This window comes from Ruminobacter sp. RM87 (genome assembly GCF_000701925.1).
In the GTDB taxonomy this organism is placed as follows: domain Bacteria; phylum Pseudomonadota; class Gammaproteobacteria; order Enterobacterales; family Succinivibrionaceae; genus Ruminobacter; species Ruminobacter amylophilus.
This window is the reverse complement of sequence record NZ_JNKD01000002.1, coordinates 57672-139854: the sequence shown is the minus strand read 5'-3', so window position 1 is coordinate 139854 and position 82183 is coordinate 57672. Positions and strand designations below refer to the sequence as shown.

Below are 82183 nucleotides of genomic sequence, written 5' to 3'. Positions count from 1 at the left end.
ATAACAAACTGCTGGCAAATCTAGATTCCATCGAACAGACGGTATTCAGGGAAGGTTGTTATTACACTCCCGTAACCGGTGTTCAGAGAAGAATAATGGAAGCATTGAACATCCCTAAGCCTTCTACGGAAATATTTGGAAAGCTCTCGAAAGAAGAAGAGGAAACAGACGAAGACGACAACATACAGTCTTTTGACGAATTGGATATTATCCTGAGTGAAATAGAGAAATAATAAGACCGAACCTCATGTTATTTGAAATTCGGTCTTATGACGCCTAAACATATGAATTGCAACAAAGTTTAGGAAGGTGGTTTTAATATACTAATAGGACTTAAATTAGAGTCTGTATTTAACTTCAGGTTCGTCCTCTGCTTCAGGCCAGTTCTCAATGCGCATTCCCAAAGAGAGACCTTCGCGTGAAAGGACATCCTTGATCTCAGAAAGAGATTTCTTACCGAGATTTGGAGTTCTTAACAACTCAACTTCAGTACGCTGAACAAGATCACCTATAAGCTTAATACCTTCAGCCTTCAGACAGTTAGCAGAACGAACAGTAAGTTCAAGCTCTTCAACTGGCTTAAGAAGCTGTGGATTGATCTTAGGTTCATTATCTTCCTCAACAACAGGTTCACTAAATGAACTGATATTGATAAACGCATCAAGCTGTTCATGGAAAATAGTTGCAGCATGCTTCAGGGCATCTTCAGGAGTAATGGTACCATCTGTTTCAAGACTAATCACCAGACTTTCAAGAGCTCTGCCTTCGTTATTCTCGTAAGGTTCGATTCTATATGCAACATTCTTCACAGGGCTATAGGTAGCATCAACAAGCAGTCGGCCTTCGCCATGATCTCTATGATCTTCAGCATGATTAGAAGAACGTAAATCGGCTCTGTCAAAGCCTCTGCCTCTGTCAACATAAACTTCCATAATGAACGGAACTGAACGATGAGTAATGTGGCAGATAACCAATTCCGGATTTAAAATCTTCACACCTGTTGGACAATAGATATCGCCGGCAGTAATAGGACCAACATAATCTGACTTATAATTATGGTTATCCTCTGAAGACGTTTCAGGGTCATTAACATGTAAAGAAAGCACTGCTTCATTCATGGTTGTATTTTCAATTTGAACTGCAATCTTCTTAAGATTTAACAGTAAAACCAGAATATCTTCCTGCAAGCCTTCCTTAGTAGTATATTCATGATCTACGCCTTTAATCTTTACTGCATTGATTGCACAACCAGGCATAGATGATAAAAGAATTCTTCTTAAGGCGTTACCTAAAGTGAGACCGAAATTTTGTTCAAATGGTTCAAGTCTAATTATTGATTGAGTCTGAGAGATTTTTTCAATATTAGCCTGCTGCGGTCTAAAAGTATCAGTTGAGAAGTTCAAGTTTGATTCCTCATTTGACAGAATATACAATCTGTATAAAAATTAACAATCGCTAAAAAGCAAAAAATGATCGTTTAATTATATACGGTGCACTGTAAAAGTCAAGCTAAAAAAAGATAAAAAGACCCCGCATACACGAGGTCTTTTTTATTACTTAAAATAAATTAAGCTTCTGCAGTTTCAGCAACTTCAGCAGGCTTCTGATCAACTAAGCTGATGTAAGCCATCTGAGTCATGTCACCTGGACGTAAACCGCACTTTAAAATACGGGTGTAACCACCATTACGTTCAAGACAACGCTTACCAATGTCGTTGAAAAGCTTGGTAACGATATCTCTATCGCGGGTGCGTGCAAATACTAAACGACGATTAGCAACACTGTCAACCTTAGCAATAGTGATAAGACGTTCAGCAACACGACGTAATTCCTTAGCCTTAGGTAAAGTAGTCTTAATAGTTTCTTCTCTGAATAAGGCTACAGCTAAAGCACGGAATAATGCAGCACGGCTGCTGCTATTGCGGTTCAACTGACGACCGCTCATACGATGACGCATGATATCTTCCTTATAAAATAAATGTTGTTATGACTTAGAACCTTGACCTGACAACTCTGCAGGAGGCCAGTTATCAAGACGCATACCGAGGGATAAACCACGTTGAGCTAAAACATCCTTAATCTCAGTTAGAGACTTTCTACCAAGATTTGGAGTCTTTAATAACTCAACTTCAGTACGCTGAACTAAATCACCGATGTACTGTATACTTTCAGCCTTCAAGCAGTTAGCAGAACGAACTGTTAACTCAAGATCATCAACGGACTTAAGGAGTACCGGATCCGGAGCAGGAACATGAGTCTGCTCTACAGGGCTTACAGTCTTAACAGCATCTAAATCCACAAAAGAATATAGTTGTTCACGAAGGATACTTGCACCTAAATGAATAGCCTGTTCTGGATCTAACACACCGTTAGTTACAATATCGAGCACCAATTTATCTAATTCAGTTCTCTGCTCAACACGGGCAGAATCTACTTCATAAGATAAATATTTTACGGGACTGAAACTTGCGTCTAACATAATGTTGTTGTCTTCATCAAAGCCAGGCTTTCTTCCCTGCTGACTTGCAGGTAAAAAACCTACGTTGCGCACAACCTTCATTTTAATCTGAATGTTAGATTTAGCATCCTTAAGATGACAAAGTACATGGTCTTTATTAACAATGTTAACCTTATCACTTACGATGTCACCAGCGCAAACGGGACCGGCTCCAGACTTGGACAATTCTATATCGACTTCATTTTCTGCATCATCTAATATGCTTACTGCTATTCCTTTAATATTCAATAACAGTTCAAGAACATCTTCCTGAATATCTGACTTTGCACTATATTCATGTGCAACACCTTCGATAACCACATCGGTAATTGCACAACCAGGAACAGACATTAATAGACAACGACGCAAAGCCTGACCTAAAGTATTGCCAAAACCACGTTCCAAAGGTTCGAGAACGACATTTGCATGGTTCTGAGCAACAGGTTCTATTGCCACCTGTCTTGGTTTTAAAAAGTCTTTTACAGAGCCCAAAATTATTCCCTCGTTTAGAGACTAAATTACTTAGAGTAAAGTTCGATGATAAGCTGTTCCTGAATATCAGCAGGTAAATCTGAACGTTCTGGAACACGAACATACTTACCCTTCATGCTATCAGCATCAACTTCAACCCAGCTAATAGGTTCGCTAGTCTTAGCTAAATCAAGAGCAACCTTAATACGTTCCTGATTCTTAGCCTTTTCACGAACAACAATTTCAGCACCAGCTGAAACCTGGAATGAAGGAATATTAACAACCTTACCGTCAACCATGATAGCCTTATGGCTAACAAGCTGTCTTGCTTCTGCTCTGGTAGAACCAAAACCCATTCTGTAAACTACGTTATCAAGACGGGATTCAAGAAGCTTAAGAAGGTTTTCACCAGTGTTACCGTTCAAACGAGAAGCCTTCTTATAGTAGTTTCTGAACTGACGTTCTAAAACACCGTAAATACGACGAACTTTCTGCTTTTCACGTAACTGAAGACCGTATTCAGAAGTACGAGGTCTGTTTTCCCAATGCTGACCAGGAAGCTTTCTTGATCTTTCGCCACGAGCAGCAAAAGCCTTAACACCTGACTTGAGGAAAAGGTCTGTACCTTCTCTACGGCTTAATTTAATAGATGGTCCAATATATCTTGCCATTTTAATACTCCATTATGCAAAGAAGGTACTACACACGACGCTTCTTCGGTGGACGACAGCCGTTGTGTGGAATTGGGGTTACATCAGTGATATTAGTAATCTTATAACCAATAGCATTGAGTGCACGAATTGAAGATTCACGACCAGGACCAGGGCCCTTTACGTTAACTTCAAGATTCTTAACACCGTATTCCTTAGCTGCTTCACCTGCACGTTCAGCTGCTACCTGAGCAGCATATGGAGTGGACTTACGGGAACCACGGAAACCAGAACCACCAGAAGTAGCCCATGAAAGAGCATTACCCTGACGGTCAGTAATAGTAATAATTGTATTATTAAAAGAAGCGTGAATATGAGCTACGCCATCTGCTACCTGCTTCTTTACGCGCTTACGAGCACGAGCATTAGTGCTGTGAGATGCTTTAACCATTATATTAACCTCGCTTACTTCTTAATTGCCTTGCGCGGACCCTTACGAGTACGAGCATTAGTCTTAGTACGCTGACCATTTACTGGTAAGCCTTTACGATGACGAAGACCACGGTAACAACCAAGATCCATAAGACGCTTAATGTTTAAAGTAATTTCACGACGAAGGTCACCTTCTACAGTGTACTTAGCAACCTGTTCACGAACTTTATCTAATACAGATTCATCTAAATCTTTAATTTTAACGTCTTCTCTGATCTGAGCATCAGCACAAATCTTCTTTGCGGTGGTAGCACCGATACCGTAGATGTACTGAAGTGCAATAACTGCATGCTTCTGATCAGGAACGTTAATACCAGCTATACGGGCCACTATAAACTCCTAATATGTAAGTTATAAAAAATAGCCTCCGCAAAGCCCGTTAGGATACGCGGGGGCCGACTAGTGCACAATAAAAAACTGCAGTCACAGATTATACATGACATGCAGTTTTTTTGCAAACAAAATTAATTGAGTAAATTAATATTAACCCTGACGCTGTTTATGCTTAGGATCAGTACAAATTACTCTAACAACACCACCACGCTTAATGATTTTGCAGTGACGGCAAATCTTTTTAACTGAAGCACCAACTTTCATGACATACTCCTGTTTGGACTAGCGTCCATAATTTAACAAATTTGCTTTCTTCAGCACATCACCATAAAGTAATTTTGCCTTATGGCTTTGGTATTGTGCGATTAAATCCATTGTTACCACAACAATAATCAGCAAAGAAGTACCACCAAAATAGAACTGAACGTTAAACCAGCTCATGAGCATTTGAGGAACAAGACAAACAAAGCACATGTAAAGGCCACCGGCAAGACTTAATCTTGTCATAACCTTATCAATATGTTTCGCAGTCTGCTCACCAGGTCTAATACCAGAAATAAGTGCACCGCCCTTTCTCAAATTATCAGCTATCTCACGAGGATTAAATACCATCGCAGTATAGAAGAAACAGAAGAACATAATGGCAACCGCATACAATATTTCATATAAAGGCTGACCTGGGGACAGTAACATTGATATTTCCTGCAACGTACTTACAAAAATGCCTTGATCAGTATTGCCACTACCCAACCATGCAGCAATAGTCGCAGGGAACATAATAATGCTTGAAGCGAAAATTGCAGGTATAACACCTGACATGTTCAGTTTAAGAGGCAAATGACTTGCAGGCGGTTCGTAAATACGATTGCCACTCTGTCTTTTGGCGTAATTAATAGGTATTCTACGCTGACCAAGTTCGACAAACACAACAAAGGCAGTAACTGCTATAACGACTACAGCAATTATGATGAGACTTAATGCATTCAAATCACCCTGACGCGACTGCTCTAATGTAACACCGATTGCACGTGGAAGACCAGCAACAATACCAGCAAAAATTAGAAGTGAGATACCATTACCAATACCACGTTCAGTGATCTGTTCGCCTAACCACATCAGGAACAAAGTACCAGTGGTAAGACTTAATGTCGCAACAACATAGAATTGAAAGCTTGGGTTATCAACAAGACCAGGCATCATTCGTGGTAAACCATAAGCGATACCTGATGCTTGAATTAAGCCCAATAGCAAAGTTCCCCAGCGGGTATACTTTGTTAATGTTCGTCTACCGGCTTCACCTTCTTTCTTTAATTCAGCTAACTGAGGAATCATAACCGACATTAGCTGAATAATAATAGAAGCGGAAATGTAAGGCATAATGCCTAAGGCTAAAATGGACGCACGCTCCAATGCACCACCAGAGAACATGTTGAACATTCCCATTACGTTTCCGCTTTGGGAATTAAACATTTCACGCAGTACATCGGCATTCACACCAGGAACAGGGATGTAGGAACCAAAGCGGAAAATGATAAGTCCAAAAATTACATACCAAATTCGCTGCTTGAGCTCACTAGTTTCCTTTTTATCTTGGCCTGGTCTTGCTACCATTTTTATATCCTTATTCTTCTACCTTACCGCCAGCAGCTTCGATTGCAGCCTTAGCGCCCTGAGTTACCTTGAGGCCCTTAACTACTACAGCCTTGCTTAACTTAGCTTCCTTAGAAAGAATAATCTTAACATTTTCGAACTTGTGACCGATAATGTCAGCTTTCTTTAAGGACAGCAGATCAACTACTTCACCTTCAACCTTGTTTAATTCGTTGAGAGGAACTTCAGTAGTAACCTGAGCGATTCTTGAGAAGAAACCGAACTTAGGTAAACGAATCTTGATTGGCATCTGACCGCCTTCAAATCCTGGTCTAGTGCCGCCACTCTTACGAGCGCCAGCACCCTTAATACCACGACGACAGGTCTTACCAACACCAGAACCCATACCACGGCCTACTCTCAGCTTAGGCTTCTTGGAACCTTCAGCAGGCTTTAAAGAATCTAATGTTAATTTCTTTTCCATAATTATTCTTCCACCTTCACCATGTAATACACAGTAGCAACCATACCACGAATCTGTGGATTATCAGGAAGAGTTACAGTGTGACCAATATGACGAAGCTTAAGAGCACGTAAAGTAGCTACGTGATTAGGCTTGCGACCAATAGCACTCTTAGTTTGGGTAACTTTAATAGTCTTCTCAGCCATTTTTTACTCCAAAATATCGTCAAGAGTTAAACCACGCTTAGCACATACAGCAGCTGGAGACTTCATAGAGTTTAAAGCTGCTACAGTTGCTCTTACGATGTTACCAGGGTTGGTTGAACCATATGCCTTTGCAAGCACGTTCTTAACACCGGCAACTTCGAGCACAGCACGCATAGCACCACCAGCGATAATACCAGTACCTTCTGAAGCAGGCTTCATAAATACGGTAGAACCAGCGTGAGTACCTCTTACTTCGTGGTATAAAGTACCATTGTTAAGTTCAACCTTGTTTTCAGCGATGTTAGCCTTAGCCTGGTCCATAGCCTTAGCAATAGCAGCTGGAACTTCAGATGCCTTACCATAGCCATAACCAACACGACCATTGCCGTCGCCAACAACAGTTAAAGCAGTGAATGAGAAAATTCGACCACCCTTAACAACCTTTGCTACACGATTAACTGCAACTAACTTTTCCTGCAGTTCGTTAGACTGAGATTCATTTCTAGCCATTCTCATTCACCTTAGAACTTAAGACCAGCTTCACGGGCGGCGTCAGCAAGTGCTGCAACACGGCCGTGATACTGGAAACCTGAACGATCGAAAGAAACAGTGGTAACATCCTTTGCAACTGCGCGTTCAGCAACAACCTTGCCGATTAACTTCGCAGCTTCAATATTACCAGTGTACTTAACCTGTGCAGCAAGATCTTTTTCAAGAGTTGAAGCACATACAACTACGTTACCGTCGTTGTTAATTACCTGAGCGTAAATATGACGCGGAGTACGATAAACAACTAGGCGTGTAGCACCCAATTCATGCATCTTAGCACGAGCTTTCTTAGCTCTGCGAAGACGAGATAAATTCTTATCCATTGCTTATTCCTACTTCTTCTTAACTTCTTTAATATGTACAACTTCGTCAGCATAACGAACGCCCTTACCTTTATAAGGTTCTGGCTTACGATAAGCACGAAGATTTGCAGCAACCTGACCAACAAGTGCCTTGTCAACGCCTTTAACAACGATTTCAGTCTGAGAAGGAGTTTCAATAGTGATTCCTTCTGGTACATCATAGTTGATTGGGTGTGAGTAACCTAATTCAAGGTTTAACACTTTTCCCTTAGCCTGAGCACGATAACCTACACCGATTAAGGTAAGCTTACGTTCAAAGCCCTTTTCGATACCACGTACCATGTTAGCAACATTTGCACGTGCAGTACCAGACTGAGCGTTTGCTTCGAGTGAATCATCAACTGGAGCAAAAGTAACAGCGCCATCTTTAACAGCTACAGTTACTAAAGAATTGATCTTAGCACTTAATGAAGCTGACTTACCTTTAACGGTGATGTTGTTACCGTCAAGAGCAACTTCAACACCTGCAGGGATAACTACAGGAGACTTAGCAACACGAGACATTGTTTTACTCCTTAAGCTACGTAGCAAACAACTTCACCACCGATGCCCAGTTTACGAGCAGCGCGGTCAGTCATAAGCCCTTTAGAGGTAGAAATTACAGCAATACCTAAACCATTCTGAATCTTAGGAAGATCTGAACAGCTCTTGTAGATACGAAGACCAGGACGTGAAACACGCTTGATCATTTCAACTACAGGCTTGCCTTGGAAATACTTAAGGCTGATTTCAAGAACTTTCTTTTCATCGCCAGAAACAGAAAAATCTGCAATATAGCCTTCTTTCTTAAGCAGATCAACAATTGCAACTTTCTGCTTTGAAGAAGGTAAACTAATCGTAACCTTACCGGAAGCCTGGCCGTTACGAATACGAGTCAATAAATCCGAAATTGGATCCTGCATACTCATAAGTCAATCTCCTAGAATTACCAGCTGGCCTTTTTAAGACCAGGAATTTCGCCTTTCATCATGTGTTCACGAACCATGATACGAGACATACCAAACTTACGTAAATAACCATGTGGACGACCAGTGATGCTGCAACGGTTACGCTGACGGATAACACTGGAATCACGTGGAAGTGACTGAAGCTTTAAAACAGCAGCCCACTTTTCTTCATCGCTTGCGGTAACGCTAGAGATAATGTCCTTGAGTTCCTGACGCTTTTGAAAATACTTCTTAGCAAGGAGTTCGCGCTTCTTTTCGCGCATTAACATTGATGTTTTAGCCATAACTAATATCCTTACTTACGGAATGGGAAATTAAAAGCAGTTAAGAGTGCTCTTGCTTCGTCATCAGTCTTAGCAGAAGTAGTGATGGTGATATCCATACCACGAATTGCGTCAACCTTATCGAAATCAATTTCAGGGAAAATGATCTGTTCACGAACACCCATTGAGTAATTACCACGACCGTCGAAAGACTTGGCATTAACACCACGGAAGTCACGGATACGAGGCATAGCGATAGAAATTAATCTTTCGAGGAATTCCCACATACGTTCGCCACGTAATGTAACCTTACAACCGATCGGATAGCCTTCACGAATCTTAAAGCCCGCTACAGATTTACGAACCTTGGTGATTAAAGGTTTCTGACCAGAAATAGCGGTTAAATCCTTAACAGCATTTTCTAAAACCTTCTTATCGTCCACAGCTTCACCGACACCCATGTTGAGGGTTATCTTTTCAATCCTAGGGACTTGCATGACAGTCTTGTAACCAAACTGTTCAGTTAAAGTCTTGATCACTTCTTGTCTATAAATATCATGCAGTTTCGCCATTGTAAACTCCAATTATTTAACAAGTTCATTATTAGACTTAAAGAATCTAACCTTCTTAGAATCCTCAAATCTGAAACCAACGCGATCGGCCTTCTGAGTAGAAGGATTATAAATCGCAACATTAGATACATCGATAGGTGCTTCTTTAGTAACAATACCACCTTCGATACCATAAGCTGGGTTAGGCTTGATGTGTCTCTTAACGAGATTAACACCCTGAACAATAACCTTATGTTCAGCAGTTAAAACTTTAACTACCTTACCGGTCTTCTTCTTGTCCTTACCAGCGATAACAATTACTTCGTCATTCAGACGGATTTTGCTTGCCATATTTCGACCCTCTATTAAAGAACTTCAGGAGCCAGTGAAACGATCTTCATGAAACGTTCAGTACGTAATTCACGAGTTACTGGTCCAAAAATACGAGTTCCAATCGGCTGATACTGACCGTTAAGGAGAACAGCCGCATTGCGGTCAAAACGAATGACAGAACCATCCTGACGGCGAACGCCTTTCTTAGTGCGAACTACAACTGCGTTAACTACGTCACCCTTCTTTACCTTTCCGCGAGGAATTGCTTCCTTTACAGAAACCTTGATAACGTCACCAACACTGGCGTAACGACGATGTGAACCACCAAGAACCTTAATACACATTACACTACGAGCGCCTGAATTATCAGCGACATCTAGCATACTCTGCATCTGGATCATGATTATGCTCCGTTATAATAATAAAAATAAAAACAAAATTACATCTCAATACAATGAAATGGTGCGTTATAGTAACATAAAATTTCAAAAAGATTAAGGATTTTTTTGATCTAAATTCAATTATTTACAAAACTGAATTCATAAGGAGGAATTTTAACATATTCCTCTAGACTGGAATAAAGAGTTATCAGTTTGACTATATCGTTTATATAATGAAAAAAAGGGAAGCAAGCTTCCCTTTTGACAATTAACTAAATGTTAATATTAGTTGTTTTCTACAACACGAACTAAAGTCCAAGAAATGGTCTTAGAAATAGGACGGCATTCCTTGATTTCAACGATATCGCCTTCTTTAGCTACGTTGTTTTCATCCTGAACATGAAGCTTGGTAGTACGCTTAACGATCTTACCATAAATAGGGTGCTTAACTTTACGTTCAATAGCAACTACAATGGCTTTATCCATCTTGTCGCTAACTACACGACCCTGCTTTAAACGAGAAATTTCGCTCATTACTCACCATCCTTCTTTGAAGATAACTGTGCTAACACTAACTTAACACGAGCGATGTCACGACGAGTCTTCTTTAAAACTGAAACGTCCTTAAGAGAACCGGTCTTTAACATAAGCTTCTGGTTAAACTGCTGACGCAATAAGTTGGCTAACTCAGTATTGAGTTCTTCAACACTCTTATTATTAAGTTCACTTACAAACATTATAATACCGCCTTAGTTACAAAAGTGGTCTGAACAGAGAGCTTAGCAGCAGCAAGTTCGAATGCATGACGGGCTAAATCTTCAGGAATTCCACCGAGTTCGAATAAGATCTTACCTGGCTGAATTGGACAAACCCAGTATTCTACACTACCCTTACCTTTACCCATACGAACACCAAGAGCCTTTTCAGTAATTGGCTTATCTGGGAATACACGGATAAAGATCTGACCCTTACGCTGAATAGCACGAGTGAACGCTCTACGAGCAGCTTCGATTTCACGTGCAGTAATCTGACCACGGGTTACGGCCTTCAGACCAAAATCGCCGAAAGCAACGGTACCGCCTGCATAGGCAAGACCGCGGTTACGACTCTTCTGAGTCTTACGGTATTTAGTACGCTTTGGTTGTAACATAATCGATCTCCTTACTTAGCAGCCTGATTTCTAGCGTTTGGACGCTTGTTGAAATTCTTAGAAGGCTTCTTTTCTGGCTGAGCTTCAGTTTCAAGTGGTAAACCACCTAAAATTTCACCCTTGAAAATCCATACCTTAACACCGATTACACCGTAAGTGGTGTTAGCTTCAGATACAGAGTAATCAATATCAGCACGAAGAGTGTGTAATGGCACACGACCTTCACGTAACCATTCAGAACGTGCAATTTCAGCACCGCCTAAACGACCACTAGTTTCGATCTTGATACCCTTAGCACCAGCCTTCATTGCAAGCTGAATAGCCTTCTTCATAGCCTTACGGAACATAACACGATGTTCGAGCTGTGAAGCGATATTGTCAGCAACAAGCTTAGCATCTAATTCAGGAGTTCTAACTTCCATTACCTTAACAGAAGCAGCAACACCTGCAATCTTAGCAACCTGAGTGCGGATCTTTTCAAGATTAACACCCTTTTCACCATAAACAGCCTTTGGCTTACTGGTGTAGATGGTTACAGTGATGGTCTTTGCCGGTCTGTCGATAACAATACGTGATACAGAAGCGTTCTTTAATTCCTTAGAAATGTAATCACGAACCTGATAATCGCAGAAAAGATTGTCTGCGAAATCAGCAGTGTTTGCATACCAGGTAGAATTGAACTGCTTAGTAATACCTAAACGAATACCATTTGGATTAACTTTCTGGCCCATTCCTTACTCCTTACGCCTTAGCTGCCACAACAACGGTGATGTGGGAGGTACGCTTGGTGATACGGTCAGCACGACCTTTAGCACGAGCGCGGATACGCTTGAGTGAAGGACCTTCGTCAACCATAATCTGTGAAACATACAATGAATCAACATCTAAACCAACGTTGTGTTCAGCGTTAGCAATTGCTGATTTCAAAACCTTTAAAATGATAGCTGCGGACTTTCTTGGGCTAAACTGTAAAGTGTAAACAGCCTGAGCCGCAGGTAAACCGCGTACTTGGTTAGCTACTAAACGTGCTTTCTGAGCTGAAGTACGGGCATTCTTATGTATAGCGATAGCTTCCATTTAATAACTCCTTACTTACCTGCTTTATCAGCAGCGTGACCTTTGAAAGTACGAGTTGGGGCAAATTCACCCAACTTGTGACCAACCATTTCGTCAGAAATGTATACAGGTACATGCTGACGACCATTATGGACAGCGATGGTCATCCCAATCATAGTAGGGATAATTATTGAACGACGAGACCAAGTCTTAATTGGCTTCTTATCATTGCTTTCCACCGCTTTCTCTACCTTCTGCAGCAAGTGTTGGTCAATAAAAGGACCTTTCTTGAGCGAACGTGGCATGGTAATACCTCTTATCTAAAATTACTTATCACGACGACGAACGATGTACTTATCAGTACGCTTATTCTTGCGGGTCTTGTAGCCCTTACATAAGGTACCCCAAGGAGATCTTGGCTGAATACCCTTGTTACGGCCTTCACCACCACCATGTGGATGGTCGATTGGGTTCATAGACATACCGCGAACTGTAGGACGAATGCCTAACCAACGCTTAGCACCAGCCTTACCTAACTGACGAAGCATGTGTTCTGAATTACCTACTTCACCAATGGTAGCACGAGCATCTGCTAAAACGCGACGCATTTCGCCAGAACGCATACGTAAGGTTACGTAGTCACCTTCACGAGCGAGGATCTGACAGAAAGCACCGGCTGAACGTGCAAACTGAGCACCCTTACCTGGGTAAAGTTCAACAGAGTGAACATTAGTACCAACAGGGATGTTGCGTAATGGCAGAGCATTACCAACCTTAATAGATGCATGAACACCTGATTCAACAACATCACCAGCCTTTAAGCCCTTAGGAGCTAAAATATAGCTGCGAACACCGTCTGCATAGCAGATCAGTGCAATGTGTGAACTGCGGTTTGGATCATATTCAATACGTTCAACCTTAGCAGGGATACCGTCCTTAACACGCTTGAAATCGATAACACGATAACGCTGCTTGTGACCACCACCGATATGACGGGTAGTGATACGACCGTAGTTGTTACGACCACCAGTCTTACGCTTTTCTTCAACTAAACCAGCAAATGGAGCGCCCTTGTAAAGATCAGGAGTCACAATCTTAACAACGTGACGACGACCTGGAGATGTTGGTTTGCAATTAACAATTGCCATTTTTATTACTCCTATTCAGCCTGACTACCTACGAAATCGACAGTCTGACCAGGCATTAAGGTAACATAAGCCTTCTTCCAGTCCTGACGACGACCTAAACGCTGACCAGTGCGCTTTACTTTACCCTGGTAGTTAATAGTGTTTACAGCCTTAACCTTTACACCAAGAATCTTTTCAAAAGCCTGCTTGATTTCTGGCTTGGTGGCATCACTAGCAACTGCAACAGTAACAACGTTGTTAGCCTGTGCAATAGTATTGGTCTTTTCAGTTACCAATGGGCTCTTAATGATATTATAAAGACGAGAACTAACCATTATGCTAATAACTCCTCAATCTTCTTAACTGCAGCAGAAGTTACTAATACCTTGTCATGAGAGATAAGGCTTACTGGGTTGAAACCAGCACCCTGAACGCTGCATACGTCTACCTTGTAGAGGTTACGAGCTGACAGAGCTAATTTTTCTTCAAAGTCTGGAGTTACGATTAATACATCTTTGAGTGATAATTCGTTAAGCTTGTTTACGAGAGCCTTGGTCTTGATTTCTTCAACACCGAAGTTTTCAACTACAACTAAACGATCCTGACGAACTAATTCACTGAGGATGCTACGAATAGCAACACGGTACATCTTACGATTTACCTTCTGTTCCCAGTTCTGTGGCTGAGCAGCGAAAACCTTAGCACCGCCTCTCCATAATGGAGAACGGATAGAACCAGCACGTGCTCTACCGGTACCCTTCTGACGGAATGGTTTCTTACCGCCGCCAGATACTTCTGAACGGGTTAACTGAGCCTTTGAACCCTGACGGGCAAAGTTCATGTAAGCTACTACAACCTGATGAACAAGCGCTTCGTTGTATTCACGACCGAAGGTTGTTTCAGAAACCTGAAGTGGGCTTGAGCCTACCATCTTTAATTCCATGATTATCCCCTCGCTTACGCTTTAACACTTGGCTTAACAACAACAGTACCGTTGATTGCACCTGGAACAGCCCCCTTAACTAAGAGAGCATTACGTTCAGCATCAACACGTACAACCTCAAGAGCCTGTACAGTAACCTTAACATTACCTAAGTGACCGCACATACGCTTACCCTTGAATACACGACCAGGAGTCTGATTCTGACCGGTTGAACCAGGAACACGGTGAGAACGTGAATTACCGTGAGTCATATCCTGAGTACGGAAATTCCAACGCTTTACTGAGCCTGCGAAACCCTTACCCTTAGAGGTACCGGTTACGTCAACCTTCTTAACATCGTTGAATAATTCAACTTTAACTTCTGAACCTACTGAATAGTTAGCAATATCAGCGTCATCGATACGGAATTCCCATAAACCACGACCGGCTTCAACACCAGCCTTAGCAAAATGGCCAGCTTCAGGCTTAGTTAAACGGCTAGCCTTCTTTGAACCAGTAGTTACCTGGATAGCACTGTAGCCATCGGTATCTTTAGTTTTGATCTGAGTTACGCGATTTGCTTCAACTTCAATAACAGTCACAGGAATTGACTTGCCATCTTGTTCGAAGATGCGAGTCATACCAACCTTGCGACCAATTACGCCAATTGACATTATTTATCCCCTCATTAACCCAAGCTAATCTGAACATCAACACCTGCAGCAAGATCAAGACGCATTAAAGCATCAACAGTCTTGTCAGTGTGTTCAACGATATCCACAAGACGCTTGTGGGTGCGAATTTCGTACTGATCACGCGCATCTTTGTTTACGTGTGGAGAAATCAGTACAGTAAAACGTTCCTTACGAGTAGGAAGTGGAATTGGACCACGCACCTGTGCACCAGAACGCTTAGCAGTTTCAACAATTTCCGCAGTAGACTTGTCGATTAATCTATGATCGAAAGCCTTTAAGCGAATACGAATTCTTTGGTTTGGCATATTACCAGAGCTCCAAATGGAAAAAGAACAAAAAAGACAAACCCGCCGTCTCGCCATATCTTTTTAATTTTTAGGCAAGAGGAGATTAGTCCAAACTAATTAAATCCCTAAATATCTTAGGGGGTAAATGCTATAAGAGCATCGCTCGTTAAAGAGCTAAGTAATTATAGTTAATTTTTCTATAATTGCAAGAAGAATGTGATCTTTTTTACCTTTTTAATTAAAAACGGCCAGATAAATTTATCTGACCGTTTTAGCTGAGGATTTACTTCAAATGATTATCTAGCTGACAACTCATTCTTCATGAAATCAACCGCTGATCTAATCTGTTCCAGAGATACACCACCCTTTGCGCAGCGCTTCTTGAGTATGGATTCAATAGTAAGAATCGGATATACGTCGTCTGAAATTCTGTCATTGAACTGACGGAATTCTTCTACTGTCAAATCTTCCAACGGTTTACCCTGCTTAATGGCATACACCACCGCCTCACCAACAATGTGGTGAGCTTCTCTGAAAGGAATCCCCTTGGATACAAGATAGTCAGCAAGTTCAGTAGCATTAGAATAACCGCCCTTTGCTGCAGCCAGGGTTCTTTCCTTATTTACCTTGATGTCTTCGAATACCAGGCAGGCCATATCTAAACAGTCATGCCATGTATCAAGAGCATCAAACAGACCTTCTTTATCTTCCTGCATATCCTTATTGTATGCAAGAGGAAGCCCCTTGAGAGTAGTAAGCATACCCATAAGAGAACCTATTACACGTCCGCTTTTTCCTCTGATAAGCTCACATGCATCAGGATTCTTCTTCTGCGGCATTAATGATGAACCACTGGTCACACGATCAGAAAGTTCGATAAATCCTGATTCACCGCTGTTGTAAAAAATAATATCTTCAGCCATTCTGGCAAGATGTACCATGGAAATGGATGAACAGCTTAAAAGTTCGAGCACATGATCTCTGTCTGAAACACTATCGAGACTGTTTCTTGTTGCTCTGCTGAATCCGAGATCCTTTGCCAGTGCTTCACGATCAATAGGATAGGCAGTACCTGCAAGTGCGGCACTTCCTAATGGACAGGTGTTTAACAGTTCCAGACAGTTACTGAGTCTTCTGTAATCCCTATCAAACATTTCAACATATGCCATCGCCCAATGACCGAATGTAACAGGCTGAGCTCTCTGCAAATGAGTGTAACCAGGAATTACGGTGTCAAAATTTTTGTCAGCGAAATCGACAAGCGTCTTTTCCAGACCGGTAATGGACTTAAGAAGAATTGCAACCTGTGCTCTGCACCAGAGCTTAAGATCCGTGGCAACCTGATCGTTTCTGCTTCGTCCTGTATGTAACTTCTTGCCTAAATCACCAACCTTTTCAATAAGTCTGGCCTCAACATATGAATGAATGTCTTCATAGCCTGCATGAGCAATTGAATGAGGATCTTTTTCAACTTCGGCCAGTAATTCGTTAAGAGCCTTCAAGAGTTTTTCCAACTCTTCTGCTGAAATAATATTTACTGAGGCAATTGCTTTTGCCCAGCCAATTGAACCTTCGATATCCTCTTTTGCCATACGATAGTCAAAGACTAATGAATCGTTAAAAGATTTAAATCTTGCATCCGCTTCCTGTGTAAAGCGACCACCCCATAAAGCCATATTTATCTACCTCGCAATATTTTTGTGTCATTATATATTATTTAAGCCTAATTTCATAAAACAAAATAGAAACGCGACACACGCTTACAGACTTACTCCAGCTCCTAAAAATAAAGGCGTACTCAAATGAATACGCCTTCTGCATGAATCAGCCAATCTTAATCATAGACTAAGACTGCATCCTGACAGTAAATTACTTCTTGTTTGAAGCGTTGATGGCACGGATACGAGCTGGTAAAGAATAAAGCTTGATAAAGCCTTCAGCATCAGCCTGATTGTAAACTTCATCTTCACCAAAGGTACAGAAATCTACATTAAAGAGACTGTGGTCTGACTTCTTCTGAATAGCAGTTACAGAGCCCTTGTAGAGCTTAAGAACTACTTCACCACTGCAAACTTCTGCAATGTTATTTGCTGATGCTAAAATAGCATCACAAAGTGGAGTAAACCAGCGACCATCGTAAACCAGCTGAGCAAAATCTTCACTGATCTTTGCCTTGAAAGATCTTAAGGTCTTATCAAGTACGAGTTCATCGATAGCGCGTAAAGCAGCAAGCATTACGGTTCCGCCTGGGGTTTCATAGCAACCGCGAGACTTCATACCAACAAGTCTGTTTTCAGTAATATCAACACGACCAACACCATGACGGGCAGCAATGTCATTCAAGGTTGCGAGACAGTTATATGCAGACATTTCCTTACCGTTGACAGCAACGATTTCACCCTTTTCGATCTTTACTGATACTTCTTCAGGAGTATTAGGTGCATCTTCAGGCTTGGTAGTCCAAGTCCATACAGCATCAGTAGCCTTGTTCCAGGTATCTTCCAGTTCACCACCTTCAGTTGAAATGTGCCATGCATTAGCATCGCGGCTGTAGATCTTCTTTAAAGTAGCCTTACATGGAATATTGCGTTCGCTTAAGTAATTTAAAAGTTCTTCACGTGAACGCATCTTCCAGATACGCCATGGAGCAATAACCTTAAGCTGAGGAGCAAGTGCAGCTACAGCACTTTCAAAGCGAACCTGGTCGTTACCCTTACCGGTACAACCGTGAGCAATAGCATCAGCACCTTCAGCAATGGCAACTTCTACAAGAGCCTTGGCAATTACTGGACGAGCCATGGAAGTACCTAAAAGATAAGTACCTTCGTATACTGCACCGGTCTTTAAAGTTGGGTAAACGTAATCTTTTACGAATTCTTCCTTTAAATCCTTAACGATGCACTTTGAAGCGCCTGAAGCCTTTGCCTTATCTTCAACACCTTCAAGATCGTCAGCGCCCTGACCTACGTCAGCAACGAAACAAATAACTTCACAATTATCGTAGTTTTCCTTTAACCAAGGTACGATAGCAGAGGTGTCAAGACCACCTGAATAGGCTAATACTACTTTTTTAACAGCCATTTTATTTCTACTCCTGATTTAATAAAGTACTTAAAACTGCCATATGAGCGTGCATACGATTTTCACCCTCATCATAAATTAATGAGCTTGGGCCATCCATAACTTCAGATGTAATTTCATATTCTCTATGAGCAGGCTGGCAATGCAGTACATGACGAATGCCAGTCTTGTCAAGCAGCTGCTGATTAATCTGATAAGGCATGAATCTGGCCTTAACTTTATCCAATGGAGTATCATCCCCCATTGAAACCCAAGTATCGGTATATGCTACATCAAAACCGTTGATATCTTCAACACTGTCGGTAACCTTAAGCTTCGCACCTGTATGTTTTGCCACTTCGCATGCTGCTTCATACACCTGAACATCAGGACCGCTTCCCTTAGGACATACGCAGGTAACATCAGTACCAAGTTTGGCGCCGGCAATCAGCAGTGAATTTGTAACATTATTGCCGTCACCGAGATAAGCAAGCTTTACCTTTGAGAGATCACTGTAATGTTCTCTGATGGTCTGAAAATCCGCAAACGCCTGACATGGGTGATACAAATCGCACAGTGCATTAACAACCGGAACGGTGCCATATTTCACAAGTTCCTGAAGAGTGCTGTGAAGGAATACGCGGGCAACAATACCATTTACCCAGCGTGACATATTGCAGGCATAATCCTTTACGGATTCTCTGTGCCCGAATTCACCATTTTTCTGGTCAAGATAAATGCTGTGACCGCCCAGTCTGTACATACCTGCTTCAAAAGTCACTCTTGTACGTAATGACGGCTTTTCAAAAAGAGTCACAACTGTCTTACCGGCCAGATTAGTTGAATACTTCGCTGGATTTTCCTTCATATCCTTAGCCAGCTCAAGAACCTGAAGATATTCATCTGAGCTGAACTCAAAACCAGTTAATAAATGACGCATATTATCTCCTAAAATATTATTCTGGGAGCACTCTTGTACCGATGGCTTCACCACTTAACAAAGCGTTAATCTTATCAGGATAACGCCAGCTGGCCACGCTTAACGGTTTATTTAAAGCCTTGGCAGCCTTAAGAGCTGCCTTAACCTTAACTTCCATGCCTCCGGTTATGGTACCGTCCGCAATTAAATCTGCGGCATGCTTTTCAGTCATGGTGGTAATCAGATTACCATTCTTGTCCAAAATGCCATCAACATCTGACAAAAGTGCCAAATCAGCTTTTAATGAGATTGCCAAAGCCACTGCAGCCTGATCAGCGTTAACATTCATAAGCTTTCCATCGTCAGTTATACCAATAGAACTGATGGTTGGCATATAACCAGCTTCCAATAATACTTCAAGAAGCTTTGGAGAACCAATTGTCGCACTGCCTACAGCACCGAGTTCCTCATTAAGCTGAGTTACTTTGGTGATTGATCCGTCGGTTAAACATAAACCTACGGCATCAACACCCATTGACTTAGCCTTGGCAAGCATCAGCTTGTTAGCAGTACCAGCCAAAGCACCTGTGATATAAGGGATCTGATCAAAAGGAGTCACACGAAGGCCATTTTTCTTTTCTGACTTCATGCCAAGTCCCTTAAGTAAATCATCAACAAGACAGCCGCCGCCGTGAACAAGGACAATCGGTCTCTTGTGATCTTTCAAATATGAAGTTAATCCTTCATATAATGCAGTTAACGCCTCATCGTTTTCAATCAAAGCGCCACCGAGTTTAATGATTAATACATTATCCAACATAGCCAACCACCGTATTATAATAAACCTGCAGTAGGTTCAAAACCAAAACGAATATTAATACACTGCATTGTATGAGCTGCGGCACCTTTCTGTAAATTGTCTATTGCAGAGCATACAACCAGAGTATTTCCTTCTCTCTGATAATGAATGTCGCAGAACGGAGTAAATTCAACATCCTTTACTGCAGGCCAGTGATCAACGATACGAACAATATTCTGTCCTGCATACTTTTCCTTATATGCCTTTTCTATCATTTCATCGGTAACACCATCTCTGAGCTGAACATAGATGGTTGCAAGAATACCTCTCTTGAAATTGCCGAGATGAGGCTGGAACAAAACCTTCTGTCCGAGATGATGACTGATTTCAGGACGATGTCTGTGTTTGAACACACCGTATGCGTTAAGACTTACTTCGCAGAAACTGTTGGTTAATGAAGCCTTTCTGCCTGATCCGGTAACTCCTGAAACAGCATTAATGATTGGCATGCTACCTTCGGCGATCAGATTGTTAACTGCAAGAGGCTTTAATGCAGAAAGAGAAGCAGTTGGATAGCAGCCTGCTACTGCAATCAGGTTGGTCTTCTTAATTTCCTCAGCATTCCATTCAGCAAGACCATATACAGCCTGTTCAAGATACTTAAGATTTTCGTGTTCAAAACCATAATATTCAGGATAAAAAGCCGGATCATTCACGCGATACGCACCTGACAGATCAAACACCTTACAGCCGGCATCAACAAGCTCAGGAGCAAGTCTCATACTTACTACGTGGGCTGTAGCCAGACATACTATGTCACACTTCTTTACATCGTTTAAAGCTTCTGCGGTCAAAGGCTGAAGCGGTAAATCGACATATGAGTGGAGGCGAGGATACAAACTGCTTAAGAGCTTACCGGCGTCAGCACTGCCTTCAGATACATATAAACCGCCAATCTGAAGATTTGGATGTTTAGCAACAATTAAAGATAAGTCAGCACCTGCATAACCGCTGGCACCAATGATAGCTACATTAAGCATTCTGTTATATTCCTTAATTCTGTATAAAAAATTTTTACCTTATATGGTAACAAAATAATTTATTGTAAAAGAGAGGCACCATACAAAGACCGCCTGCTCGAATCATGTACTGTCGCAATTTTAAGCAGAAACAATACAGCTTGCATATTATTACATATTTATGCAGTTTTTGTGCATAAATATTTAAAAAATCTTAAAATTTTTACCAAGTCTACACTTTTTAAAATAAACTTTTAAAAAATAATATAGAAAAATCGAAACTGTTTTACATACAGTAACGTTTAACTATGCTGAGAAGTATATCCTGAGCAGGAGCTATCTCATCCATATCGAGATATTCGTTCGGCTGATGAGCCATGTCTATACTGCCGGGCCCAAGAACAACTGTTTCGCTGATATTCTGGTAGTAAGTTGCTTCAGTAGCATAGTTTACAGCCACAGCATTCTTTCCGGTAACCTCTTCCAGATATTTAACCGTCTCATCAGATATTTTTCCCCCAAAAGGTTCAGTAGGTTCATATGGAACAAAAAGTTCAATATTCTGAGGGTATTTGTTCAGGACAGGCTGAAGTACCTCACGGGTAAGTTTCATCATTTCCTCAACTCCATGTCCCGGAATAGGTCTGATGTCAAACAGTAATTCACAGTTCTCACAAATTCTGTTTGGGGCATCGCCACCCGAAATTTTTCCTATATTACTTGTCGGATAAGGAATCTGAAACAGATCTTCGTGGTATCTCTCTTTAAGTTCTTTTTCAAGATTCAGAAGACCGCCAACTACTTCATGCATTATCTTTATGGCATTGGTGCCGGCATCAGGATTTGAACTGTGTCCTCCTTTTCCTTTTACTCTAACCCCCTGCACCACATGACCTTTATGCATAATAACTGGTACCATGGAAGTAGGTTCACCTATTATCATTAGATCAGGTTTATCAGAGAACTGTTCCTGAAGAGAAATAGCGCCCCCCATATTTGTTTCCTCATCACCGGTCGCAATAACGTAAAGAGGTTTTTTAAGAGCTGATAATTCAATGTTTTCTATTACATTGTAAACAAATGCAAAAAAGCCCTTCATATCAATAACTCCCAACCCATAGAGCCTGTTATCTCTCTCTGTCAGCTCAAAAGGATTACTGAGCCATTTTCCCTCATCACATGGAACAGTGTCTGTATGACCGCACAGAGCAAGTCCACCGGCTCCGCTCCCGATTTTCGCTATCAGGTTATATTTGTTTCTGGAATTCTTTACAGGAAGTTTTTTGGTCACAAACCCCTTATCAGTAAGATAATCATTCAGAAAATCTATCACCTCTTCATTGGAAATATCCTGCTCCGGTATCTCGGAGCTGATGGAATTAATGGAAATCAGTTTTCTGTAAAAGTCAATGAAATCAGCAGCCATAATTATTCCCGTACCTGGTTGAGTCTGAATATGAGAAGGATTTTAAATTATCCGATGTCAGATTATGACACGTTCAAATATATGTTTTTTTTTCAAATAATACAACAAAAAAAGGACCCACTTTCGTGAGTCCTTTAAAAAGGTATTAGCTAATTATTATTGAATTAGCGCTTAACTTCAAGAAGAATTAAGCTGCCGGTTCCAGAGAGAGATACAGAACCGCCACTGACAGTACCTGTAGCTCCACTGTAGCCATCCATAACTTCAGTTCCATCTTCGAAGCAGTCACCAACGTTAACAGATGACGCTGAACCAACATGAATTACAACAGCATTGCTGATGTTTTCAGATGAGTTGTCATACTTACGACAGAGTGAACCATCGCCAGTTTCAGTCTGCTTACCGGCACCTACAGCTGGGTTACGGAATCTGAACTGACCAACCTTCTGCCAGTGAGCAAGAGTTTCATTTGATGAGAAACTGGTGCTGATTGAATCAACGTTGGCAGCCCATTCAGCCTGGTTACTGATGTCTGAAGGGAAGTTCATATCAGAACGGGTACCATGTTCTTCATCGTTGCCTGAACCGCCGTTATCATTTGGACGGGCAGTTTCGTCACCGTAGTAAACCTGAACACCGCCTGGTAAGAGTACAAGACCTGTACCAAGAGCCTTCATGTCACCCGGACGGCAAAGCTGGGTATCATGTGATGATACGTATGACAGAGCGTTCAGAGCTGGAGCACTGGTTCCGTTATTAAACTTGCCGGCATATGATGACCAGGTACTTGCATCTGGTGTTGAACATCCTAAGCTGAAGTTAATCATGGAGTTAAATCCGCCTGTACTGCCATAACCTGAGCCGTCAGAAGGATCAGTACCGAAGTTCCAGTGTTCACCGGTCATCCAGAAATCGTCAGTCCATGATGCGGCTGGATCATCACCGTTTGCGTGATTTGCTCTCCACTTGGCCAAAGCTTCATTAGAGTACTTCTTGAGTTTACCCCATGTTGCCTTTTCAACGTGCTTTGCAGTATCACAACGGAAACCGTCAATACCGAATTCTTCAACCCATGATGCTAACCAGTGAGCTTCAAAATCAGCTACAGACATATTGCCTGCACGATAAGCCTTAGCAGCAGGAATGTCGTGGGCAGCATCTGCAGTTTGCCACTTGTTAACCAGGAAAGTTGGCAGATTTACGGAAGAACCGTTTGGTTCGTTCTTGAAATCTGGCAGGTATGATGAACAGGTGGTTAAATCATCTGAACCGCAACCGCCGTATGCACCGAATCTTAACCAGTTTGCACCCCACCAGCTGTCCCACCTGCTGTCAGCAGCTTCACTGATTGGCTTATTATGGTAAGACTCACCACTACCTGGAGTCCATTCTTCACAGGCGTTCTTGCCATCTGAACGAACACCAAAGCCGAAGTCACACATATCCTTCAGTGTGGCGTAACCGGAGTGATTCATTACCACGTCCATAACTACACGGATACCACGCTTATGAGCTTCTGTTACAAATTCTCTGAATTCATCAACAGTACCCATGTTAGCATCCAAGGAGGTAAAGTCTAAGGCATAGTAACCGTGATATGCATAGTGCTGGAAATTACCTTTCTTGCCACCGCCGGTCCAGCCGTGAGACTGTTCATATGCAGCAGTAAGCCAAATAGCATTCATACCCAGAGACTTGATGTAATCAAGATTTTTAGTCAGCCCCTTGATATCACCGCCATGGAATGTTGCTGTAGGATGACCTGAAGCATCTGGATTTTTTCTTCCATATGAGTTATCGTTTGAAGTGTTACCGTTCGCAAAACGGTCAGTAACAACGAAGTAAATCAGAGCATTATTCCATGTAAAATCAACACCTGTTACTGGAGGTGGGGTTACCCACTTACTCTTTTGAATGGTGTAGGTTGAAGAAGCATCACCGTAAGTTACAGTCAGAGTAGCCTTCTTTGGATCTTCACCAGCTTCAGTATCAGGAGCAGTTACGTTGGCTCCCACACGGATTATTTCACCATTGGTAAATTCCTGTTCAGAACCGTCAATAGTGTAAGTACCCTTGGTTTCCTTACCGACTCCCTTACCATAAATCATTAAGGCAACATCTTTGTATGCTGATGAAGCTTCACCGTCTTTTTCAACGATCTTAATGATTGAACCGTCTGCCTGTTTCTTATTATCAACAGTTACATAAGTTTCTGTCTTAACCTCAGCTGGGGTCATACCGCATTCATCAGCAGTCTTAAACTTCTTGGCTGAGAAATCAAAACAAGGAGTTGCTGAAGAATACTCAACGCCTGGCTGATTCTGACCTGGATACTGATTAAGTCCACCTATAGTATCAGAGAAAATGGCTAAAGCTGAATCAACTGTAGTTGAAGGAGTATATGTGTAGAATGATTCAGTGCATCCTTCAATCTTGGTCATTGCAGCACCAGGCCATGAACCACCAGAGTAGTTGGTTTTTGAATCCTTGTACAGCCAGACGTAAGGAGATGTAAAGCCGTCATACTTAAGGATGATGGAATTAGCCGGAGCCTTGCAGTTTGATTCAGTGTATACACTAACATCTGCAAATTCACCTGTTGAAGTACTCCATTCTGACGGATTAGGGCATTCATCCCCCTGACATGCAGGAATGGTCACAGTATAAGTTTCTGAACCTGTACGATATCCCTTGGCACTGTCAGCAGTAACCTTAAGTGTAAAGGTCTGTTCCTTGGCACTCTTGTTTACGGTAAATGACTTGGTAGTATCGTTGTATTCAGAGGTAACCTTTGAACCTACAGATGGTTCCCAGGTATACTTGACACCTTTATAGCCGGTTGCAACAGTTGCAGTTACGGTTACAGACTTGCCGTTATCCTTGGTTGAACCGTTGAGACTAACTTCAATGGCAGAGGTATCAATCTGACACTGCGGATCAGGTTCACAAACCTCCTTTTCAACATCAGTACATGTTTCTTGACCGGTACCGGTTGACTGAAGCTTACCTACGGATGCCAGAGGAACGGTTATAATATCCAGATCTTCCTTTTCATGAGAAGTGGAATCTTCAACAGAATATGGTTCAGATGCTGCATCAACCATTACCGGATCCCAAGGCAGACAATCCATTGGAGACGTGCCCATTGTGGTGAACCACATTACCTTGACACCATGGCTGGTCATCCATGCTGAATCAACGCCTATGCTTGCCAGTGGAATCGTAACCTGATACATACGACCTGCAGCATTCTTGTTTGAAGTCGGCATCAGGTCAGTATAAAGGGATGTATCCTTGTACTGGTCAGCACCACCATCGTAATTATTGGCAATACCCCAGTAATTTGCTGATACTGGCTGCTGATAAACCACACGTTCAATACCAGCGGCATCAAAACCGATTAAATAGCCACCTTCTACGTCATAAGAGAACAGGCCTTCTGAATTAGTAAGGAAGAGCCCCGGCTTGTTAACGGTAGGAAGACGAGGGTGGAACATAAGTAAAGTGTCCAGACCATCTTTAATATTCCAGAATGTTAACTTATCATTCCAAGGATTACCGCCTTCATCCATCAGACCTACACCGGCCTTTCTCTTGCCGGTATTAATTGCAATACCGTTAGGAAGGAACTGGTAAGAAGAGGCATCGAAATCACTTCCTGTTTCAGCATCCTGAAGATTTGGGAATTCCACCATCAGATAAAGATTTGTGTCATCCCATGCTGCGTGAAGACTGTAAACATCAGTTGGATATTCATGGTAGCCACGATAAGCGCGAGGGTCATCGTTTGCGGCACTTACAGCTATTAAAGTGTCATCCCCCCAGTCTGACGCTCCTGAGATAGTCTTATTGGCACCTACGTTACCGTTAGGATTTGTTGCATGATACGCATCTGAAACAGCTCCTTCAGTAGTACCACCGCCACCGGTACATACTGTTTCGGTCTTGGTGGTGCACACTTCCTCGCATGAAGTATCTGCATCACCCTTACAGTACGGATCGCTGTCAGTACAGATATCTGAAACATTGATGCTTACTGGATTGGTAACAAAAACACTTGTCTTTCCGTCAGACACTGTAAGTTTTGCGGTGTAATTACCATTTGCAGCATATGTATGTTTTGGATTCTTTTCAGTAGATGTAGCACCATCACCGAAATTCCATGAATATGTGAGTTCATCACCATCCTGATCTTCAGAGTTATTGGTAAACGTTGCAGTGTATCTGTCTACCGAAACGCTGAATTTTGCAACAGGTGAATTATTTTCCATTGTTACGGTAACATTCTGCGTGAACTCTTCTGATGCCAGCTTACCGTCGTTAACAGTTAATTTAACGGTGTAGGAAGCATTCTTTGCTTCATAGGTATGCTGAGGATTCTTTGCAGTAGATGACTGGCCGTCACCGAAATCCCAAACGTATGATAACTGATCACCATCAGCGTCTGTTGAACCATCAGTGAAAGTAACCACATTCTGTGCGGCACTGTAACTAAACATTGCAACAGGCTTGTGGTTTACAACTGGATCAATGATGCTAACATTTACACTGTGTTCCTTAGTAACAGTAGCTGCGCCATCATTTGCAGTCAGCTTGACTGTGTAGGCACCTGATTTAGCATACTGATGTTCCGGACTAACCTGAGTTGAGGTAGTGTTATCACCAAAATCCCATACATATGACAATTCGTCACCATCAGGATCGTTTGATGTATTTGTAAATTTCACCAGTCCATTCTCTTCTGTATATGAGAACTCAGGGACAGGAGGATTATTTTCAGATGAAACCTTTACAGGATTGGTGATACTTGACTCGGTCTTGCCATCTGAAACAGTCAGTTTAACACTGTAATTGCCATAATCAGCATATACATGAGTTGGATTCGCATCAGTTGATTTCTGACCGTCGCCGAAATCCCAAACGTATGATAACTGATCACCATCCTTATCAGATGACTTATTAGTAAATTTAACTGTCTTTCCGTTAACTTCTGAAATGAACGCAGCTTCTGGAGCATTATTTACATTATCGGTAACATTAACAGTTACAGACTGAGTTAACTGATAAACATCTCCGTCAGCAATGGTAACTACAACAGTATATGTACCTGATTTCTTGTATACATGAGTTGGGTTCAGTTCAGTTGAGGTTTCATTGTCACCAAAATTCCACTTTACACTTGCTTCATCTGAAACATTTGTCAGTTTAAAGGTAACACTTCCGGTTCCTTCAGTCACGCTATATGACATTTCCGGTGCATCAGGTGATGGAGGAACTGGCGGATTCGGATTATCAAATGTCTTCATACCTATGGCAGAAACACTTCTTAACATCTTGATTCTGTCATTATCGTTTTCTGACAGATATGTCTTAATCTTCTGCAGTAAACCATTCAACTGATTCGATACAGTACCGTAAGCACCTGAAGACAGGTCATTTGCAAGCTTGCCATAACCTAAAATAAGTAAAGTATCGGATAACGATTTAACATCTGCATCAAGACTGTTGAACGCGGTATCATAACCAAAATCACTAGAATTTGCACTTGTGCCGATAATGCTGGCAAGGTCATCAGGCCCTGCTATATTGCCTGAACCGGAATTCTGGGAATACGCCAGATTGGTTAATGGATTCAAATTAATTACATCTGAAACAGACTTTGTTGATGCCCCTGAAGCTGCTCCGCCAACGTTGGCCTTGATTCTCATCTTTGAAAGAGCGTTCTGGGCAATGACATTCACACCGTTTAAGTTGATTGAACTATCGTATTCTAATTTAGCTGAACCGCTAACACCATTCACGGTTTTGTTTGGCTCACCTGAGTCACAGCTGTCATTTTTGTTTAAATCAAGACAGATTTGGGTTACAGTGCTTGATGCATCTGCATTACCATCAGCCATTGCTGCGTCATTAGAAGAATAAAGACTGTAATTTACAGTCATATATGCATTATCTGGTGTTGGATTATCCCCACCACCACCGCCACCACCACACGCAGTGACTGCCATAGCAGATGCAATAGCTAAAGATAAAGTTGTTAATTTCATTGTCTATAATCCTGAATTGGGTTTAACATCTGACAAATTTAAATAAATTTAAATATGTTTTAACATTGCGTTAACATTTCAAATTTACTTTAATTTAAAATTTTAATACATAAAAAAAACGATTTCAAACTTATTTCATAAATATCTTTTTTTTATATTTTTTCTGAAATACAGATCACATTTATACAATGTTTTCTAAATTTTATAGACACACAAAATAATAAAGAGTTCGTCTTTATGAAAACGAACTCTTTTATAAATTTGTGGTTTAAATATCAGTTATTACTTAAGAAACTGACTCTTTGAAGCCACTTTTCCACCGGTATATCCCTTAACAAGAACTCTCATAGAAGCACCAGGAATATTACCAAGATTTACGGTTCCGCCACTTACAGTGTAGCTGGTTCCGGTCACGAGATCCTGATAGGTACCATCGGTAGCCCCGCTTACAGTCACATCACCGCCACCTGTTCCAGGAATGGCAACAATGGCAACATCATTTTCGTACTGTCTTTCAAATACGAAAGGTTCGCCGTTAAGAACTTTCAGAGTTCCTCGTCTTAAAGCAATCGATGCCTTTCTTATTGCATTTAAATCTGTAATGTGACTGATGATTGGATCACCGTTATCAATTGTATCCCCGACATACAGTCTACCGGTGTCCTTCACGAGGTCGTCTGCACTGGTAAGATCCGGAGGTAGACCAACGCGAACTCCGGTTTCATCACCGGCATACATTACTGGAATACCGCGAACGGTCCATAGCACGTTGTATGCAAGGGCTGAATTAGCTCTGTCAGTACAGCAGTGCTGTGCACCTGAACCTGCCCAGGTGTTATCCGGAGTAAGGTCATGATTCTGGAAGAAAGTTACCAGCTTGGTCGGATCGGCATACCAGCTGTCAAATGAGTTAAAGACGTTAGCCAGTTCGTTTACCCCGCCCTTGGTTACGTTATTTCTGAAGGTACTCATTAATGAGAAGTCCAGAACAGAAATACCTGAATCTCCTGATTTTTCCGCACCAGCAGCAGACGTTCTGGTGTAGTACCAAGGATGCAGTTCTGAAGGAGTGTTATCACCGAAACCCTTAATCAGAGCTTCGCCGAATACAAACAAACCAGGCTTATACTTCTGCCACTTTGATGTCATAGCCATAACATCCTCTCGGGGCATATGCTTAAGAGTATCTATACGAACAGCATCAATACCCATGTCAAGGTACATTCTCATCATGGCATTCATATAGTTCTGAACCTGCTCTGTTTCAGTTGTTAAGTCAACACAGTCACCAGCCATACTGCGCTGCTGTACTTCATCAACACTTTCCCAGTTGTTGGTGTAAGTTGAGTGATACCAGTAAGAATAAAGCTGCTGTCCTGAACCAGGAGACCAGTAATAATTATCGTATGGCTTTTCACTGTCAGCATTTCCATCCACAGGCACTGAAGCATCATTGAAGTGAACAGTGAACTTGGCGGAAGCATCTGGATCACCAGCGCAGACACGTCGATGCCATGTTGGAGCAACAGGATTGTCATTGTCACAGCGGTTATATGACTTATAATCACCTACATTCTTGACATACACATCTCCCATATTTATGCCGTCCTTGCCGTATTTAGCGTCGACATGATATTTGGTAGGAATTTTATCAAGATATACCTGACCGCGAATACCGTAGTTACTTGAATGGTTAAGCACCACGTCCTGAACAACCTTGATTCCCTTGGCATGAGCTGCCTTAATGAAATCAAAATAAGTTGCACCAGGGCTTTCAAGTCTGAGATCCGGCTGGAACCAGTCATATGCATGGTAACCGTGATAATCAAGACCTGAACGGTTTTCTACCGGTGGAGTAATCCAAATTGCGGTGAATCCCATTGATTTGATGTAGTCAAGCTGTTCAATCAGTCCCTTAAAGTCACCTCTCCAGCTTGGGTCATCAATATCAAAACGGTCACGACAATAATAGTTGTTGTCCTTATCACCATCGTAGTAACGTGCTGTTACGACAAAATAGATTGTCTCATCACGGAAATCAGTTGATGCTGAAACAGCAGGATTCTGCGATTTGATAAACCAGAAGAAGTGCTGTTCCTGTTTAGCACCGTTACTGCCTACAACAAGAGCGCGAAGTCTGTATGCTGTGCCTAACTTATCAGTGGAAGTATCCTTTAATGAAATCGGACCGGTATACTTGGTTGATGAAGTAGTTGGTTCAGTATTATCCAGTGTGTAGTAGATAGTAGCATCAGTACCGTTTCTGTCGGCATCCTCGGTAGTTAAAGTAACAACCTGATCTTCATGGTAACTGCCTGGAATAAGACTTGGAACAATGAATGGAGCAGAATCAACACCACCTAATCCTTCGGCAGTGGAGTCAAAACCTGCTGTACTGAGGTCATTCCAAGGAATATTGTTGGTGAGAACACTATCATCAGGATCTACCTCAGGATCAACCTTGCCGCCACCGGAAACCTTGGTAGCTGTTCCAGAAAGAACACAGGAATCAATTACAGTCCACTTTCCGTCATAACATCCCGCTGAAGGAGCATTGGTCAAATCACCTGTAATTTTCTCTCCGCCTTTCAGGAATATGACGTTGACTTTGCTTTCTGTTATTGCTGAAGTGTCATAGAAAGACCATGAACTGTCTTCTGAAGCAGTAGTCATGGCTGAACCAGGCCATTCACCTGCCAGTACCCCTGAATCATTCCAGATATAGATACCGTCAGCAACTCCCTTATAGTAGATTCCCTTCTTCTCAGGAACAACACTTGTGCCTTCAGCAAGTTCGAATGTATAGGATTTAGATACACTCTTGCCTTCACTGGTAACAGTGAGAACCACTGTCTTGGTTCCCCCCTGGGTATAGGTCACGGTCGGATTCTTACCGGTTGCAGTCTTACCGTCATCCAAATCCCAGCTGTATGTCTGAGGTTTTGAAACTTTAACAGTTGAATAGGCTGTTAAAGTGCCTTTCAGACCGTTAAAATCATAAGTGAAATCAACTTCAAAATCACCTGTTGCTCCGACGGTAACATTCTTTGTTGCAGGTTGACTTTCCGCTTTGCCGTCAGAAGCAGTCAAAGTAACAATGTAAGTACCTTCCTTGGCATAAGTATGAGTACCGCTTTCAGTCTCAGAAGTTGAACCGTCTCCGAAATTCCACTTATAAGTGAGAGTATCTCCATCTTCGTCTGTTGATTCGGATGCATAGGTTAATGTTAAACCATCAACACTTGACTTAATTTTAGCAACCGGAGCATGATTGCCGGATGTAACGGTAATCTTTTTAAAAACTGTTTCACTGTTTACCTTACCATCAGAAACAGTAAGTTTAATGGTATATTCACCTTCCTGGGAATAATCATGTGTACCTTTTTCCAGTTCTGATGTAGTTCCATCACCGAAATCCCACAAATAAGTGAGTGAATCTCCGTCTGCATCTGTTGATCCGCTGGCGTCATAAGACAGCTGCATACCAGACTGGGATGATGAAATAACAGCTACAGGAGCATTATTGATAACAACATCAATGCTTACCTTGTTCTGAACTTTTCCGTCTAGCTGACCATCACTGGCAGTAAGAGTTACAGTATAATCCTTCTTTTCTGAAGGGTACTTATGGATCGGATTTTCTTCAGTTGAAGTAGTGCCGTCACCAAAATCCCATACGTAACTGAGTTTATCCCCGTCATCGTCCTTAGAGTTATTGGTAAAACTTACAGTTACTTTGTCATCCGCAACCTGATGTGTAAAATCAGCCTTTGGTGCATGATTAACAACATCTTTCATAACAACTACAGTATGAGTATCCGTTGCTACGGTAGTACCTTCGGAATTCAGCAGTTTTAAAATAATGGTGTATTCACCATCTTCATTATAGGTATGGACAATTTCCTGTCCCTTTTCGGTATTTCCGTCTCCCATGTTCCATTCATATGTAACATCACCGCTGATACCTGATGATTTTGCCTTCATTGATACCACAAGACCGTTTGATTCAATGTCGGAAATGGAAACTGTAGGAACAAGAATACTTTCTACCGTAACAGTGAATGGGTAAGAAGCTGTTGAATCACCTGCTGTATAATACAGAATAACAGTATATGCCCCTGCCTTACTGAAAGTTTTTGTAACTTCTGCTCCGGAAATTTTTTCAGATGTACTCCCGTCCGTAAAGTCCCAGACAGGATCCTTCGCATCGGTTTTTAAAGTTACAGTCAGACCATTTGTAGTAATATCGATATTTGGAATTACTACAGGTTCATCCTTGGAAACTTTTACACTGAATGTTGCAGGCTCTGACTGATTTCCAGCCTCGTCTTCAACAACTAAAGAAATGGTATAGCTGCCTGCTTCACTGTATGTATGAACCGGAGACTTTTCAGTTGAAGTGCTTCCATCTCCAAAATCCCACATGTATTTTGCAATATTGCCGGAAGAATTATTAGACAGTTCAACAGTCAGCTGCTCAATCTTTGATATACTGAAACTTGCCTTAAGATCTGCACCGCACATTGAAGATGTGGTTTCAAATTTTTTAACTTCCTTAACGGTTGCCAGTCCATCAGTAACTGACAGAGTAGCCTGATGTTCGCCTATATTACTGAATACATGCTGAAAACTCTGCTTCTTTTCAACGGTTCCATCATCAAGTTCCCATTTATATGACAGGGTATCACCATCCTGATCTGTAGCCTTCGCGGTAAAAATCACTTCACGACAGGCAACTTCTACAACCTGAACATTGGTGATCTGTGGCTCATGATTAGTATCAACGCCGTCAATCAAATGATCAAAATTACTATGGGTAGCATATGAACTTATAATACCCTCGACTGAAACACCTTTATTCAGGGCTGTCTCAATTTTGGTGATTGCTCCTTTAACATTCTGAACAACTGCATCGCTGCCAAGATTATGATTCATATTGGAGAGGGACTGCAGGAATACGGATACAGCACTTCCAGATCTAATGGTTGAGTCAAAGGCTGAAGCATTGATACCGATTAAATTTGCCAGAGAACTCTTTGCTGCATCAATATCAAGTCTCTGGTTTTTGGAATATCTGTAAAGCTGAGAAGTCAGCGGATTGACATTGATTGAAAGATTGTTTGATTCAGCCTTTGTAACTGAAGATAACATCTCGGCACTGGTAACGTTAATAAACGTTTTTTGGTTATTAACAACAGCCATCAGGTTGCTGCCCTGAGTAATCTGATCTTTGGTAAGAGTCTGATTTGCATAACCATTGCTGTCTGTTGAAGTTAACTCAAGATCATCTGTTACGCTACATGATTCATCACGATTATCATCCAGACACACGGTTATATTTGATACTGGAGCTCCGGTCTCGTCCTGAACGGCCAACTTGACGTTATAATCGGAAATAACTGGATCATCTCCATTACCGCCACCGCCGCCTCCACAGGCTGTTACACCTACGGTGAGCATAATGGCTGAAGCAAGTCTGCTATATTTAAAATTCATGTTTCAACACCTGTAATTTTGTTCATGAAAAAGTTTTCAGAGAAAAATTTTATCATATCAATATCACAATCCATTTAACACATTTAACAGATATTTAACACCGATCACACTAATAATTTGATATGTGTAGACATTTTATATAGACATTTAGTATACGTTTTTAAAACAGAAAACCACTGTCAAACAGATGACAGTGGTTTTAAAGATTGATAAATATCAGCTAAATTACATTATTCCAATGTACATTTCAGCAACTCATCAACAGCAACATATTTATCTGATACAGGATCACTGTTAAGTCCGCCATCGGAAACCACGAGAGTCACGGTATATTCACCTGGTTCAGCATAAGTATGTGTACCTGACACTTCTTTTGATGTACTGTTATCACCGAAATTCCAAGAATAAGTCAAAGTATCACCATCTTCATCAGTTGATTTGCTTGCATCAAATGATAGAACCATACCGGAAATTGAGTTGGTCATCACTGCTACAGGCTTGTGAGAATCTGGCACATAAACAATATCAACAGGATTAGAAAACTCATCTGTCAGCGCACCGTCACTTACGGTTAACTTAACTGTATACTGCTTGGTTACATTGGCGTAAACATGAGTTGGTGACTTCTCAGTAGAGGTCTGATTATCACCGAAATCCCAAGAATAAGTCAAAGTATCTCCATCATCATCCTTAGAAGTATTAGTGAATTGTGCCTGTACCCCATTCACTGTATAAGTGAATCCGGCAACAGGTTTATGATTTTCCGGCGCTACGGTCACATCCTTCGAACTTGTTGCAAGAACCTTTCCTGATTCATCAAGTAAAGAAACGGTCACGGTATATGTTCCCTTCTTGCTGTAAGTATATTCAACGTCTGAACCGGTTAACGTGGTGCCGTCTCCCATGTTCCAGCTGAATGTCGCATTAGAAGGAGCATTCTCTGCAGAAGCATTCATCTTGACATTGAGGTATGATACGACTGGCTCACCAATACTTACAGAAGGGTCCTCAGGAGATACAACCTCAACTTCAAATGTTTTACTTCCCTTACTGTGCATCAGAACTACAGGATATTTACCACCGGCAGCAAAAGTCTTGGTAACGGAAAAACCGCTTAACTGCTCACCATCAGAGAATACCCATACAGGATTTTCAACATCTTTTGTGGTAAATGTAACAGTCAGTCCATTTACATTGTACTGAATATCAGGATCAACAGGAACAGGGTTAACCTCTACTTTTACCGGATACGTATAGGCTTCAGACTTAGTACCGTCCTTGCCAACCACAATAAGTGAAACGATGTATGTTCCTTCAGCCTTATAAACATGTGTTGGATTCTCTTCAGAAGACTTTTCTTCATCACCGAAATCCCATTCATAACTTTCAATATCACCTGATGAAACATTTGAAAATTCAACCTGGAGTTCAGTAGCTTTAAATGTGAACAGAGCCTTAAGCTCAGTGAAACTGCCACACATATCTGAGTTAACAGTCACAGACTGACTCTTTGAAACAGGAGCTTTCCCGTCTGTTACTGACAACTGAACATTATATGTTCCGTTTGCAGCAAATATATGCTGAACATTAGGACCGGTAAGCGAACTGCCGTCACTGAATGTCCAGGTAAAGGTCAAAGGATCTTTATCCTCATCAGTTGCGGTAGCGGCAAACATATAGGTTCTGCACGCAGCTAATGCAGATTTCAAATCAGTAATTACAGGTGCATGATTTTCTGCATCTTTTTCTAGATGGTCAAAATCACGATAATTCTTATATGAAGTTACAATTTCATCAGATGTTAAACCATCAGATAAAGCCGTTGAAACTTTATCACCAGCTCCGGTAACAATGGATATTACTGTTGAATCATTTAAATTGTCACCTACGGCATCAAGAGATCTGATAATAATTTCAAGAACACTGTCCTTCTTTACTGAATTGGTAAATTCTGTGCTGTTAACATTCATGATACTTGCAAGCTTAGCAATTGCAGCATCATGAGACAGGTTGTTGGCTTTGGCATACTTAGTCAGTTGAGTTGTGATAGGGTTGATATAAATAACGCCTTGTTTTACGTCAGCCGATTTTGCTGCATTAACAACTGAGTCGGTAAGCACATGAGAGTAAACACTGCCGTCACCGGAAACCGCAATCATATTCTTCAATGATTTGAACTGTTCTTCAGTGAAAGTGTGAATTGTTGCACCGTTACTGTCAGTTGTTTTCACTTCAACGTCGCTATCATTACATATAGCATCACCGTTTACGTCAAGACATACCTTCGCGCTGCTTACACTTACGCCATCAATATTCTGAACGATTGACTGGATTTGATAGGTAGTATTTGGATCTGGTTTAGGTTCATCACCACCGCCACCGCCGCCACAAGCGGTCACACCAATGCCTAACATCATGGCTGAAAATAATCTTGTATACTTATACTTCATAGCTTTTATACCTACTATAGCTCCGGGGAGCTGTGCCCCGGGCTTATCATCGTCATCCTAACTTCTTACTTATACCAAATTGTCACTGCTGTACCTTCAGCCACATTAGTTCCGGTGGTACCGTCGTCGTTAACGGTAACAGCATGAACTTTTTTCTTCCAGCCGTCAACTCCATCAATGGTTAAGTTATTACCACTGTTAATAACCATCTTGATTGAGGACCAGCTGTCACCCACGGCCTGACCATTAATATCAACAACAATGGCTCCGTTATTCTGTGAACCTTTGATATTATTTTCAATCAGAGTCTTTGTAGTCATGCGGAATGCAGGATGAGCCTTACGCATTGCAATAAGATTCTTGTAATAATCAAAAGTATCCTTGTAAGAAGTCTTTACATCCCATTTGATATCGTTTGAACCGTCTGCTGATTTATATGAATTTTCATTCATATTTTTGGTACGGCCAAATTCTTCACCTGCATGGATAAACGGAATACCCTGGCTCACAAGAATTACGCCATTACCGTACGCCTGTAAACGTTTAGCGTAATCTCCTGTAGCTCCCATCTTGGTGATCTTGTCAGTCCAGTTCAGATTATCATGAGCGGTAATGTACTGAACTGCCTGTTCTGGATCTGCAGCAAACAGCGGAGTCCATGTATTGGTGCTGTCACCTACACCACCTTTGATACCGGCCATTACACAACCGAAGTTTCCATCAACATCGCCGACGTCAGAATAAGTTTTGTTGAAGAGGAAGCCTCCGACCGCATTATCACTGCCACCCTTGAGGCATTCACGATATTTACCGTTAAATACGCCAACGTGACCGCTAGCCGCATTTCTGATTGTTCCAAGTCTTACACGGGTGCTTTCTGAAGGATCAGTAGCGTAACCGTTCCATGGTTCACCATACATAAGGAATTTACGATCAGGATATTTATTATTGAGATATTCACCCCATTCCTTGAAGTCAGACACATCAAATATGCCAACGAGGTCGAAGCGGAAACCGTCAATATTGTATTCAGTAGCCCAGTATTCAAGAGAATCACGGATAAAACGACTTACCATGTCATTCTTGGCATCAACTGAATTACCGCATCCGGATAAATCTACTGAAGTGTAGTACTTACCGGAAATCTTAGAGAATACATCCTTGCTGTAAGTATGGTTATATACCACGTCCATAATTACACGAATGCCGTTCTTGTGGAATTCATCAACCATGGTCTTGAATTCCTTAACCTTCTGCTTGTAGTTTTCAGTACCGAATACGGATGTGTAACGATCTTCAGGAACGTTGAAGTTTACAGGATCATAACCCCAGTTGTAGCATGATGAATCCTGAGAATCAACATTTGAACAGGTACCGTAATCATATACCGGAAGTAACTGAACGTGAGTTATGCCGAGATCTTTCAAATGATCAAGACCGGTCTTTAAACCTTTTGAATTGGTAGTTCCTGCCTCAACCATACCGAGGTAACGACCGCGATTGGCAGCTGAAACACCAGAGGAACTGTCAATGGTGAAGTCACGTACATGTACTTCATAAACAATTGAATCTTCTCTTTCCTTTAAAGCAGGACGTTCGGCCCATCCGTTAGGAAGATCGGTATCACGCATGTTCATAACGATGTTTACATTGTTTTCAGCAACTGCACCGGTACCAGTGTAGTTAGTAGGCTTTACCATCTTACCGTATGGGTCGTGAACATCGCTTCCGTTAACCTTGAACTGATATTCCTTACCGTCAAGATCGCCTTCAACAACTGCTTCATAAACATCAGAATATCCGGAAACGTTGGTTTTGGACATAGTGTACGTCTGACCGTTAACGGTTACTGAAACATTTGATGAATCAGGAGACCATAGTCTGAATGTAGTTGCTGTCGGAGTGTATGATGCACCAAGGAAGGTGTATGCAAGGCTTGAAGTTTCACAGTTATTGGTACTTCCATCCTTGTCACAGTTTGCTTTCTTATCGTCAACTACGGTTTCTTTCTTGGTAACAGTAAGAACCTTTGTTGATTCATTGAAGGTTATAGTGTATTCACCTGCTTCAACACTGATGAAATCACCGGAAGCCTTTAATGCTTCACCTGCCTTACCGCCTAAGAAAATACACTGATCCTTGCTGTTAGGAAGAGCTTCAATCTTAAAGCTTGTAGCTTCGGTAAAGTTGAATTCACCGGTCCACTCTGAACTGCTTGCTGACTTTTTGATTAACTCATGAGTTCCATAATTATCATGAGAAGTTCTGATCGCAGTCTTGGCATAACCGGTAGTTTCGCCACCACCTACAGTTACATCTTCTTCTGCTGTATTGCTTGCCTTGCTTGGGTCAGTTACAGTAAGTGTTACGTGATACGTTCCCTTTTCATCATATGTTACTGATGGATTCTTATCTGTTGAGGTCTTTCCATTACCGAAATTCCAACTGTAAGTTAATGTATCACCATCTTCATCCTTTGATGTGTTGGTAAAGGTGACGGTAAGACCATTAATTTGGGTGGTAAAACCTGCAACAGGGTCATGATTGGAAGAACCTGCTTTCACAAATTCATAAGTCATGTCCGCATCTTTAATCTTTAAGGTGTAGTCACCTGTCAGAGTAGTATATTCATCACCATCAGTAGAAGTATTAATTGCTAACTTACCAGGTGTTCCGGATGCACCATATACATTTCCGGTCCATGCACAGCCTTCGGCAACCTTAAATCTCTGCTTATCAGCTCCGGTAAGAGTTACATCAACAGTCCAGTAACCGGTTGACTTGCTGTAAGTCATAGGATCAAACTTCCATGAATTTGAAGTACCGGCATAACACAAATTATTCTTGGTTGCTGGAATGGAAACACAGCTTGAATCAGTTGGGTTTGTTAAACAGTAACAACCTTCTGTTTCAGGATACTTCTGACAGTAAGACACACATATACCGTCAGTGGTCTGAGATCCCTTACATAAGCAGGCTGCTCCATTCGGATCTGTTTCACAGGGATCTACTCCTTTGCCGCACCACTGTGAGTCAGTACAGATTGCAATGGCACTCATTGAAGGAATGGTAACAGTAATTTTTCCACCACTTACAGTTATATCCGAACCGCAAGGATTATTCTTAGGATCAGTTGCCCCGAGGATATCACAATAAGTACCGTCAGCCATAGTCACATTGAAGCTCTTGGTTACGTCACTGCCGCTGGTATTCATGGCATAGAAACCCTTTGAGCCTCTATTAAACCACAGTACATTGTCACTAAATCCACTGGTAGATACCGCTTCGCCACGTGTTGCTCTGGCAAACCTTGGAGCATTAAGAACAAAAGGCACACGATGCTGACATAACCAGCCTCCCTGACAACGGTCCGCACTTATCGGACCGGCAGGATCGTGAGAATTGAACTTATAACCTGAATAAATCTGTCTAACCTTACCTTTAGGCCACACTGCAAGCCATGACTGAGCAAGATTATATTTAGGATTTTCCTGAGTTCCCATAGAACAGCTTCCAGCTGAACAGCGATGATATTCATCATCGTGATTGTTTACGAATACCTCAGCATTATCACTGTCTACAGCAAGCCCGAAAGTTAAAGCACTACCATAATCACCGTTATCAAATATTTCCTTCATGCGGTCAACATAGCTGAAATCAGTTACTACTGAATTATCAATAAAGGTATATTTGTTCGGCTGAATATCTGGAGCTTCCTTGGAATTACCGATAACTTCCATATAAATCGGAGGTCTTTTTCCTGCTTTTGCTGCAGTTTTCTCCATGATGGCATTAATGTCGTTATAGTGCATGTGCTTAGCAGCATCTATACGGAAACCGTAAACACCCATGTCCATAAGTTTAACCAGAAAATCAGCAATTTTGTCCTGAGTGCTTGAATTATCTGTGGCAGTATCCGTCATTCCAAGAAGAGCACACTGTCTTACGTTCCATTCATCGGAATAATTACTTACCGAACAGCCATTATGATGAAAATCGCCGTCGTTAAAACCATCTGGATAGCTGTTGTTTCCGTAAGTAGAGCCACCAAGACCTACACCGTCGTTAGGTCTCTGATTAAATACGGCGTCAGCAAAAACCTTTACACCAGCTTCATTACAGGCTTTTATCATGTTTTTAAGCTGCGTTTCATTACCTGTCATGGTTGTAAAATTATTAAAATTAACAGGCTGATAAACGGCCCACCAGACATTTTCTTTATTTGCGTGTTCGGCTGGCTGTGAAATCTGAACACCGTCAAAACCAGCAGGTCCAAGGTATTCTGTACATTCCTTTGCTATACTGTCATATGACCACTGAAATGGATGAATAATAACCATTTCACTCTCGTAATTCTTGGCAAACGCCAAATTAGGCGCAAATGCCAACACAGCGGAAGATACAGCCAAACTTAGAAGTTTAACTCTAAAGTTATTTAAGCTCATCTAGATACTCCGTCTATCAAAATGGATAAAAAAGAAAAAATAAGGAAATAAAAACACCCGATTTTCATTTCAATAATTTGAAAGAATAACATAAAACGTTTTCAAAAATTCTGACATTAATCAAATTTTAATTGAAATTTAACATATTTTTTACAAAATTTTCATTATAAAATATCGGATATCTCATATAAAATTAATAACACACAAAAAAATCAGTCTCTGAATAAGACTGATTTTTTATCGTTTGTTTCTCTGATTTATCAGGAATGAGAATTACGAACGGATATTCTTTTTTTATCCATATTCATAAAGGTAAATTCAATTTTTTCAGTGCCAGTACAACCCCGGTTATGCATCTTGCTTCACAAAGCTCTGAGTCATCGTCGTATAGGAGAGACATTATTCTGTCCAAAGGTACATACTCCCTTTCAATGGCCTCTGGTTCGTCTCCACTGTCAAGACGATGTTCTGACAGATTTACCGCCATAACCAGATGAAGCTTAAGCCCCATAAATCCGGGAGCGAAATTAAGAGTTCTCAACAAGGTAAACTGTTCAGCACCTAACCCTATCTCCTCGCCAAGTTCTCGTTCAGCAGCCTCCAGCGGGGTTTCACCTGCATCTATTTTTCCCTTTACAAAACCAAGTTCATACTTCTCAGTTCCGACACAGTATTCTCTTGTAAATACAAAAGCCTTTTTTTCTGAATCGTAGGGAACAACCATTACGGCTCCGTTGCCTCCGGCAAGCCTCTCATACGTTGTCTTAACGCCGTTTGAAAATTCGAGATCAACACCTTCGACTCTGAATAAGCGGCTTCTGGTAACTTCCTTTACTCCTAGTATTTTTGGGAGAACATGACTGTATTTCATTCTACATACGCCCTTTATACTTAATTTTAATCTGTCCGTCAGTCCCTGGCTTTCCCAGCATGCCAATGAGTGCACCCACTTTATCAGGAATAGCTCCCTTTGGCCTCAACCCGCCTGTTAAATCATATTCAGACATATTAACTACACTGATGTCTCCATTAAAAGAGAAAACGTCAGAATCCTGTTTTATCTGTATCTTAAGATTACGTTTGTCTCCTTTAATTTCAACATTGATTCTGCCCACATCTATGAGCGTTTCTGCATCAAACGGATGCTGAACCAATACATCATTAAGAGTAATAACTCCGTCGATACTGTTAAAATTTCCTTTGTTATCAAAAAGAACCGTTTCCAGATTACCTCTTATTCCACCTTCTACCTTAAGCTGTATAGGAAGTTTTAATAAGGGAATGACCTTTTCAAGATAGCTGTCAAATTTTGCATTCTTTATCCTGACTTCTTTGTTAAGACTAAGAACATTAACATCACATGCTCCCGTCAATATTTCAGGATCAGAAACCGTTATGGCTACACCTTTGGAAAAAAACAGAGTAAACATGTTGAATTTCCAGTCAATCTTACTTAGACGAATATTATCAATATCAACTGTTTCAACATGACCGTTCCACAGATCCCCTCTAACATCGTACAGTCTGACATTATTAGGAAGATCTATCATGGATACAAGTTTATTCGCAGGGGCCAGATAAAGAACAAAGAAAATAAATACAACGATTATAAACAATGTCCTGACAATAATCTTTTTAATCATCATATTCCCCTTTATCCAATCTGACTAGAATCATGTTGGATATATATACGATTCCGTCCCCCTGTTTATCAAGCGTAATCTGATCCACGGTAACACCAAACCTGTTTTCAAGTTCTGTAACAAAGTTCATTACTGATATATAACTTGCCGCTTCATCGGTCTGAACCTTAACTTTATTCTTTTCCTTGTTGTAGTCAGAAATGACATTCACACCTTTAATTTTGTTGTTTCTTGCGGCTATAACGACGCATTCTTCCATACGTCTGCCCAAATCCGGTCTGGTAACATCCTGAGGAGAAACTCTTGATGCGTTTTGAAGGATATAATTATACCCGCTCTTTGCCCTGTCTAAACTCAGTTGAGCGTTCTTTAACTGGTTCAATTTAGGCCTGATACCGACAACAAACAGGAACATGAAGACTGCTATTGTAATACCCACCGCCAAAATCACCTTCTCTCTTGAGGTCTTATGGCTGAGACCTTTTTTTAAGTTTGCTCCTGATAGAGAAAATTTACCTGATGACACAGAGCTCAGTTTCTGCATCAAAGCCTGAATTTTTTCTTTCATTACTTTAATCTCCTTAACTGAACTGTATTCAACATTCTGTCACGGCTTGGCTTGGATTCAATAAAGCTACCGGAAAAATCAGGACTTAAACCTTTTAAAAAAGCTTCCTTGTCAAAACTGCCGTCTGTTAAAAACTGAAGTGTAAAAGTCTTTTTAGGTCTGTCAAACTTAAGGCTTACCATCTCAATGTTTTTCTTGGAATACACATACGGTACCATTATTTTTGACAGATCCACGAAACCTTCATCAGTACCGATCGGTGATGAATTTTCAATCAGCGCCTTCATTTTTCCAACCGGGTCATCAACATTTCCTGTCTGATGATTAATCTGATTAAAAATAATTCTTTGCTGATTGCGATAGTCCATGGTCTCACGAATTATCGACTTTGTTTTATATGACATATTAACAAACCACAGACTGAACATGATTACAATCAGAACAGCCACCTTTATCCAGGATCTGACAAACTTAACGTGGTAATTAATTTTTCTCTGCTTTGACGATAAGTTTATTTTGCTTTTTATTGTTCCCTCAGCAATTACCTTCTCGGCAGATTCAACAAGTGATTCCTCCCACTTTTCTTTAAACTCCCCAGGAAGCTCACTCAGTGAAATATATTTTTTCTTTTCGTCTTCACTTCCTTCAATCATAGGAAGCCAGTCTTCCTGAATTTCCATTCCGGTATTCTTATCATATCTGACTAGCCATACATTGTCATACTTCAGGAGATAACCTGCAAAATCAGCTTGATTCTTATCAGGGTAAGGAATGGTTAAAACATCAGGTACAATAATATCGACACTCAGACCGAGAAGCTCAAGGGCTTTTTCAAGATTTCTGAGTTCTGTGTGTTTGTAAATAACAACCTGATAATCATTCCCCTGTCTTTCCAAAACCCTGACAGAGAAATCGTCAACATCTTCCGCAAAATCATCTTCAATCACATACAGCAGTGAATTATATGCGCTCTTCTTTAGTTTTCCCGGAAAGGTAATCTTTTTAAAAGTCATAGAGGATGCAGGATAAAGCAAAACCACTATACGTTCCGGTGAGCCGGAATTAGTCTGAGCCAATTCTTCAATCGTTGCATTATGCCCGCTTGAAATTATATTTTTTGATGCATCATCATATGCAAACCAACTGTAATCTCTGGGGAAAGATAAATTAGGACGAATAAAAAGATACTCACTCATTAAGTTCACCCCTTAAGCGCTGATACACGACAAGACTGGTATCAGAATCTCTGTAAAATCTGGTTCGAAATGCAAATTCATGCTCTCCGAAAGATACTTTAATATTTGCCACGAAATAATTTGAATTAGTAACAACCGTCTTCTGCAGTCTGGTTTTCAATCCGTTCATGGCATCCGTATATTTTTGTATAACTGAATTATTTAAGAAACCGTCTGCAGTATCCCATCCGTATTCCGGACGCTCCTTGTTTATGACATTTAACGCCGTATCAAAATCCATGGTCCCTAAAAACATTGCTGACAGCAACGGTGCCTTTTTAAAAGTCAGAGTATTGATACTCACATTCATATCTGAAGTCGGAAGTGCACATATCAACGGTTCAAGCCTTCTGTAAATTTCAGGTGTCATGCCTCTTATAGCTCTAAGTTCACTCTTATCGTAAAACCTTCCTTGAGCCGTAAGATGGGGACTCGGTATAGATGAATAATACTGATCTTCAGCACCTACTGAAGACCTCATATCGGAATCCGTATCAATCCAGTCCATTGCCGAATCCACAATGGTGTCAGCAGTGTTTTCATCCGCTCCTGCGGAAATTATCAGTTGTGTAAAAACAAGTGCGGGATATGTTTTCTTCAGCAATCTGTAGTCAGTGTTCAGAATTGCCGACTCACTGGAAGTATCAATTGAAAGATTGTTATTCAGGGAATTTATATTAAAACATGCCATCTCATCATAAACGGTACCGCTTATTACGGAATCGTCCAAAGGGATCACCTGATTAGGCTGAGCCCAGTTCATTCCCAAATACACTTTTGACTTTGTTTTTTTGAAATCATCTATCATGTATTTTTTGATGATACCTTCAATACCGTCAACATACCATTTTGATGTCTGTACAAGGTCGGCATTGCTGGTTATAAAAAAGACGCGGTTATACCGCACTGCTATTGTGGTAGCGGTGATAATCATTATAGCTATGGCAAGCAGAGCCATTATCAGTGCAGTTCCATTGTTTTTCTTCATTAATGTTCACCGGCTATAACATAAATGGTCTTTTCTATCTTACCGTAATCTTCCAGCTCAATTTCAATCTTAAATCCTCCAGGCAAAGACATCTTGTTCTGCCAGTCTTTTGTCCACGAACCTGATTTATAAAAATTAAGCTTAAAAGAATTAACGCCACTTAAAACAGGTTCAAATTCAGGTTCAAACCCCACAACAGTGTCCGGAAAAGGATACGTGGCTCTCTGTAATTCCTTATTCTTAAGTCTGTACCAAACTCTGGTAATTTCGCCTCTTGGCAGCATTGCCCCGGGATTTAGACTGCCTCCAACAGAAAAAGACACCCCTACCCCATCTGACTGATACTTATTTTCCCCAACCTCAATAATTATTTTGCTTGAAGATCCGTCATATCTGAATTGACGGGGAACAGCCTGCGAAAAGTCTCTATCCACAACAGAAAAAGCCTTCTGCAATTCTACAAATCTGGCAGAATTCTCTTCAACCACACTATCAGCATTAATGACTCCGGTTATTATTTTATATGTAGCCTGAGCCAGAATTGCCATAATGACAATCGATAACAGAACCTCAATCAGAGTAAAAGCCTGAAATCTACGCATGTTATTTACTCACATAGGTTCTCAAATATGCCACAGGTGTATCAGTATTGGTTTTAGACGTTATAAAGACCTCAACTTCAAGAGATCGGAAATTAACATCCTGTGTATTCTGCCCGCGATACCGATAATACCAGGTTCTTCCGGCCAGCTCCTGTTTATCATTTACCCAGCTGTTGCTCGGCCAGATCTTGTTTAACTTTATCTGACTGAGAACATTATCTGCCACCATCTGCCCGAAATAAGACTCCTCCATTCCGGATAATCCGTGCATGGTATTGTAAATAACATTCATCACCGCTGAAGATGTAAGTGCAAAAATAACCAGAGCAATCATCACTTCCAGCAATGTCATTCCTTTATTTTTCTTTTTCATCTCAGAGCCTGTCCTTTTCAGAGTCAAAAAGTCTGAAGCGTCCCGTTTCAGTGGCTATTATCATTATGGGATTATTCTTATCGTCACCTTCTTCAGGAATAAGTCTCAGCCTGAAGGGGGTCACCTCACCAGTAGGATAAAACAGAATCTGCGGCCAATTGCGTTTTTCCACGTCTCTTGCCTGTTTATCAAAATCAACTTCGTCAAGTGTTTCGTCTTTTGTCTCGACTTTCATTCCGCCGACTTTCAGTTCTGCCTTGATCCCCTCATCAAAAGTAACATCTGTTGCAATACCTTCAACATTATAGGGACTCCAGGTCAGCTGATCCCAGTAGGACAAAAACATCTGCTGTTCAACGGAGAGATTCGTAAGCTTCTTATTGCCGTTCGGTGTCTGATACAGAAAAGTGTATCCGTCTGGTTTTACCCGAAGACCTATAATCCGCCCTTCCATTGATGCCCTGTCGGAAATCTCTTCCATAATAAGTAACAGTTTGTCGGCCTGTTCTGAGGCACTGCCGGCAAGACTGTCGTCTCCGGGAAGAGTCATTGATACTACTGATGCTGAAATCCCCATAATGAGAATTACCATCAAAATTTCAATTAAGGTAAAACCGTTATTTTTCATGAAAACTCCGGCATCAGTCTATGCAGGTTCAGTGTTAAAAACGCACCATTAATTACTGGTGCAGGCATCCAGAGTTTCTGTGGTCACGGTATCAACATTCCAGTTACCGATATCATCACAGGTCCCTGCTTCACCATCTGGACCGGCACTGAATACATCGTACTTACCGTGATCACCAGGCATCTTGTAATAATAAGGGCTGTCCCATGGGTCATTGGTAAGCTTTTCCACATAGCCACCGCTGCGGTATTTCTTTGGAACCGGTGCTGAAGTAGGCTTGCTTACAAGAGCGTTAAGCCCCTGATCCGTAGTTGGAAATCTCTTAACGTCCATCTGATACATCTTGAGAGCTGTTTCCAACCCCTGAATATCAGTCTTAACCTTGCTGATGTTTGCTTCATCAAGGCTTCCCATTACATTTGGCGCCACCATCGCAGCCAACAGACCAAGAATAACGATTACAACCATTATTTCCAGAAGCGTAAAACCTTTATTTCTAGACATTGTTACTCCAAAATACTATTCAATAAATTTGTACACACATTAAATTATCTGCCACCGACCATTGTATTCATCTGCAATAGAGGCTGCAGTATTGATATAACTATAAAAAGGACGATTACCGCCATACCAACTATAAGCATGGGTTCAAACACGGCCAGAGCCATGGCCACATTTCTTTTAAATTCATTACTCTGATTAGTAGCAGCTCTGCCCAGCATATTATCCAATTCACCGCTCTTTTCACCTGATGCAATCATGTGCAGCATCATGGGAGTAAAAAGCTTTGTCTCTCTAAGCGAACGGCTGAGCCCTTTACCTTCACGTACCTTTTCTGATGCTTCAGACAATCTGTCCTTTGCCACGAGATTAGTCAAAGTATCACTTGCCACTCTCATGCCTTCAATAAGAGGCACGGCACTTGAATGAAGTATACATAAAGTTTGGGCATATCTGGCGGTATTTAATGACCTGCTTACCTTGCCTATCACTGGTAACTTAAGAATCATGGCATGAATTTTTTTCTTAAAAACCGGATTTCTCATGGCAACGGAAAAAGCACAGAGTCCAACACCCAAAACCATAAGAATCAATATGCCGTAATGTCTGACAAAATTGGACAGTCCAATCATTATTAAAGTTGACTTAGGCAGAGTGGCATTCATATGCACGAACTGCTCAACCACTTTCGGTACCACTGTGGAAAGCAGGATACCGATAACCGAAACTGCTACCACTGACAGCACAATCGGATATATCAGGGCCTGTGTTACCTTGGCCTTGAGTTCCTGTTTGTTTTCAGTGTAATCAGCCAGTCGTTCCAGTACTTCATCCAAATGGCCGGACTTTTCACCTGCGGCCACCATTGACACGTACAGATCATCAAAGACCTTTGGAAATTTACGCATAGAATCTGCCAGCGTCAAACCTTCACACACCTTCTCACGTACAGAATTAATAATAGCCGCATGCTTAGGATTTTCACTCTGCTGTGCCACAGCTCTCAATGTCTCTTCCAATGGCATGGATGACGAAACAAGTGTTGCTATCTGACGGGTAACAAGACACAGGTTAGCGTTGGACATTCTCGGTTCAAACAAGGATGAAAAAGAAAAACCGCTACTGCTGTTACTGCCGGCGGAAGTCTTCAGTACACCTTCACGGACATCAGAAGGAATCAGTCCAAGTTCTTTAATTTTAGCACGGGCACTCTTGGGAGAATCGGCTTCCACTGTTCCCTTCTTCGATTTACCTGTCTTGTCAACAGCCGTGTACTGATACGTTGCCATTAGTCTTATTCCCCGCTAGTTACACGCATAACTTCCTCCAGAGAAGTTTTTCCGGCAAGAACCTTTGAAAAACCGTCATCTCTGATAGTAGGAGTGTATGGTCTTACTACTTTTTCGATGGCAACCTCTCCATCAGGGCTGTGGATTGCCAGCTGAACATCATTATTGACCTCGACAAGCTCATGAATGCCGCAGCGCCCCTTGTAACCAGTATTATTACATTCGCTGCAGCCAACCGGTTTATAAATTGTTACAGGATGGTCAATTCCCAAAATCTCCATATCATGAGCTGAAGTAACTACCGGCTGCTTGCAGTACGGACACAGAGTACGAACAAGTCTCTGAGCCAGAACAGCCAGAAGCGAGGTAGAGAGAAGGAACGGCTCAATTCCCATGTCCTTTAAACGGGTTATTGCACCAACAGCTGTATTTGTATGAAGTGTAGATAAAACAAGGTGACCTGTCAGTGATGCCTGAACTGCTATCTCTGCTGTTTCATGGTCACGGATTTCCCCTATCATAACCACATCAGGGTCCTGACGCAGAATAGCACGCAGTGCTCTCGCAAAGGTCATATCAACTTTCGGATTTACCGGAGTCTGACCAATCCCCTCCAGATCGTATTCAACAGGATCTTCTACGGTCAGTATATTTCTGTCTTTGGTATTGATTTCAGAAATACCTGCGTACAGAGTTGTACTCTTACCTGAACCTGTTGGTCCGGTTACAAGAATAATTCCGTGAGGCATTCTGATAAGCCTGCCGAATTTCTCCGCAATTGCCGGAGTCATACCCAGCTGACTCAATTCCAGACGTACACTGTTCTTATCAAGAAGTCGCATTACAATACGTTCGCTGTAACTGGTAGGAATGGTAGAAACACGCACGTCTACAGTTTTTCCGCCTACTACCAAGGAAATACGGCCATCCTGAGGAATTCTCTTTTCAGAAATATCCAGTTTGGCCATAACCTTGATGCGTGATATCAGATAAGGTGTAAATTTTCGTTCTAGAGATATATTTTCATGCAGAACACCATCCACACGAAATCTTATAACAAGCTTATTTTCATATGGTTCAATATGAATATCTGAAGCTTCTTCCTTTACGGCCTGCGCCAGCATGGCATTTATAAACCTTACCATCGGTGAATTTTCACTGTTATCCAGAAGATCTGCTTTATTAAGATCGTCTGAAAGGCTCAAATCCTCCACGTCATCACCCATGTTGCTGGCAATTCTTTGGGCTTCAGAATCATCATTCTGATACAAGTCAGTCAGCAGATTGTCAAAATCTTCAGCCGGCAGCTTCTTCAGTCCGAAATTTCTTCCGGCAAAACGTCTTACCTCGAGAAGCACATCCATGGAAGGCTGTTCCTTGAAGAAAAGATAAACATTTCCGTTATCTGACGCCAGAAGAACTCCTTTATCCCTGGCAAAAAGGAACGGAAGTCTCAGCTCATCGGCAGGAACGGCTTCAGGTTCAACTGCGGAAATAATGCTCTTTAACGGATCTGGTGAAGCCTGTACAGGCTCCTCTCCGCCATTTTCAACAGAAACGACCTTTTCAATATCTACAGTATCAATATCATTCAGATCAGACATTTATCACAGCTCCGTCCATCTTGCTGATTACTTAGGTTCATTACTGTTTACCACCTGAATAACATCAGGAGCTATGACTATTGTCGAATTAAGCTCAGGCATGACAGGTGTTGATAAAGTTATAGGCAAAAGTCTCAGCCCCCGTTTGTTGCGCTGAAGCTGTTCATTTCTGAACATGGAATACTTTGCCGCAGAAAGTTCAGCGTAATCACCATCTTCACGCAAAATAATAGGACGAAGAAATACCATCAGATTTCTCTTTTCATACGAACTGGAGGTATACTTAAACAATTCTCCCAAAATAGGAATATCTCCCAAAAACGGAACCTTGGTTACACTCTCAACGGTCTGATTATTCATCAATCCGCCAAGAACAACAGTATCACCGCTCTTTACAAGTACTGAATTCTTAATGGTTCTTACATCAAAAGTTGCCCCATTTTCATCTTTGGCACTGCTGCTGTTAACACTTGAAACTTCCTGTTCAAGAGTCAGCATTACACTGTCTCCTTCATTGATTTGCGGAGTAAATTTGAGTTTTGTACCAACTGTCTTTCTTTCAATAGTGTCATATCTTACGGATGTATCGGAAGTACTTGTCTGTGTACCTGTTTTAACAGGAACTTCCTGACCGACATTAAATTCAGCTTCTTCATTATCCATGGTTATGATACTAGGCGTGGACAGAACATCATTACGTGAATCGGCCTGTACCATGGACAGCAGACCAAACCAGTTTCCGCTGTAAAAACCGATACCGCCGCCATTAAGCTTTGCCAATGAAGAAATTCCGGAAGTTGTAACAAGATTGGACACCGGAACCTGACTTCCCGTGAACTGAACCATTCCTCCGGAGGTGTTACCCCACTGAATACCAAGTGAAGCACTTGTGCTGTCGCTGATTTCCACAATTATCGCTTCAACCAGGACCTGAGCCCTTTTAATATCGAGCTTTCTAATGATGTTTTCAATTTCTTTTATATAATTGGGTTCAGCATTAACTATAATCGAATTTGTAGCTTCGTTGCTGTAAATATTTATCTTGGCACCTGAGGATGTTCCGTTTGATGCCCCGTCGTTTCCGGTTATTGACTTGCTCACGCCATTAAGTGTTTCAATAACCTCAGCGGCCTTGGCATATCTTAAATAGAATACCCTGGTATTTCCTGATGATGCCTGATCCATGTCAAGCTTATTAATGATTTTAATAACCCTTTCACGAGCTCTCGGTTCACCGGAAACCACTACAGAATTTGTTCTTTCATCAGCAACCATCTTCGGCGTAAGAAGTGCTGACGTTGCTGATTTTGATGCGTCTTCTTTGATAATGGAGTTTACAACACGTACAACTTCATTGGCTGAGGCATGTTCAAGCTTAACAATCTCTACCTCCTGATTACCGGCCTTATCAACTCTGTTAACAATGTCGGCAAGCCTGTTTACCACCTGAGCCCTGCCGGTAATAAGCAGAACATTAGACGGTTCATAATGAACGACGTTACCGGCCCCCTGATTATCGATAAGTCCTCTTAACAGCGGGGCCAGTTCCCTTACACTCACATTTCTTACAGGAACAACTCTAGTGATCATCTCATCACCGATTCCTCCTGACTCGCTCACTGGAACACCGGCTGTTTTAGCCACGGCGGATCTGACGACTTTGTACACGTTGTGATCTGTTTCAACTACGGCATAACCGTAAACCTCAAGCACGCTTAAAAAGAACTGATAATACTCTTCCTCGTTCAGCAAATCGTAACTGCGTACATTGATTTTTCCACGCACGGCAGGATCAACTATAAAATTTTTATTGAGATTTTTTCCTACCGTACTGATAAATTCATTAATATCAGTACCCTTAAAACTTGCTGAAAATTCCGCGGCATTGAGAACTGAACCATATCCAAACAATGCCAGAGAAAGAGCCACTGCACAACAAGATTTTTTGAGACTGTTGATTTTCATTATTATTCACCGTTTACTGAATGTCTAAAACGATTGTTTCTTTTGAGCCGTTACGATCTACAACTATATTTATCTGGGTCATGTTCTGCAACTCCCCCATCACAGCCATGGCCTGAGCACTGTCAGTAAGGTCCTTACCATTAATTTCCACAGCAATGTCCCCTGCTTTTAAACCTGCGTCTATAAACAACTTCCCTTCACTGCCAGGATTAAGTTCATACCCTATAATCTTTCCATCTTTCTGGGCTGGAGAAATATTTATGTAATTGAATAGATTTCCAGGATTACTGAGTAATTCCGTACGAACCGTCTGTAACTCACCTTTATCAATTTTTGATGTCTGATTCTTTTTTGAATCCTTTGCCTGAGATGATTCGGAAGGCGCAGATACGAAGATATCTTCAGGTAACTTGATAACCTCTTCCACACCGGCATTATTGATAACTATTTCCTGTGGTTTTATCTGAGAGATAACGGCATTTGTACCTTCGATTTTTTCACCTACCGAATATACATTTTCAATCCCCTTCATCACAAACACCACAGCCCCTCTCTTAGGGTCTGAACTGTATGAAATACCTGTAATTTTTACGTCAAGTTTTGAACGCGTGGCAGCTGGAGACTTGTTCTGCTGAACAGGCTGATTTGCCGGTTCTACACCAAAAAGACTGTAATTGCTCAACTTTACACTGTTTCCTGGAGATTGAATTTTCTTTAACTCCTGAGGCGTAAGACCTGCTAATGCAGGACTTTTATATGGAATTTTATGCCAAAAAAAGACAGCTGCCTCATAGCAGACTACAAATGTCAAAAGATAAAACAAATACGCAGAAATTTTTGTATAATATCTGTCAAGATGCTGTGGGCTTTTAGTTGAGGAATTCACGTTGGTATGAGCATTTTCAGCTGATGAGTCTTTGCTTTGTTTTTTCTCAAAAAAACGTTTTTTTAGCGTTTCTATAGAAATCATAACAAACTCCACCCCACATTAAATTCATACATCCTATAATCGTACGAAATTGCTTTAAATTTGTAAAATGTTTAACAATTTTTTTTGATGTTTTTTTATATAAATCACTAAAAGAGAATTATGGCTAACACTGAAAACTCTGATACAGACAAAGGCATTCGCCTAGATAAATGGCTTTGGGCTGCCAGGTTCTACAAAACAAGGTCTATAGCTAAAGACATGATAGAGGGTGGAAAAGTTCACTACAATAACTACCGCACCAAACCAGGGCGAATTGTGGAAGTCGGAGCCAAAATTGAGCTATGGCAGGGATTCAATAAAATCGAGATTACTGTCCTCGGTCTGAGTGATCAGAGACAGAAAGCAGCTATAGCCAGAACTCTGTATGAGGAAACACCTGAAAGCATCTCCCGTCGCGAAAAGCAGGCAGAAGAACACCGTATGCAGGTTCTGTTTGCCCCTCATCCTGAAAACAAGCCGGATAAAAAACAGAGAAGAGAGCTGTTAAATTTCAAGCATCAGTCAGATTTATAAAACATTACCCCGTATTGCCTAGGAGACAGACATGACAACATTACAAGATAAAAACGAAGAATTCAGCAAAACAATTACTGAGCTGAATCAAAAGAGTGCTCTTAGCAGTTTTGATAAAATTCTTTCATTTGAATTCAATGACTATGACCTGCACGGAGATATTGTTCAGACAAACAACGCCATAAAAGGACTTCTTGAAGGACATTCCTATCCAAAGTGCATACAGAATCTGCTTGCAGAAATGCAGGTTGCGGTATGCCTCATGGCCTCAAAACTTAAATTTGAAGGTGAAATCATGCTTCAGGTAAGAGGCGGAGGAAAATATTTCAAATATGCCGTATTAAACAGTAATGAAAGAAACGAAACCAGAGGTCTGGCTTCTTTTGACAGCAAGATTGATGAAAATACTCCGTTTAACCAGCTGCTGACTCGGGATTCAATCATGACGATTGATATCATGCCGAAAGTCGGCAATCCATACAAAGGAATTATTGATATTTCCAAGAATTCGCTGGCTGAATGTCTTGAAGACTATTTTACTCAATCTGTGCAGGTTCCAACAAAAATATGGATATACAGTGATGCCAACAACTCAGGCAGAGCAGCAGGAATCATTATTCAGGCACTTCCAACAAAGAATCCGACAAAACAAAAGGAAGATTTTGAACATGTTTCTGTTCTTACAGACACAACAACCATGGCAGAAATTCTTTCTCTTAACAACAGAGAAATACTTTACAGACTATACAATCAGGAATCTGTAACACTTTACCCTGATAGAGAAAAATCTGTATCATTCAAGTGCAACTGTTCACGGGAACATTATAAAGAAATGCTTTCCCACCTCAACCCGGATGAATTGGCATCAATTCTTCAGCAGGATGGACATATAACAACAGAATGTCATTACTGCCGTAAAACCTACACATTCGAACACGACGATGTTATTGAAATAATAAAAGAAGCCAAAAAACATCAGCATCACTAAATTGCAAAACAGTGCATGGTAATTAAACATGCCTCATTCCATTGCATAATGCATGATTACAGCACGATAATCTGTAATTACATTTTTCCTGCATCGATTCAATTGCAGACAAAAAAAAGGGAGAAAACTTTCTCCCTTTTCTTTCAAGGTTGATACTTACATCAGATTGTAAGCTCTTTCACCATGGCTTGTTAAATCTAAGCCTTCACGTTCCTCATCCATTGGAACTCTTAATCCGCCAAACAGCTTACCGGCAATATAGAAGGCAGCGATAGAAGCTACACCGCACCATACAATTGATATAACAACAGAAGCGAATTGACCTGTGAATTGACCGAGCATTGTTTCCCATCCTTCATGATAACCCACGCCACCAAGAGCAGGGGCACAGAAAACACCTGACAGAAGGGCTCCGGTTATACCACCGATACCATGAACACCGAATACATCAAGAGCATCATCCACTCTTAACATTCTCTTAAGAACGTGAACTGACCACAGGCAGATAACACCTGCAACAGCCCCAATTATCAGTGCACCACCCACACCAACGAAAGCACATGCTGGAGTAATTGCAACCAGACCGGCTATCGCACCAGAACATGCACCAAGCAGTGAAGGCTTTCCTAAAAGAACCCATTCAGCAGCAAGCCATGAAAGTGTTGCAGCGGCCGGGGCTACACAGGTATTTGCAAAAGCCAGAGCAGAAGTACCGTCGGCAGTTAATTCTGAACCTGCATTGAATCCAAACCAGCCTACCCACAGTAATGAAGCACCAATCATGGTCATAACAAGGCTGTGTGGAGTCATGTTTTCACGACCGAAACCTATACGCTTGCCCAGGAAAAACGCACCGACGAGAGCACAGATAGAGGCATTGATATGAACCACGGTACCGCCAGCAAAGTCATATGCATGCCAGGCTGAATCAATATATCCACCGCCCCACACCATGTGGCATAAAGGGATGTATGAGAAAGTAAACCAGAACGCTATTACAAACAGTAGTGCACTGAACTTGATTCTTTCTGCTAAAGCACCTATTATCAGACACGAACTGATTGCCGCGAAGGCACCTTGGAATGAAAAGAAAGTAAAATCTGATAAGGAACCTGTTGCTGTATCAGGAGTAACGCCAAGCATGAGAAACTTGTCCAGATTGCCCATGAAATAGTTTAAAAATCCACTTGAGTTTGTTCCGAAAGCAAACGTATAACCATAAATTGTCCACAGTACAAAAATTACAGCAAAAATCACAACGGACTGTACCAGTATGGACAACATGTTCTTGGCTCTTACCAGACCGCCGTAAAACAAACCGATGCCCGGCAAAGACATCAATATTACCAGAGCGGTACATATCATTATAAATCCATTATCAGAACTCGACACTTCCGGTGCAGCTTCTTCTGCAAAAGCAACTGTCGAACCCAGTATTGATGAGGAAAGAATTCCTGTTCTTAAAATATTCTTCATACAGATCTCCAAATTACTAAGTAACTCATGAGATCATTTATGCAACATCTTTGCCAACACTCAAATTATTTTAATAATCACGAAGTATCATAAAGTTCTGATAGAGTTTCTGCACTCTTTAAAACAGCCGACAAAACGGACATGTAGTATTTAATTTACATGATGTCGTCCGACAAACTCCACAAATATTGCCCAATTTATTAGATAAATAACATACAATATAAGTATGACTTAAATCGGAGGGTACCATCATGAAACTACAGACAGAAGTGATTGGTTCAGATAATCATAAAACCATAGCCATGATCCATGGCTGGGGTATTTGCAGTAAAGTGTTCTACCCTATTGTCGAATCTCTGAAATCAAAATACAGAATTGTTCTTATTGATATGCCAGGTTATGGAATTAATAACTGTATTCCTGCAAACAGATGTGATGGTATTGTAAACTCATTAGAAGAAACAATTCCTGAAAACTGTGCACTTCTTGGCTGGTCTCTCGGAGGGATACTTGCTCAGAAGTTCTGTATAACAAATTCAAAACACATCAAGGCTCTTGTAACAGTTTCATGCTCACCAAGATTCACTTCAGAACCTGAAACCGGATGGCCCGGAACAGATGCAAAATTACTAAAAAAATTCTCATCACTTATTTCTCAAAACAACTGTCAGGCGGTTATAGATAAATTTCTAAGTCTGCAGGCAATGGGTTCAGAAAGAATGAGAGAAGATATCAGAATTATCAAACAGCTTATATCAGAAGTTCCAGCACCTTCGTACTATGAATTACAGGCAGGACTGAAAACTCTGATGGACGAGGATTTGCGTAATAACATATCACGAATAAGCTGTCCGTCTCTTCATATGTACGGTCTGAAGGATAGGTTATGCCCTGCATCAACTAAAAGTATCTGGAGCACCAAGGAAAACAGTCATACCATAGTATTCGAACAGAGCTCCCATGCCCCCTTCATTACCCAGACATCTGATTTCAATGAACAGCTACAGCTGTTTCTGGACAAATACTACAACTGACAGAAAAGACGCTATTAGAACCAGAAAATAGCGTCTTTTAATAAATGATCCTTTAGAGAATATACAAACTATTTAACTAGCGTCTTAAGATATTCATCCTTAATTTTCTTAAGTTCTTCATCACTTAAAATTTCAACCGGAGCATATTCATGATCTCCTGAGAAATTAAACTGAGGTTTATCAATAGGTCCAAACCATTCTTCCGGAGTATACGAAATTTTATTGATATACCATGTTACCTTTCCCTTAGGAGTAATAACATCAGCATCGTCATCGATGGTTTTATTCAATATACCTCTGGCGATTGGACTTTCGTACGAAATAAACCCTTTTCTGCCATATACTTCAGCTGTATTGACAATATGCACATGCAAAATTTCACCATCATCATTTTCAATTTCAACATATGCACCAAAATAGACCTTATTATCTCTAATACCATCAGCACTGCGATCCAATATCTCAGTATTCTTTAAGGTATCAGTCAAAAACTTTACCCGTCTGTCAATCTGACGCAATAACTGTTTATTATACTGATAATCAGCATTTTCACTACGATCTCCAAGTGATGCAGCCCATGCCAGTTTTTCCACAACTTTAGGACGAATATTTTCCCAAATTTCATCAAACTCTTTTTTAATTAGCTGATGTCCCTCTGGTGTAACAAACTTAAAAGCCATAATACCCTCCAAAGAAAAAACCATGCTGAAGTCAGCATGGTTTTCATAATTAACAGTTAATAACTGTATTCAGACAGCATATTAAAGCTGTGGACCAGCCTTAACAAGAGCCTTACCAGCTTCGTTGGTTTCATACTTCTTGAAGTTGTTGATGAAACGCTGAGCAAGATCCTTAGCCTTAACTTCCCATTCAGAAGCGCTTGCGTAGGTGTTACGTGGGTCAAGGATGTTGGTGTCAACACCGTTTAACTTGGTAGGAACTACGAAGTTGAATAATGGAATGGTCTTGGTTTCAGCCTGATCGATTGAGTGATCAAGGATAGCATCGATGATACCACGAGTATCACGAATAGAAATACGCTTACCGGTACCATTCCAACCAGTGTTAACGAGGTATGCCTTAGCACCGCTCTTTTCCATGTGCTTAACAAGTTCTTCAGCATACTTGGTTGGGTGTAATTCAAGGAATGCCTGACCAAAACATGCAGAGAAGGTTGGGGTAGGTTCAGTAATACCACGTTCGGTACCTGCTAACTTAGCAGTAAAGCCTGATAAGAAGTAGTACTGAGTCTGATCCTTATCAAGGATAGATACTGGAGGAAGAACACCGAAAGCATCAGCAGATAAGAAGATAACCTGCTTAGCAGCTGGACCAGCAGAAATTGGGCGCTGAATGTTCTTGATGTGATAAATTGGGTAAGAAACACGGGTGTTTTCAGTTACAGACTTATCAGTGAAGTCGATCTTACCGTTAGCATCTACAGTTACGTTTTCGAGAAGAGCGTCACGACGAATTGCATTGTAGATATCTGGTTCAGATTCAGCATCTAAGTTGATAACCTTTGCGTAGCAACCACCTTCGAAGTTGAATACACCATTGTCATCCCAACCATGTTCGTCATCACCGATGAGCTTACGCTTTGGATCGGTAGAAAGGGTGGTCTTACCAGTACCTGACAGACCGAAGAAAATAGCGGTGTTTTCACCGTTCATATCGGTGTTAGCAGAGCAGTGCATTGAAGCGATACCCTTTAATGGGAGGTAGTAGTTCATCATAGAGAACATACCCTTCTTCATTTCGCCGCCGTACCAGGTATTTAAAATAACCTGTTCCTTGGTGGTTACGTTGAATACTACTGCAGTTTCAGAATTAAGACCTAATTCCTTGTAGTTGGTAACCTTTGCCTTTGATGCGTTGTAAACGATAAAATCTGGTTCCTGTTCGAAATCAGCTTCTGACTGAGGACGGAGGAACATGTTGGTTACGAAATGAGCCTGCCAAGCTACTTCAACGATGAAGCGAACCTTCATACGAGTGTCTTTGTTAGCACCACAGAAACCATCAACAACGTATAACTTCTTGTTAGAAAGTTCCTTCTTTGCTAAATCCTTAACAGCAACCCAAGCTTCCTTAGATGCTCTGTGGTTGTCGTTCTTGTATTCGTCAGAAGTCCACCATACGGTATCGTGAGAGTTTTCGTCATCAACGATGAACTTATCCTTTGGTGAACGGCCGGTATATACACCGGTCATTACGTTAACAGCACCGAGCTCGGTTTCCTGACCCTTATCAAAACCTTCTAAAGATTCCTTAGTTTCTTCGTTGAATAAAACTTCATATGAAGGATTGTAAAGAACTTCAGTAGTACCGGTAATGCCGTACTTTTCTAATACTGACTTATCAAACTTTGCCATTTTTATGGTTACTCCAATTATTTAAGAAGATTTAAATAAACATGTCTGATTTTAAGAGATTTAAACAAATTAGTCTATAAAAATAAATCAAAAAATTGTAAAAATTTATGCTTTGCGAAATGATTATTTTTTCCGCTATTGATTTATCAGTGAAAACATTACAAAATCATTCTCTATCAACATCTATATCTTTCCACTGGATTTATTTTTTCAGTACCAAGTCATTAAAATTTAACATTTGATACGGTCTGGTCCCCGATCTTGACATAAATAATGTGATTGGGTATCTTGCATGTATTTACTTACGGTATTGCTAGACAATATTTTCCATAATACGGACAGGTGATCCACATGATTAAAATTACCCCAAAAGCTGAAGAATATTTTGTTCAGCTCCTTAAAACTCAGGCCCCAGAAACAAAAATCAGAGTATTCGTTTCCAATCCGGGAACTCCTGGAGTAGAGTGCGGAATTCTATACTGTCCCAAGAACTCCGTGACAGGATCTGATGACATTTTTAATTACAACGGTTTTGATGTGGTTATTGACGTATCAAGTCAGCCTTACCTTGAAGGTGCCGTCATAGACTTTAAAACAAACAGTGAGAATAAAAGTACTCTTACATTCAAAGCCCCTAACCTAAAGAAATCAATGCTTGACGAAAATGCCTCACTCTATGACAGGTTAGAACTGTTCTTCAGAACCACTGTCAATCCGAGTCTTGCCGCACACGGTGGAGTCGCAAAGCTGATCAGTGCCTCCGAAGACGGAGTAGTCAAAGTCAGTTTTGAAGGAGGATGTAAAGGGTGCAGTATGGTGAATATCACACTGTCAGAGGGAATTGAAGCCAACCTGAAACAGGCATTCCCCGGCATGATTAAAGAAGTTATCGATGTGACAGACCACGAAGTCACTGACGAAACATACGCAAAATAATACATAAGTATGATTATGTAGTTATGAAAAAGGACCATTTTCGCGACTCCGGTAGGTATGTCTAACTTATAGAGTCCTTATAAAATGGTTCTTTATCTTTAGATATTCGCCAACAGACAATCAGATTATTATAAAAGTCTATTCTGACTTCTGAGTTCGTGACAGCAGAGTTGCGGTAGCATCTTTCGCGGATTTACCTTCATACAAAACTTTGTATATTTCTTCGCATATAGGCATTTCTACATTATATCTTTGGGCGAGCTGATAAACCTCTTCAGTATTGTCATAACCTTCAACTACCTGACCGATTTCCTTAATTGCCTCATCAACAGTTTTTCCCTGTCCTAAAGCAATACCAAAACGTCTGTTTCTCGACTGGTTGTCTGTACATGTCAGAACGAGATCTCCCAAACCGGCCATTCCCATGAACGTATTCGGCAAAGCCCCCATAGCCCTGCCAAGTCTCTGTATTTCTACCAAACCTCTCGTAATCAGTGCCGTTCTGGCATTTGCACCGAAACCAAGGCCGTCAGAAAGACCAGCCCCAATGGCGATAACATTTTTAACGCAACCACCAATCTGAATACCGATATAGTCAGGATTTTTATAAACTCTGAAATTTTTGCTTGAATGAATCAATCTTGAAAATTCATCCGTAAAATCATCGCATGAACCTGAAACAGAAATAGCTGTCGGCATTCCCGCAGCCAACTCTTTTGCAAATGTAGGTCCGCTGATAACGGCAAATGGAATACTATTTCCGAATTCCTCTTTTACCACATCACTGAGAAGTTTTCCCGTTTTTGCCTCTATCCCTTTGGTTGCCCAAGCTAACCTGTGATCAGGTGAAAGAAATGGTTTTATCTGTTGCAGCACATTTCTAAAATTACTGCTAGGAATTACTACAAGTAATATATTTGTGTTTTTTACAGCAAATTCAAGATCACTTGTAAGTTCAAGAGATTCCGGAAACAGTATGCCGGGTAAAAAGTCCTCATTGGATCTAGTCTGCTGCATTCTGTTAATTTTACTCTGGTTTCGTCCCCATAAAAGAACCTTGTTACCATTTCGAGCCAGGGAAATAGCCAATGCCGTGCCATAAGAACCAGAACCTATTACAGAAATAGAATAACTCATTTGCGAACTCCAAACGAATTTTTTATAAAAAAAACACAGAGCCAGTCAAGGCCCTGTGTTCATAGAAAAACAAATATTACTTGTCTTCAGCTTGTTCTTCTTTCTGTTCCTTTGCAGCCTGAGCCTGCTGTCTCTGCATATAGATTGCATCAAAGTTAAGTGGCTGTAAAATGAATGGAGGGAAGCTTGCCTTGTTTACTAAAGAACTAATGTTTTCTCTAGCATATGGGAAGAGAATGCTAGGAACAGTGGCATTGAGCACATGAGCCAGCTGTTCTTCACCGAAGTTTTCTGCATGAACTAATGCAGCCTGATTAACTTCACAGAGGAATGCAACCTTATCTTCAGCATTCTTTGTGGTCACTGTTAATCTTAAATTAACTTCATAAACATGATGTTCAGGATCAACGTTATCATTCTTGATATCTAAATCGATCTTGCTTTCTGGCTTCCATTCACTGCGGAAAACATGAGGTGAATTAGGAGTTTCTAAAGAAATATCCTTATTGTAAATTCGAAGAATTTCGAATATAGGATTTAACTGTTCATCAGCCATTTTATGTTCCTTAATATAATTACATCAAACTATTCGGAATTTGAAATTACCCCTTAACCACAGGATAATTATTAATCGTCCATTCCTGCATTCCGCCATTAAGTATCACACTCTTGTAACCTTTCTTTTTCAGGTTCTTTGCACACTTATAGGCAGTCACGTCATCATAACCCTTGCCTATGACAACAATGGTTTTATCTTTAAATCTTTCAACCTGTGAAAACTTCTGACCAAGCAAGTCCTCAGAAGAAACAGACACGGCTCCAGCCAAATGCCCTTTCATAAACTCTTCTGTTGTGCGAACATCAACCAAAGCAGCAAGATCATGATTGTACATATCAACAGCATCTCTGGAATTCAGCAGTTTTAAGCCGTCTTTCCAAATAATTGTCTGATAGTAAATAACATAACCTAAAGTTATCACCCACAACAAACTAATAATCTGATGTCTGCTGACAAAAGACACTAGCTCATTCCATAAATCCAAAGATTCCATATAATAAACACGCCCTGGTATCTGTTTTAACCTATCCGTTCCCAGCCGGTTCTTTCTCGAAACTGACTGAGCATAATGATCCGAGGGGTATATTATCACATGCGAAAAAATTTTAAAATAATCGTCACTAATAATCATTTTTTTCAAAAAAACGATAATGAATAATAAAACAGGGATCTGATTTTTTGGGTAAATTGAACGCAATATAACCAATTTTTAGGCTGTATCATAAAAAGATTTTCTGCATACATAAAGATCATGACGACAAAATTAGTGTAAAATATGCACCAGAGTATTAAAACTTAATTTTTGACAAGATTTTTTTCACTGAATCAACGTAATCATATTAGGAAATAAAATGGCAAAGAAACCTTTTGCACTCATCATTATGGATGGTTGGGGATACAACACTGTTAAAGAATTTAATGCTGTTGCAAATGCAAAAACCCCAGTTCTTGATAAACTCACTCAGGATTATGCTAACACTCTGATTTCCGCTTCTGGTGAAGATGTCGGTTTACCAGACGGTCAGATGGGTAACTCTGAAGTTGGCCACACCAATATTGGTGCCGGTCGCATCGTTTATCAGGACTTAACCCGCATTACCAAGTCCATCAAAGATGGTGACTTCTTCACTAATGAAGTTTTCAATAAGGCTATCGATTCTTCTGTAGCAGCTGGTAAGGCAGTACATGTAATGGGTCTTATGTCACCTGGCGGTGTTCACAGCCACGAAAAGCACATTCTTGCACTTTTTGATCTTCTCGCAAAGAAAGGCGTTAAAAAGGCTTATTTCCATGCCTTTACCGACGGTAGAGACGTTCCTCCTCGCAGTGCTCAGAGTTCAATTGATCTTTTCGAAAAGAAGTTCCAGGAATTAGGTACCGGCAGATTTGCCAGCATGGTAGGTCGCTACTATGCAATGGATCGCGACAACAGATGGGATCGCGTTGAACAGGCATACAACCTTATAACTTTAGGTGAATCTCAGTTTGCACCATTCGCTTCTGCAACTGACGCATTAAATGCCGCATATGCTCGCGATGAAAACGATGAATTCGTTAAAGCTTCTGTTATTGGTGAACCAGTTAAAATGGAAGACGGAGATACTCTGATTTTCATGAACTACAGAGCAGACCGTGCCCGTCAGATCTCAAGAGCTTTCGCAAATGATGATTTTAACGGTTTTGAAAGAAAAGTTCGCCCTGCAATCAACTTTGTAATGCTCACCGAATACGCAACTGACATCAAGGCATCTTGTGCATTCCCTCCATCAGATTTAGTAAACACCTTAGGTGAATGGCTTTCTAAGCATGGCAAGACTCAGCTCAGAATCTCTGAAACTGAAAAGTATGCTCACGTAACCTTCTTCTTCAACGGTGGTGTTGAAACCGTATTTGAAGGTGAAGACAGAGAACTTATCCAGAGTCCAAAGGTTGCAACCTATGATTTACAGCCAGAAATGAGCTCTACCGAACTCACTGATAAGCTTTGTGCCGCTATTGAAAGTTGCAAGTATGATGTAATCATCTGTAACTACCCTAACGGAGACATGGTTGGTCACACCGGTGTATACGAAGCTGCTGTAAAGGCATGTGAAGCTGTTGATACCTGCATCGGTCGAGTAGTTGATTCTTTAAAGAAAGTTGGTGGCGAATGCCTCATTACCGCAGACCATGGTAACGCTGAAAGAATGAAGGATCTTGAAACTGGTGTTGCATATACTGCTCACACCAACCTTCCTGTTCCGTTAATCTATGTTGGTCGTTCAGCTGAAGCTGTATCCGGCGGTAAGTTATCAGATTTGGCACCAACAATTCTGAACTTAATCGGCATGAAAACTCCGTCTGAAATGACCGGCAAGGTATTATTCAAGGTTAAATAATCACCTTATATGACAACAGATAAGCGGTACTCAACATCTCTCTTCACAAGAAGCAGAATGATTCTGTTAGTACCGCTTTTTTCTGTCCTTTTTTTACTGATGCAGCCCTCTGAAGCTGCATCGTCCTCTCAAGGCAAAGAAGAAAAATCAATTGCCACTCTGAAAAAAGATATTGAACGTCGCACTGAAATTATAAAAAACCATGAAAATGATCTGATGTATCTGAAAAAAGAGCGACAGAACTACGATAAATCCATAAAACAGCTGGATATCAAGCTGTCTATTACTGAAAATAAAATCAAGTTAGTCTCAAGTCAGATCGATGAACTGGAAAACCAGATTAGTGATTTAGAAAGGCTCACTGACACTAATAAAAACCAATTGAGGAGCATGGTCAGACACCTGTACATGTTCGGTGAAAACCCTGGTATTAAACTGCTCCTGGGCAATGAAACTGCTAAAGACAACGACAGATACATGACCTATTATCAGATTCTTGCGGAACAGAGAAAAGAAGTTATCAGTAATATTGCTCAAAATCAGCTGGAGATGGAAAACAGCAAAAGGTATCTGGAAAATAAAAAAATCGAATTATCAAATCTTAAAACTGAATATGACGACAATCTCGGTTCGCTTAACAAAGAAAGAAGCGAACGCAAACACATGGAAGAAGCCCTTCAGTCCAACATCGACAATGAAAAACTTCAGTTAAAAAAGCAGGAAGAAGCCCTGAAAGCTTTGGAAAACGCCATTGAACAAAAGAAACAGGAACTTGAAAAGCAACGAAAAAAAGCAGAACAGAAAGCTATTGAACAGGCTAAGGCTCGAGCAAAAAAAGAAGGGAAAGATACTGAAAAAGCAGCAAAAGAAGAAAAAGAAAATTTTGCAAGAAAAAACAATCTGACAGGATTGGGACCAAAACTGTCCTGGCCGGTTAAAGGAAGTATAATCAAAAACTTTGGAGATATCAGATTCACCAATACAAAATGGACCGGTATTCTGATTGCATGCAATGCAGGAAATAATATAACTGCAGTAGCTGATGGTGATGTCCTTTATTCAGGGTGGCTTAATGGTTGGGGAAACATTATAGTAATAGACCATGGGGCCGATTATCTGACAATCTATGCCAATAATCAGAATAACCTGGTTAAAAGCGGACGCCGCGTTCACCGCGGAGATTCAATAGCGACCTCTGGTAACAGTGGAGGTCTGCAGACTAATAGTTTATACTTTGAAATTAGAAAAGGCGGAGTTCCATTGAACCCTCGCAAGTTTTTACACAGGTAGGTTATATTATATGCGACTGACAGTATTTCACGATTATGAACCTGAGCCTCTATGGACCAAAAGCCTCAATAAACTTATAGATCCAATGAATTTTAATGATATCCAACAGCTTGGTCACGTTCATCTTGCTGTATTTAATGATGGAGTTGTTGGTATCTCCGTTACCGATAATAACCATATCGTATATATTAAAGTTCGCGACATCACCAGAAGAAGAGGGGTCGGTAAATATCTGCTTGAAGAGACCAACAGATTTGTCCTCAAAAATAATGAATCAGTCATTATTGACACAGGGATTTTTCCTGCCTCAGAACAGGATGGACTGGCATACTTTTTAGAAACTCAGGGATACATAAAATCTAAAGATAACGACAAAATCTTTATATTCCGAAACTAATTGCCAGAAAATATATAAAAGAATCCCCTGACTTAAAGCTTTGCCTAATATGTCAGGGGATTTTTTGTTTAAGAGATTTACTTGTTTGTGCCGTTGCCAAACACTAAATCGTAAATTGTCTGAGACTTCTTCGGTAAGGTATGCAGAGCCTTAATACGACGTACAGTCTTAGACTTGCCCCTAATCATTATACTTTCGGTCTTTGCAATATTACCATCAAGAGTAACTCCGTCAAGCAGATCTCCCTTAGTAATACCTGTAATTGAAACGATAATACTGTCAGTCTTCACCATGTCTTCAAGTTTAAGAACAGTCATAGGCTCAATTCCCATAGCCTTGCATCTGGCAATTTCATTTTCGCCATGAGCTCTGTTGTCTGGTGTATCACCCTTTGCAATGTGACGAGGAATAAGTCTGCCCTGCATATCACCTTCTAGAGAACGTGCTACAGCAGCACTTATCACGCCTTCAGGCGCACCGCCAATACAGTAAAGGAAATCTATATCACTGTCAGGCATACAGGTTAATACGGACGCAGCCACATCACCATCAGGTATTGCATATACTCTCAGTCCCATGTCATGCATAACCTTAATGGCTTTTTCATGTCTTGGCTTAGCAAGAGTAACACATGTCAAATCGCTGTACTTTTTGCCGACAGCACGCGCAATACGATAAATATTCTCTTCCAGAGATACGTTCAGATCGATAACCCCTTTGGCATCAGATCCTACAATAAGCTTCTCCATGTACATGTCAGGAGCTTTTAAGAAACCGCCCTTGTCTGCAGCCGCAAGAACGGCAACAGCATTATTCTGCCCCATGGCAGTCATTCTGGTACCATCAATAGGGTCAACTGCGATATCAACCTCAGTAGAGCCGTTACCTACATGTTCTCCGATATAAAGCATTGGAGCTTCATCAATTTCACCTTCACCGATAACAATCTCGCCATCAATGTCAAGGTCGTTCAACATGTATCTCATTGCCTTAACAGCTGCATCATCCGCAGAGACCTTATCTCCACGTCCTAGCCAATGATAACCAGCTAAAGCAGCAGCTTCGGTAACACGACAAAATTCAAGGGATAATTCACGTTTCATAATAATTCCTGACTATCTGATAAATGTTAGGCAAATTTTATCACTAATTAACCGAATAACAATAAATTTTTATATACCGGCTACCTTAATATTTTCAATAAGCACCGATCCCAGATCGGCAACATTTCTCGAATCTCCGTCATTGGCTATAGCTACGATATTATTGAACATTTCCTTAAAGTTACCTGCTATTGTAAACTCAGCTATAGGATACTGAATTATTCCGTTCTCCACGTAAAATCCGCTTGCACCTATTGAAAGTTCTCCGTTTATAAGTTTAATACCGTTTCCCATTGTATCGTAAACAATAATTCCCCTGTCCATCTGACGAATAAGCTCGTTCTTGCTGCACAGTGGCTCTCTTTCATCCACCACGAAAGTATTACTTACTCCTCTGTTGTGGGCATTGTTTTCCATGTTCAACTTGTTGGCGAAATAATTATTTAAAAAATAATTATCCACATAACCATTTCTGATAATAGACATTGGTTTTGTTTTTACACCATCACCATCCATATAACAGGAACTCATTCTTCCAACTATGTGCGGATTCTCGTTTATTGAAATCCACTCAGGAAGAACCTTTTTGTTCAGACTGTCTGTCAAAAAACCGGTTTTATAATACTGTGTATGTCCATCAAGCGCGGAGAACAGCACGTTCAGCAGCATGGAAGACTTGTTAACATCAAAAATTACAGGATAATCACCAGTTTTAATCTTCTGTGGACAAAGCTGAGATACTCCTTCATCTATGGATTCTTTTACAAGAATCTCATCATTCCATAACTTCTCGTGACATGAATCGTAAGTATACGAACCACCATATTGACGATCATCATCTTTCCCACACATTAAAAGGAGATTACGTGAGTACGAGGTATCCGCACTACTGACCACCAGCCCCTGAGACGTGGCCATGGCAGAAATATAAAGTCCACTGTTCTCCTTGGCGCTTACGACGGATATTACCCTCTCGTCCGCTGCCATAGCCTTAAGTTCAAGATTTTTGCACCTTTCAAACATGTCATTCGGCTCTATATCAAGAGGATGAAAGGTATCAAAATCCATCTTTTCAAAAGCAAGAAACTCTTTTGCAGGGAGACGTGCATCAGGATCCGGATCAGTATGATTGGCGATACTCAATGCTGCTCTAATGCTTTCATCAATGGCAGACCTGGACAGATCACTTGTAGATACAGTACCTTTTCGATCATCTTTATAAACCGTTATGGCCAAACTTCTTCCGTTGGTAAAAGAAATATTCTCCATTTCAGTATTACGTGATGATACAGACAGACCGGTAGCCTTATTTAATCTTGCTCTGGCTGCATTAGCACCAAGCTGCTCAGCTTTTTCCACTGTATATTGAACAAGATCTTCCAAGTTATTTAATTCAAGCTGAATATCGTCATCCATTTCAATAATTCCAAATAATCACCAATGATGTTAGAATACACTAAATTTATTTAAGGATCTTTAGATTATGCCTAAGTATACAGATTTTTTTCATAAAAATGATATCCCTGATGATGACGGATGGGTTTCAAAAAGCTCTGAAAAGCGTCACGCACGTCATTTGAGAGATGTTGCTATCGAAATTCTTGCCCTCGCAGATTCAGAATTCGACCGTATACCTTTCGGTGATAACGATTCTCTCAGAGAAGCCATGCTGGTTGCCAAAAAGCTTAAACCAAGATCTGAAGAACTGCGCAGACAGATACTGCACGTAGAATCACTAATGAGAGTAGCCTCTGAAGACGATGTTAAGCTTTTCGAAAACATGTTAAAGGCCATTAAAGGGGCAAAGGTTTCTGAAAATGCTCAGTTTCATCGTCTGGAAACACTGAGAGACGAGCTCATCGCCACGGGGATGGAAAAAATCAACAGTCTCATGTCAGAAAATCCGTCTATTGATCGTCAGAAATTGAGAGCATTGGTCTCAAAAGCTCAGAAAGAGGCAGAAAAAGAAAATAGCGATCGTCGTTACTACAGAGAACTATTCCAGTTTCTTAAGACAAACATAAATCAGGAGCAATCAGATGAATAAACTATTCAGTTTTATACTTGCTGGTACAGCAGCTTTATTCAGTTGTTCTGCAACTTGCTTCGCACAGGATTTTATCATAGATGTAAGATCCCCTGCTGAATATGAATCAGGTCATGCAGAAAACAGTATTAATATCGTTTTCAGTGACATTGTTAAGGGAGTTACAGAAAATGATATCAAAAAAGACGACACCATCTACGTTTATTGTCTATCAGGGAAAAGAGCTGAAAGAGCAAAGAATTCCCTTAACAATGCAGGTTATCAGAATGTAATTAATCTCGGCGGATATGAAGACGCGGTAGTTTACTTCAAGGAACATCCAGTCAAATAAAAAACTGTATCTATAATATTGCGCAAAAGACGCTGTTTATAAATAAACAGCGTCTTTATTTTATGGATAAGATACAGAGGCAGTTTATCTTGAACCGCCAACTGTTACGCTGTCAATTCGCAGTGTCGGCTGTCCCAAACCTACTCTTATAGACTGTCCCTGTTTTCCGCAGGAACCGGTTCCCTTATCAAATTCAAGGTTATTACCAACCATGGAAATATTCTTCATAACTCCTATGGCATTACCGATTAAGGTTGCATCCTTTACAGGATACTTGATTTCACCATTTTTCACACGATAAGCCTCTGTCGCTGTAAATGTAAATTTACCTGCAACGGTATCAACCTGACCTCCACTGAAATCCACAGCATATATACCATCATCAAGACTCCTGATGATATCTTGAGGAGAATCTTTACCGGAAAGAAGATAGGTATTGGTCATTCGAGGAATCGGTTTACAGTAATAATCAGCTCTTCTACCATTGCCTGTTGACTCTTTGCCCATTAAACGGGCATTGAGTTTATCATACATAAAGCTTTTCAGAACACCATTCTCAATCAAAATATTCCTCTTGCTTGGAACACCTTCGCTATCAACATTAAATGTTCCTGTACCATTATCCACAGTGCCATCATCAACAATGGTGCAGAGCTTGGAAGCGACTTCTTCTCCCATCTTGTCATGGAAAACAGACTGACCTTTACGACACGCATCTGCTTCCAAACCATGACCTATAGCCTCATGAATGAGAACAGCAGGCCACCCGGATGCCAATACTACCGGCATAGTTCCTGCTTTTATAGGTACTGCTCTCAGATTAAGAAGTGCCTGTCTTACCGCATCTCTGGCAATAGCAAGGTATCTTGGCTCAGTCTCAACCGAGGAAACAGATGAAACTCCGCGAACATAATCATCAGGAAGAACAGGAACGTCTTCGTAGAAAAATGATAAATCGTAGATTTTTCCTGAGGCACTGTGTCCGCTTTCTGAAACACCGTTTTCTTCAACAATGACAGCACAGCTTAACGTAACCTGAGGAGTAATCTCGGCTGCTGTAACACCTTCCGTAGTAAACAGAAGACTGCTTTCATTGGATGAATTCAACCCGATCTTAACTTCTCTAACTCTGCTGTCTAGAGATCTTGCAAATCTGTCAATTTCATTAAGCATCTGAACTTTCTGTTCTCTTCCGATGCTGTTAATAGGGTCGTAATTACCTGTATTGTATATTTTATATGAAGGATTAAGATTAAGTCTGACATCTGAACTGCCACCCTTGTTTGATAAAGTTCTTGCAGCCCTGATCGCCTGATGAAGACTGTGATTATTTATTTCATCCGAATGAGCTAGAGCTGTTTTTTCTCCTAAAACACCTCTGACCCCAAACCCCTGATCTATGCTGAAAGCACCTGATTTGATTTTCTGTTCACTCAATCTCCAGCTTTCAGAAACAGAACACATAAAAAAGATATCACCGAAGTCCACACCTGATGAACACAATTTGTTTATCATTCCTTCGATATAATCTACACTCATGCCATTTTCTGACAGTAATTTCTTCGTAGTAATCTTAACTAAATCACTGGCTGTATTCATATATCTTTCTCTCTTATAACTTCGCTGTCAACGGCATACACTTTCTAATATTCAACTTTAATTCTAAATCAATTTTGTGTTCAATTATCTGAAAATCATTAATTTCTAACGCTTCAGTCACTACATTTCCATCAGGATCAATAATTAATGAATGACCATAACATTCGTATCCGTCCTGAGAAGTTCCATTTAATCCTGCTCCTACAACATATAACTGGTTCTCAATGGCTCTAGCTTTAAGCAGTACATGCCAATGTTTTAAACCTGTTCTGCGTGTAAATGCCGCCGGAACAATTATAATGTCTGACCCCTGCTGTCTTAATTTCGCAAAAATTTCAGGAAACCGTAAATCAAAACAAATGGCAATTCCGACACGAACGTGACCGACAGTAAAAGTTACAGTTTCAGTTCCAGGTGTGTAAAAGCTACCTTCATCATAAAGAACACCGCCAACCAAAGCTTTAAAAAGATTGATTTTTCTGTATTTAGCGATCAGACGGCCACTTTTGTCAAAAACAGCGGATGTTATATAAAACCTGCCTTCTTCGTATTCAGGCAAAGTGCCTGCAACCAAATAAACGTCATGCTTTCTCGCAAGTTTACCCAAAGAATCAATCGCTGAATTCCAACTGCGGGACAGAATCTCATAATCATGATTATCCCGACTGCAGCATGCAAAATTTTCCGGAAGAACAACCAGAGTCTCACCATCAAAAGAAAGCAGCGACTCAAGCTGCATATCTACCTGAATCAGAGTATCTGCAACACTTCGCTTTCCTGCCGGCAGTTCAATAACCACAACCCTGCAATCATTCATCAGGCCATCACCACATCATACTTTTCACGACGGTACATATGTTCAGCACGAACTTCCACAGTCTTCCCCATAAAGACTTCAAGTTCGGCAAGAGCGTGCTGTTCATCAAGCTGTAAGGCTTCCGCAACATCTGTAGACGCGTATACAATGAACTTCTCTGCCTTATACGCGTGATTTACCCTTAATATATCTCTGAGAATTTCATAGCATACAGACGAAACACTCTTCACTGCCCCTCTGCCCCTGCATTCAGGACATTCACAACAGAGAAGATGCCCCAGACTCTCTCTGGTTCGCTTTCTTGTCATTTCTACAAGACCCAGTTCAGAGAAATCAGAAACAGTGGTCTTAGCTCTGTCTTTAGCCAGTTCAGTGAGAAGTGCCTGCATAACTCGATCTCGGTGGGTTGCATCAGACATATCAATAAAATCAATGATAATGATGCCACCTAAATTTCGTAACCTCAGCTGTCTGGCAATAGCAGCTGCAGCCTCCACATTGGTATTAAAAATGGTATCCTCTAGATTCCTGTGACCAACGAATGCCCCTGTATTAACATCTATTGTTGTCATTGCCTCAGTCTGATCAATCACAAGAGAACCACCACTTTTTAGCTGAACCCGCCTGTCAAGAGCTCTCTGAATTTCATTTTCAACGTCATATAAATCAAAAAGAGGTGTGTCACCTGAATAATGTTCTATCTTACCCACCATTTCAGGAACAAATTCATTGCTATACTTGACAAGCTCTTTGAAGGCGAGTCTGGAATCCACTCTTATCTTATCAATGTCATTGCCTACAAAATCTCGTAAAAGTCTGAAAGCAATGGATAAATCCTCATGCAGAATTGTTCCGGCTTTTGCTTCTTTATAACTTTTTTTGATATTCAGCCACATGCGTTTTAGGAGCAAAGCATCCTGCTCTATTTCCTTTTCACTGATCCCTTCCGCCGCTGTTCTTACAATAAAACCGCCAACTTCTTTATCAACAAATTTTGAAACTATCGATTTTAATCTGTTTCTTTCTTCATCGCTTTCAATTTTCTGAGACACGCCCACATGGGCACTGTCAGGCATAAAAACAAGATATCTGGAAGGAAGAGTAATATCAGTTGTAAGTCTGGCCCCCTTTGTACTGATTGGATCCTTGACCACCTGTACAAGAATATCCTGTCCCTGACGCACCAGAGCGGAAATATCACATACTTTGAAATGTTCCTTTTCATGAGGATTTACGCATTCTGTATGAGGGACAATATCTGAGGCATGCAGAAAAGCAGCTTTTTCATGACCTATATCGACAAAGGCTGCCTGCATTCCCGGAAGGACACGACTGACCTTTCCTCGATATACATTGCCGACCATGCTGGAATTAGAGGAACGTTCAATATAAATTTCTGACAGTAACCCAGAAACAACAAGTGCAACTCGAGTTTCAGACGGAGTAACATTTACCAAAAGTTCATTCATGAATACCACCTTCCATAAAACTGTTCAGAATAATTCTCAATTCCGCCTGAGGCAGACCAATGATGGAACTGACACTACCAGATACGCACTTTATATAACTCCCACCTATCCCCTGAATAGCGTATCCACCAGCCTTATCAACAGGTTCACCAGTTGCCCAATAATCAGAAATATCCTTTTCCGACATTTCGACAAAAGTTACATCGGACTTCACATAGCTACTGACAGTCCTGTCTCTGTCTATTACACTAAGTCCGGTGAAAACCTGATGAGTTTTTCCACTCAGCTTGCTCATAAACAGATGAAACTCTTCGAAATCCGCAGGTTTTCCAAAAATTTCATTGTTCATCGAAACAGTTGTATCAACCCCGACAATAACTGCATCAGGATGAAGACTTAATATTTTTTCCGCTTTAGACAGAGAGAGTCTTCTGACATATTCACATGGAGTTTCAGACTGTGACAACCTGGATTCATCAATATCTGCAGGAACAACTTTAAATGAAAAACCCATGTTCCCTAATAACTCTCTTCTCCTCGGTGATGCGGAAGCCAGAATTATTTCACGATTATTCATCTTCTTTCTTAGGACTGATTAGATGATATAGAGACATTAAAAAAACATAAATAATAGGCCAACATATGGAACTTGAAAGAGCTGACCAGAAAATATTGTAATCTACGGTAACAACACCGAACAGATGTTCTCCCCAGAATAATACAAACTGACCGATAAAAATAACTGTTCCCACAACAATAGACAGTTCCGGCAAAGAATAGTATTTTATCGAATCAAATTGCGTACGAATCATCCACACCATGAACGAAAAAGCCAAAGCATGAATTCCTAACGTTGTACCAAGCAGGAAATCCATACATAAACCAGTAATCCAACCTGTAAAAACATTCACTCTTGAAGGAATGGCCACAACCCAAACCAGAACAACGAGGCACGCATAATTTGGCAGATAATCACTTAACGATGCAGGAAGTTTCATTATTGAAAGGACAAGAGCAACGATAATTGACATCCATATGAGCAAAAATGAGCCAGTACTCTTAATGGTCATTGCTGCCTCCTGTTGATTTCACTTTATTATCAGTTTTTGTGTTTCCTGAATTTTTTGAGGACTTATCCACAACAAGAGACTTGTCATTCTGTGTAGGTATTGACTTCTGTATAGTTTTTTCCTTTACATTCTGCATCGTTTCTTCTGTATTGCTTGACACTGCCTTGATTTCCTCAATGGTTTCCTGCTCAGAATCAGGCAGCCACAACAGTAACATATACTTCAAACGATCCAAGGTTGCAAGTGGTTGAGCCTTGATTTCCGCAAACTGCAAACCTTCCTTTCTGTCGAAATTGGTAACTCTGGCCACAGGATATCCGGATGGGAAAATCCCACCGAGACCGGAGCTGATAAGCAGATCTCCTACCTGAATATCTACGTTTCTAGGCATGTTAACCACATTGAGTTCATTTACTATTCCAGTTCCCGTTGCGATGGCTCTGATACCATTACGCATAACCACAACAGGTATTGAATGATTCTGATCTGAAATCAGCAGTACACGACTGGTAGAATTTGCTACGCTGATAATCTGACCGACTATACCCTGTTCATTAATCACAGGCTGACCTTCATATGCCCCGTCTTTAGCACCGCGATTAATCATTACAGTCAGTGAAAAAGGATTGGTGTCAACTCTCATAACTTCAGCGCCCATTCGTCTGAATGATTCCTTTATTGGAGAATTATTCAAACGTCTAAGCTCTTCATTGTCATGAATAACACTGTCATATCTGAGCAGTTCTACTCTTATTTCAGAGAGCTGATACTTAAGAAGACGATTTTCGTCAGCGATTTCCTGATAAGATCTCAGTCTTTCATTAGCTGAACTTACTAAGGAAACGGGAGCGTCAGCTATATAGTAAACAGGGGTTAGATAACTTTCTATATGATAGCGGACATCTTTAAAAAGATTGAAACGACTGTCTAAAAGTATCAACACCAATGAAAGCATGCCAACCAATGAAAATCTTATATTGGCTGACATACCTAATCTGTTCTGCATAACGCTCATCCGTTAAGGAATTTATTACTCAAACAACACAATGCCTTTATCGGCCATTTCGAGTGCAGCCCCGCCACCTCTTGCTACGCAGGTTAAAGGATCATCTGCAATAGTAACAGGTACCTTGGTACGCATATGGAGAACCTTGTCAATATTTCTTAAAAGAGCACCGCCGCCAGTTATGGTCATGCCTCTGTTGGAAATATCAGCAGATAATTCTGGAGGTGCGTTATTCAAAGCCATGGCAACAGCATCAATAATACTGCTCAGTGGCCCCTGAAGAGCTTCTAAAATCTCAGTAGAAGTTATGACCAAAGAACGAGGAGCCTGTTCAATAATACTCTGACCGCGAATTTCCATTTCCCTTGGTTCGTCGTCTTCACCTTCATATGCACAACCGATTTCTATTTTGATTTTTTCAGCTGTTACCTCACCGATTTCCAGACGATGCTTATCACGAATATAGTGCACAATAGCCTGGTCAAACTTATCACCGCCGGTTCTGACTGAAGAAGCGTATACAATACCGCTCAGAGCAATGATAGCAACTTCCGTGGTACCGCCCCCGATATCTATAACCATCGAACCGCTTGGTTCAGTTACAGGTAATCCGGCACCGACAGCTGCAGCCATAGGTTCTGTGAGCACATGAACCTCATTGGCCCCGCATACTCTTATTGAATTCTTAATAGCATTTCTTTCTACAGGTGTTGAACCATATGGAACACAAACTAAAACTCTTGGTCCGCTAGAAATCCATCTGAGGAATTTCAGCGATTTGGTAGGAATGGCATGCATAAACTCTTCAAGCATGCGTTCTGTGTACTTACAGTCAGCAATTACACCATCTTTCATAGGTCTTACAACCTTTATATCCTCAGGTGCCTTACCTAACATTCTCTTTGCGGCATTACCGACAGCGATAGGTGTCAAAGGTCTACCTCTGGAAAGACCTCTTTCCTTAACCGCAACAACTGTAGGTTCGTTCAATACAATACCTGTGGATTTAACATAAATCAGCGTATTTGCTGTTCCAAGGTCAATAGAAAGGTCAGTAGAATATAAAGATCTAAGTTTATTAAACATTTATTAAATCCGGATACAACACTTACTCACGGCACCTTATGCCGAGTCTTAAAAGATTACAATGGGGGAAACCCGAGGCCTTAATTTCTACGTATTTACCTTTTTGAAAACTTAATAATTTTCTCCAGGTACTACATTATTCCACATGTGATTAAACAGTAGACTCTACCTTTTTCACTGACTGAATTAAAAATAAAGCATGCTGATTATAACACTAAATAGGTTATCTTTTAAGAAAAACTTGCAAAAGCTTAACAAGCACAGAAATTAAAAAGGACCTTTAAATCAGCTATTCAGCACTGACATTCCAACTGATATCGGAGGCCTTGGTGGTCTCAGTCCTTTTTACTTTATAGTAAGACGTATTACCTGAACAGGTGGCACTGTTTGGAGCACAGGAGGAACTTATAAACGGAACATCACATACTGCAGAAGAAGTTATCTGATATTCATACAGAACATCAGAACCGGATACATCATCGCTGATAATCTTTTTAACATCAATGTAAAGTTTATCAAGATAACACCCATCTCTGAATCCGTTACACAAAATATTGCCATCTTCATGAGAAACAGAACTGCAGTTTGCAGGAAGAATTGACTTGGAAGCAGGTTCGCCATCACCCCATAAAAGTGATGAAAGCGAACCGTTGCTTGCTCCTAACGGAAACAGCTGAGCCATTGCAAACTCCGTTCCCGTATGAGCCAGAAGTTCAGCCTGCATTCCGACGGACACGGTCACTTTATTCTGATCACTGTTCATAAGCATACGGGCAGAAACGGCAATAAGCAGGGAAAAAACCACTATAACAGCTATAGCAGTCAGAAGCATAGATCCCCGTTTTCTGTGTAAATTCGTCACCATATCAATCACCCGTTAAAAATCCACACTGCTGTGTAATTCAAACCTTTGACTTACAGTAATAAAATCATCGCCAGAAGATAATTTTACAGATACAGTAACACCGTTCTGTCCATTCGAATATGTTCCATCATTTAGTTTAAAAATATCAACTTTTGCTCCATGTTCCCCTTCCGCAGGATTGTTCAGAGGGACTGCAGAACCATCTCCCTGTTTATAAAAAAGATGCCCCTGAGTGCTTTGATAATATTTTTTATCGGACTGGCTGTCGGTAAGATACATTACAGTACCGCCACTTATGTAAGGGTCGTCCCCAAAACTTGTAACCTTTACCTTATAAACACCGGCAGTACAGGATGAGGAAACAGAAACGTCATCAGGCGTCATTACATTTTTTAATTCAAGAACTCCGTAAGAATGATCAAGCTTAAGATATTTAAGCCTGTAATTGCTCAGTCCGGAAGAACAGAGAACATCATTTTCAGCCAGCGGAAGATATAGGTACTGCCCCTCTTTTATGTCCGCCACACGATATCTTTCAACAGGTATGGTTAATGAGAGCATAGCACCGCTCCCTGATGAATATATATTTTCTGAAACAGAAATGCTGTACGGCATTGAATTCTCTATCTGAATTCGCAATCTGGCAAAAAGATTATGACTTATAGCAGCCAGTTGCGTTCTGCTACTGATACCGACGTACATTTTGGTTCCCTGCCACAAAAAAGACACGGTAACCCCGCCGGCAACACCGAGCAGTACCATAACAACTACAAGTTCAATTAAAGTAAAAGCTTTATTGCGTTTCATCAGTAGTTACTCCTTATAAAACGATACTCATACGTATCATCACGCGGAGATAACACCTTTATGATAATCATTTTCACTGTCAGCTTGCTAAATCCTGAGAATTCTACATCTTTGTTATAAACATCTATACTGACAAAATAATCTGAATAACTGTTGCACGCAATATCATTACTTGTCTCACCAAGGCTGCATGTATCATTATGGGTATTATCGACAAAGAAAACTGCAGGCACAAGACATTCACTGTCACCACAGACAGCATTGTTAATCCTCGTACAGCTTGTATCACTGCCTGTACACTTATTGTTGTTGCCATAACAGTAAGAATTCAAAGAATCCAAACCGCAAAGACTGTATGTATCAAAATCATCCACGTCATTGAAATTTTCAGGACGAGGATTAGAGCTCTCCGTGGAATCCGGACCAAAATTGGATTGTAACGTACAAGCCCCGAGATTACAGACATCTATCCCCTTGTAACTCACAGACTCACCACAGCGGCAGCCCCCACCCTGATGATCTGATTTCTCATCGTACGCTCTTATTTTCATCTGATTGTATATACGATGTGCCAGCAAATCAGCCTTAACCTGAAAACTAGGCTCAACGGACTTCATCTCCAGTGAACCAATAATGGGTATAAGGCCACTGAGAACAATCCCCATAACAACAATACCGATAACCAGCTCAACAAGCGAAAAGCCTCTATCTTTTACTTCCATGATACAGCCCCCTCGGTATTTACCTTAACTGTACATGAGGCCCCCTCGAACACATATTCAAGAGAAATATCTTCGGAGTTCTGAAGCTGGCCGATTCCATTGAAATAAAACTCGACATCACTGGTACCATTCATGGTTACCTTGGGATTTCCGCCCCGCATTTTCAGATTATTTACTTCGGAACAGTCATTCTTCAGACAGACGCCATAGTCGCCGGAAAGAAATGATTTGAAATAGACATCAGGAGAATCCCCCTGATTAATATTGATGCTCTGCGTTTGCAGTATCAGATTAGATACTTCCTGACACACAGAAAGATGCTCGCCAGAACCTGCTGATAATTTTGGTACGGCGTACACTGACAGAATTCCTAAAATTACTATTACTGTCACCAACTCTATCAAAGTAAATCCAGTAGAGCATCTTTCCATAGCACCACGCTTAATTACTGCTGTGAATATATGGTGTTATCAGACCTAACGCAGGTACATAGGTAAAACTCATATACTTGTCAGTACTGTTGTTAGGAGTTTTGTAATTACCACTTTCACTTCTATCAAGAGACACAACCAGATAATAGTGACAAATACCATAATTTGCTACAGCACTGCCATTAACAGGACCTACACTGTATGAAATGAAATATTTATAGTTTTCTGAACTGCTGTTCACATCGCTTATGCTGGTAGTAGCCTTAGGAGGGTTCTGCAACATACTTTCCCAGATATGAAGACATTTATCTGAAGTCATGCCGACGTCATAATAAGAAGCATACTCAGCAGTTACAGGAGAGGAAGAGGAATTTATTGCCGTTGCGGCAATAGGATATCCAGGACTCATGGTACCATCTTCAATCTTGGAGGTTGAAGGTGTGGTCAGATAAAAACGGCTGCCATCATAAAGCACGCTGTTAACACCATCAACTTTAGGTCTGCTCTTTGCTTCCCACTGCGCTCTAACCAGCAGAATACCTGTAGCAAAATTACCAGCTACCCCCTCTACACTGGCCTTCTTAGCCTCTTCGGTAACATCTATGAAACGAGGTAAAGCTGTTGCGGCCAATATACCCAAAATAACAATAACAATAATCAGTTCAATCAGGGTAAAACCCTTATTGCGCTTAACATTTTTCATAGTTTTAGCTTTTTTCATCTTTCACTCCTAAAAAGACTACTTTGACTATATCAGGTAAAAACATCCTGTTTAATATTCCTGATAAACAACCCGTTATAAGTTAATTATATCTAAAAATCAGTAATTCTCACTTAAAACGCCATCTTTTGCATTTCATTTATTGGGAGACATCTAATTTTTTAAAACAGTTAGATTATCACTTTTAATTTTCTCAAGGTCGAAAATAAAATAATCAACAATACTAATATGTTTGTGTGTTATTTTTATACTATATTTTTGGTTATACACTTGCACAGTTAACATCTAGCACAGGGGATTATTTTGCTATTAACGATTTTACATACATATATTTAAATATATATTTGAAATATTACATCACGTCTCTACTGCTTCCCCTGCATTGCTCCGTACATGTCCCACATAGGAGAAAATATACCTAGAGCCAGAAGCCCCACAATAAGAGATACCACAACAAGAAGCAGAGGTTCTATTTTGGCAGTAAGAGACTTTACACCATAATCCACTTCTCGTTCGTAATAATCCGCGCCTTCAATAAGCAGTTCATCAACACGACCGGTTTCGTCACCGACAGCGAACATCTGTAATACCAGAGGTGAGAACATTTGGCTCTGAACAGCTGTCTGAGAGAGGGAAACACCTTGCTCTATCTGTTTCTGCATATTCAGCACCTTCTTTTCCAGATACTTATTATCTAACGCATCAGCAACAAGTCTTAAGGCAGTATTTAATGGCACGCCTGACTGTAACATCAGTGAGAAACTGCGACAGAAACGTCCCAGAAGAGCCATGTTGAGAATATTTCCAATAACTGGAATCTTTAACTTATACTGATCCCATTTAACTTTCACAGACTCTTTCTTCATGGCATTTTTTATAATAAATGGAACCGCAACAACGACAGCCAGCATATAAGGCCAGTAATTAACGAATATATTTGATGTCGCAATAAGAATTCTGGTGGTTATAGGAAGGTCTACACCAAACTTTGAAAACATATCAGTAAATACAGGAATTACAAAAATGTTAAGAATAACTACCGCAGCAACAATAAATAACATAACCATAATAGGATATCTCATGGCTGCTGTTATACTTTTCTTCGTCTGCAAGTCTAATTCAAAATATGATGCCAATTGAGAAAACACGTCATCGAGCTTACCGGTGTTTTCACCAACGTTAATCATCGCCACAAAAAGAGAATTATAGATTTCAGGCTGTTCCGACATGGATAATGCCAAAGATTTACCACCTATAAGATCTTTGTTGAGCTTTACCAGAGATTCCTTTAGGGCAGGATGTTCCATGGAATCACTTAAGCCGGTTATCGCACGAATCATGGGTACCCCGGCCTTACTCAGAGAAAACATCTGACGACAAAACATTACAAGCTGTTCTGTTTTTACTTTTTTCTTGAAAAACTTGGACATCCCAGCAGGCATTTTTATAGATACAGCCTGCTTTTCTTCTTTGATTTCAATAGGAATCATGCCGGTTTTACTTATCTCATCAATAACATCATACTGACTACCGGCTTCAATTGTTCCAGTTACATATTTTCCGGAACTGTTTTTGGCTTTGTATCTAAATACAGGCATTAATCATTCACCTCACAAAGCTTCATAACCTCTTCAATAGAGGTCACTCCGTCAAC

The 82183-nt window shown here is 40.8% G+C and carries 84 protein-coding genes (1 of these 84 running past the window's edge); 10 read left to right on the top strand and 74 right to left on the bottom strand.

Going from position 1 to position 82183, the window contains the following annotated elements:
- A partial coding sequence (locus T489_RS15095; RefSeq protein ID WP_031578278.1) for a hypothetical protein occupies window positions 1-233 on the top strand: 233 nt, incomplete at its 5' end.
- Between the two features lie 105 nt (window positions 234-338).
- On the opposite strand, the gene rpoA (T489_RS0101445) is transcribed toward T489_RS15095, so the two are convergent.
- The 52 genes from rpoA (T489_RS0101445) to gspC form a co-directional block, all read right to left on the bottom strand.
- Window positions 339-1403 carry a DNA-directed RNA polymerase subunit alpha gene (gene rpoA / locus T489_RS0101445; protein ID WP_031578277.1) on the bottom strand — a complete coding sequence of 355 codons (1065 nt, stop codon included), beginning with the start codon at window positions 1401-1403 and terminating at the stop codon, window positions 339-341.
- A gap of 164 nt (window positions 1404-1567) precedes the next feature.
- The gene (gene rplQ, locus T489_RS0101440; protein WP_031578276.1) at window positions 1568-1957 is read right to left on the bottom strand and encodes a 50S ribosomal protein L17; all 390 of its coding nucleotides are present in this window, start codon (window positions 1955-1957) and stop codon (window positions 1568-1570) included.
- 27 nt (window positions 1958-1984) lie between these two features.
- On the bottom strand, window positions 1985-2992 hold the full coding sequence (gene rpoA, locus T489_RS0101435; RefSeq protein WP_031578275.1) for a DNA-directed RNA polymerase subunit alpha: 1008 nt from the start codon (window positions 2990-2992) through the stop codon (window positions 1985-1987).
- Window positions 2993-3015: 23 nt separating this feature from the next.
- On the bottom strand, window positions 3016-3639 hold the full coding sequence (gene rpsD, locus T489_RS0101430) for a 30S ribosomal protein S4 (protein ID WP_031578274.1): 624 nt from the start codon (window positions 3637-3639) through the stop codon (window positions 3016-3018).
- Window positions 3640-3667: 28 nt separating this feature from the next.
- Window positions 3668-4069 (bottom strand): 30S ribosomal protein S11, encoded by a 402-nt coding sequence (gene rpsK, locus T489_RS0101425; RefSeq protein WP_031578273.1) that lies wholly within the window; start codon window positions 4067-4069, stop codon window positions 3668-3670.
- 14 nt (window positions 4070-4083) lie between these two features.
- Window positions 4084-4440: a 30S ribosomal protein S13 gene (gene rpsM / locus T489_RS0101420; RefSeq protein ID WP_031578272.1), complete on the bottom strand. Its 357-nt coding sequence runs from the start codon at window positions 4438-4440 to the stop codon at window positions 4084-4086.
- 153 nt (window positions 4441-4593) lie between these two features.
- Complete coding sequence (gene rpmJ, locus T489_RS14555) at window positions 4594-4707, bottom strand: 50S ribosomal protein L36 (protein ID WP_010457377.1); 114 nt, start codon at window positions 4705-4707, stop codon at window positions 4594-4596.
- 18 nt (window positions 4708-4725) lie between these two features.
- Complete coding sequence (secY, locus tag T489_RS0101415) at window positions 4726-6054, bottom strand: preprotein translocase subunit SecY (protein WP_031578271.1); 1329 nt, start codon at window positions 6052-6054, stop codon at window positions 4726-4728.
- Window positions 6055-6064: 10 nt separating this feature from the next.
- Window positions 6065-6517 carry a 50S ribosomal protein L15 gene (gene rplO / locus T489_RS0101410; protein ID WP_031578270.1) on the bottom strand — a complete coding sequence of 151 codons (453 nt, stop codon included), beginning with the start codon at window positions 6515-6517 and terminating at the stop codon, window positions 6065-6067.
- 2 nt (window positions 6518-6519) lie between these two features.
- Window positions 6520-6702 (bottom strand): 50S ribosomal protein L30, encoded by a 183-nt coding sequence (gene rpmD, locus T489_RS0101405; RefSeq protein ID WP_031578269.1) that lies wholly within the window; start codon window positions 6700-6702, stop codon window positions 6520-6522.
- A 3-nt stretch (window positions 6703-6705) separates the two neighbouring features.
- Window positions 6706-7212 (bottom strand): 30S ribosomal protein S5, encoded by a 507-nt coding sequence (gene rpsE, locus T489_RS0101400; protein WP_031578268.1) that lies wholly within the window; start codon window positions 7210-7212, stop codon window positions 6706-6708.
- Between the two features lie 11 nt (window positions 7213-7223).
- Entirely contained in the window at window positions 7224-7574 is a 351-nt protein-coding gene (gene rplR, locus T489_RS0101395) for a 50S ribosomal protein L18 (RefSeq protein ID WP_031578267.1), read from the bottom strand.
- Window positions 7575-7583: 9 nt separating this feature from the next.
- The gene (gene rplF / locus T489_RS0101390; protein WP_031578266.1) at window positions 7584-8117 is read right to left on the bottom strand and encodes a 50S ribosomal protein L6; all 534 of its coding nucleotides are present in this window, start codon (window positions 8115-8117) and stop codon (window positions 7584-7586) included.
- Between the two features lie 11 nt (window positions 8118-8128).
- Entirely contained in the window at window positions 8129-8521 is a 393-nt protein-coding gene (gene rpsH / locus T489_RS0101385) for a 30S ribosomal protein S8 (RefSeq protein ID WP_031578265.1), read from the bottom strand.
- Between the two features lie 17 nt (window positions 8522-8538).
- Window positions 8539-8844 (bottom strand): 30S ribosomal protein S14, encoded by a 306-nt coding sequence (gene rpsN, locus T489_RS0101380; RefSeq protein WP_031578264.1) that lies wholly within the window; start codon window positions 8842-8844, stop codon window positions 8539-8541.
- Window positions 8845-8855: 11 nt separating this feature from the next.
- A complete protein-coding gene (gene rplE, locus T489_RS0101375) occupies window positions 8856-9395 on the bottom strand; it encodes a 50S ribosomal protein L5 (RefSeq protein WP_031578263.1) in 540 nt (179 codons plus the stop codon).
- 12 nt (window positions 9396-9407) lie between these two features.
- Window positions 9408-9725 carry a 50S ribosomal protein L24 gene (gene rplX, locus T489_RS0101370; RefSeq protein ID WP_031578262.1) on the bottom strand — a complete coding sequence of 106 codons (318 nt, stop codon included), beginning with the start codon at window positions 9723-9725 and terminating at the stop codon, window positions 9408-9410.
- A gap of 14 nt (window positions 9726-9739) precedes the next feature.
- Entirely contained in the window at window positions 9740-10108 is a 369-nt protein-coding gene (gene rplN, locus T489_RS0101365) for a 50S ribosomal protein L14 (protein ID WP_031578261.1), read from the bottom strand.
- A gap of 264 nt (window positions 10109-10372) precedes the next feature.
- Entirely contained in the window at window positions 10373-10621 is a 249-nt protein-coding gene (rpsQ, locus tag T489_RS0101360) for a 30S ribosomal protein S17 (protein ID WP_031578259.1), read from the bottom strand.
- Entirely contained in the window at window positions 10621-10824 is a 204-nt protein-coding gene (rpmC, locus tag T489_RS0101355; protein ID WP_031578258.1) for a 50S ribosomal protein L29, read from the bottom strand. Before rpmC ends, rpsQ begins: the two co-directional genes overlap by 1 nt.
- Complete coding sequence (gene rplP / locus T489_RS0101350; protein WP_031578257.1) at window positions 10824-11237, bottom strand: 50S ribosomal protein L16; 414 nt, start codon at window positions 11235-11237, stop codon at window positions 10824-10826. Before rplP ends, rpmC begins: the two co-directional genes overlap by 1 nt.
- An 11-nt stretch (window positions 11238-11248) precedes the next feature.
- Window positions 11249-11968, bottom strand: a complete 720-nt coding sequence (gene rpsC, locus T489_RS0101345) for a 30S ribosomal protein S3 (RefSeq protein WP_031578256.1) — start codon at window positions 11966-11968, stop codon at window positions 11249-11251.
- Between the two features lie 10 nt (window positions 11969-11978).
- Window positions 11979-12314: a 50S ribosomal protein L22 gene (gene rplV / locus T489_RS0101340; RefSeq protein ID WP_031578255.1), complete on the bottom strand. Its 336-nt coding sequence runs from the start codon at window positions 12312-12314 to the stop codon at window positions 11979-11981.
- 11 nt (window positions 12315-12325) lie between these two features.
- Window positions 12326-12598 carry a 30S ribosomal protein S19 gene (gene rpsS, locus T489_RS0101335; RefSeq protein WP_031578254.1) on the bottom strand — a complete coding sequence of 91 codons (273 nt, stop codon included), beginning with the start codon at window positions 12596-12598 and terminating at the stop codon, window positions 12326-12328.
- 21 nt (window positions 12599-12619) lie between these two features.
- Entirely contained in the window at window positions 12620-13441 is an 822-nt protein-coding gene (gene rplB, locus T489_RS0101330; protein WP_031578253.1) for a 50S ribosomal protein L2, read from the bottom strand.
- A gap of 11 nt (window positions 13442-13452) precedes the next feature.
- A complete protein-coding gene (gene rplW, locus T489_RS0101325; protein WP_342741906.1) occupies window positions 13453-13755 on the bottom strand; it encodes a 50S ribosomal protein L23 in 303 nt (100 codons plus the stop codon).
- Window positions 13755-14363, bottom strand: coding sequence for a 50S ribosomal protein L4 (rplD, locus tag T489_RS0101320; RefSeq protein WP_031578251.1), 609 nt, complete (start codon window positions 14361-14363; stop codon window positions 13755-13757). The genes rplW and rplD overlap by 1 nt, the downstream gene beginning before the upstream one ends.
- A gap of 14 nt (window positions 14364-14377) precedes the next feature.
- Complete coding sequence (gene rplC, locus T489_RS0101315; RefSeq protein ID WP_031578250.1) at window positions 14378-15016, bottom strand: 50S ribosomal protein L3; 639 nt, start codon at window positions 15014-15016, stop codon at window positions 14378-14380.
- A 14-nt stretch (window positions 15017-15030) separates the two neighbouring features.
- Window positions 15031-15342 carry a 30S ribosomal protein S10 gene (gene rpsJ / locus T489_RS0101310; RefSeq protein WP_031578249.1) on the bottom strand — a complete coding sequence of 104 codons (312 nt, stop codon included), beginning with the start codon at window positions 15340-15342 and terminating at the stop codon, window positions 15031-15033.
- A gap of 278 nt (window positions 15343-15620) precedes the next feature.
- Window positions 15621-17000 (bottom strand): argininosuccinate lyase, encoded by a 1380-nt coding sequence (gene argH, locus T489_RS0101305; RefSeq protein ID WP_031578248.1) that lies wholly within the window; start codon window positions 16998-17000, stop codon window positions 15621-15623.
- Between the two features lie 193 nt (window positions 17001-17193).
- The gene (locus T489_RS0101300; protein ID WP_031578247.1) at window positions 17194-18405 is read right to left on the bottom strand and encodes an argininosuccinate synthase; all 1212 of its coding nucleotides are present in this window, start codon (window positions 18403-18405) and stop codon (window positions 17194-17196) included.
- Between the two features lie 7 nt (window positions 18406-18412).
- Window positions 18413-19324, bottom strand: a complete 912-nt coding sequence (locus T489_RS0101295) for an ornithine carbamoyltransferase (protein ID WP_031578246.1) — start codon at window positions 19322-19324, stop codon at window positions 18413-18415.
- A gap of 16 nt (window positions 19325-19340) precedes the next feature.
- Window positions 19341-20123: an acetylglutamate kinase gene (gene argB / locus T489_RS0101290; protein WP_031578245.1), complete on the bottom strand. Its 783-nt coding sequence runs from the start codon at window positions 20121-20123 to the stop codon at window positions 19341-19343.
- Between the two features lie 14 nt (window positions 20124-20137).
- The gene (gene argC / locus T489_RS0101285) at window positions 20138-21142 is read right to left on the bottom strand and encodes an N-acetyl-gamma-glutamyl-phosphate reductase (RefSeq protein ID WP_031578244.1); all 1005 of its coding nucleotides are present in this window, start codon (window positions 21140-21142) and stop codon (window positions 20138-20140) included.
- Window positions 21143-21407: 265 nt separating this feature from the next.
- On the bottom strand, window positions 21408-22547 hold the full coding sequence (argE, locus tag T489_RS0101280) for an acetylornithine deacetylase (RefSeq protein WP_031578243.1): 1140 nt from the start codon (window positions 22545-22547) through the stop codon (window positions 21408-21410).
- Window positions 22548-22711: 164 nt separating this feature from the next.
- Window positions 22712-28594, bottom strand: a complete 5883-nt coding sequence (locus tag T489_RS15680) for a PKD domain-containing protein (protein WP_084155359.1) — start codon at window positions 28592-28594, stop codon at window positions 22712-22714.
- 282 nt (window positions 28595-28876) lie between these two features.
- Window positions 28877-34090: a PKD domain-containing protein gene (locus T489_RS13975; RefSeq protein ID WP_051621694.1), complete on the bottom strand. Its 5214-nt coding sequence runs from the start codon at window positions 34088-34090 to the stop codon at window positions 28877-28879.
- 230 nt (window positions 34091-34320) lie between these two features.
- Window positions 34321-36540 (bottom strand): PKD domain-containing protein, encoded by a 2220-nt coding sequence (locus T489_RS15675; RefSeq protein WP_031578240.1) that lies wholly within the window; start codon window positions 36538-36540, stop codon window positions 34321-34323.
- 65 nt (window positions 36541-36605) lie between these two features.
- Window positions 36606-40985: an alpha-amylase family glycosyl hydrolase gene (locus tag T489_RS13970; RefSeq protein WP_051621693.1), complete on the bottom strand. Its 4380-nt coding sequence runs from the start codon at window positions 40983-40985 to the stop codon at window positions 36606-36608.
- Between the two features lie 304 nt (window positions 40986-41289).
- A complete protein-coding gene (gene nudE, locus T489_RS0101255) occupies window positions 41290-41856 on the bottom strand; it encodes an ADP compounds hydrolase NudE (RefSeq protein WP_031578238.1) in 567 nt (188 codons plus the stop codon).
- A gap of 1 nt (window position 41857) precedes the next feature.
- Window positions 41858-42628: a type II secretion system protein N gene (gene gspN / locus T489_RS0101250; protein ID WP_031578237.1), complete on the bottom strand. Its 771-nt coding sequence runs from the start codon at window positions 42626-42628 to the stop codon at window positions 41858-41860.
- Entirely contained in the window at window positions 42621-43196 is a 576-nt protein-coding gene (gspM, locus tag T489_RS0101245) for a type II secretion system protein GspM (RefSeq protein ID WP_031578236.1), read from the bottom strand. Before gspM ends, gspN begins: the two co-directional genes overlap by 8 nt.
- On the bottom strand, window positions 43196-44392 hold the full coding sequence (gene gspL, locus T489_RS0101240) for a type II secretion system protein GspL (RefSeq protein WP_031578235.1): 1197 nt from the start codon (window positions 44390-44392) through the stop codon (window positions 43196-43198). Before gspL ends, gspM begins: the two co-directional genes overlap by 1 nt.
- Window positions 44385-45419 (bottom strand): type II secretion system minor pseudopilin GspK, encoded by a 1035-nt coding sequence (gene gspK, locus T489_RS0101235; protein WP_031578234.1) that lies wholly within the window; start codon window positions 45417-45419, stop codon window positions 44385-44387. Before gspK ends, gspL begins: the two co-directional genes overlap by 8 nt.
- Window positions 45419-46021, bottom strand: a complete 603-nt coding sequence (gene gspJ / locus T489_RS0101230) for a type II secretion system minor pseudopilin GspJ (protein WP_031578233.1) — start codon at window positions 46019-46021, stop codon at window positions 45419-45421. Before gspJ ends, gspK begins: the two co-directional genes overlap by 1 nt.
- A 1-nt stretch (window position 46022) precedes the next feature.
- A complete protein-coding gene (gene gspI, locus T489_RS0101225) occupies window positions 46023-46394 on the bottom strand; it encodes a type II secretion system minor pseudopilin GspI (RefSeq protein ID WP_031578232.1) in 372 nt (123 codons plus the stop codon).
- A 1-nt stretch (window position 46395) separates the two neighbouring features.
- The gene (gspH, locus tag T489_RS0101220; RefSeq protein ID WP_031578231.1) at window positions 46396-47022 is read right to left on the bottom strand and encodes a type II secretion system minor pseudopilin GspH; all 627 of its coding nucleotides are present in this window, start codon (window positions 47020-47022) and stop codon (window positions 46396-46398) included.
- Window positions 47023-47070: 48 nt separating this feature from the next.
- The gene (gspG, locus tag T489_RS0101215; protein ID WP_051621692.1) at window positions 47071-47526 is read right to left on the bottom strand and encodes a type II secretion system major pseudopilin GspG; all 456 of its coding nucleotides are present in this window, start codon (window positions 47524-47526) and stop codon (window positions 47071-47073) included.
- 44 nt (window positions 47527-47570) lie between these two features.
- Window positions 47571-48812, bottom strand: a complete 1242-nt coding sequence (gene gspF, locus T489_RS0101210; RefSeq protein ID WP_031578229.1) for a type II secretion system inner membrane protein GspF — start codon at window positions 48810-48812, stop codon at window positions 47571-47573.
- Window positions 48813-48817: 5 nt separating this feature from the next.
- Window positions 48818-50416 carry a type II secretion system ATPase GspE gene (gene gspE, locus T489_RS0101205; protein WP_084155357.1) on the bottom strand — a complete coding sequence of 533 codons (1599 nt, stop codon included), beginning with the start codon at window positions 50414-50416 and terminating at the stop codon, window positions 48818-48820.
- A gap of 27 nt (window positions 50417-50443) precedes the next feature.
- Window positions 50444-52381: a type II secretion system secretin GspD gene (gene gspD, locus T489_RS0101200; protein ID WP_084155356.1), complete on the bottom strand. Its 1938-nt coding sequence runs from the start codon at window positions 52379-52381 to the stop codon at window positions 50444-50446.
- A 13-nt stretch (window positions 52382-52394) separates the two neighbouring features.
- On the bottom strand, window positions 52395-53351 hold the full coding sequence (gene gspC, locus T489_RS0101195) for a type II secretion system protein GspC (RefSeq protein WP_031578226.1): 957 nt from the start codon (window positions 53349-53351) through the stop codon (window positions 52395-52397).
- A gap of 120 nt (window positions 53352-53471) precedes the next feature.
- Here gspC and hslR point away from each other — a divergent pair, with 120 nt between their 5' ends.
- Window positions 53472-53885: a ribosome-associated heat shock protein Hsp15 gene (hslR, locus tag T489_RS0101190; protein ID WP_031578225.1), complete on the top strand. Its 414-nt coding sequence runs from the start codon at window positions 53472-53474 to the stop codon at window positions 53883-53885.
- A 31-nt stretch (window positions 53886-53916) separates the two neighbouring features.
- Window positions 53917-54873 carry an Hsp33 family molecular chaperone HslO gene (locus T489_RS0101185; RefSeq protein WP_031578224.1) on the top strand — a complete coding sequence of 319 codons (957 nt, stop codon included), beginning with the start codon at window positions 53917-53919 and terminating at the stop codon, window positions 54871-54873.
- Window positions 54874-55029: 156 nt separating this feature from the next.
- Here T489_RS0101185 and T489_RS0101180 read toward each other — a convergent pair whose 3' ends face one another.
- Complete coding sequence (locus tag T489_RS0101180) at window positions 55030-56349, bottom strand: ammonium transporter (RefSeq protein WP_093140637.1); 1320 nt, start codon at window positions 56347-56349, stop codon at window positions 55030-55032.
- A 251-nt stretch (window positions 56350-56600) separates the two neighbouring features.
- Here T489_RS0101180 and T489_RS0101175 point away from each other — a divergent pair, with 251 nt between their 5' ends.
- Entirely contained in the window at window positions 56601-57383 is a 783-nt protein-coding gene (locus T489_RS0101175; protein ID WP_031578222.1) for an alpha/beta fold hydrolase, read from the top strand.
- A gap of 68 nt (window positions 57384-57451) precedes the next feature.
- Here T489_RS0101175 and greB read toward each other — a convergent pair whose 3' ends face one another.
- Together greB and pckA are read right to left on the bottom strand one after the other, a co-directional pair.
- On the bottom strand, window positions 57452-58063 hold the full coding sequence (greB, locus tag T489_RS0101170) for a transcription elongation factor GreB (protein ID WP_084155355.1): 612 nt from the start codon (window positions 58061-58063) through the stop codon (window positions 57452-57454).
- Between the two features lie 81 nt (window positions 58064-58144).
- Window positions 58145-59758, bottom strand: coding sequence for a phosphoenolpyruvate carboxykinase (ATP) (gene pckA, locus T489_RS0101165; protein ID WP_031578219.1), 1614 nt, complete (start codon window positions 59756-59758; stop codon window positions 58145-58147).
- A gap of 351 nt (window positions 59759-60109) precedes the next feature.
- On the opposite strand from pckA, the gene T489_RS0101160 reads away from it, so the two are divergent.
- Entirely contained in the window at window positions 60110-60694 is a 585-nt protein-coding gene (locus tag T489_RS0101160; RefSeq protein WP_031578218.1) for a NifU family protein, read from the top strand.
- A gap of 138 nt (window positions 60695-60832) precedes the next feature.
- Here T489_RS0101160 and gpsA read toward each other — a convergent pair whose 3' ends face one another.
- From gpsA to T489_RS0101145, 3 genes are all read right to left on the bottom strand, one after another.
- A complete protein-coding gene (gpsA, locus tag T489_RS0101155; RefSeq protein WP_031578216.1) occupies window positions 60833-61831 on the bottom strand; it encodes an NAD(P)H-dependent glycerol-3-phosphate dehydrogenase in 999 nt (332 codons plus the stop codon).
- Window positions 61832-61907: 76 nt separating this feature from the next.
- Window positions 61908-62387 carry a protein-export chaperone SecB gene (secB, locus tag T489_RS0101150; RefSeq protein WP_031578215.1) on the bottom strand — a complete coding sequence of 160 codons (480 nt, stop codon included), beginning with the start codon at window positions 62385-62387 and terminating at the stop codon, window positions 61908-61910.
- 46 nt (window positions 62388-62433) lie between these two features.
- Window positions 62434-62883 (bottom strand): rhodanese-like domain-containing protein, encoded by a 450-nt coding sequence (locus tag T489_RS0101145; RefSeq protein ID WP_031578214.1) that lies wholly within the window; start codon window positions 62881-62883, stop codon window positions 62434-62436.
- A gap of 358 nt (window positions 62884-63241) precedes the next feature.
- On the opposite strand from T489_RS0101145, the gene gpmM reads away from it, so the two are divergent.
- Genes gpmM through T489_RS0101130 form a run of 3 tightly spaced genes read left to right on the top strand, consistent with a single transcriptional unit; the run spans window position 63242 to window position 66455 of the window.
- Complete coding sequence (gene gpmM / locus T489_RS0101140; protein ID WP_031578213.1) at window positions 63242-64768, top strand: 2,3-bisphosphoglycerate-independent phosphoglycerate mutase; 1527 nt, start codon at window positions 63242-63244, stop codon at window positions 64766-64768.
- A gap of 57 nt (window positions 64769-64825) precedes the next feature.
- Entirely contained in the window at window positions 64826-66058 is a 1233-nt protein-coding gene (locus T489_RS13965; RefSeq protein WP_051621691.1) for a murein hydrolase activator EnvC family protein, read from the top strand.
- Window positions 66059-66068: 10 nt separating this feature from the next.
- Window positions 66069-66455: an acetyl-CoA sensor PanZ family protein gene (locus T489_RS0101130; protein WP_031578212.1), complete on the top strand. Its 387-nt coding sequence runs from the start codon at window positions 66069-66071 to the stop codon at window positions 66453-66455.
- Between the two features lie 77 nt (window positions 66456-66532).
- Here T489_RS0101130 and glpX read toward each other — a convergent pair whose 3' ends face one another.
- Both glpX and T489_RS0101120 read right to left on the bottom strand, forming a co-directional pair.
- Window positions 66533-67558, bottom strand: a complete 1026-nt coding sequence (gene glpX, locus T489_RS0101125; RefSeq protein WP_031578211.1) for a class II fructose-bisphosphatase — start codon at window positions 67556-67558, stop codon at window positions 66533-66535.
- Between the two features lie 69 nt (window positions 67559-67627).
- Window positions 67628-68974 (bottom strand): metallopeptidase TldD-related protein, encoded by a 1347-nt coding sequence (locus tag T489_RS0101120; protein ID WP_031578210.1) that lies wholly within the window; start codon window positions 68972-68974, stop codon window positions 67628-67630.
- 67 nt (window positions 68975-69041) lie between these two features.
- Between T489_RS0101120 and yjgA the strand changes: the two genes are divergently transcribed.
- Both yjgA and T489_RS0101110 read left to right on the top strand, forming a co-directional pair.
- Window positions 69042-69605 (top strand): ribosome biogenesis factor YjgA, encoded by a 564-nt coding sequence (yjgA, locus tag T489_RS0101115; RefSeq protein WP_031578209.1) that lies wholly within the window; start codon window positions 69042-69044, stop codon window positions 69603-69605.
- Complete coding sequence (locus T489_RS0101110) at window positions 69598-69936, top strand: rhodanese-like domain-containing protein (protein WP_031578208.1); 339 nt, start codon at window positions 69598-69600, stop codon at window positions 69934-69936. The genes yjgA and T489_RS0101110 overlap by 8 nt, the downstream gene beginning before the upstream one ends.
- Window positions 69937-70020: 84 nt before the next feature.
- Here T489_RS0101110 and tldD read toward each other — a convergent pair whose 3' ends face one another.
- The 14 genes from tldD to T489_RS0101040 form a co-directional block, all read right to left on the bottom strand.
- Window positions 70021-71535 (bottom strand): metalloprotease TldD, encoded by a 1515-nt coding sequence (gene tldD / locus T489_RS0101105; RefSeq protein ID WP_031578207.1) that lies wholly within the window; start codon window positions 71533-71535, stop codon window positions 70021-70023.
- A 13-nt stretch (window positions 71536-71548) separates the two neighbouring features.
- Window positions 71549-72352 carry a nitrilase-related carbon-nitrogen hydrolase gene (locus T489_RS0101100; protein WP_051621689.1) on the bottom strand — a complete coding sequence of 268 codons (804 nt, stop codon included), beginning with the start codon at window positions 72350-72352 and terminating at the stop codon, window positions 71549-71551.
- Window positions 72352-73821, bottom strand: a complete 1470-nt coding sequence (gene rng, locus T489_RS0101095; protein ID WP_031578205.1) for a ribonuclease G — start codon at window positions 73819-73821, stop codon at window positions 72352-72354. The genes T489_RS0101100 and rng overlap by 1 nt, the downstream gene beginning before the upstream one ends.
- Window positions 73814-74398: a Maf family protein gene (locus T489_RS0101090; protein WP_031578203.1), complete on the bottom strand. Its 585-nt coding sequence runs from the start codon at window positions 74396-74398 to the stop codon at window positions 73814-73816. Before T489_RS0101090 ends, rng begins: the two co-directional genes overlap by 8 nt.
- A complete protein-coding gene (mreD, locus tag T489_RS0101085) occupies window positions 74391-74891 on the bottom strand; it encodes a rod shape-determining protein MreD (protein WP_031578202.1) in 501 nt (166 codons plus the stop codon). Before mreD ends, T489_RS0101090 begins: the two co-directional genes overlap by 8 nt.
- The gene (gene mreC, locus T489_RS0101080) at window positions 74881-75897 is read right to left on the bottom strand and encodes a rod shape-determining protein MreC (RefSeq protein ID WP_051621688.1); all 1017 of its coding nucleotides are present in this window, start codon (window positions 75895-75897) and stop codon (window positions 74881-74883) included. Before mreC ends, mreD begins: the two co-directional genes overlap by 11 nt.
- A gap of 24 nt (window positions 75898-75921) precedes the next feature.
- Window positions 75922-76983 carry a rod shape-determining protein gene (locus tag T489_RS0101075; RefSeq protein ID WP_031578200.1) on the bottom strand — a complete coding sequence of 354 codons (1062 nt, stop codon included), beginning with the start codon at window positions 76981-76983 and terminating at the stop codon, window positions 75922-75924.
- Between the two features lie 289 nt (window positions 76984-77272).
- Entirely contained in the window at window positions 77273-77848 is a 576-nt protein-coding gene (locus T489_RS0101070; RefSeq protein WP_143066434.1) for a hypothetical protein, read from the bottom strand.
- Window positions 77849-77860: 12 nt separating this feature from the next.
- On the bottom strand, window positions 77861-78655 hold the full coding sequence (locus T489_RS0101065) for a prepilin-type N-terminal cleavage/methylation domain-containing protein (protein ID WP_031578198.1): 795 nt from the start codon (window positions 78653-78655) through the stop codon (window positions 77861-77863).
- Window positions 78655-79377: a type IV pilus modification PilV family protein gene (locus T489_RS13960; protein ID WP_051621686.1), complete on the bottom strand. Its 723-nt coding sequence runs from the start codon at window positions 79375-79377 to the stop codon at window positions 78655-78657. The genes T489_RS0101065 and T489_RS13960 overlap by 1 nt, the downstream gene beginning before the upstream one ends.
- Window positions 79368-79808, bottom strand: coding sequence for a type II secretion system protein (locus T489_RS15670; protein WP_037318388.1), 441 nt, complete (start codon window positions 79806-79808; stop codon window positions 79368-79370). Before T489_RS15670 ends, T489_RS13960 begins: the two co-directional genes overlap by 10 nt.
- 10 nt (window positions 79809-79818) lie before the next feature.
- Window positions 79819-80529, bottom strand: a complete 711-nt coding sequence (locus T489_RS0101050; RefSeq protein WP_031578195.1) for a prepilin-type N-terminal cleavage/methylation domain-containing protein — start codon at window positions 80527-80529, stop codon at window positions 79819-79821.
- A 365-nt stretch (window positions 80530-80894) separates the two neighbouring features.
- Complete coding sequence (locus T489_RS0101045; RefSeq protein WP_031578194.1) at window positions 80895-82127, bottom strand: type II secretion system F family protein; 1233 nt, start codon at window positions 82125-82127, stop codon at window positions 80895-80897.
- On the bottom strand, window positions 82127-82183 hold the 3' portion of the coding sequence (locus tag T489_RS0101040; protein ID WP_031578193.1) for a GspE/PulE family protein. It continues 1707 nt past the right edge of the window; only the last 57 of its 1764 coding nucleotides appear in the window; its start codon lies off the right edge, out of view; the stop codon is at window positions 82127-82129. The genes T489_RS0101045 and T489_RS0101040 overlap by 1 nt, the downstream gene beginning before the upstream one ends.

Bases quoted from the DNA above. Each gene is read 5' to 3' on its own strand.
- rplQ (WP_031578276.1), bottom strand. From the start codon at position 1,957: ATGCGTCATCGTATGAGCGGTCGTCAGTTGAACCGCAATAGCAGCAGC.
- rpsD (WP_031578274.1), bottom strand. From the start codon at position 3,639: ATGGCAAGATATATTGGACCATCTATTAAATTAAGCCGTAGAGAAGGT.
- rpsK (WP_031578273.1), bottom strand. From the start codon at position 4,069: ATGGTTAAAGCATCTCACAGCACTAATGCTCGTGCTCGTAAGCGCGTA.
- rpmJ (WP_010457377.1), bottom strand. From the start codon at position 4,707: ATGAAAGTTGGTGCTTCAGTTAAAAAGATTTGCCGTCACTGCAAAATC.
- secY (WP_031578271.1), bottom strand. From the start codon at position 6,054: ATGGTAGCAAGACCAGGCCAAGATAAAAAGGAAACTAGTGAGCTCAAG.
- rplO (WP_031578270.1), bottom strand. From the start codon at position 6,517: ATGGAAAAGAAATTAACATTAGATTCTTTAAAGCCTGCTGAAGGTTCC.
- rpmD (WP_031578269.1), bottom strand. From the start codon at position 6,702: ATGGCTGAGAAGACTATTAAAGTTACCCAAACTAAGAGTGCTATTGGT.
- rpsE (WP_031578268.1), bottom strand. From the start codon at position 7,212: ATGGCTAGAAATGAATCTCAGTCTAACGAACTGCAGGAAAAGTTAGTT.
- rplR (WP_031578267.1), bottom strand. From the start codon at position 7,574: ATGGATAAGAATTTATCTCGTCTTCGCAGAGCTAAGAAAGCTCGTGCT.
- rplF (WP_031578266.1), bottom strand. From the start codon at position 8,117: ATGTCTCGTGTTGCTAAGTCTCCTGTAGTTATCCCTGCAGGTGTTGAA.
- rpsH (WP_031578265.1), bottom strand. From the start codon at position 8,521: ATGAGTATGCAGGATCCAATTTCGGATTTATTGACTCGTATTCGTAAC.
- rpsN (WP_031578264.1), bottom strand. From the start codon at position 8,844: ATGGCTAAAACATCAATGTTAATGCGCGAAAAGAAGCGCGAACTCCTT.
- rplE (WP_031578263.1), bottom strand. From the start codon at position 9,395: ATGGCGAAACTGCATGATATTTATAGACAAGAAGTGATCAAGACTTTA.
- rplX (WP_031578262.1), bottom strand. From the start codon at position 9,725: ATGGCAAGCAAAATCCGTCTGAATGACGAAGTAATTGTTATCGCTGGT.
- rplN (WP_031578261.1), bottom strand. From the start codon at position 10,108: ATGATCCAGATGCAGAGTATGCTAGATGTCGCTGATAATTCAGGCGCT.
- rpsQ (WP_031578259.1), bottom strand. From the start codon at position 10,621: ATGAGCGAAATTTCTCGTTTAAAGCAGGGTCGTGTAGTTAGCGACAAG.
- rpmC (WP_031578258.1), bottom strand. From the start codon at position 10,824: ATGTTTGTAAGTGAACTTAATAATAAGAGTGTTGAAGAACTCAATACT.
- rplP (WP_031578257.1), bottom strand. From the start codon at position 11,237: ATGTTACAACCAAAGCGTACTAAATACCGTAAGACTCAGAAGAGTCGT.
- rpsC (WP_031578256.1), bottom strand. From the start codon at position 11,968: ATGGGCCAGAAAGTTAATCCAAATGGTATTCGTTTAGGTATTACTAAG.
- rplV (WP_031578255.1), bottom strand. From the start codon at position 12,314: ATGGAAGCTATCGCTATACATAAGAATGCCCGTACTTCAGCTCAGAAA.
- rpsS (WP_031578254.1), bottom strand. From the start codon at position 12,598: ATGCCACGTTCGCTCAAGAAAGGTCCTTTTATTGACCAACACTTGCTG.
- rplB (WP_031578253.1), bottom strand. From the start codon at position 13,441: ATGGCAATTGTTAATTGCAAACCAACATCTCCAGGTCGTCGTCACGTT.
- rplW (WP_342741906.1), bottom strand. From the start codon at position 13,755: ATGGTTAGTTCTCGTCTTTATAATATCATTAAGAGCCCATTGGTAACT.
- rplD (WP_031578251.1), bottom strand. From the start codon at position 14,363: ATGGAATTAAAGATGGTAGGCTCAAGCCCACTTCAGGTTTCTGAAACA.
- rplC (WP_031578250.1), bottom strand. From the start codon at position 15,016: ATGTCAATTGGCGTAATTGGTCGCAAGGTTGGTATGACTCGCATCTTC.
- rpsJ (WP_031578249.1), bottom strand. From the start codon at position 15,342: ATGCCAAACCAAAGAATTCGTATTCGCTTAAAGGCTTTCGATCATAGA.
- argH (WP_031578248.1), bottom strand. From the start codon at position 17,000: ATGGCTTTATGGGGTGGTCGCTTTACACAGGAAGCGGATGCAAGATTT.
- T489_RS0101300 (WP_031578247.1), bottom strand. From the start codon at position 18,405: ATGGCTGTTAAAAAAGTAGTATTAGCCTATTCAGGTGGTCTTGACACC.
- T489_RS0101295 (WP_031578246.1), bottom strand. From the start codon at position 19,324: ATGCGTCATTTATTAACTGGTTTTGAGTTCAGCTCAGATGAATATCTT.
- argB (WP_031578245.1), bottom strand. From the start codon at position 20,123: ATGTTGGATAATGTATTAATCATTAAACTCGGTGGCGCTTTGATTGAA.
- argC (WP_031578244.1), bottom strand. From the start codon at position 21,142: ATGCTTAATGTAGCTATCATTGGTGCCAGCGGTTATGCAGGTGCTGAC.
- argE (WP_031578243.1), bottom strand. From the start codon at position 22,547: ATGGCTGCTGATTTCATTGACTTTTACAGAAAACTGATTTCCATTAAT.
- T489_RS15680 (WP_084155359.1), bottom strand. From the start codon at position 28,594: ATGAAATTAACAACTTTATCTTTAGCTATTGCATCTGCTATGGCAGTC.
- T489_RS13975 (WP_051621694.1), bottom strand. From the start codon at position 34,090: ATGAATTTTAAATATAGCAGACTTGCTTCAGCCATTATGCTCACCGTA.
- T489_RS15675 (WP_031578240.1), bottom strand. From the start codon at position 36,540: ATGAAGTATAAGTATACAAGATTATTTTCAGCCATGATGTTAGGCATT.
- T489_RS13970 (WP_051621693.1), bottom strand. From the start codon at position 40,985: ATGAGCTTAAATAACTTTAGAGTTAAACTTCTAAGTTTGGCTGTATCT.
- nudE (WP_031578238.1), bottom strand. From the start codon at position 41,856: ATGAAATACAGTCATGTTCTCCCAAAAATACTAGGAGTAAAGGAAGTT.
- gspN (WP_031578237.1), bottom strand. From the start codon at position 42,628: ATGATTAAAAAGATTATTGTCAGGACATTGTTTATAATCGTTGTATTT.
- gspM (WP_031578236.1), bottom strand. From the start codon at position 43,196: ATGAAAGAAAAAATTCAGGCTTTGATGCAGAAACTGAGCTCTGTGTCA.
- gspL (WP_031578235.1), bottom strand. From the start codon at position 44,392: ATGAGTGAGTATCTTTTTATTCGTCCTAATTTATCTTTCCCCAGAGAT.
- gspK (WP_031578234.1), bottom strand. From the start codon at position 45,419: ATGAAGAAAAACAATGGAACTGCACTGATAATGGCTCTGCTTGCCATA.
- gspJ (WP_031578233.1), bottom strand. From the start codon at position 46,021: ATGCGTAGATTTCAGGCTTTTACTCTGATTGAGGTTCTGTTATCGATT.
- gspI (WP_031578232.1), bottom strand. From the start codon at position 46,394: ATGAAAAAGAAAAATAAAGGAATGACATTGCTGGAAGTGATGATTGCT.
- gspH (WP_031578231.1), bottom strand. From the start codon at position 47,022: ATGAAAAATAACGGTTTTACCTTAATTGAAATTTTGATGGTAATTCTC.
- gspG (WP_051621692.1), bottom strand. From the start codon at position 47,526: ATGTCTAGAAATAAAGGTTTTACGCTTCTGGAAATAATGGTTGTAATC.
- gspF (WP_031578229.1), bottom strand. From the start codon at position 48,812: ATGGCAACGTATCAGTACACGGCTGTTGACAAGACAGGTAAATCGAAG.
- gspE (WP_084155357.1), bottom strand. From the start codon at position 50,416: ATGTCTGATCTGAATGATATTGATACTGTAGATATTGAAAAGGTCGTT.
- gspD (WP_084155356.1), bottom strand. From the start codon at position 52,381: ATGAAAATCAACAGTCTCAAAAAATCTTGTTGTGCAGTGGCTCTTTCT.
- gspC (WP_031578226.1), bottom strand. From the start codon at position 53,351: ATGATTTCTATAGAAACGCTAAAAAAACGTTTTTTTGAGAAAAAACAA.
- hslR (WP_031578225.1), top strand. From the start codon at position 53,472: ATGGCTAACACTGAAAACTCTGATACAGACAAAGGCATTCGCCTAGAT.
- T489_RS0101185 (WP_031578224.1), top strand. From the start codon at position 53,917: ATGACAACATTACAAGATAAAAACGAAGAATTCAGCAAAACAATTACT.
- T489_RS0101180 (WP_093140637.1), bottom strand. From the start codon at position 56,349: ATGAAGAATATTTTAAGAACAGGAATTCTTTCCTCATCAATACTGGGT.
- T489_RS0101175 (WP_031578222.1), top strand. From the start codon at position 56,601: ATGAAACTACAGACAGAAGTGATTGGTTCAGATAATCATAAAACCATA.
- greB (WP_084155355.1), bottom strand. From the start codon at position 58,063: ATGGCTTTTAAGTTTGTTACACCAGAGGGACATCAGCTAATTAAAAAA.
- pckA (WP_031578219.1), bottom strand. From the start codon at position 59,758: ATGGCAAAGTTTGATAAGTCAGTATTAGAAAAGTACGGCATTACCGGT.
- T489_RS0101160 (WP_031578218.1), top strand. From the start codon at position 60,110: ATGATTAAAATTACCCCAAAAGCTGAAGAATATTTTGTTCAGCTCCTT.
- gpsA (WP_031578216.1), bottom strand. From the start codon at position 61,831: ATGAGTTATTCTATTTCTGTAATAGGTTCTGGTTCTTATGGCACGGCA.
- secB (WP_031578215.1), bottom strand. From the start codon at position 62,387: ATGGCTGATGAACAGTTAAATCCTATATTCGAAATTCTTCGAATTTAC.
- T489_RS0101145 (WP_031578214.1), bottom strand. From the start codon at position 62,883: ATGGAATCTTTGGATTTATGGAATGAGCTAGTGTCTTTTGTCAGCAGA.
- gpmM (WP_031578213.1), top strand. From the start codon at position 63,242: ATGGCAAAGAAACCTTTTGCACTCATCATTATGGATGGTTGGGGATAC.
- T489_RS13965 (WP_051621691.1), top strand. From the start codon at position 64,826: ATGATTCTGTTAGTACCGCTTTTTTCTGTCCTTTTTTTACTGATGCAG.
- T489_RS0101130 (WP_031578212.1), top strand. From the start codon at position 66,069: ATGCGACTGACAGTATTTCACGATTATGAACCTGAGCCTCTATGGACC.
- glpX (WP_031578211.1), bottom strand. From the start codon at position 67,558: ATGAAACGTGAATTATCCCTTGAATTTTGTCGTGTTACCGAAGCTGCT.
- T489_RS0101120 (WP_031578210.1), bottom strand. From the start codon at position 68,974: ATGGATGACGATATTCAGCTTGAATTAAATAACTTGGAAGATCTTGTT.
- yjgA (WP_031578209.1), top strand. From the start codon at position 69,042: ATGCCTAAGTATACAGATTTTTTTCATAAAAATGATATCCCTGATGAT.
- T489_RS0101110 (WP_031578208.1), top strand. From the start codon at position 69,598: ATGAATAAACTATTCAGTTTTATACTTGCTGGTACAGCAGCTTTATTC.
- tldD (WP_031578207.1), bottom strand. From the start codon at position 71,535: ATGAATACAGCCAGTGATTTAGTTAAGATTACTACGAAGAAATTACTG.
- T489_RS0101100 (WP_051621689.1), bottom strand. From the start codon at position 72,352: ATGAATGATTGCAGGGTTGTGGTTATTGAACTGCCGGCAGGAAAGCGA.
- rng (WP_031578205.1), bottom strand. From the start codon at position 73,821: ATGAATGAACTTTTGGTAAATGTTACTCCGTCTGAAACTCGAGTTGCA.
- T489_RS0101090 (WP_031578203.1), bottom strand. From the start codon at position 74,398: ATGAATAATCGTGAAATAATTCTGGCTTCCGCATCACCGAGGAGAAGA.
- mreD (WP_031578202.1), bottom strand. From the start codon at position 74,891: ATGACCATTAAGAGTACTGGCTCATTTTTGCTCATATGGATGTCAATT.
- mreC (WP_051621688.1), bottom strand. From the start codon at position 75,897: ATGCAGAACAGATTAGGTATGTCAGCCAATATAAGATTTTCATTGGTT.
- T489_RS0101075 (WP_031578200.1), bottom strand. From the start codon at position 76,983: ATGTTTAATAAACTTAGATCTTTATATTCTACTGACCTTTCTATTGAC.
- T489_RS0101070 (WP_143066434.1), bottom strand. From the start codon at position 77,848: ATGGTGACGAATTTACACAGAAAACGGGGATCTATGCTTCTGACTGCT.
- T489_RS0101065 (WP_031578198.1), bottom strand. From the start codon at position 78,655: ATGAAACGCAATAAAGCTTTTACTTTAATTGAACTTGTAGTTGTTATG.
- T489_RS13960 (WP_051621686.1), bottom strand. From the start codon at position 79,377: ATGGAAGTAAAAGATAGAGGCTTTTCGCTTGTTGAGCTGGTTATCGGT.
- T489_RS15670 (WP_037318388.1), bottom strand. From the start codon at position 79,808: ATGGAAAGATGCTCTACTGGATTTACTTTGATAGAGTTGGTGACAGTA.
- T489_RS0101050 (WP_031578195.1), bottom strand. From the start codon at position 80,529: ATGAAAAAAGCTAAAACTATGAAAAATGTTAAGCGCAATAAGGGTTTT.
- T489_RS0101045 (WP_031578194.1), bottom strand. From the start codon at position 82,127: ATGCCTGTATTTAGATACAAAGCCAAAAACAGTTCCGGAAAATATGTA.